Raw genomic sequence first — 115,343 nt, 5'->3', positions numbered from 1 at the left:
GGGCGTCGGCGCCGCGGCGCGAGGAGGTGGATTCAACGGTTGTGGAGCTCATGGCTTAGTTGCCTCCGGCTTCGACGGGAACGGCGCCCGTGGTGATCAGCGAGTGGTATTCGACCTCATCCTTGGTCAGCTCCATATAGGCCTCCTCGAGGCTGGCCTGCTGCGGGGTGAGTTCGTAGATCATGACGTGGTTCTCCAGCGCCGCAGCGGCGATCTGCCGCGGGTCCAGGCCTGTGACTTCGAGGAGTTCGCGCTCCTGGACCTCCACCGAGACACCGGTTCCGGCCAGCAGCTGCATGAGCCGGTCCGGCTGGTCGGTGCGGACCCGCGTGCGGCCCTGGCCCTTGCCGGTGATGATCTCCTGGATCGGGGCGTCAGCGATGATCCTCCCGCGGCCGATCACGATCAGGTGGTCCGCCGTGACGGCCATCTCGCTCATGAGGTGGCTGGAGAGGAAGACCGTGCGGCCCTCGGAGGCCAGATACTTCACCAGATTGCGGACCCACACGACGCCCTCCGGGTCAAGGCCGTTGACCGGCTCGTCCAGGATGACCGTCTGCGGGTCGCCCAGGAGGGCTGCGGCGATGCCCAGCCGCTGGCCCATGCCCAGTGAGAAGCCGCCGACCTTCTTCCTGGCGACCTCGGCCAGTCCGGTCATCTCAATGACTTCGTGGACCCGTTTCTTCGGGATGCTGTGCGTCGCCGCCATGGCCAGCAGGTGGTTGTAGGCGGAGCGGCTCGTGTGGACGGCCTTGGCGTCGAGCAGCGCGCCGACGTCGCGCAGCGGGGCGGCGTGCCTGGTCAGCGGGGACCCGTTGACGGTCACTGAGCCCGACGTCGGCCGGTCCAGCCCCATGATCATGCGCATGGTGGTGGATTTTCCGGCCCCGTTTGGACCCAGGAAGCCGGTGACCCGGCCGGCTTCGACGGTGAAGTTGACGCCGGCGACGGCGGTCTTGTCGCCGTAAACCTTGGTCAGGCCTCGTGCTTCGATCATGGAAGCGTTCCTTTGCGTAGCGGGAGATGGTCCGGGGCGCCGCAGTCACGGGCCCGTCTGCACACCACGCTACCGAGGCCGGCGGCGTATTTCGCCGGTCTCAGGGATGATTCAGGGGCGAATCAGGGTAGTCCGGGAGGATGACAGGCTCAGCGGAGCGGCGAATAGTACGTGAGGGCGTCGCGGCGGACCGTGAACTCCACGCTCCGCACGCCGGGCATGACCTCCCCGTCGACGGCGAGGACCATGGGCCCGTTTCCGGGTTCCACCGTGATCCGGTCCGTTTCGCTGAGATGGGTGATTCCGGACGTGGCCACGGTGCCCGTGAGCACGGCCCAGAGCAGCCGCAGCCGGGCGAACGGCTCATCCGCAGTGATCATCCGCAGGTCCAGGACCCCGTCCGCGAGGACCGGGCGCACCAGCGGCGCGTGGTCGCGGGGGTAGTAGCGGCCGCGGCCGATGTACAGGATCCACAGCCGGTGCCGCACCCCGTTGACGATCAGGGTGGTGGGGGTGCCGGCCGCGAAGGTCCGGAACATGGCCACCACTCCGGCCAGGGGTTTCCCCAGTGCCGGCTGGAGCTGTTCGCGCCGGCGGACCAGGTTCGGGTAGAGGCCGATGCTGGCCGTGTTGAGCATGATCAGTTCGAGGTGTTCCGGGCCGTCGGGGAGCCCGCGTTCGACGCTCACGTGGCCGACGTCGGCCACGGCGGCCTCGCCGTGCGAGGCCGCCTGCACGGCCGCCGCCAGGGTGGGCGTCCCGGCGTCGCGGGCGAAGTGGTTGAGCGTTCCGCCGGGCAGCACCAGCAGCGGGAGGGAACGTTCGACGGCGGCGGCTGCCGCGGCGCCCACGGTTCCGTCGCCGCCCCAGACGCCCAGGGCCGTAATGCCCGGCCGGTCCGCGACCTGGGCGATGCCCGCGTCGACGGACTCGTCGGGCCCGATTTCCTTTATATACGCCTTGGGGAATACTTTTTGCAGGGCATCGGCAGTCTCGTCGGCATAGGACCCGCCGAGGGTGTTGACCGCGATGCCGAGTCCCTGGCCGTCCGGGAGTTCCGCGGCCCCGAGGGCAGCGCGGCGGGTTTCCGGGAACGGCGGCCGGACAGGCCACCACTTCCGCGTCACCATGGCCGCGCCGGCGCCGATCGCGGAACCGAACAGCACATCAGAGGGCCAGTGGGCCCCCGTGTGGACCCGGGAGTAGGCAACCCCGGCCGCGACGGGGGCCAGCGCCGCACCGAGTGCCGGCCGGACCATGCCGACTCCCAGCGCAAAGGCCACCGCGGAGGCCGAGTGGCCCGACGGCATCGACGAACTCGTCGGCTGCGGGTTCACGAAGCGGAAGACCGGAAGATGTTCGGGCAGCGGGCGGGTCCGGGGCAGGAGGGTCTTGAACACGACGTTTGTGACCGCCGAGGCCGCCCCTTGGGCGATAAGCCCGTGCACCGCTGCCCGGCGCGTCTTTCCGGGCACCAGGGCCATGGCTCCGGCCACGCCGAACCACAGCTTGCCTTTGTTGGCGGCGGCGGACAGGCGGCGGAAGAACTCGTCATGGCCTCCCTCCGGCAAATTGGAGACGGCGCGCACTAGTTTGCGGTCGAATTTCGACAGGTGGCCGGGGGCCTTCCTCAGCATGGTTCGCATTGGACCACCATACTGCCGGATGCGGCCGGGCGGAGGCCGGAGCGGGAGAGGACGTACGAGGACGCAGCGGGGCGCTTATCTCGCGGGCAGGGGCTTCGCGGCACCGGCGAGCAGCAGGGCCACCACAATCGGAATCCCGATCGCCAGCAGGGCGGTCCTGATACCGGTCACATCGCCCAGGTAGCCCAACAGGGGCGGCCCGGCGAGGAACGCAATGTAGCCCAGCGTGGACACGACGGACACCCGGGCGGCCGCCTTCCTGGGGTCGTCCGCCGCGGCGGACATCCCTATCGGGAACGCGAGGGCGGCCCCCACGCCCCACAGCACGGCACCGGCCGCGGCCAGCCAGATGGTGCCGGCGAACACGAAGAGGCAGAGGCCCGCCGTTGCCGCCGCCATGCTGGCGCGCAGCACGGCCACGCGGCCGTAGACGTCGATCGCGCGGCCACCAAAGAAGCGCATGGCCGTCATGGCCAGTACGAAGGCGGCGAACAGCAGCGCCCCCGTGGATTGTTCAGCGCCCAGGCCGTCAACGGAGGCCTTGGCAATCCAGTCGTTGCCGGCGCCTTCAGTCAGGGTGGCGCCGAGAACGACGACGCCGATCAGCAGCGTGCGGCCGTCCCGCCAGGCCGAACCGCCCTTGCCGTGCTCCGCGTCCCCCGGAGCAGGCGCCTCGGCAGGCAGATGGGGCAGGAAATACCGGGGGGCCACCGTGGTCAGTACGGCGACGACGGCGGCTATGACCAGCAGGTGCTCCGGGAGCCCGACCCCCAAGGTGGACAGTCCGGCGCCGATCAGGGCGCCGACGAACGCGCCGCCGCTGAAGGCCGCGTGGAACTGCGGCATGATGGTGCGCCCGAGCCGGTGTTCGACGTCGGCACCTTCAATGTTCTGCGAAACATCCCACAACCCGACGCCGATTCCGAAGACGAACAGGGCAATCGCCGTCCCAGGGACGGAGGCCGCCATCAGGGACAGCGCCACGCCGACGCCGGCCGCCGCGGCCACCAGTCCGGCGCTGCGGACGGTGTTGGCGGTGCCGATCCGGCCAACGACGAACCCGGCCGTGGGCAGGGCGATCAGCGAACCGACCGCCAGGCACAGCAGCAGGGTTCCCATCTGGCCGGCGGTGATGTGCAGGATCTCCGTCACCGCGGGGATGCGGGCTGCCCAACTGGCGAAGACTAATCCGTTGATCCCGAAGACAAGGAACGTGGCCCCGGTGGCAGCCTTCAGCTGCGGAACGGTTGCGGTACTGGTCATACGATCACTGCTTCCACCGAGTGTTGGGCGAGTTGGTCAAGTTCTTCAGAGCTGAGCAGCCGGTCGGTCACGATGGTGTCCACGGCGTCCAGGGAGGCGACGAGGGCGACGGCGCTGGCGTTCCATTTGGCTCCGGCACAGGCGACGATCACCCGGGCCGCGGATTCCAGGCCGGCGCGCTTGACGGCGGCGTCGTCGAGGTCGTGGGCCAGCAGCCCGTCCTTGAGATTCAGGGCGCAGGGCGTGACGACGGCGGCGTCGAAGCGCAGCGAGCGGATGTTGGATTCCGTCATGGGCCCGCGGAAGGAGAGTTCACCGGGGACGAGGCTGCCGCCGGGCAGCAGGAGCTCGGGGCGGCGCCCGGCCGGCCCGTCGTCCGGGGACAGCGCGGTGACGGCCCGCAGCGACATGGGCATGATCGTCATCTCGCGCTGGCGCAGCTGGCGGGCGATCTCCGTGGCGGTGGTGCCGCTGTCCAGCCAGACGTGTCCGCGGTCCGGGAGCATGGCCGCCACCCCGGCGGCGATCCGCACCTTGGCGGTGTGGTCCTCCAGCTCGCGTTGCCCGTATTGCGGGTTTTCGCCGCCGAAAACCAGGCTCCTGGCTCCGCCGTGGACCCTTCGCAGCACGCCGTGCAGGGCCAGGATGTCGAGGTCGCGGCGGACGGTCGCACCGGAGGCGCCGCAGGCGGCGATGAGCTCGTCCACCGTCACGTGCTCCCGGTCGCGCAGCAGTCCGCCGATCAGGCGGTGCCGCTCATCAGTGTTCATGCTCAAATGCTAGCGGTTTGTGATCATTTAATCATTTGTTGCGCAGCTGCAGAGCAGCGCGGGGTCGCTTAGCGCCCACAAACCCCTCGGGACCGGCGCCAAGTGACCCTGCGTTGCTTGGGTTAGCGGGCGCGCTCGACGCGCTTTTCGTCCCAGACCGGCTCGGCGGACTCGTAGACCCTGCCGTCGGAGCCGAAGACCAGGAAGCGGTCGAAGGTGCGGGCGAACCAGCGGTCGTGGGTGACCGCCAGGACGGTGCCCTCGAAGTGGTCGATCGCCCGTTCCAGGGCCTCGGCCGAGTGCAGGTCCAGGTTGTCCGTGGGCTCGTCGAGCAGCAGCAGCGTGGCCCCGGAGAGCTGCAGCAGCAGGATCTGGAACCGCGCCTGCTGGCCGCCGGAGAGGGATTCGTACTTCTGCTCGGACTGCCCCGCCAGCCCGTAGCCGTCCAGCGCCCCGGCGGCGGCTTCGCGGCCCATCCCGGAGCGGTGCTCATCGCCCCGGTGCAGGATTTCGAGCAGGGTCTTACCCAGCAGGTCGGGCCGCACGTGGGTCTGGGCGAAGAAACCGGGCCGGATCCGGGCGCCGAGTTTCACGGTGCCCTCGTGCGGCACCTCCGCGATCTCGACGTCGGACACCGGCAGGTGCTCCCGCTCGGGATCCGTGCCGCCGGTGGCGAGCAGGCGCAGGAAGTGGCTCTTGCCCGATCCGTTGGAACCAAGGACGCCCACCCGGTCGCCGAACCAGATCTCGGTGGAGAACGGCTTCATCAGGCCGGTCAGTTCCAGTTTCTCCGCCACGACGGCGCGCTTGGCGGTGCGCCCGCCCTTGAGCCTCATCTTCACGTTCTGCTCGATCGGCAGAGCCTCGGGCGGGCCGGCCTCGAGGAACTTCGCGAGCCGGGTCTGTGCCGCGTGATAGCGGTTGGCCATGTCGGAACGGAACGCGGCCTTGTTCTTGTACATGTTGACGAGTTCCTTGAGCTTGACGTGCTCCTCGTCCCAGCGCTTGCGCAGCTCCTCGAAGCGCGCGTTCCGGTCGGCCCGGGCATCGACGTAGGAGCCGAAGCCGCCGCCGTGGATCCAGGCGCCGGCGCCGTTGATGCCCGGTTCCAGCGTGACGATTCGGCCTGCGGCGTTGTTGAGCAGTTCACGGTCGTGGCTGATGAAGAACACGGTCTTCTTCGACTCGTTCAGCTTGGCCTCGAGCCAGCGCTTGCCCGGGACATCGAGGTAGTTGTCCGGCTCGTCCAGGAGCAGCAGTTGGTCGGGGCCGGCGAAGAGGGCCTCGAGGACCAGCCGCTTCTGCTCGCCGCCGGAGAGGCTCGACGCCGGGCGGTGCTGCGCCCGGTCGAACGGCAGGCCGATGGCGGCCATGCAGACCTCGTCCCAGACGGTTTCGACGTCGTAGCCGCCGGCGTCTCCCCAGTCCACGATGGCCTGGGCATAGGCCATCTGGGTGGGCTCGTCGTCGTGCTCCAGCATGGCGAGCTCGGCCTCGTCAACGGTGCGCGCGGCGGCGGCCAGCGCGGGCGGGGCGGCGGAGACCAGGAGGTCGCGGACCGTGGAGTCATCCCGGACCTGGCCCACGAACTGGCGCATGATCCCCATATTGCCGGAGCGGCCGATCACGCCTTCATCCGCAACGAGGTCCCCGGAAATGATCCGGAACAGCGTGGTCTTGCCGGTTCCGTTGGGCCCTATCAGCGCCGTCTTGGTGCCGTCCGGGACCTTGAACGTCACCCCGTTGAGCAGCTGGGTGCCGTCGGAGAGGAAGTAGTCGATGCCGGATACGTCTATATGAGCCACGTGTTCAATCTTCCCACGGCCGGGAAAGCGTCCGCTCAGCCGGCTTGGGTGAGGAACTCCTTGAGCAGCGGTCCGGAGGTGGTGGCCCCCAGTCCGCCGTCCTCGACGAAAACGGCGACGGCCAGGTCACCGTGCACGGCCACGATCCAGGCGTGGGTCTTGGGCGGGGTGTCGTTTCCGAACTCAGCCGTTCCGGTCTTCGCGCCGACGGGCTCGCCCGGGACGGAGGCCAGGAACCCGGCATGCCCGCTGGTCACGACGGCCCGCATCATGTCAGCCAGCGCCGCGGCTTCCGCTGCAGTTACGGGCTTTTCGGCGGCCGTGGCCGGTGCGGCGGCCGTCGCCGTCGCGTCACCGGAGGCCGGGGCTGCCGGCGACGTGCCGGCTGTACCGGTGCCTGCAGTGGCGGCGCCCTCGGCACCGGGGGAACTGACGCCCTCGTTCGGATTCAGCACCAGCTGGGCGGCCACCGGGGCTCCCTTGGCGACCGAGCCGGCCATGATGGCGGCGGCCAGCGGGGACAGGAGCACTTTGCCCTGGCCGATCATGGAGGCGGCGTGTTCGGTGCCTGCGGCGTCGCCCGGGACGGAGCCGAGGAACGCGGCGGCGCCGAGCGCGGGCGCTTCGACTGCCACACCCAGCGAAGTCGCTGCGGATTCGAGCTGTGCCTGGCTGACGGTGTCCCGGGCGTTGATGAACGCCGTGTTGCAGGAGTGCGCGAAGGCATCCCGCAGCGTCACGGAGCCCAGGGAGGACTCGGGGTATCCTTCTGCGTTCTTGAAGGTGCGGCCGTCCACCGTGAGCGTGGCCGGGCAGTCCACCTTGGAGTCGGGCGTCTTTCCGTTGCGGAACATTGCCAGGGAATCAACCATCTTGAAGATCGATCCGGGGGCGTACTGCCCCAGCATCGCGGTGTCGTAGCCGTTGCTGCCCGGCCCGGAGGCGGCCGCCAAGACGGCGCCGCTGGAGGGCCGGAGCGCCACAATGGCCGACGCCGGGCCGACCTTGCCGAGGACGTCTTCGGCGAGCTGCTGCAGCTTCGGGTCCAGGGTAGTCTTCAGCGGCATTCCGGGTTTCATGCCGGTCTGGAACAGCACCCGCCGCGGATCGGGGGAGGCCGCCTGGATTTCCGCGGCGGTGAGTCCGGCTTTCTGTGCCCGGATCACGATGCCGTCGGTTCCGCGCAGCTGCGCGTCATACTGCTGCTGCAGGCCCCCGGTTCCCGTGGTGTCGCCGGGCCTGAGCGCGCCGCCGGACTTCTCGATTTGCTCCGCGTTCGCCTCGGAGACTGTACCGAGCAGGGCCCGCGCAAACGTGCGGGTGGGTGCCAGCGGCAGGCTGTCCGGGACGCCGCGGCCGCCGGGGATGGCGGAGATCTGCTCGTCGGTGATGGTCCGGGAACCGTCCTCGCGGAACGTGATGGCCGGGACGAAGGCGTCCGGACCGGCCGCCGCGACTTGCTGGGCGTAGGCTGCCGGGTCCACGCCGACCAGTTGGGCAAGCTTGGTGGCGGAGTCGGCGGGGTCCGCGCCGCCGAGTGCGGGCTTGTCGATGCCAACCTTGACCACTGGCCGGTACGTGACCAGCGGGGCCCCGCCGGCGCCGGTGATGGAGGCCCGCGGCGGTGTCTGGGTGGCGCGGGTGATGATCTCCCCGTCAGCGAGGTCGGGAACCAGCATGGCCGGTTTCCACACCGTGAGCCACTTGTCGCCGGACTTCTTCAGCTGCGCGGAAACGGTGTACTTCCACTCCTCCGCGCCGACTTTCCAGGTGTAGTTCAGGGGAAACGTGGCCGTGTCCGACTCGAACGTCAGCTCGCCGGCCTGAACGGCCGGTTTGTCCGGGTCCAGTCCCTGGAATATTTCCTTGAGCTGGTCGTTGGCGGCGCCGGAGTCCTTGCCCTCAAAGGCTACGGATCCGACGTCGAGCGCGGACACCGCGGAGGCGAGCTGCTCCGCGGCACCGGGCGCGCCGGCGCGGCCGTCGCTGCAGGCTACCAGCGAGCCGCCAAGAACAAGACCCACAAGGGCCAGTGCAAGTTTTGATGATTTCCCCATGGCGCCATTATGCCCCGGACCACGGACAACTCCGTTGTCACATAGCACAGTCACATAGCACCGGCACATGCCGCCCGGCACGGGCTCCGGCGCCGGTACGCCTAGGGCCGGCGGATGATCCTGCGCTGCGCTGCCACGGCAATCGCGGCAGTGCGGTTGTCCACGCCGAGCTTGCCGTAGATGTGCACCAGGTGGGTTTTGACCGTGGCCTCGGAAATGAACAGCTGCTTCGCGATCGCCCGGTTTCCCATCCCGGTGGCCAGCAACCCGAGCAACTGGATCTCGCGGGCGGACAGGGCAGGCTCCGGATTCCTGATCCGGCCCATCAGCCTGGCCGCGACTTCGGGCGCCAGCGCCGTTCCACCGGCCGCGGCGGAGAGCACCGCCTGGCGGATCTGCTCCGGCGGCGCATCCTTGAGCATGTAGCCGCTGGCGCCTGCCTCGACGGCGGCGAGGATGTCGGCGTCGGAGTCATAGGTGGTGAGGATGAGCACCGGCGGCGCCGGCTCGCCGGCCTCTCCTGCCTTGATCCGGCCGGTGGCGGTGACGCCGTCCATGCCCGCGCCCATCTGCAGGTCCATGAGCACCACGTCCGCGGGCTCGCCCAGGGTGTGGAGCTTGGCCAGTCCGGCCAGGGCGGCGCCGCCGTCGGCGGCCTCGGCCACCACGGTGATGCCCTGCAGATCACCCAGCATCGCCCGCAGCCCGGCCCGGACCACCGGGTGGTCGTCCACCAGGAACACCCGGATGTTGTTCATTTCCGGTCCCCGCCGGCTTGCGCCGGCGCGGCTTTCGAACCGGGCGCGGAACCGGGCGCGGAATCAGACATTTGCCCCAGTGGCAGCCGGATGGCCACCACGGTTCCCTCACCCGGGGCAGACTCGATGTCCAGCTGGCCGTGGAGGGCGGCCACGCGGTCCCGCAGCGACGTCAGCCCATAGCCGGAACCATCCGGACGGGCCGGCAAGGCAGCGGGGTCGAATCCGGTGCCGTCGTCGTAAATATCCATGGTCACGTCCGGGCCCAGGAAGGAAAGGGTGACGACGGCGGTGCCCGCCTGTGCGTGAACCCGGACGTTGGCCAAGCTCGCCTGTGCGGCCCGAAGCAGGGCGGTCTGGTGTGTGGCGGGGAGTTCCACGGGCACACCTTCGACGTCGAGGCGGCAGCGCAGCAAAGTACCCCGCGCGGCGGTCTCCGCTTCGGTCATTTCACACAGCCGGAGGAGTCCGGCCACGAGGGAGCCGTCCTCGAGATCGGGGGACTGGAGCGCCCGGACGAAGTTGCGGGCCTCTGCCAGGTTGGCGGCGGCCGTGTCCCGGACGATGCGGAGCCGTTCCCGTGCCACGGCGGGTTCGCCGTCGTCCAGGGCCTTCTCGGCCGCGCGCCCCATGAGCACAATGCTGGACAGGCCCTGGGCGAGGGTGTCATGGATTTCGCGGGCCAGCCGGGTGCGCTCGGCCAGGGTGCCGGCATTGTGCTGGGTTCGGGCGAGTTCGGCACGGGTGCGGCGGAGCTCCTCGGCCGCCAGCCGCTGGTTTTCCGCCTCCAGGAACAGCGCCCGGTAGGCCAGCCCCGTGACCACAGCGAAGGCTGCGCCGAACGCGGGCCCGAGCATCATGGGCAGCTCCGGCGATGCGGCACCGCCGTTATGGAACCAGAGCGCCCCAATGACAAAGAGGGTGCTGAGCGCGATCGCCGGCAGGGCCAGCCGGCGCCGGAGCACGTGTAACTGCAGGAAGAACAGCGGGAAGACCAGCCAGACGAAGTCGGCACTGGTCCAGATCAGCAGCAGCCACAGGACGCTGACGCCGCCCAGCCACCAGGCCGAGTAGGGCCGCGGATCGAACCGGGTCCGGCGGGCGGCATGCCTTTTCTCCAGGACGGTGCCGACGAGGTATAAGGCGGCGAGCAGCAGGGCCAGCAGCAGGGTGATCCAGTCCTCGCCCGTGATTCCGCCGGCCAGGAGCCGGACCAGCGCCACCAGGAGCAGCACAGCGAAGCCGACGTGCAGGCTCACCCGAAGGACGCGCAGAATGACGGCCGCCCCGGTGGACTCCGTGCCCGCGTGCGGTGTGCCCTCGTGTCCTGTGCCGTCGTGGACCGTGTTGCCGGCGTCGCCCTCCATGCTTCCAGCGTAGTGCCGGCGGGGCGGGGCTCCTGCGGAAATCGGCCCGTCCCCGGCGGAATCAACCTTTTGGTTGATCGCGGGGCCGTCCGCGCGGTGCCGGCGTTCCAACCGCCCGGCCGATGCCCCGGAGCCGGGCGGAGGGAAGGCTGGAAGCAACGCCACACACGCCACGAAAAAGGACACCATGTATCTCGCCATCCGCGATATCCGCTTTGCCAAGGGACGGTTCGCCCTGATGGGCGCGGTCGTCGCACTCATCACCCTTCTGCTCGTCATGCTGTCCGGGCTCACGGCCGGACTAGGAAACCAGTCGACGTCGGCCCTCGCAGCCCTGCCGGCCGACCAGCTGGTCTTCGGCGCCCCGGCCGGGAGCGCGCCCAAGGCCTCGTTCACGGAATCCGAAGTCACCCGCGCCCAACAGAGCCAGTGGTCGGCGCGCGACGGCGTCTCCCGCGCCGATCCCCTCGGGATCAGCCAGAGCCGTTTCCAGGCGCTGGGCGACGGGGGCATCCCGGCACGCACGGCAAGCGTTGCGGTCCTCGGTACTGAGCCCGGCGCCGGCCTGGCTCCCGCCCCGCTGGCAGAAGGAACCATCGTCGTCGGCGCCGGACTGGCAAAGGACCTGGAGCTCGTCATTGGCAGCCACGCCTCGGTGGGTGGCACCGATCTCGTTGTCACGGCCGTTGTTCCGGAGCAGTGGTATTCACACACCGGAGTCGTGTGGACCACGCTGGCCGATTGGCAGAAGCTGGCACATGTCAAAGACGCGGACGCCGCGGGCGCCGCAACGGTGCTCGCCGTGACGTTTGACTCCACCGCCGGAGCAGGCGTGGATCTCGGTGCCGCCAATACGGCCGCGGGAACCGTCAGCACCACCGTCGACGGATCCTTCCAGGCCCTCGGCTCCTACAAGAGCGAGAACGGCTCGCTGCTGCTCATGCAGGCCTTCCTGTACGGCATCTCGGCTCTGGTGATTGTCGCTTTCCTGACGGTCTGGACGGTCCAGCGCACCCGGGACATCGCCGTGCTGAAGGCGCTGGGCGGGTCCGCCCGCTACATCCTCCGGGACGCCATGGCGCAGGCAGCCCTGGTCCTCCTCGCCGGCGCCGCGGCGGGCGGGCTGGCCGGTGTGGCCGGCGGGATCCTCGCGTCCCAGGCGGCGCCGTTCCTCCTCACGCCCGCGACAACGCTGCTGCCCATCGCCGGAATCGTGCTCCTGGGCCTGGCCGGCGCCGCCCTCGCGGTCCGCAGCGTCGCGCGCGTCGATCCGCTCATCGCCCTCGGCGGCAACTGAGCAGCCCGAGCCCCATCCCATATATTCCCAGAAAGGCATATCTTGTGAACTCCGCCCCGAACAAGCCCACCCTAAACACACCCGCCCTGAACAATTCCGCCCTGAACCTCGTCAACGTCACTCTGGAGTACCCGGACGGAGACGGCACCCTCAAGGCCCTGGACGATGTGAACCTCAAAGTTCGCGCAGGGGAGTTCGTGTCCCTGATTGGCCCCTCAGGGTCAGGAAAGTCGTCCCTGCTGGCCGTCGCCGCCACCCTCGCCCGGCCCTCCGCCGGACTGGTGGTGATCGACGGCCAGGACGCCGGCGGACTGCCCGACGCCGGCCGCACCGCACTGCGCCGGGACAAGATCGGCATCATCTTCCAGCAGCCCAACCTCCTGCCCTCCCTCACCGCGGTGGAGCAGCTCGTGATCACCCAGCGCCTGCGCGGCGGGGCGGACAAGGCGGCCGGAGAACGCGCCACGGGTCTGCTGGATCTCGTGGGCCTCGGCAACGCCCTGGCGAAGCGCCCCCATCAGCTTTCCGGCGGCCAGCGGCAGCGCGTCAACATTGCCCGGGCCCTCATGGGAAACCCTGCCGTGCTGCTCGTGGACGAGCCGACGGCGGCCCTTGACCACCACCGCAGCGAGGCGATCGTCCGGTTGCTGCGGCAGGTCACGGACGAGTTCGGCGTGGCGACCGTCATGGTCACCCACGACACCGACTTCGTCCCGCTCACGGACGCCGTGGCGAGCATGCGCGACGGACGGCTGTCCTCCATGGCGGCGACGGCGGCCGCTGCGGCGCCGCGTTGGGGCTAAGGGACCCGGTACCCGAGGTCCGGGACGCCGAGCCCGAACATGTCTTTGAGGGCATGCCTGGCGGCGTGGAAGCCGGGCATCCCGGTGACTCCGGGCCCCGGCGGGGTGGACGACGAGCACAAGTACGTACCCGGCAGCGGCGTCCGCCAGGGAACGGGGCTCAGCACCGGCCGCCGCAGCATGCCCCACAGGTCCATGCGGCCGGCGCCGAAGTCCCCACCGACGTAGTTCTCGTCGTACGCCGCCAGCCCTGCGGCCGTGGTCACCTTGAACTGCACCACCAAATCCCGGAATCCGGGTGCGAAGCGTTCCAGTTGCGCCATGACCGCATCGCTCATGTCCACGGCAGAGCCGGCCGGAACGTGGCAATACGTCCACAGGATGTGCCGGCCGGCCGGCGCGCGGCCGGCATCGAAACGGGAGGGCTGGGAGACCAACACATAAGGGCGGTCCGGGTGCCGTCCCGAGGCAACTTGGTGCTCCGCTTCAGCGGTTTCCGCCCTGGTGCCGCCCACGTGCACCGTCCCGGCGTCGGCGAGTCCGTCCGCCGCCCACGGCACCGGTCCGGAGAGGATGAAGTCGACCTTGCAGGACGCGTTCCCGAAGCGGAAGGACTCAAGGGCGCGCCGGTAGCGTGCCGGCAACCTGCCCTCCGCCAGGTGCAGCAGCGCGGGGGGCGCCACGTCCAGCAGGGTGGCCCGGGCCGGCGGCAGCTCCGCGAGCGATGTGATCCGCCTCCCGGTCTCGACCACCCCGCCGTGGGCTTCGATGTCGGCGGTCAGCGCCTGGGCAATCGCGGCCGATCCGCCGCGCGGAATAGGCCAGCCGCCGGCATGCCCCAGGGCGCCCAGCATCAGGCCGGCGCCGGCGGCGGTGATGGATGGCAGCGGCGCCACGGCATGCGCGGCGACGCCGCTCAGCAGTGCGGGAGCCAGGTCCTGGCTGAACCTCGCATTCCACAGCGGCGAGCCTTGTTCGAGCGCGCGGAGGCCGAATGCTGCCGCGGCCATGGGATCTCCCGGAATCCGCAGCAGCTGGTTCAGGGTCAGGTCTGCGACTCCCTCCACCCGCCGCACGAGAGGCTCCATGAGCCGGCGGTACGCGGCGCCGTCCCGCCCGAGTTCGGCAACAGTGCGGTCCAGGGAGCGGTAGGCCAGCGCCGCACGGCCGCCGTCGAGCGGGGATCCGTACGAGAGCTCCGGCACCTCCAGGGGCACGCGGCGGGACAGCTCGAACCGGCGGAAGAAAGGTGAGGCCAGAGCCATGGGGTGCACGGCCGAACAGACGTCGTGGAAGTGCCCCGGTTCCATCAGTTCGGCGGTTCGCAGTCCGCCGCCGGGCGTGGTGGCCGCCTCGAACACGTGGACCTTGAGTCCGGCCCGTGCCATGGTCGCCGCCGCGGCCAGCCCGTTGGGGCCGGAACCGACGACGGCGACGTCAGTCATGCGCGGCGGCTTCCGCCACGGCATTCTTCCGCCACGGCACTACGGACGCCGCGGGCCGGCGGAGATCAATCCGCAGCCAGTCCGGTGCACCGTCGAAGGGGCCGCCATGCGGATCATCGATGCGGTTGCGGCGGATCACGTCGTAGGACGGATCCCAGATGTCCCAGGCGACCCGCGCCATCAGGTACGCGGTGGCGAGCATATGGGCAACCACGGCCAGGACGTAGTAGGGCATGTCGATGTTGTGCTGGGTCGAGCCGCCGCTGGTCGCCTGCGCGAGGTACATCCAGATGGCGCCCCAGTGCAGTGCCTCGATGGCCTGCCAGATGACGAAGTCACGCCAGCGGGGTCGGGCGAGGGCGATCAGGGGGATCAGCCACAACACGAACTGGGGCGAGTACACCTTGTTGGTCAGGATGAACGCGGCCACGATCAGGAACGCCAGCTGCGCGATCCTCGGCCGGCGGGGCGCTGTCAGTGCCAGGACCGCAATCAGGATGCAGGCCAGGAGGAACAGGTCCAATGCGAGGGAGTTGATGGCCTCGGCCTCAAGCGGATTCCAGCCCAGCCGGGCGGCCACGAGGTTGTAAGCGAACCAGGGTGAGCTGTAGCCCGCCGGCCGCTCCTGCGTGAACTGGTAGAAGTACTTCCAGCCGTCCGGATTCGCCGCGGCTACCGGGACGTTGACCGCCAGCCAGGCCGCGGTTGCGGCACCGGCAGTAATAAGGAGCGCCCGGATGCGCCCGCTCCGGAGCGCCAGCAGCAGGACGGCGCCGAGGATCAACAGGGGATAGAGCTTGGTCGCAGTGCCCAGACCGATGAAGATTCCCGCCAGGACCAGCATGTTTTTTGAAAAGAAGTACATGCCAACAGCCAGCATGCACACGGCCCACATGTCCCAGTTAATGACGCCCGCAAGGACAATGCCGGGGGCGAGGGCAACCATCGCCGCGTCCCAGGACCGCCGGCGGTTCGTCCGTGCCGTGGCCAGCACGGTGATGATCCAGACGGCGGCGATCAGGGTGGCGTTGACGTCGAAGTAGCCAAGGACGCGGGGGTCCCCGGTGCCGGAGCCGGGCACCAGAAGCGCCGTGGCACCCGCGATGAACCCCATCAGCACGGGGTACTCAAAGAGGCTTCCCTGGGTGATGAAGGGGAAGGCGCCATCGCCGAGGCCGCGGTTGCGGAACAGCTCCGGAAAATCCGAGTAACACGTGGCGTAGAACTGCCCGGGCGTTTCCCAGCCGTTGGTGCGGCAGAAATTCTTGAGCAGAATCCCGGCCAGGGCGGCGAGGACTGTGAGGATCACCAGAACGCGTTCCACCGTAAAGAATCCTGGCGAAACGATCCCGGGTGCCGAGCGGTTGCCCAAAGGACCGCCTACCAGTTCCGTGAAGTTTCGGAGAAATGGATCGCTGCGGCTCGGGATGACCAATCGGACCCGTTTGCGCTCCGGCGGCTTTGTCTCCTGCATGACCTTGAGCTTACCGGGGGCCATTGCCCCATGCCGCGCCCTGGCCTTCGCTGGCACGTCGGATCGCCGGCCGCACCGTAACTGCGGGCCGTAAAGGGAAGCTTAAAAGGGGGAGCCCGCGCGTCGCCGCACGGGCTCCCTGGGGTCAGTTCCAATGTCAGTCATCAGGTCCTCCTTCGCTGCGGACAGTCCTGCCGGTAACGGGCTTCATCCCTGCACGGGATCAGTCCATGCGCCAGTGGCGGAAGTGTCCGGTAGTCAGCAGTTCAGGGCTTCAGCGAATCAGGCCGGCCTGATGCATTACGAGGAAGGCGTCGTCGCGCCTTTGGTCCAGGAGCTGGCCGTTGAAGCGCGTCGACTCCCTGCGTGACGGCTTCCGGAACAGGACCGTATAGAGCTTGTTCATCATGGTTATTACCTCCTCCCGGAGACTCGATCGGTACGACTTAGTGGCAGGTAGAACGGTGTGGCGGGCTGGAGCGGTGGTTGCGGTAGTCACAGGGACCTTTCGTTGGTGGGGATTGCAGGCCGGCTCGGTGCGACTTAGGGGTAATGGCCGGATGAAACGGGCGGACGCATTTTGGGCGCGACAAATAGAGCCGTAGATGCATTGAATTCGAATTACCGATTCCGGGCGTGACAATTAGGCCCGAAATTCCCGGGCTTTAATTAACCCGGGATTCCGGATAGGAAACGTTATTCGATGGAGAATGGCCCCTGGACGCGGTAGCGCCGAAACCCCAACAAGAAGCTGGGTTCCGAACTATGGGGAGGCTGCGCAACCGCGTGGTTCCGCCTGTTCAGGCTGCCGTCACTAGGCGTTCCGTTGAGGAAGCCAGCTGCCGCCGGCCCCAGGTTGCATTACCTGGGACGGGAAAGCGGTCAGGAAACAGTCAGTCCGACATTTGGGCGCGGTTCAGCGAACGAGGCCGGGTTCGCGGTGGTGCAGTACATCCATCCGCTAGTCAAAGTAATCATCATTTTCCCAACCTCCTTTTCTGTTCTGCCGTGGCACCGGCTGACTGGCCGGGCGACGCGCGCCGTGACCCCGGCAAGTCGCTCTGGGGTCAGAAATAAAAATACACTACGAATGCGGCAGTTGCCTACCGAATTCATAAACTTTTTTGGACTTTGTTTTAAAAAAACGGGTTTAGAGACCCCAGCGCACGATTGCCGGCGTCTTCTTATCCCATCCCAGCGTGCAGACTTTGGCAGTCCCCAACACGAAATGCCGGCCCTCGCGGGGGTCGAGTCCGAGCCACCGGGCGGTCAGGATGCGGGAGAAATGTCCGTGCGCCACGATCAGCACATTGTCCAGGCCCGATTCCAGCACTCGGGCCACGATTTTGTCCGCCCGGGCGGCGACGTCGTCGAGCGCTTCACCGTTGGGCACGCCGTGCGTCCAGATCAGGTATTCGGGGTTGTCCTTGCGGATGAGGTCTGAGCTGATGCCCTCGTAGTCGCCGTAGTCCCATTCCACCGCCAGCGGCTCCAGCTGGGCGTCGGGGTAGCCGGCGAGTTCGGCCGTCCGGCGGGCGCGGCGCAGGGGTGAGGTCAGCACGAGGTCGAAGTCGACAGTCTCGAGCACCCTGCGCGCCTCCACGGCCTGCTGCTCGCCTTCCACTGTGAGGGGCATGTCCGTGAGCCCGGTGTATTGCCCGCTCTTGGACCACTCTGTTTCACCGTGCCGCAGGATCCACAGTTGGGGGCGGGGGCCGTTGGATGGTGCAATCACTTAGGACTCCTCAGTGGTGGGAAGTTCGGCGCCGGCGGGCGCCGCCTCGGGCTGGGCCGCCCACCAGTCCCGCAAGCGGGATTCGGCGACGGCGGGATCGAGCGGGCCGTGCTCCATGCGTTCTTCCAGCAGGAATTTGTAGGCACGGCCCACCACGGGACCGGGCTTGAGGCCAAGCAGCGCCATGATCTGGCCACCGTCCAGGTCCGGGCGGACGGCGTCGAGGGATTCCTGCTCCCGCAACGCAGCAATCCTGTCCTCGAGGTCGTCGTAGGCGAAGGACAGCCGGTCCGCCTTGCGCTGGTTCCGGGTGGTGACGTCGGAGCGGGTGAGCCGGTGCAGACGCTCCAGGAGGGGCCCGGCGTCGGTGATGTAGCGGCGGACCGCGGAATCGCTCCAGCCGGCCTCACCGTAGCCGTAGAAGCGCATGTGCAGCTCCACAAGCCTGGCCACGGCCTTGATGGTGTCGTTGTCGAAGCGGAGCGCTTTCATGCGCTTGGCCGTCAGTTTGGCGCCCACCATGTCGTGGTGGCGGAAGCTCACTGCACCGCCTGGTTCAAAGCGGCGCGTGGCCGGCTTGCCGACGTCGTGCATCAGCGCCGCGAACCGCAGCACAAAGTCGGGGCCCGGCACCGGGCCGCCGGCCTCCGACTCCAGGGCTGCTGCCTGTTCCAGGACCTGCAGCGAGTGCTGGTAGACGTCCTTATGACGGTGGTGTTCATCGGATTCGAGACGCAGGGCCGAGACTTCCGGCAGGACCAGGTCCGCGAGTCCGGTATCGACCAGCAGGTCCACGCCGGCCCGCGGCTGCGCGGCGCAGATGAGCTTAATGAGTTCATCGCGCACACGTTCGGCAGAGATGATGCTGATCCGTTCCGCCATCCGGATCATCGCCTCGCGGACTTCGGCGTGCACCGACACTCCCAGTTGGGCCGCGAACCTCGCCGCGCGCATCATGCGCAGGGGGTCGTCGGAGAAGGACGTTTCCGGCGGTCCCGGCGTGTTGAGGATCGAGGCGTGCAGGTCGCGGACGCCGCCGAAAGGATCGACGAGCTCCAGCATGGGCAGCCGCAGGGCCATGGCGTTGATCGTAAAGTCCCGCCGCAACAGGTCATCCGTGAGCGATGTTCCGAAGGCTACGATCGGCTTGCGGGACTCCGGATCGTAGGCGTCGGCCCGGTACGTGGTGATTTCGATCTGGAAGTCGTCCTTGCGCATCCCGATGGTGCCAAAGGCGCGCCCGATCTCCCAGTAGTTGTCCGCCCATTTCTTGATCAGGGCAACCGTCTGGTCCGGGGTGGCGTCAGTGGTGAAATCCAGGTCGGGGGAGACCCGGCCAAGAAAGAGGTCACGGACGGGCCCGCCCACCAGGGACAGCTCGTGGCCGGCGTCGACGAAGCGCTGCCCGAGCTCCAGAACCACCGGATCCACCTGGAAAGAAACGGTGTGGGAGTCTGTCTTGTGATGTGCGTGCGCCATAGTTACTTAAGCTTGTCAGAAAACCGCGCCAGCACCACACCCGAACCCTCAAGGATCCGGCCGGTTCGTCACGATTGCGGATGAACCGCCGCGGACCGACTTTCCCGGCAGTCTACTTTCCGGCCATGTTTAGGTCATCAAGAGCGGGCAAGAGTCGTTAGAGTGGACCTCATGGCCCATCCCGTACCGAGCGCTCCCGGCAGGAGGACAAACGCACCGTTGCCGTCGGCAATAGGTGCCAATATCGCGCCTGTCCAGCATTCGGGCCACGCTTCCCTGCCCACCGTGGAGGAAATCTCCGCCGGCGGCGTCGTGGTGGACATGTCCGACGCCGACCTGCGGGTAGCGATCATCGCGCGCCTCAACCGCGGCGGCCGTCTCGAGTGGTGCCTGCCGAAGGGGCACCCGGAAGGCAAGGAAAGCAACGAGGAAGCCGCGGTCCGCGAGATCGCCGAGGAAACAGGGATCGAAGGCAAGATCCTGGCACCGCTGGGAAGCATCGACTACTGGTTCACCGTGAGCGGGCACCGCGTCCATAAGACCGTGCACCACTACCTCCTGCGGGCCACGGGAGGGGAACTCACTATCGAAAACGATCCGGACAAGGAAGCCGTGGACGTCGCGTGGGTTCCCATCCAGGAGCTGGCCCGCAAACTGTCCTTCCCCAATGAACGCCGTATCGCGGATCTGGCCAAGGAAGTCCTCCCGGAAGACCGCTGAAGGCCGCAGGAGCGGCAGGTCACGTCCACCGATAGCGACTAATGCCCCGCGCGGGTGAGACGATGAAGACAATGTCATCAGCCAAACCCGCCCCCGTACCCTCCGGCCCCGCCGATTCCAAAGCTGTCCAGTCCGGAGAAGCCCGTTCCAGCGCCATCATGGCGGCCGGAACGCTCGTTTCACGTTTTCTGGGCTTCGCCAAGACGTGGATGCTGGCGGCCGCCCTGGGCCTGGGCTCCTCCGTCAATGACACCTTCATCAATGCCAACAACCTCCCCAACCTGATCTTCCTGCTGGTGGCGGGCGGGGTGTTCAATGCTGTCCTGGTGCCGCAGATCATCAAGGCCAGCAAGGCGCCGGACAAGGGTGCGGATTACATCAGCAGGCTGCTGACGCTGGCGGTCCTGGTGCTGCTGGTGCTCACGCTGCTGGTCACGCTGCTGGCGCCCACGGTCATTCAACTGACCACCCAGGGCTACTCGCCGCAACAGAAGGCCCTCGCGGTGTCGTTCGCGTTCTGGTGCCTTCCGCAGATTTTCTTTTACGGCCTGTACGCCCTGCTGACCCAGGTCCTGAACGCCCACGGAGCCTTCGGGCCCGCGATGTGGGCGCCGATCGTCAACAACATCGTGGCAATCGCCGGGCTGGGCATGTTCATCGCCATCATGGGCGCCAACGCCACCAATCCCCACACGATCGACAACTGGGGATCCTTCCAGACCGTCCTCGTGGCCGGGTTCTCCACGATCGGCGTCGTCACGCAGACCGCCGTCCTGCTCATTCCCGTGTTTAGGCTCCGGCTGGGGCTGCGGCCGCGCTTCGGCTGGCGCGGGGTCGGGCTGGGCCATGCCGCAAAGCTGAGCGTCTGGACCCTGGCGACAGCCGCGGTGGGGCAGCTCGCCTTCCTTTACGTCATGCGCATCGCCACGATTCCTGGCGCGGAACGGGCCCGGCTTCAGCAAGCTGGGGATCCCGCGGCGGCCTTCATTCCGGGCAACGCCGTGCTGGAGGTGGCCAGCCAGCTGTACCTGCTGCCCCACTCCATCATCGCCCTGTCCCTGGCCACAGTACTGTTCAACCGGATGACCCGGGCATCCCAGGACGGAGACCGGGTTGCGCTGCGCAATGCGCTCTCCCACGGGCTGCGGACCATGGCCGTGGCCACCGTGTTCGGTGCGCTGGCGCTCTTCGCGCTGGCCGGGCCGCTGGGCATGTTCTTCTCCGGCGACGTGCGCCTCGACGGCGTTATGCTGGCCCAGACCCTCACCATCCTGGCCCTCAGCACGCCCTTCATGAGCGCCAACTTCATGATGTCGCGCGTGTTCTACGCCAATGAGGACGCCCGGACGCCGTTCTTCATTCAGCTGGTTCTGGCGCTGGTCAACGTGGCGGCCGCGTTCGCGATCCAGTTCCTGCCGTTCGATCAGATCATCTTCGCCATCGCCATCCTCTACACGGGCGGCAACATCCTCTCCGTGATCGTCAGCGCAACCTTCCTGCGCCGGCTCCTGGGCCACCTCGACGGGCCCCGCATCGCCAGCTCCTACATCCGGATGGGCTACGCGGCCCTCGGTTCCGCCCTGGCCGGAGCCGTGGCCCTGTGGATGCTGGGCAGCTACAACCCGGACGGCTACGCGTGGAGCAACCGGATCGCCGCCCTGGTGACGATCGTCGTCGTCGGTCCCGTCATGCTGGCCGCCTACTTCCTGCTGCTGAAGCTCTTCCGGGTGACCGAGCTGCAGGACCTGCTGCAGCCGCTGCTTGGGCGGCTCCGGCGCCGCACCGCCGAGCCGGGCACTGAACCGCAGGCAGGCGGCGCACCGGAGGTGCGAAGGGCACCCGAGCGGGCCACCACCTCGGTGGATACAGGCCTGATTCCGCGAATTTCCGGCGGGTTCGACGCCGAGTCGTTCCGTGCCGGCCCCGACATCCGGGAAGAGGACTCGTTCCCTTACGGCCGTCCGGCGGGCCCGGATGGCGGCTACCTGCCGGCCGAAGACCTCCCCAGCACTGCGCAGGGCGGCTTGGGCAAGGGCGATGTTCCACTGCCGGGCCGGCGCACCTACCAGGGCCCGGCCGGTCACAACCCCTATTTCCCGTTTGGCGGGAAAAAGAAAAAATGAGCCCGGCTCCGTTTCAAACTGCCGTGCTCACACGGCCTGGACAGAGCATCGGCTAGGATCGAAGACTAACAAGGGAAGTTGCGGACCAGCGGTCAACCGGCTTACCGGAGGGCACACGGTCGCTCTCAGAGTGACCACGTCGGCAGGTCCCGGACAGTCTAGGAGGAGCCCGTGTCCCACCCGATCGATGTCGGATCAGTACTCGGTGGCCGCTACAAGGTCACTGCCACCGTACTGACCTCACATGACCAGGATCTGGTGCTGGACGGTGTGGACCAGGTGCTCAACCGTCCCGTGAGCATCCTCGTCGCAGGCCCGGGCAACGCCGACCAGGTGGCCCAGAGTGCCCGTGAAGTGGCGACGGGTGAGCGGCCCGGCAGTGTGCAGATCCTTGACCTTGGCGTCAGCGATGCCACCACGTACCTGATCACCAACCACACCTCGGCGGCGGACCTCCTGGATCTTGTGGTGTCTTCCAACCCGCCGTACGTCGAACCCTTCTTCACGGACACGTTGGGCAGCGAGATCTTCGGGCAGGCCCGCTCCCACGAACCCGAAACCTACGACGGGCTCTACGACGACGAGGAAGTCGACGCCGGGTACATCAACTATGGTCAGTCCCAGGCCGCAGGCGGACAGCAGCCGGTTTCCCCGGCGGCGCCCCCCGCCGGAGTACCGTCGCGGCCCACGTCCGCGCCCTCCGCCGCGCCTGGCGTCGCGGCAGCAGCCGGGGCGGCAGCGGCGGCAGCCCGGGCCCCCAAGGCCCCCACAACAGCACCGCAAGAAACCGCGGCACATTCGACGGCGCCGCAGCCCGTCCAGGGGGACACCACGCCCCGCCAGGCCGAACCGGCAGCGCAGCAGCCGGCAACCCCCGCGGCACCTAAAGTTTCCTTGTGGTCCGACGACGACTACAGCGGTGACGATCAGCGCGGCGAAGAGCACCACGGCGGCGCAGCTACGGCCGCCGGAGTGGCCGGTGCCGGTTTCAACTCCGTGGATCGGGCTCCGGGCAACTTCCCCGCCTCCGCCCGTACCGCCGTCGACCAGGATGAGGACGAGTACGAGTACGAAGACGAGCCCAACCGGGAGCCGCGTTCCATGCGCTGGCTGGTGGGCGGGCTCTTGGCTGCCGTGCTGGTGGTGGGCCTGATCTTCGCGGTCACCAACCTTGGCAGCCTCTTCAAGAGCACCCCGCCGACCAGCGCGGCGTCCGCCGCTTCGTCCTCAGCGCCGGAGCCGTCCACCGCGCAACCGTCGTCGACCGCCACCGAGGCGCCGGCGGCCGGACCGCCCGTCATCGAGGACGTGACGCGCCTCGGCAACTTCGATTTCGCCGGAAATTACGATTCCGACCTCGTCAAGACCTTTGATGGGAACGGCGCGAGCTTCTGGTCCGACATGGAATTCGCCACGGAGGATTGGGGCGGACTTGCCTCCGAGGTTCCGCTGGTGGTGAAGCTGAAGGACCCGTCCAAGGTCTCCTCCGTCACCCTGAGCCAACTCGGAGCCTCCGGCGGCAGCATCAGCGTGTTCACCAATGACAGCCCGACCCTCGAAGGCGCAAAGCAGATCGGCAGCAACAGCTTTACGTCTCCGGACCTGACCATGCCGCTGTCTGAACCCGTCACGGCGCAATATGTGATCGTGTCCATCAAGACGCTTCCGAAGCTGGCCGCTCCCAAGACCCGCTACGGGTACGGCCTGCGTCTGGCCGAAATCAAAGTCCAGTAGCAGCCCTGGCCTGGCCGGTAGCGGCCCTGCGCGGCGGGCTGCGCGGCGGCGGTCAGCGCGGCGGCGGCCCGGTCATCCGGGGCCGTCACCGGCCCCCGCCTCGGCAAACCGGTACCCTGAGTAGTGGTGTTGCTCCGTGACGCCCATTTCGGCCGGAATATTCAATGCCCGGCAATAGTTGTGCCATGTGGCCGGCCATCGAGGCGGCGCATCGACAAAGGAAGAGGTTCACCGTTCAGTGAGCAACGCAGAAAACACTGCCTCCGAAGTACGTGATGTCATCATCGTCGGCTCCGGCCCGGCGGGCTACACCGCAGCGGTGTACACGGCGCGCGCGAACCTGAAGCCGCTGCTCCTGGCAGGCTCCGTTACGGCCGGCGGCGAACTGATGAACACCACGGACGTGGAGAACTATCCGGGGTTCCCCGACGGCATCATGGGCCCGGACCTGATGGAGAACTTCGAGAAGCAGGCCGCCCGTTTCGGCACGGAGATCCAGTTCGAGGACGTCACCGACTTGGACCTCGACGGCGACGTCAAGACCGTCACCATCGGCACGGGGGAGACCTTCAAGGCCCGTTCCATCATTCTTTCCACCGGCTCGGCCTACCGTGAGCTCGGATTGCCGAACGAGAAGAGGCTTTCAGGCCACGGCGTCAGCTGGTGTGCAACCTGCGACGGTTTCTTCTTCAAGGATCAGGACATTGCGGTAATTGGCGGCGGCGACTCCGCCATGGAAGAGGCCCTGTTCCTCACCAAGTTCGCCAAGTCCGTCACGGTGGTGCACCGCCGCGACACCCTCCGCGCCTCGAAGATCATGGCTGACCGCGCCTTGGCTCATGAGAAGATCAACTTCGTCTGGAACACCGGTGTGGAAGACGTACTGGGACAGGACAAAGTCACCGCGCTGCGGTTGAAGAACCTGGTGGACGGCACGGAATCCGAACTGGCCGTGACCGGAGTGTTCGTGGCAATCGGCAACGATCCCCGCACCGATCTGGTCAAGGGCAAGCTCGAGCTGACCGCAGAGGGAACCATCGCTGTGGACGGCCGTACGTCGAAGACCAGCGTCCGAGGCGTCTTCGCTGCCGGCGACGTGATTGATCCGACCTACCGCCAGGCGATCACCGCATCCGGTTCCGGGTGTGTGGCGGCCCTCGACGTCGAGCACTACCTCGCAGATTTCCACGCCTAAACGGCGCGCAGCAACCAACGGAAGAGAGACAAAGGTTATGAGCAACGCAAAAGACGTAACGGACGCCAGCTTCAGCACTGATGTACTGGCCTCCGAGAAGCCCGTCATTGTCGATTTCTGGGCCGAATGGTGCGGCCCCTGCCGAAAGCTCGGTCCGATTCTTGACGAGATTTCGGTCGAATACAGCGAGAAGGTTGATGTGGTCAAGGTGAATGTTGACGACAACCCGGCCATCGCTGCCGAGTACGGCATCACCTCCATCCCGGCCGTGTACCTGTTCCAGGGCGGCGAGGTCAAGAGCACCGTGATCGGCGCCCGGCCCAAGCAGTTCTTCGAGAAGGAATTCGCGGACGTCCTGTCCTAGGCTGACCGAAAGTGGCCCCCGMTTCTGGCGGGGGCCACTTTTTTGTTGTGATCGACGGCCTGCAACAGGCCCGCAACAGGAGAGTGGGACTACCCAGATCATGTGAGGACCCATCTGAATCCCCATTGAAAGTTTAAACAGTTGCTTATCGGTGCAATTTTCCGCTCGCTGGCAATTCCTCTAAATTTTCGATATCTGCCCTGCGGGATATCCCCTCCGGCGTCGGGAGAGCTGCAGTTCATACCTCTCGGTTAGTCCGATTGGCCGGCCGGCTAGATGATTCGCAGTATTGTCGTTTCACGTGAAACATCAAGACCGCGATGAAGTGCAATGACGCAGTGATGCACTCCCTCAAGGCTGCGGTGACGGGGTGACGCGGTGATGCGAGAGCCTGCAGACTAGGCCCCTCAAGAAGTCGTCCCGCCCCTTGTCCGCTGCGCGCCTGATCGTCGAGTTGATGGTCTCCACAGTCGCGGCAACCCGCATCGCCCTTGACTGTTTCACGTGAAACATGGACTCCACCCGAGGGATTCAAAGCCACCAGAATCAACGCTGAATCAGAGTGTACTGGGTGCAACCAATTCCCGGCACCGGAAAGCGAGAATGCCGTACACCTATCGACTGCAGCATTGCCAGGCACGGACACAAGCCGAACAACAGCACCACCCTGAATCGCGCCCCGCAGCATTTCAGTCCCGCAGTATTTCAGTCCAGCACCATTTCAACTCTGTTCACTCCGACGGATCTGCCCACCAGTGCAGGGGGTACAAGGTGCTTCCAGTTCTTCGACGAATCTGACGGAAAATACTAGGAGCGAAACCAGGATCTGCAGGGAACTGACTGTCTGGTGACAATGTCCACAATAGTTGCAACAAACTCCCGTATTGCAGGTCAATTCAGGCCGGGTGGTCAAGTTTCCTGATCAACTCCAGCCACCGGATGACGCTGGCTGATACGGCAGATGTTTCACGTGAAACAAGACCAGGCCGCTCAAGCGCGGAGATATTCGCGGAGCAGACCCACCACTGCAATGTTTCACGCGAAACAGGGCCTGTTCGGCTCAAGCGCAGGGATATCCGCTGCGCCGATCCAACACCGTGGTGTTTCACGTGAAACAGGGTCCCGGCCGCTCAAGCGCGGGGATATCCGTGGAGCAGACCGCCACCGCAATGTTTCACGTGAAACCGCGACTTGGAACGGCCGTCGATAAATGACTGACTGCCGATAAAGTGACAGTCAACTATTAGATACTTGAGACGAATACGACACCTGACATTAGCGCCTCCGTTCACCAGGAGACGCCGCTCGTCGAGCCCGCCTGCTCTATTTACCCAGGCTGAATTGACCTGCATAGCGACCTCAGCACCACCTTTCATAGAGCAGCCAAGAAACGTTCACGCACTAGAGCGATACATCGGCATCGGATCACGGGCGATTACGCGCAGCAACGTCGTTCGGCTAGTCCTTCGGGTATCTGAGAAGTACTTTCCCTAATTTCGACCCTGGTTTCCACGCAGGGCGGCATGCGATCTGAACCAGCCGCAGCATCACCAGGCTTCTTGGTTTCACGTGAAACATGTCAGTGCACTCGGAACCGTCTGAGGCCACGCAGCCTCCGGACTCCGCTTGGCTCTCGATGGGGGACCGTAGCCATCGCATTCCAGCTCCTGCCGCCCGGCACCGCTTGTGAGCGCACAGACCTGCATGGCCAGACACGTCATCCTGGGACACTCGGCTCCGCGCGGTCTACGGTGGTTCGGCTGTTCCCGGTCCTTCGGGCAGAACGCGAACAGGCACTCCTAGGCATGCCTTGACCGCGGCGGCCTATGTTGTCTGATTTGAGGCCAGTCGAACCCCGACGTCAAATCCCGGGCCACTGTGACAGGGAGCCCTGGCACCTGTTTGGGCCGACGAGTTGGCGTTCGGCACCTGGCACGCACCCTACGCTAGGGCGGCGGCGGGGGACAGGGCTCAATCCCATCGCGCGATGTCCGATCACACGCCAAGCCCACAGACGTGGGTTATCGTCCGTTAGGCCCGAAACTAGGTCCAGTGCGTATCTGGCCTGCGGTCCTGGTCCGACCCCGCCTCCAGTCCGTTGACCCTCACACCTTGCCCGACACGCGACATCTTTTGTGATGGGCTCTCTGGCAGCGGCCAGGTTCAATCTCGGTCCCACTCGAAGCCGGCTCACTTGCCATCATCTCGGTCCAGTCCCTGGCCCGATCGTCTCCGCCCGGACTGCTGACCAATGATCCCAGGTCCGGTTCAGTCTCCAGCCTCACTCGAGCCGCATTGCCGCGCCCCAACCCGTCGTGCCCTGCAGTCAGTACCGCCGAATCTATTGAAGAGGGGACGGGCCTTACGCCGATCTTCTTGCCTTAGCATGGTCAGGGTTCCTGGTTCGAAGAAGTGGAGAGTGCGTGGGCCGTACTCACCCCCCATGTTCGTGCCTGCGCGTTGCGAACCCGACTGCAGCGTTGCGAGCCCGACTGCAGCGGCGCCGGACTCCTCACTGGCTACTCCAAGGGTGTCCGGTTCTGCCGCGAGCCTAGTGTCGGCAGCCACCACCGCTGTCTGGTGTGGATGTCCTTCGAGCTCCTCCCGTATCTGTCCACAGGCCTCCACGGTCTTGGTGACCGGGTGCCGGGCTTCCCACTGTCGTACTCTGTGCCGTCATGGATGGCGTCCGACGGCGCAGGGCTGAGGTCAACAGCGGCCGACATTCAGACATCCCCGGCACTCCCAGAGGACTGCAGTATCCGTTGCACCCACGATATCCACCGCCTTCTCCACAAAAGTTATTCACAGAGTTATCCACAGGCGCTGAGAGATTGTTCACATGCAGATCCTGCTGACCGGGGACGCTTGATTGCGTCCTCCGGGAATCGCGCTTTGCCAAGCTGTCTGCTGTGCCGTGGGGATGCCGCGGACTACTATTCAGTGTCCTGGGACCTAAACCGCGAAGACGGGACAAATATATCGAAAAATTAACCCCAGCCCGGCGATTTAATACATCTCCACCAGTGCTTCGGCCACTGTCGCTGCAGTCGACGATCATGTTTCACGTGAAACGAAAAACGAGCCCTCACGGGACAATCGGGGCAGTCGCCAAGAAGGCCTGTGGAGCGTCAGTCTGTCCCGCTCGGGCGAGCTTCAGTCCGAAACTAATCCACACAGTTATCCACAGCAATATCCACCGCTCTATCCACTGCTTTGTCCACCGGCTGATGGCCGGAGATCGAGCGCTGGATGGCTGCGGGAACCTCGCCTCGGTGCCGCCTTGACCTGCGGTGCAGCACCCTCTGGAACGTGTCGGCCGTCAGTCGAGAGGAGCCGCAATCCACTTGGGTCAAACTATGGGACGTCGATCGGCGAGGCACCCTGAGACTGAATGCACCTCCTGCCAACCTCGACCCAAACGCACAGCTCGCCACCGCATTGTCGGATTCCGAGAACAGCAGGGGAGCAGAGCCGTTCCCATTGAAGCTTCCAGCTTCCGTGCCCCGCCAGGGGATCACAGCGTCGTGCCATGCTGCTCGGTCCGGCCGCCGCCGACGAGCTGCCCTTTGCCTGCAAACTGCGGCCGGCAAACTGCGATTTGTGGGACCTGAAACGTGGAGGACCGCCAGGTCTCGTTGTCGCATTTTCGTTCACACTCTTTGTACCCGGAGGTGCTCGCGACCTCCTCCGCAGTGCCCTTTGGATGGTGCTTGTGCGAAGCCCGTGGTCGACCATGTGGTTGCCGCCCGGTACCCGTATTGCGACGACGCTGGGTGTGTCCCGGCAGAACAGATGCCGGCGGGTCAGGTGGTTCCGAGCCGAGGGAGAGGCCGGACTTCCGAAGCGGTCCAGACGGCACAACTCAACACCCGCAAGCACGATTGCCGAACGCAAACAGACTGTCTGGGTGCCGATCCACCTTCCCTCAGGTTTTGTGCCCTCCGGGGCGGGGCCCTCACTTGCAGTTCCGGTACGGTCAGTGCACCTGATCCTGCAGTCACACGGCGACCCCCTGCCCACGCGTCGCGGACTGTCATCCGCTACCCGGGGACGCCGGCGAACCTAGCCGCCGAACCACCGCCGACCATCACGAGCGCACCCGGCCCGGGGGACCCTGTCCAGGTGGACATGCAGAGGCTGGGTGCATCCCCGACGGTGGCGGTTGGCGACCCAAACACAATGGCCATTCCAGCCATTCCGAGTCCGCTGCAGGCGTGCTCGACCCATGGTCAAGAGAGACACGAGACCGCACCCCGTACGTCCCACGGTCTCTGCCGGCCATCCGTATCGGGAGCATCGCGCGGCCACAGTTCCTGATGGAAGGGTCTTGCCAAGCTTCCCTACAGCGAGGGCCGCTGCCGTGCCCGGCATCATCGCTGCACTGTCCTTAAACACGTAGGGCCAGCTGTCGGACCAGCTGTAGCGGCGATCTGGACAGGGGAGCCGGGATGACAAGTACCAGATGCCTGTTCCCAGATGCCGGTGCGGGGTATCGGATTAGCCGTCATGCAGCGCCAGATCGGCAGCTATAGAAGGCATAGGGATCGCGAGAGCACGCTGACGAATGAGCCAGGAGCAACACGCCGGCCGCGCGGGTTGGGGGAGAGCAGCAGTGCCAGGCATGCTGACATGGCGCGATCTGAAACTGATGCGGCGTCGGAATAACGGGAGCCAGCTGACGAATGAAATGGGAGCAACACGCCGGCCGCGCGGGTTGAAGAGGACAGCGGTGCCAGGCACGCTGGCATGGCGCAATCTGAAACTGATGCGGCGTCGGGATCGTGGGTGCAAGATGGCCAGTACGGCACGACCAACTCACAGGGTGGAGGAGCTGGGTGCAAGGTTCCCGGTTCCGTATGCCCGGGTTCTCGGCAAGCTGACACAGCACAATCTGGAACTGGATGCTGAATCGGGGACGTGGGTGCGAGCTGACGAATGCCGCGAGCAGCAACATGGCGGGGAGCGGAAGTGCTCGGGGATCCGTAATGCCAGGCAGTCCGGGCAGCTTCCCGATTCGGCCTCCCATGCGAGGAAGCCTGCCTCATCGCAACCCCGACAAGGTATTTCCAGCAGAGTCGATGCCCGATCAACGTCCACATCGAGGGCCGCGACCATGCCCACGCGGAGATCCGCACCCAGATCCGCGTAGTGCTTTAGGTCGAGACACCCGTCCAGGCCCGCGTCCATCCCCACATCGAGACGCTGTTCAGATTCGCGGAGAAGCGATGTCGAGGCCAACATTTCAACATTGTCCACCCAGACCGCCGTCGAAACTCAACCTTCGAGCCCAACGAGGCAAGGCCGCTCAGACTAGGGCGTGGACGGTTGGCGGTGAACCGATTGCTTGGCGCCAAGCACCCAGCGCAGCAAAGCCTTTGCCATGACGCCATCTCGCCTGTCGCCTGTCGCCATGGGGAGCCTCCCACAGGAAAGCGGCTGCGGCAGCCTGACGGCGTGCGCATGATCTTAGGGTTCAACCCACTCCAACTTTCGTTCGCGAGAGGTGCCTCCACGGCTAATGATCGTAAGCAGCGACAGTGCCGTTGACCTCTCCCAGGTGGATGGAAAATGCTCGCTTCAACGCACTTCAAGGCGTGCAAGGCTCCAGCATCCCTCCAGCCTGCCTGGCGTTCAATCGATCAACCTCGCATCCACGCAACCTAACAGCGGCGCCGGACGGCGCTTTCATGGACGCCCAGGAGGAAAATGAATGCCCACAGGCCCTGTGCGCACGGGAAGCTGCAGCCGCCCGGGGTCCGTCTGCTTGTGCGACGAGCTCGCGGTGTTCCGAGAACCGACCGAGCCTCGTGGGCCGTTCGTGGGCAGTTCCTGCCTGTTCGGGCGGCACGGATGGACCAATGTGGTCGAACTTGCGCATGGACAGCCGGCTCGGTCACAGGGCCAAGGTGGGCGATGGCCGCGGACGGACGCCCTCGATGTGGAGACTCAACCTGTATGTCGCAGACCGTGGACAGTTGGTCAAACGACTGAGTAGGTCGGCATCCCCGCCCCCAGTCCGCGGGTGCCCGACTGCCCGCGTTCGCACGGCCGTTCCAACGCTCCAACCGGATTGCCAGGTCCAGCTTGGGGTCCAGCTACCGGAATGACAACGGATCTCCAGCCTTTGATCTGACGCTTCCATCGTACGGCCGCCTATCTGACCTTCGGCTACGAGTGCCGAGCGCCGATTCGCCGGTTCCGTTTCACGTGAAACACTGATCGATAATTCCAGATCATCTGTTCCTTGAGAGCTCAGGAACCGGCTAGCCGTTTCGTGAGAGCTCGGGAAGGGGCGCTGATTCCGTGATGGGCGGGGTCATCGCCGGAAGGACTCTAGGGATATATGCCGGCCGAGCGGAATCCGTGCAGCAACTCCATCGATCCGTTTAGCGGATCCATACAAGCCGAAGGTCTGTCTTGGGTGGGTGAGCGCGGAAAAGGCGATCCCACGTACGCCGCGTACGCCGCAGAAAGTGCGGACTCCACGGGCGCGAAGGCCTGCTCCATCCAGGCCCAGCGGCCTGCCTCTCCACCGACGTGCCGCGCATTACTACGTCCCGGTGCCGCCGGCGCCGAACTGGAAATTGCAGGCCATCACACCGCGGCCAGCGCGGCGAGCTCCACTGAGGGCCATCAGCTCACCATTCAGTGGCGCGTGCGGATGGCTGCACCGTGCAAGCACGTGCCCAGGTTCCACTGAAAAGCACGGCAACGCATCCGTTCCACGTCCTTAAAGCCTCAATACGCCAGAGACTCGGGCCGGGACGAGGGAGTATGGACCCGCTCAGAGCTCGCCGGCAACGCCGGCATCGGCGGCGACAAATAGGCAACAAATAAGGGAGGGCCTGTTTCACGTGAAACAGACCCTCCCGGAGAACTCAGCGATTCGCGACCTAGCTGGGCGCCCCCGGCGTCAGGACGTCCATGATGCGGTTCAGGTCCTCGACGCTGGCGAACTCAATGCTGACACGACCCTTGCGGGCACCGAGCGAGATCTTGACGTTCGTATCAAGGCGGTCAGACAGCGACGACGCCAAGTAGTCCAGCCGCTCGTGGCGGGCTCCCGGGCGCGGGATGTTGTTCTTGGCCGGCGAGGCGGGACTCTGATACAAGGTCACAGCTTCTTCGGTCGCCCGGACCGACATACCCTCTGACACAATCTTCTGCGCCAGGCGTTCCATGGCCGCGGCGTCCGGAAGTGCCAGCAGCGCGCGGGCGTGACCTGCCGAGATAACGTTTGCCGCTACCCGCCGCTGGACCAGCGGGGGAAGCTTTAGCAGCCGCAGGGTGTTAGACACCTGGGGCCGCGAACGTCCGATCCGATCCGCCAGCTGCTCATGCGTGGTTCCAAAGTCTTCGAGGAGCTGCTGGTAGGCGGCCGCCTCCTCGAGCGGATTCAGTTGGCTGCGGTGCAGGTTCTCCAGCAGCGCATCGCGAAGGAGGTCGTCATCGGTGGTGTCACGGACAATCGCCGGGATAGTTTCCAGGCCTGCGGCCTGTACTGCACGCCACCGGCGTTCACCCATGACGAGCTCGTAGGGTTCGCCACCCTCTTCGGTTGAGGTACGGACCACAATTGGCTGGAGGACGCCGATTTCGCGCACAGAGTGCACCAGCTCCGCCATGTCGTCCTCATCGAAGACCGAGCGGGGCTGCTTGCGGTTGGGATGAATATCCGTGACCGGGATTTCGGCAAACCTGACGCCGGGCACCTCTACGAGTTCAACAGAGCCCTGGTCGCGCTGCTCGGGCGTGGAGTCAAACGCCAACTGCTCGCCGGCGTCGGCCGCGGCCGACTTGGCAGCAGCGGACGACGACTTCGAGACAGCCGGCTTCCGCACGGCAGTCTTCTTGGACCCCGCGGCGGCAGCGCCGGCAGCCACGTCGGCTTTGCCCGCAGTAACCTCGGCTTCGCCGGAAGCTGCGTCGACTTCAGTGCCGGCGGCTTCTGTGGAGTCAACAGTCAGATCAGTCGGACGGCCGGCGTTGGCCGGCGTGGACTCCGGCGCCTTGGCCTGAGCGGAGTCGGTGTCCGGGAGCGTCTCAGCGTCGGATGTCTTTTTTCGGGCTTCGGGAAAGAAGAGGTCCACAGGCCGGGATGGGGCAGCACCGTTTCCGGAGGCGCTGGCCGCGGCGGAACTTGGAATGAGTGCGCCAAGTCCACGGCCGAGGCCGCGTCGCTTATCGCTCATGGATAAATCCCTCCAGTGGAAGAGCCGGGATTCACCTGGCTCTGGTTAGTGCAATTCTCGAAAAGATTCTAACGTTCCGCAATTTCCGCGGCGGCTTCCAGATAGGACAGGGCACCGCTGGAAGAAGGATCATACGTCATGACAGTCTGCTGGTAGCTCGGTGCCTCGGAAATGCGGACCGATCTCGGTACCACGGCGCCGAGCACTTGCTTCGGGAAGTGCTCCCTGACTTCGGCTGCCACCTGGGCGGCGAGGTTCGTGCGGCCGTCATACATGGTCAGCAGAATCGTGGAGACAACCAGATCGGCGTTCAGGTGCTTCTGGATCATCTCGATGTTCTTCAGGAGCTGGCTGAGGCCTTCAAGGGCGTAGTACTCGCACTGGATCGGGATGAGGACTTCGCCGGCCGCACAGAAGGCATTGACCGTCAGCAGCCCGAGGCTCGGCGGGCAGTCAATGAAGATGTAGTCCAGGCGCTCCTCGCCATTCTTGGCGCGCTCCTTAGAGTACACATCGATTGCGCGGCGCAGCCGCTGCTCGCGGGCCACCAGGCTGACGAGTTCGATTTCGGCACCGGCAAGGTGGATGGTGGCGGGCGCACAGATCAGGTTGTCGATGTCGGGGCACGGGGCCACGACGTCCTTCAGCGGGAGATCGTTGATCAGGACATCGTAGATGCTGTCGACGTCGGCGTGGTGCTCAATTCCCAGGGCTGTCGAGGCGTTGCCCTGCGGATCGATATCGATCACGAGCACGTTCAGGCCTGCGGCCGCCAGCGCGGCGGCGATGTTGACGGTCGTCGTCGTCTTACCGACGCCGCCCTTCTGGTTGGAAACGGTGAAGACCCGGGTTTTTTCCGGTTTGGGCAGTTGCCGGCCGAGCAACCGCTCGCGGCGCTTGTTTTCATGCGCGAGTTCCCGGGCGATGGGGCTCGAGTCGTCGATGGAGTCCAGCACGTTCCCGGTGTGCAGAAGAGAGGTTTCACGTGAAACACCGGCCATTCCGGTAGCCTTTGCAACCGAAGCCGTGTGATTTCCGGAGTAGTCAAAAGATACTGCAGGGGCCTTAAACGCCCGTGCGGACCCCAGGGACACAAACGGCGGGATCCGTTGTGTGGAGGCTTCGCTACTGCTCACTATGACACGCTCACTCTCATTCGGCTCTTACTGCCGGTTACTAGCCTAACCTCTTCCCCTCAGACTCCCCGGGCACCGGGGCCGGTGCTAGGTAATCTTTTGAGGCTTGTTCACTACGATTCGCACAACGGTGGTGGGTTCCTCAAGCAGGTCTTCACCCACCACCACGACGGACGTCTCAACGCCGCCCAGCTTGCGGATCACCTTGGCGGCCTTTTCGATTTCCTCGCCCGCGCTGCGTCCCTTGATGGCAACGACTTCGCCTTTGCCGGCCAGGAGCGGAATGGTGAGCCCGGCGAGATTCGACAGCGCGGATACCGCGCGGGCCGTCACGACGTCGGCGTTCACGAGTCCCACTGCGAGTTCCGCGCGGGTGCGCATGATCGTGACGTTCTCGAGTCCAAGATCATCCACCACCTCCTGGAGCCAGATGACGCGGCGCTCCAGTGGTTCGATCAGGGTCAGTTCGAGGTCAGGCCGGGCGATGGCCAGGCACAGGCCGGGCAGCCCGGCGCCACTGCCGACGTCGGCGACATGGCTTCCGTGGGCGATCTGGCTCTCGATGACGGCGCAGTTAAGCACATGCCGGCTCCAAAGCCGCGGCACTTCGCGGGGCCCGATCAGGCCCCGTTCGGTCCCGGACGTCGCCAGGTGCTCGACGTAGCGTTTCGCCAGTTCCAGGCGGTCACCGAAGATGGACTCTGCTGCCTTGAGTTCTGGGGCGGTAATTTCAACCATCAAGCTAGTCAACGGTTCAGTCTGCGGAGACTACGATGTGCCGTTCGGCGCCTTCGCCTTCGGACTCGCTCACGAGTCCCAAATCGGCGACGGCGTCGTGCACGATCTTGCGCTCGTAGGCACTCATCGGAGCCAGGGCAACTGCCTCGCCGGACGCCTTCACCGCGGCGACGGCGTCTTCAGCGATCTTCTGCAGGTCGCCGGCGCGCTCCGCACGGTACCCGTTGATATCCAGGACCAGGCGGGACCGGTTCTCCGTCGCGGAGAGGACGGCGAGCCGCGTCAGCTCCTGCAGCGCTTCAAGGACTTCGCCGTCACGGCCCACCAGGCTGTCCAGCCCGGCCGATTCCTCTTCGGCGACGATCGAGATATACGTGCGGCCATTGCGGACCTCGATGTCGATGTCGCCATCGATGTCAGCGATATCCAGCAGTTCCTCGAGGTAGTCCGCAGCAACGTCGCCTTCTTCTTCGAGACGGCTGGCGGAAACACTCTTGCCGGTGCCGGCCTCCGCACCCTGTGAGGAGTCCTCGGCTGCGTTCTGGGCGTCGTCCCGGTCGTCGTCAAACTCGGCGGAAATAGCGTTTTCGGTGCTCTCGACGGACATTACTTCCTCTTCCTGTTCTTACGCTGCGGCTGGACGCGCTGAGTCTTGGCTTCCACGGCGGCGGCCGCGGCGGAAGCCTCGGCTGCCTCGGCGTCGGCCTTCTTGTGGCCCAGGAGGGGCAGGGCCGGCAGGCCCTTGGCGGCCCTACGCTCGGCAAGAGCCTTGGCGGCCGGCGATCCCGGCGTAGGCATCCGGCGGATCACGAAGAACTGCTGTCCCATGGTCCACAGGTTGGTGGTGGTCCAGTAGATCAGGACGCCGATGGGGAAGTTAATGCCGCCCACACCGAAGACGACCGGCAGGATGTAGAGCATCATTTTCTGCTGGCGCATGAACGGGCTGGCCAGGGCCTCTTCGGACATGTTCTTGGCCATGATCTGCTTCTGCGTGATGAACTGCGAGGCCGTCATGGCCAGGATCATCACGATGGAGAGGATCCACACCGACATCTGGTTGCCGCCGCCGCCGTGCAGCAGCGATGCCGAGAGTGGGGCGCCGAAGATGGTGGATTCGTCGAACTGCTTGACCTGCTCGGCGCTCATGGCGCCGATGCCCTTGCCGGTGGTGGCTGCCGCGGTGATACCGGAGAGAACCTGGAACAGCGCGAAGAAGAAGGGCATCTGGATCAGCATGGGCAGGCAGGCCGAGAACGGGTTGGTGCCGTGCTTCTTGTACAGCGCCATCTGTTCCTGCGCCATGGCCTGGCGGGACAGCTGGTCCGTCTTGCCCTTGTACTTGTCCTGCATTTTCTTCAGATCCGGCTGCAGCAGCTGCATGCCGCGCTGGGCCTTGATCTGCTTGACGAAGACGGGAATCAGGGCGGCGCGAATGACCAGCACGAGCCCGATGATGGCCAAGGTCCAGGTCCAGCCGCTGGCCGCGGGCATGCCGATGGCGCTGAGTCCGTCATGGAAGCCGACCATGATGGCTGAGACCAGCCATTTGAACGGGGCCAAAATTGTTTCAAAGATGTCCATACGATTCCCTATTCGTCAGGCCGCAGTGCGGCCTTCTCCATCAGGCTGAGCAGCCAGGTAGATATCCGGATTGTTCAGCACAACAATTGTGGGGGTGCGGCCGGCCGGCCATTCCCGATTCCCGGCGGGGACATGGTCCACACCGCCGGCATTCCATGGGTGGCAGCGCAAGAGGCGCCTGGCGGCCAGCCAGCTTCCTTTCACAGCACCGTGCACCGTGATCGCTTCAAGGGCATAGGCCGAACAGCTGGGGAAAAAGCGGCACACCTGGCCGTAGAGCGGCGAGACCACCTTGCGGTAGGCCATCAGCAGCAGAATGAGGATGTTGCGGGGCAGGTTCCAGAGCACTGCTCCCACCCGGCGCAGTGTCGATCCGGGAGTCGCAACGTACGGGCGGGGGACGGCGGCGGCAGTTGAGCTATGCACGCGGGGTCCCCTCCTGTGTTGTCTCGTAAGAACCTGACGAAGCAGCCTTCGGAAGGCGGTTGCCCAGCCGTTTCATCGTTGTTTCCAAAGCGGCGTCATAGTCGGCAAGCAACTGGTCCCAGCTGGCTCCCGCCGCGGCGGGCAGGGCCCGCACCACGATGGCAAACCCGCTGCCGTATTTCTGCAACGACAATGCGCCGGCTTCTCTCAGTCTCCTCTTAACGAGGTTCCTGACAACAGCGTTCCCGACACTCTTGGAAACGATGAATCCGATCCGGCTTGGTTCATCAGCAGCGATAGCTGCCGTATATAACACTACGTTCCGGCGTCCATTGCGGACACCGGAACGTACAGTTGTTGAAAAATCGGTTGATGTCCGCAGACGGTTCCTGGTGGCTAGCACCGTTCAACTCGCACAGGGATGTGGACCGACGAGTCAGTTATTTAGGCCGACAGTTCGGTGCGGCCCTTGCCACGACGGGCTGCCAGGATGGCACGGCCGGCACGGGTACGCATACGAAGGCGGAAGCCGTGCTTCTTGGCTCGACGGCGGTTATTCGGCTGAAAAGTCCGCTTGCTCACGTTAGTTACTCCAGTGGATCAAAGGTGCGCCCACCCGATCAAGGGGAAGAACTGGCCGACGCTAAGTTTTGGTATGTGCCGCTTCCCTCGTAACTCACACAACGCGGGGCGTCAGGAAAGATTCAGATGAGGCGAAAAGCGTACACATGGGACTTCACAACGTTAGGGCTTGCCGACCTCCCGAGTCAAACCGGGGGTCGCTCCGCAAGCTATCCCCAGCTGTGGCTAACTGGTCCCGCAGCCTGTGGATGAAGTGCGTCACGCGCCCCATTTGAGAACCACAACGGTGTAATTATCCACAGGACTGAACCCAGCTATCTTCTGGCGTTTTCATCCCCTACAGTGTCTCAGTAACCCCTTATCCACGGACTGTGCATAACCCTGTGGATTGAGTCGGCCGGCGCACAGCTCCGGACCGCGTGGATGCACGTAATGCAGGCCAGCAAGTTTGAGGAACTGATTGATGACAGTAGACGAAGCCAACCAAGCCAACACTGTCGGAAGTTCCTGGCGGCGGGTTGTGAGTCTTCTGGAGAACGACCACCGTGTCTCACCCCGGCAGCGCGGCTTCGTCATCCTGGCCCAGGCGCAGGGGCTGATCGGTTCCACCCTGCTGGTGGCCGTCCCCAACGAACTCACCCGCGAAGTGCTGCAGACCCAGGTCAAGGAAGCCCTCGACGACGCCCTCCGGAGCGTGTTTTCCGACGAAATCCGCTGCGCGATCGACGTCGACACGGATCTGGTGCCCCTGCACACAGAACCCGAACCCGCCGTCGAACTTTCCCTGGCCGCCGACCCGACCGTGGAGTTGAAGCCGCAGCCGATGCTGCCGAGCACCTCGCACGAATTCGGCCGCTTGAACCCGAAGTACGTCTTCGACACCTTCGTGATCGGGTCCTCCAACCGGTTCGCCCACGCAGCCGCCGTAGCTGTAGCCGAGGCGCCGGCGAAGGCCTACAACCCGTTGTTCATCTACGGCGACTCCGGACTCGGCAAAACCCACCTGCTTCACGCGATCGGCCACTATGCGCGCCGGCTCTACAGCGGGATCCGGGTCCGCTACGTCAATTCCGAGGAATTTACCAACGACTTCATCAACTCCATCCGCGACGATGAAGGCACCAGCTTCAAGACCACGTACCGCAACGTGGATGTGCTGTTGATCGACGACATCCAGTTCCTGGCCGGCAAGGACCGGACGCTGGAGGAGTTCTTCCACACGTTCAATGCCCTGCACAACAACAACAAGCAGGTGGTCATCACCTCGGACCAGCCGCCGAAACTGCTCGCCGGCTTCGAAGACCGCATGAAGTCGCGCTTCGAGTGGGGCCTGCTGACCGACATCCAGCCGCCCGAACTGGAGACCCGCATCGCGATCCTCCGGAAGAAGGCCCTCAGCGAGGGCCTCTCCGCCCCGGATGATGCGCTCGAATACATCGCCTCCAAGATCTCCAGCAACATCCGCGAACTTGAGGGAGCCCTCATCCGCGTCACGGCCTTCGCCAGCCTGAACCGGCAGCCGGTGGATGTGGCCCTGGCCGAGATGGTGCTCAAAGACCTCATCACGGACGACGGTGCCCAGGAAATCACCTCGGCCCAGATCCTCACGCAGACGGCTGACTACTTCAAGCTCAGCATGGAAGAACTCTGCAGCAAGTCGCGCACCCGCACGCTGGTAACCGCCCGGCAGATCGCGATGTACCTGTGCCGGGAGCTGACGGACATGTCCCTGCCCAAGATCGGGCAGGAGCTGGGCGGCCGCGACCACACCACCGTGATCCACGCCGACCGCAAGATCCGCGAGCTCATGGCTGAGCGCCGGGTCATCTACAACCAGGTGACCGAGCTGACCAACCGGATCAAGCAGCAGCAGCGTAATTCCTGAGGCATCCGCCTGCGCACTCTTACCTTATTAACAGGGCCCTGTGGACAACCCTGTGGATACTTAAGGGGACAACCGCGGTTAATGGGCTTAAAACCCTTAAGGCGCCTGTGGAGCGACGAAGAGGCCAAAAAACTTGTCCCCATCCACACCCTGTTTAAAACCTGCTCCGCCCACAGTCCATGAACAGGGCTTAACCGCGGATTCGTACGGCAGGATCGAGTTATCCACAGTTTCCACAGCAGTTATTAACACTACTAATCCCAAGAAAATGAAATTCCCTCAAACAACAATCTCCTTCCCACCCCCCGGACAGCGCCCAGGCCCGTTCCGGACCGGCGCAGGAGACCGGCCCTGCGAACAACACTGATGTAACCCGGGGATGGGAGAAACGCTCACCTTGGGGCTAAGCTGTCTGCAGTGTGTCCGTCCCGGACATCTTTTGTGGTTCCTACCGGGCCATGGGGCCCGGGGTGGGCGGACGATTCCCTTGTTGACGGAGTTCGGCGTCCCTGCCGAGGTCCGCGGCAGCTTGAGCAGTTTCAGCGATTTTCAGCACTAACAGCAGCAATGAAAGGCGGCACCCTTCCGTGAAGTTCAGAGTCGAACGGGACGTCCTGGCAGAAGCCGTGACATGGACCGCCCGGTCGTTGTCTCCGCGGCCGCCCGTTCCCGTACTTTCAGGCCTGCTCCTGAAAGCTGAAGCCGGTACCGTCAGCCTTTCGAGCTTCGATTACGAGACCTCTGCGAGGCTCGAAATCCCTGCTGACATCAGCACCGAAGGCACCATCCTGGTGTCGGGCCGCCTGCTCGCGGACATCTGCCGCAGCCTGCCGTCCGCCCCCGTCGAGGTCGAGACCGACGGCAACAAGGTGACGCTCACCTGCCGCCGGAGCAGCTTCCACCTGGCCACGATGCCCGAGGCCGAATACCCGCCTCTGCCGGCGCTGCCTACGATCAGCGGCACCGTTCCAGGCGATTCGTTCGCCCAGGCGGTATCCCAGGTGATCATCGCGGCCAGCAAGGACGACACCCTGCCGATCCTGACCGGCGTGCGGATGGAAATCGAGGACGACCTCATCACCCTCCTGGCCACCGACCGCTACCGCCTGGCCATGCGGGAAGTCCCGTGGAAGCCTGCGACTCCCGGCATCTCCACGAGCGCCCTGGTCAAGGCCAAGACCCTCAACGAAGTGGCAAAAACACTCGGCAGCAGCGGCGACATCAACATCGCCCTCGCCGACGACGACAGCCGGCTGATCGGCTTCGAGAGCGGCGGCAGGACCACCACGTCGCTCCTGGTCGACGGCGACTACCCGAAGATCCGTTCGCTCTTCCCGGACTCCACCCCCATCCACGCCACAGTGCAGACCCAGGAACTGGTCGAGGCCGTGCGCCGCGTCTCGCTCGTGGCCGAACGCAACACGCCTGTCCGGCTCGCCTTCACCCAGGGCCAGCTGCACCTGGACGCCGGCACCGGTGAGGACGCCCAGGCCTCCGAAGAGCTCGAAGCCCAGTTGTCCGGTGAGGACATCACCGTGGCCTTCAACCCGCACTACCTGATCGAGGGCCTGAGCGTCATCGAAACCAAGTTCGTGCGGTTCTCCTTCACCACGGCCCCCAAGCCGGCCATGATCACGGCCCAGCAGGACGCCGAGGGCGAGGACCAGGGCGACTACCGCTACCTCGTCATGCCCGTCCGGCTGCCCAACTAACTGACAGATACGGCCGTTTTCAGCCCTCAAAACGGCCACAACTGCCAGTCAGTTGGGTGACGTCCCCCTACGAAGCACCCCCAGCGCAGAAAAGAGTTCATCCCGTGCACATCGGACTAATCGGCCTTGGAAAAATGGGCTTCAACATGCGCGAACGGCTGCGCAACGGCGGGATCGAGGTCACCGGCTTTGACCGCAACCCCGAAGTTGCCGACGTCGCCACCCTGGACGAACTCATCGCCGCCGTCCCGGCGCCGCGGCTCATCTGGGTCATGGTCCCGTCGGGCGAGATTACCGACGCCGTGATCACCGAACTGGGTAACAAGCTCGACGCCGGCGACCTCGTGATCGATGGCGGCAACTCCCGGTTCACCGAAGACCAGAAGCACGGTGCCGCGCTGGCCGAAAAGGGAATCCGCTTCGCGGACTGCGGCGTGTCCGGCGGGGTATGGGGCCTCCAGAACGGCTACGGCCTCATGGCGGGCGGTGATGCCGCGGATATCGAACGCGCCCTCCCCGTCTTCGACGCGCTCCGTCCTGCAGGCGACCGGGCTGACAGCTTTGTGCACGTCGGCGGTATCGGGGCCGGCCACTACGCCAAGATGGTCCACAACGGGATCGAATACGGCCTGATGCAGGCCTACGCCGAGGGGTACGAACTCCTGGCCGCCAAGGAGATCGTCGCCGATCTTCCCGGGACTTTCCGGGCCTGGCAAAAGGGGACGGTGGTCCGCTCCTGGCTGCTGGACCTCATGGTCAAGGCCCTTGACGAGGACCCCGGACTGGAATCGATCTCCGACTACGTCGAGGATTCCGGCGAAGGCCGCTGGACCGTCGAGGAGGCTATTGCCAACTCCGTGCCGGCACCGGCGATCACGGCTGCGCTGTTCGCCAGGTTCTCCTCCCGCGAGGACAACTCGCCGGCCATGAGGATGGTGTCCGCGCTGCGCCACCAGTTCGGCGGCCACGCGACCCGGCCGGCCAAGTAATCCTGCCGGTGAGGTCCTGAATCCCGCGTGTACCTAGAAAAACTCTCGCTCACAGATTTCCGCAGCTACGCCCAGGTCGATCTCAGCCTTGAGCCCGGCGTCACCGTCCTGGTGGGCTCCAACGGCATCGGCAAGACCAACCTGATGGAAGCGATCGGGTATCTGGCCACGCTCACCTCGCACCGGGTCAGCACGGACGCGCCGCTGCTGCGCTTTGGCGCCGAGCGGGCCATGATCCGGGCCAAGCTGGTCCGCGGCGAGCAGTCGACCGTGCTGGAACTGGAAATCAACGCGGGGCGGGCCAACCGCGGACGGATCAACCGGAGCAATCCGGTCCGCGCCAGGGACCTGCTTGGCATCTGCCAGACCGTCCTGTTCGCTCCGGAAGACCTGGCGCTGGTCAAGGGCGATCCGTCCAGTCGCCGCCGGTTCCTGGACGAGCTTTTGGTCAGCCTCATGCCGCGCCACGCCGCGACCAGGAGTGACTACGACCGGGTCCTGAAGCAGCGGAACGCGCTGCTCAAGTCGGCCCGCGCCGGCAAGTTCAGCACCGGCCACGAGGCAACGCTCGATGTCTGGGACCAGCACATGGCCCGGGCCGGAGCCGAACTGCTGCACGCGCGCCTGGAGCTGGTGGACCGGCTGCAACCGCACCTGAAAAACGCCTACGCGCAGCTGACCGACGGCTCCAAGGACGCCGCTGCGGTGTACCGTTCCACGCTGCAGGACAGCCTGGACGACGACGGCGCCACATCAAGACCAGCGGAGTCCAGGCCTGCGGAAGGCGCCGCTGCTGCGACCGGCACCGATGCCGGCGCGGCCGCCGCCACCTCTGTACTGGCGGAGGACCTGCGCCTGCTCTCCGTCGAGCAGCTCACCGACCGCTACATCCAGGCCTTCGCCGCGGCCCGGCGCAAGGAACTGGAACGGGGAATCTCGCTGGTCGGGCCGCACCGCGATGAGCTTGAGCTCGTGCTTGGATCGGCGCCGGCCAAGGGCTACGCCTCACATGGGGAAACATGGTCCATGTGCCTGTCCCTGCGCCTGGCCTCCTACTACGTCATGCTCGACGATGCCCGCACGGGCGGGTCACCCCCGATCCTGATCCTGGACGACGTTTTTGCCGAACTCGACGTCCAGCGGCGGCGTAAACTGGCGGCAATAGTATCCGGCGCCGAGCAGGTGCTGGTCACTGCCGCCGTCGAGGACGATATCCCGGCCGAACTGACCGGACGGCGGGTGAAGGTCATCCCGGGAGGAATCGATGAGCAGGAAAATCGATGAATAAGGATACCGACGGCGGCCTGCAGCCGGGCCGTGACCCCGACGACATCGATGCCGCGCAGGCCGCATTGAACCGGATGCGCGACGCCGCCGCGGCCCGGGGCGAAATCCGGCGGGCGCTGCCGCGCTCCGGCGCCGGCACCCAGAAACCCGCCCGCGCCCTGCGCGGAACCCGCGGGTTCTCCCAATTCCACGGCACCGGCAGGGATCCGCTCGGCCTGGGAAAAGTCGTGGGACGCCTCGTGGCCGAACGCGGCTGGAGCTCTCCAGTGGCCGTCGGCTCCGTCATGGCGCAGTGGGCCGTGCTGGTGGGGCCGGAGATCTCGGCGCACTGCACCCCGGAGAGTTTTACCGACACCACGTTGCATGTGCGGACCGATTCCACGGCGTGGGCCACCCAGCTGCGGCTGCTGAGCAGCAGCCTGCTGGAAAAATTCCGGACCGAGCTTGGCGACGGCGTCGTCACCAGCATCCAGGTGCTCGGACCCGCCGCCCCGAGCTGGCGCAAGGGCCTGCGGACGGTCAATGGCCGCGGGCCCCGCGACACGTACGGATAGCCCCAGGGCCCCCGGCGCGCACCGGATGTGAAGCACTTCTTGCAAAAACCCTTGAAAAATCCGCAAGCGGCGTGTAGGGCGCTCGAACGCCCCGGAGTCGTATAGGAACCCTAGGGCTGGACCCCGAAAGCCTTGCAGGGGGAGCCAGCGGCCTCTCAGCGGCACTTTCCCGCCCGTTTGGTGCCCTGGAATGCGGGTTTGGCTCCTATAACACGATAGAATCGGTGTAGATAACTGGGCGCCGGTGAAGCGTTGACTGAGTCCGTTTCCGACGCAATTTCAGCGTGCGGCGGACGGGACCCAAGTCAGCGGAAACACCCGGCGTCGTCAGTGACGTGCCTGTTGGCAGGAGCCTTTTCCACGGAAGGGGCAACGGCCGGCCTTCAACGAACATAGAGGAGTCGAAAGCGCCTGTGGCTAACGACAATGCAGAGATCCCGGCAGTGGAAGACGTAGCGGAAGCGGTAGTGCAGGTGGCGGCGGCTGCGGCGCCGTCGGGGACCGCGACATCGCGCGAATACGGCGCCAGCGACATCACCGTACTTGAAGGCCTGGAAGCTGTCCGGAAACGTCCCGGCATGTACATCGGCTCCACCGGACCCCGCGGTTTGCACCACCTGGTCTACGAGGTGGTGGACAACTCGGTGGACGAGGCCCTGGCGGGATACTGCACGCACATCGAAATCGTGCTGCAGGCCGACGGCGGGGTCAAGGTGGTCGACAACGGCCGCGGCATCCCCGTGGACATGCACCCCACCGAGCACAAGCCCACCGTGGAAGTCGTCATGACGATCCTGCACGCCGGCGGCAAGTTCGGCGGCGGCGGTTACGCCGTCTCCGGCGGCCTCCACGGCGTCGGCATTTCGGTGGTTAACGCGCTCTCCAGCCGCGTCGACACCGAGGTCCGCCGCCAGGGACACGTCTGGCGGATGTCGTTCGCCGACGGCGGCAAGCCGCAAGGCGGCCTGGTCCAGGGCGAGGAAACCACCGAGACCGGCACCACGCAGACGTTCTACCCCGATGCCAGCATCTTCGAGAGCACGTACTTCGACTTCGAAACACTGCGTGCCCGCTTCCAGCAGATGGCCTTCCTCAACAAGGGCCTGCGCATCACGTTGACCGACGAGCGCCGCGCCCCGGCGGAACCGTCCGAGGACGACGACCTGGACCTGGACACCGTCCCCACCGAAGGCGAAGTCCCCGCGGAATTCCACACCGTGGTGTACCAGTACGACGACGGCCTGCTGGACTACGTCAAGCACCTGAACTCCGGCAAAAAGGTTGATGTGGTCCACGAGGACGTCATCGCCTTCGAGACCGAGGACACGGAACGGCACATTGCCCTGGAAATGGCGATGCAGTGGACCAACGCGTACTCCGAGAGCGTCCACACCTACGCCAACACGATCAACACGCACGAGGGCGGCACCCACGAAGAGGGGTTCCGCGCCGCGATGACCTCACTCATCAACCGCTATGCGCGGGAGAAGAACATCATCAAGGAAAAGGAAGACAACCTCACCGGAGACGACATCCGCGAGGGCCTGACGGCAGTCATTTCCGTGAAGCTCTCCGAGCCGCAGTTCGAGGGCCAGACGAAAACCAAGCTCGGCAACTCCGAGGTCAAGGGCTTTGTCCAGCGCGTTGTCACCGACGGGCTGGGCGACTGGCTCGAGCGCAACCCCGGCCCCGCCCGGGACGTCATCCGCAAGGCCATCTCGGCTGCCCAGGCGCGCATGGCCGCGCGGAAGGCCCGGGACAACGCCCGCCGCAAGAGCCCGCTGGAATCCTTCGGCATGCCCGGCAAGCTGTCCGACTGCTCCTCGAAGAACCCGGAAAAATGCGAGGTCTACATCGTGGAGGGTGACTCGGCCGGCGGCTCCGCCAAACGCGGCCGCAACCCGGAGACCCAGGCCATCCTGCCGCTGCGCGGCAAGATCCTGAACGTGGAACGGGCCCGCCTGGACAAGGCACTCGGCAATGCCGAGGTCCAGTCCATGATCACCGCCTTCGGCACCGGCATTGGCGAGGACTTCGACATCGCCAAGCTGCGGTACCACAAGATCGTGCTCATGGCCGATGCCGACGTCGATGGCCAGCACATCACGACGCTCCTGATGACGCTGCTGTTCCGCTACATGCGCCCGCTGATCGAGAATGGCTACGTCTACCTCGCCCAGCCGCCGCTGTACAGGATCAAGTGGTCCAACGCCCCGCACGACTACGTCTACAGCGACCGGGAACGCGACGCGAAACTGGTCTCGGGCCAGGCCGCGGGCCGCCGGATCCCCAAGGACAACGGCATCCAGCGCTACAAGGGCCTGGGCGAGATGGACTACACGGAACTCTGGGACACCACCATGGACCCGGACCACCGCACCCTGCTGCAGGTCACCATGGACGACGCCCTGGCGGCGGACCAGACCTTCTCCGTCCTGATGGGCGAAGACGTTGAATCCCGCCGAAACTTCATTCAGCAGAACGCCAAGGACGTTCGGTTCCTCGATATCTAGCGGCTTCCAAGCCCGCTTAATATTCCAGAGCTGATATATACCTGAAACGGAAAATATAGACTATGAGTGACGAAACACCCGAGGTGCCGGCCGGCTCCGAGCCCGTCCTTGAAGGCGCCATAATCGACGGCGACGTACTGACCGACCGCGTCGAGCAGGTGGACCTGCAGACCGAAATGCAGCGCTCGTACCTCGACTACGCCATGGCCGTGATCGTGGGCCGTGCACTGCCGGACGTCCGGGACGGCCTCAAGCCGGTCCACCGCCGCGTGCTGTACGCGATGTTCGACGGCGGCTACCGCCCGGAACGCTCCTTCAACAAGTGCGCCCGCGTGGTCGGCGAAGTCATGGGCCAGTACCACCCCCACGGCGACACCGCGATCTACGACGCCCTGGTCCGCCTGATCCAGGACTGGACCATGCGCTACCCGCTGGCACTGGGCCAGGGCAACTTCGGCTCGCCCGGCAACGACGGCGCCGCGGCTCCGCGGTACACCGAAACCAAGATGGCCCCGCTGGCCATGGAAATGGTCCGGGACATCGACGAGGAAACCGTCGACTTCCAGGACAACTACGACGGCAAGAACCAGGAACCCACCATCCTGCCGGCGCGGTTCCCGAACCTCCTGGTGAACGGTTCCTCCGGCATCGCCGTCGGCATGGCCACCAACATCCCGCCGCACAACCTCCGCGAGGTCGCCGACGGTGTGCAGTGGTACCTGGCCAACCCGACCGCCAGCCGCGAAGAGCTGCTCGAAGAGCTGATCCAGCGCATTAAGGGACCGGACTTCCCGACCGGCGCCACGATCCTGGGCCACAAGGGCATCGAGGACGCCTACCGCACGGGCCGCGGCTCCATCACCATGCGCGCCGTGGTCAACGTCGAGGAACTCCAGGGCCGCACGTGCCTGGTGGTCACCGAGCTGCCGTACCAGGCCAACCCGGACAACCTGGCCATCAAGATCGCCGAACTCGTCAAGGACGGCAAGATCTCCGGCATCGCCGACCTCCGCGACGAGACCTCGGGCCGCACCGGCCAGCGACTGGTGATCGTGCTCAAGCGCGACGCCGTGGCCAAAGTGGTGCTGAACAACCTCTACAAGCACACCCAGCTGCAGGACAACTTCGCCGCCAACATGCTCGCGATTGTCGACGGCGTGCCGCGCACGCTCAGCCTCGATGCCTTCATCCGGCACTGGGTCACGCACCAGATGGACGTCATTGCCCGCCGCACCCGGTACCGGCTGCGGAAGGCGGAGGAGGAAGCGCACATCCTGCGGGCCCTTCTCAAGGCGCTGGATGCGCTCGATGAGGTCATTGCCCTGATCCGTGCGTCCACCACCACCGAGGCCGCACGCGACGGGCTGATGGAGCTGCTGGACATCGACGAGGGGCAGGCCCGGGCCATCCTGGACATGCAGCTGCGCCGGCTCGCCGCGCTGGAACGCCAGAGGATCCAGGACAAGCATGCCGAACTTGAGTCCCTGATCGCCGAGTACAACTCGATCCTGGCCTCCGAGGAGCGCCAGCGCGAGATCATCAGCACCGAACTGGCCGAAATCGTGGCCAAGCACGGCGATGACCGCCGCACCAAGGTCCTGCTGGGCTACGACGGCGACATGTCGATGGAGGACCTGATCCCCGAAGAGGAAATGGTTGTCACCATCACCCGCGGCGGTTACGTCAAGCGCACCCGCAGCGACAACTACCGCTCGCAGCAGCGCGGCGGCAAGGGCATCAAGGGCGCGCAGTTGCGCGGCGACGACGTCGTCGAACACTTCTTCGTCACCACCACCCACCACTGGCTGCTCTTCTTCACCAACCTGGGCCGGGTCTACCGCGCCAAGGCGTACGAGCTCGTGGAAGCCGGTCGCGACGCCAAGGGCCAGCACGTGGCAAACCTGATGGCGTTCCAGCCGGACGAACACATCGCCCAGGTGCTGGACCTGCGCGACTACCAGCACGCCCCGTACCTGGTGCTCGCCACCAAACGCGGTCTGGTCAAGAAAACCCGGCTGGAGGACTACGACACCAACCGGTCCGCCGGCGTGATCGCCATCAACCTGCGCGACGGCGACGAGCTCGTCTCGGCCCAGCTGGTCTCCGAGACCGACGACCTCATGTTGGTCTCCCGCAAGGGCCAGTCCGTCCGCTTCACCGCGACGGACGATGCGCTGCGCCCGATGGGACGGGCAACGTCGGGCGTGACCGGCATGAAGTTCCGCGAGGACGACGAACTGCTGGCGGCCGACGTCGTGCAGGACGGTTCGTTTGTCTTCATTGTCACCGAAGGCGGCTTCGCTAAGCGGACCGCGGTGGAGGAATACCGCCTCCAGGGCCGCGGAGGCCTTGGCATCAAGGTCGGCAAGTACCAGGAAGAACGCGGCCACCTGGTCGGCGCCCTCATTGTCAACGAGGAAGACGAAGTCCTGGTGGTCATGGAGGGCGGCAAGGTGGTCCGCTCCTCGGTCACCGGTGTGCCGGCCAAGGGCCGCGACACCATGGGCGTGATCTTTGCCAAGCCGGACAAGAACGACCGCATCATCGCCGTAGCCCGGAACAGCGAACGCGGCCTGGAAAGCGACGACTCGGCCGAAGGTGAAGATGCCGGCGAACAGGCCGAAAATCGGGCTTCCACGCCGAATGACGTAACGTTGGCAGAAGATGGCGGACTGCATGAGAAGTCCGCAGAGGCAGAATCAGTACCGGCCCCGGAGTCAGATGAGTCATCAGGCAATGCCGAGCTGGACGAAGACAACACCGGAGGTAACGAGTGAGTAATTCCGACTCATATCCCAAGCCGAGCAGCGGCGTGCCGAGCGGAGTGCGGCAACCCGCTGCCGCACCGCGCGTAGGCGCCCCCTCGCGTCCGCAGCAGCGCCCCGGCGTGTCCGGCGCAGCCACGGGAACGGGACAGCGTCCCCCCGCGCCCGGCCAGCGCCCCGCGGTCCCCGGGCAGCGCCCGGCCGGCGCGGGCCAGCGCCCCGCCCAGTCCGGCGGGCAGGGCACCACCGGGCTCATCAAGCCGGCTCCCAAGGCCAAGGTGCGCCGTGCGAGGCTGCTGGTCAGCAAGGTGGACCCCTGGTCCGTACTGAAGATGGCCTTCCTGCTCTCCGTGGCGCTGGGAATCGTCACGGTCGTGGCGGCGATCGTACTCTGGACCGTTTTGGACCTGACGGGGATCTTTGACCAGGTGGACAGCCTGCTCGGGACCCTCGCCGGCTCCGAGGGCGGCGGCTTTGAATTGAAGAAGGTGGCATCCCTGGGGCAGGTGGCGTCATTCGCTACCATCATCGCCGTGATCAATGTGGTGCTGCTGACGGCGCTGTCGATGCTTTCGGCGGTGCTGTACAACATTGCGGCGACGCTCGTCGGCGGCATCGGCGTGACCCTCACGGACGACTAATTCCCTTACTTTTCCGCGGAATCCCGCGGAAAAGGGCCTCGATTTGAGATCGGGCCGGGATGTGCTGTACAGTCATATCTCGGCCCGATGAGGCATCGGGGCGTATAGCTCAGGCGGTTAGAGCGCTTCGCTGATAACGAAGAGGTCCCAGGTTCAAGTCCTGGTACGCCCACGGAACCTGTACTGGTTCTGGCAGAGGTTAGTGAAGGTTCGTCAAGGATTGAACCGGAACGGGGTGCATGTGAAGAAGTTGCTGGTTATCGCAGTCACGGTCGCAGGCGTCCTCCTCTACAGGAAAGTGCAGGAATCCGAAGCCCGGAAAGTGATCTGGAGCAATTCAACCGATCCGGTTGACTAGCCCGGAGCCCGGGGATGGAAGCTGGAAATCAGCGCTCCGGACCTAGGGTATGATTGTCGGGTTGCTTCTTATGGGGGCATGGCGCAATTGGTAGCGCACCTGCTTTGCAAGCAGGGGGTTCGGGGTTCGAGTCCCCGTGCCTCCACCATAGGAAAAGCCCCGGACCGCGGAAACGCGGTCCGGGGCTTTTTTCATGCCCTTCCAATCACTCCTTCGGTTTGGCGTAGTCCGCCATCCCTTGCCAATCGATATACACGTAGGGCTCGTCGCCGAGAACCCAGGCGTCGTGGCCCGGCGGAATCACGCCGACGTCGCCGGGCCCGAATTCGAGTTCTTCGCCGTCGTCCATGACGACCTTGATGCGACCGGAAATCGTATAGCCGGTGTGGGTGGCCATGCAGCTGTCCGTTTTGGCGATCGGCTTGACGTGGTCGGACCATTTCCATCCGGGCAGGAATGTGGCCCGCCCAACCGGGCCGGCGTCGAGGTTGACGAGGTCCACCTGACCCATGCCGTCGGCAACAGGGCGTGTTTCTTCGGGCTTGTCCAGGCTCTTGCGGATCATTGACGCCATGATGGTCTCCTTCTTCGATGATGGCGAGATCGGGACGTGAGACCGCGCATTAAGGCTGGCACCCCGGGATGCACCGGTCAAGGTCCAGCGGCCGTAAGGGCCCTGCGGTCAGTCCCATTAGTGTTGGAGCGTGAACTTCTTACTTGCAGCCGTAGGGGTGCTGGGTGTGGCCTCGTCCGGGCCCCTCATTGCCGCCACGCTGGGCGCCACGTCGGTCAGTGCCCTTGCCATCGCCTTCTGGCGCAATGCGATTGGTGCGGCGGTGATGGCCGGTCCCGTGGTGGTCCGCAACCCGCGTCAGTTCGGCAGGGTGACCGGAGCCGAGTTCCGCTGGTCGCTCGCCGCGGCGGTGGCCCTTGCCCTGCACTTCGCGTGCTTCATTACCTCCCTGCAGCTGACGTCGGTCGCGGCGGCGACGGCGCTGGTGTGCCTGCAATCAGGCTGGATCGCGATCTTCCAGTTCTTCCGGGGAACCCGGTTCCGCTGGCCGGTCCTGGTGGGGCTGGGGCTAGCCTTCGGCGGTGTCGTGACCATTACCGGGTTTGATATGGGCACCTCGCCCGAGGCGCTGGTGGGCGATCTCCTGGCCGTCGCAGGCGGCGCCCTGGCGGGCATCTATACGCTCGCCGGCGGCAAGGCGCGGCAGAGCATGGGCACTGGCGTCTACACGACCCTGTGCTACGGCATGTGTGCCGCCGTTGTGGCGGGGATGGCGCTGTTGGCCGGACAGCCGCTGGCAGGGTTCGAGGCAACCGGTTGGCTGGGGATCCTCGCGATCACCGTGTGCGCGCAGCTGGTGGGACACACCGCGTTCAACTACCTGCTGGCGACCATGAGCCCGCTGCTCGTTTCCATGATCATCCTGCTGGAAATCCCGGGAGCGGCGCTCCTGGCTGCGGCCTTCCTGGACGAGACGCTGCCGGCCGGGACCTATGTGGGGCTGGCGATGATTCTGGTGGGGCTCGCCGTCGTGGTCCTCGGGCAGCGCGGCTCACGCTCCGCCCGGAGAACAGCAGAGGGAGCCGGCACAGAGCGGCTGGCGGAGCTCGGCACCGACTAGGCCGCCCATGGCGGCCGCACCTATTGACCGCCTGTTGACCGCGTGTTGACGGCCGCTATTGGCCGCCGCGGCGGGCCGGCTGGGGAACGTTGACCGTATGGATGGCGCGGAGCAATTTCGCCGGGAAGTAGACCGAGAAGAAGACCACCATGGGTGCCTTCAAGGCCATCTTCTTGACGTTGTGGGCCTTGTAGGTCCGGTCAAAGCGCGTCACGTAGTAGCGGTAATCCCGCGGCGAGTCCTCGAGCCGCCGGGCCGACATACCCGAGATCATCTGCGGCCAGTACTGGATCCGGAGCTCGTGGTCGGCCAGGTGCAGCGAAAGATCGATGTCCTCGTGCATCTCGTCCCGCTCATCCCGGCAGGCTTCTACACGGATGGTCTCCCAGGCCGAGCGGCGCAGTGCCATGTTGGAACCGAAGAGGAAGTGATACTGGTGCTTGGCAAGCCTGAGCATCAGCTGGCGCATTTTGTCGTCTGCTTTGAGACCAAACCGGCGCATGGGCATGTCGTAATAGACCACCGGACCGGTCGCGGCGTGCACAGAATCGTCGGCGAAGGCTTTCTGCACCTGATCCACCCAGTCCGGTTCCAGCACGGAATCGGCGTCGATCCGGCCGAGGATATCGCCCGTGGCGCGGTCCAGACCAAAATTGCGTGTGGGAATGAGCCCCTGGTCACGGTCCTGGCTAAGCAGGATGATGGGACTCTCCGGATACTCCAGCTGCATCTGCCGCACGATCTCCGCCGTGCGGTCCCTGGAAAGGTTGTCCACCACAATGATTTCGTGGGCAGGCACCGACTGGTAGACCGCGGCGATCAGACACTGCCGGATGACGCTTTCCTCGTTGTACGCCGGGATCACAATAGATACATTCGGCGGCGGAGCAAGGAGCAAGGCATCCTGGGGTGATCTATGGGGTGACATCACCACAAATTTAGCATCAAGCCTGCCGTATGAAGGGGGACCGCGACGCGCCCCCGTCACACCGGGTGAAACCTGCCGCGTGAAACAAAGGGAGGGATCCCGCAGTAGCGGAATCCCTCCCAGGGAGAATGCAGGCCGGCGCTACTGGCCCGGCTTGTTTGCCCCGTTGTTCAGGTTGGACGCGATGTTGCGGACGGCCGTCTTGGCGTCGGTGGCAACCTTAGCGGTATTCTTCGCGGCGTCGTCGGCAACGTCCTTGGCCGCTTCCGTCGCCTTGTCCGCCGCGGCGGCTACGGAACCGGATGCCTCGGTGGAAGCCTCGGCCGCAGAGTCCGCTGCCGCAACAGCCGCGGAGCCGGCCTTGTCGGCGGTGTCCTTCAGCGTGTCGGCGGCGGGAGTGGCCGCCGGGGCGGGCGTTACCGGCGTCGGTACCTTCCAGGGGTCCTCCACGGGCCTGGAAGCCCTCCAAGCGGCGACACCCGCGGCGGCTGCGGCTGCGATGATGCCGAAGATCAGCAGGCCGCGGTGCTTGGGCTTCTGCTGCTTGGCCAGCTTGGCATTGGCCGTCTTGCTGACTTCGCTGGCGGCCGCCTTGATGTTCTTTCCTGCAGTCTTGGCATGTCCCTTGGCGGTCTGGGCCTGCGTCTGGACGCCGTGGACCACGCCTGAATCAACAAGCTTCTGTGCGACGGCGTCCACGTGGGCGGGAGCGTTTTCCAGCGTGCGGTGGACGGCCACGGAAGCCTGCCCGATCTGGTCGGAAAGCCTGGGAAGGTAGTAGACAACCACCCGGTCGCGTGCGTTGGCGATTACCGGTGCTGCCTTGTCCACAGCCCCGTGCAGGCGCGGAGTCGCGCTTTCCGCGGCGTCATGGATTTTCGGCGCCAACTGGGCCAGGCCATCCTGAAGGCGCGGGGTGACGGTGGCAACGCTGCCGGCCAGATTTTGGGCCGCCGACTTGAGCCCCTCCTGGATTTTGGGAGAGGCGGTATCCAGCCCATACTGCAGGCGGGGAACTGCCCAGTTCACGGCAGCCTCAACCCGCGGGGCCGCCCAATCCTTGGCGGTGTCTACTCCGGTGCTGACGGACTGCTCCAGGTCACGGGCAATACGATCCGTTTTCTTCACAACTACCTCCCGATTAATGTGACGGTTCTGCTGTTAGCCTACGTGTCTAGGAACGCACCGGCTATTCTTCAGACCGATTTCCAGTGGATTTCACCCAGCGCGGAACTGACTGTGCGGCCCTATATGGGCGGACCCGTCATGGAAGAATAGGCGCTATGACTGCCAACGCAACCGCAAAAGCCACTATCCACACGAGCCTCGGCGACATCGTCGTCAACCTCTATGGCAACCACGCGCCGAAGACCGTCGACAACTTCGTCGGACTGGCCACGGGTGAGAAGGCCTGGACCCACCCGGAAACGGGCGAGGACAAGACCGGCACGCCGCTCTACGACGGCACCATCTTCCACCGCATCATCAAGGACTTCATGATCCAGGCCGGCGATCCGCTGGGCCGCGGCACCGGCGGACCGGGCTACAAGTTCGATGATGAAATCCACCCGGAACTGACTTTCAACGAGCCGTACAAGCTGGCCATGGCCAACGCCGGCATCCAGATGGGCCGCGGCACCAACGGTTCGCAGTTCTTCATCACCACCATCCCCACCGGCTGGCTGCAGGGCAAGCACAGCATCTTCGGTGAGGTCGCCGATGACGACTCCAAGAAGGTCGTCGACGCAATCGAAGGCGTCCGCACCGGCATGGGCGACCGCCCCGTCGAGGATGTCACCATCAACAGCATTGACATCGAAAAGCTCTAACCCCACACCATGAGCTACGGAGTTCCGGCGGCAGAGCCGTCCGCAGAGGTCCCGGTATGCCCCAGGCACCCGGACCGGCCCGCCTATGTGCGCTGCCAGCGATGCGGGCGCCCTGCGTGCCCCGACTGCCAGCGGGCGGCCGCCGTCGGATTCCAATGCATCGACTGTGTCAACGAAACCAAACGCACGACGCCGACCGTCAGGACCGTCTACGGCGGCGCCGTGACCGCCGGCAAACCCGTGGTCACCTACGTGATCATCGGGCTGTGCGCCCTTGTCTATGCGCTGCAGTGGATAGTCCCCGACGACGGGATCTACCAGCAACTGGCCTACGCGCCCGCCCTGACCGCCGCTGAACCGTGGCGGATGCTCACCTCGGCGTTCCTGCACTCGCAGGGATTCCTGCTCCACATCGTCCTGAACATGTATACGTTGTGGATTTTCGGCCAGATCCTTGAACCGCTGCTTGGCCACGCCCGGTTCCTGGCCATCTACCTGCTCTCAGCCGTCGGCGGCTCTCTCGGCTTCCTTCTGCTGACCCCGGTGTATCCCGCGAACGGACCGGTGGGCCTCGTGGGCGCCTCCGGCGCCATCTTCGGCCTGTTCGGCGCCCTGCTGGTGGTCCAGCGTCAACGCGGCGGCGAAGTCCGCCAACTCCTGGTCCTGATTGCCATCAACGGCGTCATCGGCTTCATGGTCCCGCAGATCGCGTGGCAGGCCCATCTCGGCGGCCTCGTCACCGGCGCCCTGAGCGCCGCTGTCATTGCCTATACCCCCCGCGGCCCCAGGCAGAGCCTGTTGCAGGCAGTCGGCCTCGCCGCGGTCCTGGTCCTGGTGACCGTCGTATCCGTCGTCCGGATGTCCGGCGCCGGCGTTTAGCCCGCTCCTGCCGACACTTCCGGCCGCACTCGGCCGCCTGGGCCCTTGGGACACTTCACTCTCCCTTTGGGTTCCCTCCGCTTGGTGGACCCTTCCGCGTGCACACCCCGGCTGGGCCCCGACGCCTGAATTCACAAACGCGAAGCCAAAAGTTTTCCACAGCGGTTATCCACATTGTTAATAACTTACAAGCGTGTAGTTCTCTGTGGCGACCCGGATCTGACCGCCCGGGCTGGCGATTTTCCAGCACCCAGGCGATGCGGCAGGCCCGATCTCCACACCTGTGGATAACTTCTGTGGGTTGGCCTGTGAGTAAGTGGACAACTTTGATCGTTGAGGGCCTGCTGATTTTGCGCCGGGCAGGCATCAGGCCCTCTTGTGCCTGCTCCGGCGCCGCGGGGTCTCCGGACAGCAGCGCCTCTCCACGACACTCTCCTGGCCCCGCCGCTCCCCACAGCGCACGCCACAACACACGGGCCGCGGGACGGCCGCCCCGGTCCGCCCGGGAGGGCGGCACGGGCCGCGGGACGGCCGCGGAGTGTTTCAACAGGGTTATTCACAGTGTTAATAACTTGATGGCCCGAGCATCCGTGGGAATTAACCCGGCTCATGGCCCCACAGCGGGGGTTGCGGCCCCGACACCCCGGCCGTTATCCCCAGCTGTGGATAACTTGTGGGTAGCTGGGTGTTATTAAGTGGATAACTCCTTTGGCACGGTCCCTGTTCAGCCGGGCTACCTCGCTGGGTCACTGGCGCGGACCCACAGCGGACCCGAGGCGTCCCTGGGGCGTCCCTGCGGCGCGATCCGCGGGCTGATGGCGCGCCTGCCGAACTTGTCCACAGGAAATCCACACTGTTAATAACTTACAAGCATGTAATTCATGTCCGGCCGGGAATCTCATCATCGGCTTTGCGCCCCGCTGTGGCCTTTGAACTCAGCCGAACCGTACGACGGCCCGGAAACTTATGAACATTGTGGATAAGTTTCCCCAGACTTGTGCACAGCTGTGGATAAGGCGTCGGGTCGCCGCCGCAACACGCCGGGTCACTCTGGGGTCAGTGCGGCCAGACGCCTGAGGATCCGCGGCGGTGGCTGTCCAGCAGATGGGTGTCCACCATTCCGATGGCCTCCATGAGCGCGAACATTGTGGTCGGCCCGACGAAAGCGAAGCCCTTCTTGCGCAGCGCCTTGGAGAGCGCGATGGACTCGGCCGAGGTGGTGGGGACCTGATCGAGGGAGCTCGGCCTGGGTGTGGCGGCCGGCTGGAACGCCCACACGAAGTCAACCAGGCCGCCGTCGTCCCTCAACGCCAGAGTAGCCCGGGCATTGGTGATGGTCGCCTGGATCTTCAGCCGGTTCCGGACGATGCCGGCATCGAGCATGAGCCGTTCCACATCGGCGTCCGTGAAGAGCGCCACCACTTCCGGGTCGAAGTCCTTGAAGGCCGCGCGAAAAGCGGGCCGCTTGCGCAGAATCGTCGCCCAGGACAGCCCCGCCTGGAACCCCTCGAGGCTGATTCGTTCGTAGAGGCCCTGTTCATCCCGGACGGGCATGCCCCACTCGGAGTCGTAATACTCGCGCAGCATGGGATCCACGGATGCCCACGCTGGCCGTGCCAGTCCGTCGTCGCCAATGGTTGAGCCGCTTACTGCCGGGGTCATCTGGATTCCTTCGCTGGCCTGGTGCCGGGGATTAACGACGACGGGCCGGCACACTGTGTGTACCGGCCCGTCAGGGATATGTGCCGCGCGGGCCTGGTTTCAGGAACGCCAGCGCGTGGTCATCAGGAAGCCGATGATCGCGATTCCGAAGCCAGCGACAATGTTCCACGAGCCCCATGACTGAACCGGGAAGACGCCCTCGGTGATGTAGAACGTGATGATCCACAGCAGGCCAATGATCATCAGGCCAAACATGACGGGCTTGAACCAGACCGGATTGGGCTTGTAGGCCTCCGCGGCAGAAGTCTGCGGGGCCACATGGGCAGTTTTACGCGGCTTCGAGACGGGCACTGATCCTCCTTGGCGGGCTAGAACAAAAGCGGCAACGTGGCTTGATATCCTGCAGGAAGTGAGCCCCCGCCGGCCAACGCGCTCTTGGTCAAGTTCGAATTCCTTTGTCGCACAATTCTAGCTGTAGTTCCGGCCACGCCGTGGACCCCGCAACCGCCGTAGGAGGAGAACCCGCAGTGCTGGAGCTGGAGCAGAGATCCGGCCCGACGGCGCGCAGCCGCCGTGGCCTGCTCCGGCGCACCGTCCAGATCGCGGGCGAGCTGCTCATGACGGCAGGCGCCATTGTCCTGCTCTTTGTGGCGTGGCAGTTGTGGTGGACGAATGTGGCCTCCGATGCCCGGCAGCGCGAGGTCGTGCAGGACTTTGCCCGCGGGATTGGAACAGCCGCACCCACAGTGCCCGGGCTGCCGGCGGCAAACGGCGCGGCAGCCGCACCCACGCCCGCCGTCGACGCCGAACCGGCGGAGGGCGCGACAATCGGCATCCTGTATGTCCCCCGGTTCGGCGCCGGATACACGCGTCCAATCGTTCAGGGAACCACTCCGGCGGTGTTGGACACCCTGGGCATCGGGCACTATCAGGGCACGGCCATGCCGGGGGCTGCGGGAAACTTCGCCGTGGCCGGGCACCGGCAGACTCACGGCGCCGTCCTGGACCATATCGACGCCTTGGTGCCCGGGGACCGGATCTACGTCCAGACCCGTGAGGGCTACTATGTCTACGTGTTCCGGAACAGCCAGACAGTCCTCCCCACGCGGACCGATGTACTGTTGCCGGTGCCGATGCAGCCGGGCGCCGCGCCGGCGGAGAGCTACCTGACCATGACGAGCTGCAACCCGCGGTTTGGCTCCGGGGAACGCTTTGTGGCCTACGCCCTGCTGGAGCGGTGGCAGTCCCTGTCCGCAGGCCCGCCGGCTGAAATTTCCCAGGCGGCCCGCGCGGCCGGGGACGGCTGACGGATGTATGGCTGGCTTTTCCGCCGCCTTCCCGGGCCCTTGTGGCTCAGGATTGCGACCGCGCTGGTGCTGGCGGCCGGAGCACTGGTATTGATGGTTCAGTTCCTTTTTCCCTGGCTGGCGCAATTCACCCAGTTAACAGATTCAACGATTGGTACAGCAAGGCACCCATGAGCACAACCAAGATCCTGGTCGTAGACAACTACGACAGCTTTGTCTATACACTGGTCGGCTATCTCCAGGAACTCGGTGCCGAGACCACCGTGGTCCGCAACGACGACGTCACGCTCGCCGAGGCGATCGAAATGGCCGAGGCGCGGGACGGTGTCCTCATCTCTCCCGGTCCGGGGAATCCAGCCGGGGCCGGCGTCTGCATTGAGCTGATCAAGTGGTGCGGCGGCCACGACAAGCCCATGCTGGGTGTGTGCCTGGGGCACCAGGCGCTGGCGGAGGCCTACGGCGGAACAGTGACGCACGCTCCTGAACTGATGCACGGCAAGACCTCCCTCGTCGAACACCACGGAACCGGTGTGTTTGCGGGGCTGCCCTCGCCTCTCACGGCCACCCGTTACCATTCGCTGGCCGCTGTCCGCGAGAGCATCCCGGAGGTCCTGGAAATCACCGCGGAAACCGGCACCGGCGTGGTGATGGGCCTGCAGCACCGCACCGCCCCGCTGTGCGGTGTCCAGTTCCACCCGGAATCCGTCCTGACTGAAGGCGGCTACCAGATGCTGGGCAACTGGCTCGAGTCACTTGGCATGGCCGGCGCTGCTGAACGGGCAGCGGACCTGAGTCCGCTCATCAAGCACTGACCCGGCAGGACCTGCACCCGTCGGCCAAGACGGCGCGAAGGTAGCCGGCGCTAGCCGGCACGTTCGAGTATCCCGTCCCGGTTAGGGGAACAACCCGCCCAGGGCCGCGTCCTCCTTGGATGCGGACTTGGTGGGAGTCGGCGTGGGCGACGGCGCGGGGGGCGGCGCCGGTGCCGGTGCCTTCGCCACGGTCACGGTGATGGTCTTACCCTGTTCCACGAGCGAATCCGCGGCATCGGCCTGTCCTGTCACCTTGCCCGGGGCCACCTGGGAATTCTCCACTTCGGTGGCGTTGAGCAACAGGCCCTGCTCCTTCAGTTTCGCCTCCGCCTCCGCCAGCGGCAGACCGATCAGCTGCGGCACAGCCACCTTGCCGGTGGAGACGACGATTTCGACCGCGTCCGCGACGCCCACAACCTGGCCCGGGGCCGGATTGGTGGTGATGACAATGCCGACCGGAACCTTGGGGTTGTTGGACATCTTGGTGGTGAGGGCACCGGTCAGCCCCGTTTGGTGGAGGAGGTCGCGGGCCGCCGCTTCGGTCCGGCCGGGCAGGTCCGTCGGGATGGTGATCGCGCTGGGGCCTTCGGAGATGTTGAGAATGATGTCCGAGTTGGCGTCCATGGAGCTTCCCGACGTCGGCACGGTGCCAATCGCGGTGCCCTTGGGGATGCTCTCGTGCTGCAGCCGTTGGAGCTGTGGCTTGAAGCCGGCGTTGTACAGCCGTTGCAGGGCCTCTGATTCCGTCAGGGACGTCACCGTGGGCACCAGGACCTTGGTTGCCTGCGGCGGGGCCTGATTCATGAGGTTGTACAGCCACAGGCTGCCGCCGGCCAGCACCAGCAGTGTGAGGACCACGAGCGTCGCGATCCACGTGCGGCGGCGCGTCTTCTGGCCCGGGGTGTGCTCGCGTTCGACCGGCAGCACCAGCGGCAGGCTGCCGGTGTCCGCAACGCCATAGAGTTCGGTGTCCGCTGGCTGCAGCACCTCCCCGTCGTCCTCGGGCGTTTCTTCGGGGGGCCGCAGCCGCCCTCCGGGGGAATCGTCGAGGAACTTGGCCCCGGTCAGAGAGAAGGCAGCCGTAGGCGCCAGGGGGTCGTACCGCGGAACGGCGTTGGTGGGGTCGGTGGGGGCCTCGCTGGCCGACGGCGCGGTCACCGGAACGCCGCTGCGCGCGGCCCGCAGGGCGCGGCGGAAGGCAGCCGCGTCCTGGAAACGGTCGGCGCGGTTCTTCTGCAGGGCCTTCATCAACACACTGTCCAGCGCCGCGGAGACTTCGGGGTTGAGGCTGCTGGCGGGCTCGGGGATCTCACGAACGTGCTGGTAGGCCACGGAGACTGGGCTGTCGCCGATGAACGGCGGCCGGCCGGTCAGCATCTCATAGAGAAGGCATCCAGCGGAGTAGAGATCGCTGCGCGCGTCGACGGCTTCGCCCCGGGCCTGTTCCGGGGACAGGTACTGGGCGGTGCCGACGACGGCCTGCGTCTGCGTCATGGTAGCGGACGAGTCCGCAATGGCGCGGGCGATCCCGAAGTCCATGACCTTGACGCTGTTTGAATCCGGGCAAAACATCACGTTGGCGGGCTTGATGTCGCGGTGCACGATTCCGGCCTTGTGGCTGTAGTCGAGCGCGGACAGCACGCCGAGCGTGAAGTCGATCGCGTGATCGATGGTGACGTCCTTGGCCCGCACCATATCGCGGATGGTCTTGCCGGAGACGAATTCCATCACGATGTAGGGCACCCGGACGCTGTCGTCGTGGTCACCCGGGACCGCGTGGTCCCCGGTGTCGAAGACGGCGACAATCGACGGATGGTTGAGTGCCGCGACAGCCTGGGCCTCGCGCTTGAACCGGGCCTGGAACTGGGGATCCCTGGCCAGGTCCGGGCGAAGCAGCTTGACGGCCACAGTACGACCCAGCCGGGTATCGACGCCGCGGAAAACATCCGCCATGCCGCCACGGCCGATCAGCTCACCCAGCTCATAGCGCCCGCTGAGGACGCGCTGCGTGTTCGCCGGGCGTTCCTCCCTGTGCGACGGAGTGCGGGGTGTATTGCTCATGATCGTTTAGGGTCCGGACTTGGTAGGTGAAGGTGAAGGTGATGTGGACTTGGCGAGGTGGTAGGTCACGACGCTGCCGGCGGTCACTTTGGACCCGGAAGGAGGCTGCGAGCTCACGAAAGTGCCCGGATCTTCCTTCTTGTCCGTGGGACTGACGTCGGCTCCCTTTGCCCAGCGCAGCCCGGCGTCCTGGATGGCCTGCTGGACCGCAGCCTCGCTTGCCCCTGCCTTGATGGACGGGACGGAAACCATTTCCGGTCCCTTGGAGTAGCTGACGGTGATGGTGGTACCGGGCTGGACGGCACCGGAGGGATCAATATTGGTGACTGTGCCCGGTGTCGCGTCGTTGACGACCTCCACGCCGGTGACTTGCAACCCCTTGCCAATCAGCTCGTTGCGGACATCGTTGTACGGCCGCCCCAGGTAGGCATCCGGGATCAGGTTGATCGCCGCCGGGGTGGACTCGGTGGGTGTCGCTGAGCTGGGCGTGGGGGTGGGAGTCTCGGACGGGGAAGCGGACGACGCCGAGGGCGTGGCACTGCTCGGCTTCGCGATGCTGGACGTGGCACTGCTCGTGGCCGGACCCTGCGACGGAAAGAGGCTGCCGGCCTGGCTCACGACCAAGCCGACCAGGGCGAACACCACCAGTAGGATCAGCGCAATCAGCGGCCAGGTCCAGGGGCTGCGTCCGCGGCGCTTCGGCTCCTCCTCCGGCTCGTCGTAGTCTTCTTCCTCCTCTTCCTGCACCCAGCTCCGCTCGGCCGCCAGGGCATCGGCGCGGTTGAGCGCGTTGCTGGCGCCGTAGCCGCTGGCTGCGGCAGCACCGGCCGCCACGCCGGCTGCCGCGCCGGCACCGGCGGCGCCCACGACGGGCAGTGCGGACGTCGCGGACGTTGACTTGTCCTCCGCGGCGCTGGAGCCAATGACGCTGGTGGCCGCTGTGGGGACGTCGACGGGGGCCGTGATGGGTCCGGTGGCTGCCTCGAAAAGCAGCATGCCGGGTACGGCTGCGTGTGCGGCCTCGATATCACCGTTGCGGATGGCCTCGGCAGCCTCGGACAGCTTGATGGCGTCGGCCGGGCGGTTCTTCGGATCCTTGGCCAGCATGGACATCAGCAGGGCGCGGACGGGCCTCGGCAGCGTGTCCGGCAGCGGCGGCGGCGCGTCGTTGACCTGGGCCAGCGCGATGGCGATCTGGGATTCCCCGGAGAACGGCCGGTGGCCCGTGAGGCACTCGTAGCCGATCACGCCGAGGGAGTAGATGTCCGAGGCTCCGGTGGCGGTCTGCCCCGTGGCCTGTTCCGGTGCCAGGTACTGGGCGGTGCCCATGACCTGGCCGGTCTGGGTCAGCGGAACCTGGTCGGCCAGGCGCGCAATGCCGAAGTCGGTGACCTTGACGCGGCCGTCGGGGGTGATGAGCAGGTTCCCGGGCTTGATGTCGCGGTGCACGAGGCCCTGCGCGTGGGCGACGGCCAGGGCACGCGCCGTCTGCGCCATCATCGACAGGGTGCGGTCCGGGGAAAGCACCTGTTCGTGCTCGATGATGCTGCTCAACGGCTGGCCTGGAACCAGTTCCATGACGAGGTAGGCCGAACCCTCTTCCTCGCCGTAATCGAAGACGTTGGCGATGCCGACGTGGTTCAGGAGGGCGGTATGGCGTGCCTCGGCGCGGAAGCGCTGCAGGAATCCGGGGTCCCCCGTGTATTCCTCCTTGAGCACCTTGATGGCGACAATGCGGCCAAGGATCAGGTCTTTGGCTTTCCAGACTTCTCCCATGCCGCCGATCGCAATGCGCGTGGTCAGCTGGAATCTGCCGCCGAGGGTGATTCCCGAAGTAGGCCTCACTTATTCAACACCGCCTCAAAAATCTTCTTCGCGTTCGGACTGGTTAGGTTTGCGCCAGTGGTGATGTCTACGCCTTCCATGACGATGGTGACAGCCACTTGCGGGTCATTTGCCGGGGCAAACCCGGTAAACCAAGAGTTGTTCAGGCCGTTGCCGAGTTCCGCGGTGCCGGTCTTGCCGGCCACCGGGACACCGGGCACTGCCGCCCGGTGTGCGATGCCGTCGTCGACGACGCTGACCATCCACTCGTTGATCTGCCGGGCGATCTCCGGAGTCGTGGAGGTGCGCAGTGCCTGGGGTTTCGGTTCGTTGATTGCCCGCAGGTCAGGGGCGCGCACGGCCTTGATCAGGTTCGGCTGCATCTGCACTCCGTCGTTGGCGATCGCTGCTGTCATGGTGTTGATCTGCAGCGGTGTGGCGCGGACGTCGCGCTGGCCGATCGAAGACTGCGCCAGCCCGGCGTCGTCCAGGGGTTCGGTCGGGAAGAAACTTGGGGCGCTGTCCAGCTTGAGCTGGTCGCCGAAGTCCTGCCCGAAGCCGAACTTCTCCGCCTCGTCCGCGATGGCTTTCTGCTTCAGGTCCAGGGCGATGCTGGCGAACGGCGTGTTGCAGGACTGCTGCAGGGCAAACGCAAACGACGCCGTCGTGCGGGTATAGCAGTTGCCGCCGGCGTAGTTGGGCAGCTTGTAGTCGATGCCGGGGAAGGACATCTCTGCCGGGTTGGGCAGGTCGCTGTCCTTGTTGTACTTGCCCGATTTCAGCGCCGCAGAGGTGTCAATGAGCTTGAACACCGATCCCGGTGCCAGCAGCTCACCCGTTGGTCCGCTGACGTTCTGGTTCAGGTTGATCCCGGGGACCTGGTTCAGCTCCGTGTAGTTGGCCTGCTCGGCGGCCGCATCCTGGGTGGCGATCAGGTTGGGGTCATAGGACGGTTTGGACACCATGGCCAGGATCGCCCCGGTCTTCGGGTTGGTGACCACGATGTGCCCGCGCTGGCCGTCCGGGATGAGGTCGTACGCCAGTTTCTGGAGCTTGGGGTCCAGGGTCAGTTCCACGGACGCGCCCTTGGGCTGGTTCCCGAGGAACAACTGGCCCACCCGGTCCAGGAACTGCTGGTCCGAGCTGCCGGCCAGGACATCGTTCATCGACTTCTCGAGTCCGGTGAGGCCGTAGTTCTTGGAGAAGTAGCCGGTGACGCCCGCGTAGAGCTCGGGCTGGGAGTAGGTCCGCTGGAATTTGCAGCTCTCCGTGGCGGGCACGGACTCTGCCACCGGGGTGCCGCCGACAATGATCGCACCGCGGTCGTTGCAGTAGTTCTGCAGGATGGCGCGCCGGTTCCAGGCGTTGGCTTTGAGCTCGTCGGCGCCAACCACCTGCACGTAGCTGAGCGCGCCGAAGACCAGTACGAACATCGCGATGGCGGCAATCCATGAATTGCGGATGGCCTGGTTCACAGCTGTTTCACCGCCTCGGTGGGTGCGTCGGGACTGTTTCGGGGATCCGGCGCCGGTTTGGAAGGCAGCACGGGGAAGTTCTTGCGGGTGCCCGGTTCCTGGCCGGGCGGCAGCGGCGTCGTATCCACGGGACCGCGCGCGGCGTGCGAAATCATCAGCAGCAAGCCCACAATGATCCAGTTCGCCAGGAGTGAGGACCCGCCGGCGGCGAGGAACGGCGTCGTGAGTCCGGTCAGCGGGATCAGGCGCGTCACGCCGCCGATCACCACAAAGCACTGCAGCGCGATCGCGAAGGAGAGTCCGGTGGCGAGCAGCTTGCCGAACGCGTCGCGCGTGCCCAGCGCGGCGCGGAAGCCCCGGGTGAACAGCAGCAGATACATCAACACGATCGCGAAGACGCCGATCAGCCCGAGTTCCTCACCGAAGGAGGCGATGATCATGTCGCTGTTGGCGAAGGGGACGAGGTTGGGCCGGCCCTGACCGAGGCCGGTGCCGACCAGGCCGCCGTTGGCCATGCCGAACAGGCCCTCGACGATCTGGAGGCTGCCGCCGAACTGCCGGCCGTAGACCTCATCGGTGAAGGCGTTGAGCCAGCCGTCGATCCGCAGTGCCACGTGCGAGAACACCCGGGCCGCCACGAAGCCGCCGACGATAATCAACACGAGGCCGATGATCACCCAGCTGATCCGGCTCGTGGCGACGTAGATCATGACCAGGAAGAGGCCGAAGAACAGGATCGAGGAGCCGAGGTCGCGCTGGAAGACCAGCACGCCGATGCTCACGAGCCAGGCGGTGAGCATGGGGCCCATGTCCTTGAACCGCGGGAACTGGACGGGGCCGATCTTGCGGCCGGCCAGCAGGATCAGGTCCCGGTTCGACGACAAATATCCGGCAAAGAAGATGGCCAGCGTGATCTTGGCGATTTCACCCGGCTGGAAGGTCATGGAACCGATCTTGATCCAGACGCTCGCGCCCAGGACTTCTCCGGCCGAGACGCCGGGAACCAGCGGAAGGATGAGGAGCACGGCGCTGATGGCCAGGGAAATGTAGGTGAAGCGTCGCAGGATCCGGTGGTCCTTGAGGAACCAAATGACCGCGATCGCGACCCCCATGGCCACCAGCGTCCAGCGCAGCTGGTTGTTGCCGGTGTCCTCGCCCACCCTGTCCAGCCGGTGGATCATGGCCAGGCCCAGGCCGTTGAGGGCCACCACGAGCGGAAGTATTACCGGATCGGCATATTTTGCGCGGAGCCGCAGCACCACATGGAAGGCCAGGGCGGCCGCTGCCAGGAGTCCGGACTGGAACCAGAAGTCGTTGTCGAATGCTTTTTGCCGGTCGACGCCGACGAGGGCCTGGGCACCAATCCCGACAGCGAGGGCAAGGACCAGGAGGACAAGCTCCACGTTACGTCGTGGCCTGGGCACGGGGTCGATGGGTGTCATTTGGCCCCCTCGCAATTCGTAGTCGGGGTGGCTGATGGCGACGGCTTGGCCGTTCCGGGGGAGGCGGTGGCACCCGGCGGCGCCGTGGCACCTGGCTTGGCCGTAGCGCCGGGGGAGGGGGTGGCGCTGGCGGTCGTCGCGGCGGGGGACGGGGTGAGGCACTCATCGGCCGGGGCCGTGGTGCCGGTGCGTTCAAGATTCTTGACGATCCGCTGCGCGTCGTAGAGGTCGCGGGCGGGCACTGTCTGACGCACCCGCTGCTGCGAAAATTCCGGAAGGTCGGACATCTTAATATCGGTCACCGCTTCGAGGGTGGAAAGCTGGATGGGCCCGAGGCGCTGGGAGACGCCGTTGAAGATGGCCACATGCTGATCCTGCTCGCCGATGTAGTAGCGCGTCTGGGTCCAGGCGTAGCCAAGCCACAGCCCGATGGCCAGCAACCCCACGATCGCGGCGGCAATGGACACCGTGAGCCACCGGCGGGGGCGCCCGGTGGGCCGGAAGTCGTCGGCATCCTCGCGGGTCTGTTCCGACTTGTGCGTGAGGACCGTGGCCGCGCGCCGGGCCACGGTGCGTCCGGCGATGGAAGGAATGGACCCTGATTCCGCTGCTGCCGCGGCGGCCCCGACAAGTTCGTGGGGGCGCATGGAGAGTTCTTCCCGCAGGACTTCGGCCGAGAGGTGTTCGCCCAGATGCGGGTCCGTAGTGGTCTCGGGCTCCTTGCCGTCGGCAGCCTTCTGCGCGGCAGCGGCCGGGTTGCCCTCAGACGGGGATCCTGGGGCGGGGTCGGCGGGCGGTGGGCCCGATGCTCCTGCCGCCGCGGCCGGCGCAGGGGACCCGGTGTCCTTGCCGGAGTTGTCCTTTTTCCCGGGCTTGCCGGGAGATTTCGCGGCACCAAGGGTGCTGCCGGCCAGCGGTCCGGCTGATGCGGCGGGCGCCGGGCCCGCTGCAGGCGCGGGCACGACGTCGACGGCGGCGGTCCGGACGTCATCGCGCGTCGGCTCGGCGATGTCGAGCACCACCACCGTCACGTTGTCCGGGGCGCCGGCCTCCAGCGTCAGTTCAACCAGCAGTTCGGCGCATTCGCCCAGGTCCTTCGTCTCCCGGACAGTGCGCTCCACGACGTGGCCGGCGACGTAGTTCAGGCCGTCCGAGCAGAGCAGCCAGCGTTCTCCGGCCTGGACGGCCAGGGTGTCGAGATCCAGCTCCGGGCTGGCATCGACGTCCCCCAGCACGCGCATGAGGACGTTCTTGTGCGGATGCGTTTCGGCCTCTTCGGGGCGCAGCCGGCCCTCATCGATGAGCCGCTGGACAAAGGTGTGGTCGATGCTGACCTGTTCGAATTCGCCGTCGCGCAGCCGGTAGGCCCGGGAATCGCCAATGTGGGCGAAGTGAAGCTTGCCCTCGGCGAGGAGCAGGGCCGTGACAGTGGTTCCCATCCCGGCGAGCTTGGGATTGATGTGGACCAGCTCGGACAGCAGGGAGTTGGCAGTCTGGATTTCGTCGGCGAGGACGGTACCGGCGTCGCCGTCGTAGTCATCATGATCGAGGTGGATCATGTCCAGGACGGTCGCGGCGGAGGCGACGTCGCCGCCGGCATGGCCGCCCATGCCGTCGGCAACGACGGCGAGATGCCGGCCGACGTAGGCGGAGTCGTCATTCTTGGCGCGTATTCGGCCGACGTCTGAACGTGCGGCGTAGCGCATGATGAGCGGCCGCTTCGGGGCGGGTGTTTTGCCTTCCGCCCTGTCTGCGGGAAATTCCGGGGCAGCCATGGCTACGGCCTCAATTCGATGACCGTCTTGCCGATTCTCACGGGGACGCCCAGCTCCACCGGGAGGGCCCGGGTCAGCTGCTGGTCTGCCAGATACGTGCCATTAGTGGAGCCGAGATCCTCAATGAACCAGCGGCTGCCCTGCGGGAACAGGCGGGCATGGCGGCCCGAGGCGTAGTCGTCCTCCAGGACGAGCGTGGCTTCCTGTGCCCGGCCCAGGAGGATGGGGCTCGCCGCGAGGGCGATGGTGGTGCCCTTCAGCGGTCCCTCGGTCACGATCAGCTGGCGGGCCTGCTGTTTGACGGGGGCCGGTGGCGGTTCGGCAAGTGAAGGATTCCTGCGCACCTGGCGTGCGGTGGGGGCCCCGGCCGCCGCCTTGCGGCCGATCATCAGATCGCGGCGCATGGCCGAGACAATGCTGAAGATCAGCACCCACAGGAGGATAAGGAACCCGAAACGCAGGGCCGTGATGGTCAGTTCGCTCATGCGCGGCCGCCTGGGTGGGCGGGCAGTAGGCGGAAGATGATTTTGGTTCGTCCCATCATGATCGTGGCGCCGTCAGCAAGTTCCGAACTGCCCACGATCTTTTGGCCGTTGACGTAGCTGCCGTTCGTGGAGCCGAGATCGATCGCCTGGGCCGTACCAGGCCCAGTCCGGATTTCCAGGTGGCGGCGCGAAACGCCGGTGTCGTCAATGAGGATGTCTGCTTCCGAGGACCGTCCCAAGACGATCGAGGGCGCGTTCAGCGAATAGCGCTGGCCGTCGATGTCCAATACGGGTTGAGCCTGTGCCGGCTGGCGTGTCGGAGCCGCCGGCAGGTTGCCGTGAACGCCCGGCTGCGCCGGGACGGACGGGGCGGAGGCTTTCTCGGTCCGCGACGTGATGTCGAAATTCCCGGCGCGGTGCTCCTCATCGCGGCGGAAACTGATCCGGACCGGGCCCTGGAGGGTGTAACCCTGGCTGCGGACATGGTTGATGACGACGTCGCACAGCTCCTCCGCGAGCGGTGTGCCCCATTCCTGGGCGCGCTGGAAGTCGTCGCTGCTAAGGAGTACGTCAAAAACGTTAGGGGCCAGGGTGCGTCCCGCGGCGATCGTGATGGCCTTGTTGTCCACCTCGGTGCGGAGGCGGCTCGCGATCTCGACAGGCTCAACCTGGGCGCGGGAACCGGTGGAGAAGACTCCGCGGACGGCCTTTTCGATGCCGCGCTCGACTTTGTCCAGCAATCCCATGGTCCTTCTCCTTTCCTGTTCGCTGCAGGGCAGCGCTCGTTCCGGAACTCGGTTTCCAACTTTTGCGAGCCCGCGCTCAGCGGACACTCCTACATCAGATACTACTGGGCGTGTCTGGGAATGGCCTCAACGGACGCCGCCGGGGCGACGTCGAAATGAGCTTCGACCGCGCCCTGACGTGCGCGGACATTGCCGCCGGGACTGCCCCGTAGGGCCCCGCCGTGACGTCCGGTGACCGGGCATGCCTGGCCGGTAAACGACCTCAATCAGGGAGCCCTTGGGCTCGATTGGTGTTTTCCGGCAATTGTCCGTTATGCTTGATCTCGCTGCTTTTACGAGGTTGGCGGTCCGGGAAACCGGCCCTATCCGAGTGGAAGAAGTTGCGCGCGAGTGGCGGAACGGCAGACGCGCTGGCTTCAGGTGCCAGTGTCCGAAAGGGCGTGGGGGTTCAAATCCCCCCTCGCGCACGCAATCGAAAGAACCCCGGTCTTGGACCGGGGTTCTTTTGTTTAACCCCCGCCAGACGCCTGTTCGCCCACACGACTCCCTTCACGCGACCGCGCGCTGTGGGGCCCGACCGTTCCCGCGTCATGCGTTAGCCAGTGGTTCTAGGGCCCACTTGGCCCACCGAATTCAACGACGAGCGGGACTACGTCACTCCGTCAGTCCGCCGAGCTCATGCTCTGCCTCGATGAGCGTTGCGGCAAGGCGCCCTGGGTTAGTGAGGTGTACCATGTGCCCCTCGTCCAGGGTCAGGACGGGGATTCCCTGGGACCGTAAGTCGATGGCGGTGTCATCGAAGAACTGCCCTCGGGCGCAGTGCACGAAGACGATTCGCACGGTGCTCAGATCTCCTGCGTCGTCGGGCAGCTTTTCGTCGACGGCCTTCCACAGCATGGGTGTGAGCAGCGGCGCGGCCCACTCGCGTAGCTGTGGGTCCTCGACTCCGAGTGCCTCGAGCGGGAATGGCGCAAACAGCCATGGACGCTCGGGCAGAGCCAGGCTCGCAAAGGCGTCCCGGAGCGACGGCAAGATGTCCAGGGCGGACTGCCCCGGCTTTGGGACGAATGCATCCACGTACACGATCCCCGCGATCCGCTCCGGAACACGGCCTGCGACACCGGCCACCACCATTCCGCCGTAGCTGTGCCCCACCAGGACGACATCCCGAAGGTCGTTCGCCTCGACAAGGCTGGTGATCTGATCGATGTGCGACAGCAACCCAACCTCCGGGGTCGCTTCGCCCGCGCGTTCTCCGACACCGGTGAGCGTCGGCGTGTAAACCTCATGCCCGGCAGCTTCCAGCAGAGGGACGACTCGCGACCAGCACCAGGCCCCGACGAATGAACCATGCACCAGCACATACGTCCTTGATGTCTTCATGGATTTTATTGTGCTCGCCTGTTGGGGTAGTGGGAATGGGTGAAGAAATACCGGGTGTGGACAGCCCTACAGCACTCGAGGGAGCGGCCAACCCGTACCGGCGCACGTTCGCGCGTTAAGCCGCAGCCTGCGTCTCCGAGTGCAGGCTGAGCCGCTAGGGAAGGGGGTTCAAATCCCCCCTCGCGCACGCAATCGAAAGAACCCCGGTCTTGAACCGGGGTCCTTTTGTTCAACCCTGGTCGGATCGAATCCGGCGTCGGGGTTTCCCCACCTTCGCAAGGCTCAGGCCGGCGTGTCGCACCGAACCGCCGGGGGGTGGCGGTGTCGCGCCGTTGAAAATGGGGAAAATCCGCTGCGGCGCGACGCGAATGGCCCCTAGGCCGCCCGCAGCGCCCCGAGCCCGGCGAGGAGTGCCCCTGGCCTCGCCCGGCGGATGCGGTCCGGGGGCACTTTGACACGGACACGCCGCGGACACCGGACTCGAGGGCCGAAATCGTGTCCAAAAGCGCCCCGGACAGTAAACGGCGGTGTCCGAAACTCCCTTCGGTGCGGGGTGGACGCAGCGTCTGCTGAGCGGTTGTTCGGAGCGGTTTTTGGCTGATGTGGTGTCTGCCCGGTCGGCGTCTTGGCGTGTGGTGTTCTGGTCATTTGAACCGGGAGTGTTGGCCTGGGCTTCCGCTGCACAAGTAGAACTACCTCGCGATGGCGCAGTTCTAGTCCGCTCATGTCCGGATGGCACGCCAGCGCACATCGGGATTCCCGCCCACGCGAACCGCTGAGGTCCCACAGCCGTCGGGAACCCGTACGCATAGTAAAGGGCATGGCCTACCTCGAACCGCGGACGCGGAAGAACGGATCCACGGTGTTTTACGTCCGGTGGACGGACACGACGACTGGACACAACTTGTCCCAGACGTCGTTCACGCCAGCAGGCTACCCGAAGTACAGGGCCGCGAATCTGGCGGCGATAGCGTTCGACTGCCGCGGGACGGCCATCTGCAAATTCCCTAGCGTGAACACGCGTGGCCCTGTCAGTGTCGAGCCAGGGCCACAAGCATTGCCTATTTAGGAGTGAATATGTGGAGTGACGTTCAGGAAGCCGAACCCTCGGCGTCATGGGTGGAGCTGCCCGAGAATGGCTGGGGAGCGCTCATGGGCTGGGCAGCCGGCATGGAGAACTTGCGCCGCCATCCGTCATCGGACGCAGGAAGGACCGTCACGGGCTACACGGAGCACGCAGGAGAGCGGCAATACTTCGAGGAGCCTTTCACCGCCGCGGACCGGCAAGGAGTCGATGACGACATCAACGCCTACCTCCAGGACGCCGGCCTCCCGCCGCGGCCCAGTGGATTCGCTTGGTTGATCCGTGTTCCCGACGGACACGCTTCGCCTGATGCCTTCCTGGCTGACGTTGACAGCGCAATCCTGCGGGCCACCGAAGGCACCGTTCATCCGAAGCAGCTGCGGCCGATATTCGAAGCCGTTCTCCGTGGCTTTTACGCAAACGACAGTTGAGCGGCAAGGGCCGGCCACGAATGCCCGGAATTCGATCCGAGCGCGCCGAATGCAAGTGGATCTGCCGGCCCGGTGACCTACAAGCCCCTAGGCCGCCCGCAGCGCCCCGAGGCCGGCGAGGAGCGCCTCGAGTCCCAGGCTGAAGGCGACGTCGGCCGGTTTTTCATGGCTGTCCTCGGCCAGGCGCTGGACGGCGGAGGTGAAATGCGGCGTCGACGCGGCCATGGTGCCGGAATCGAAGATGTCCGCCGGTGCCGTGACGTCGTAGGCGGAGCCAAAGATGAAGGATTCGAACGCCACGATGGCCGGGATGATGCGCTCCTGGGGAAAGCCCGCTCGGCTAAAACCCGCGCTGACGGCCTCATACATGGCCAGTGTCTTGGGCGCATCGGTCACGGGCAGCACAGCGATCACGGGGATCAGCGGCGTGTGTTTGGTGAACACATCGCGGTAGCTCCAGGCCCAGTCCCTCACCGCTTGCTCCCAGTCCCCGGTGTCGAAGGCGGTGACGTCCACGAACGACGTTAGGTGGTCCTGGACCAGGACCAGCACGTCCCGTTTGGAGGAGACGTGGTTGTACAGCGCCGAGGGGGCCACATTGAGGGTCCTGGCCAGCGCGGCCATGGTGAAGCCTTCGTAGCCGCTCTTACCGATCAGCTGCAGGGCCGCCGCAGTGATGCCGTCCTGGTCCAGCACGGCCGCGGCGGGCCGGCCCACGCGGCGGCGGGGGTTGGCGGCGGGGCTGTGCTGATCTGCCGGGCTGTGCGGATCGGCGGGGACGCTGGTTGCTGCCGTCATTCCGGGCCTTTCTTCTTTGCTTGGCTGTCGGTTCCGGGACCTAGCCCATTCTGCCCCCAACTTTACGGGCGAAATTCACCAGACGGTGGGTCTTCCCTGAAGCGGAGGGAAGGTCTATCATTCTAAATGAACGGCATTCATTTAGTGGTCCGCATCACTCTAGCGGCCACGGAGAGGACATCATGCTGGAACTTGACCGCGACGTCGTCATCGTAGGGGCCGGGCCTTCGGGACTGACCGCCGCCCGCGAGCTGAAGAAGGCCGGACTGAGTGTGGCGGTGCTCGAGGCGCGGGACCGTGTGGGCGGCCGGACCTGGACCGACACGATTGACGGGGCCATGCTCGAAATCGGCGGCCAGTGGGTCTCGCCGGACCAGACGGCGCTCCTGGGGCTCCTGGATGAGCTCGGATTGCAGACCTATTCCCGCTACCGAGACGGCGAATCCGTCTACATCGGCGCGGACGGCAAACGCACCCTGTACACCGGTGACACCTTCCCCGTCGGTGAAACCACCGCGGCCGAAATGGACAAGCTCACGGCCCTGCTCGATTCCCTCGCGGCGGAGATCGGGCCCGAAGAACCGTGGGCACACCCGAAGGCCCGCGAGCTGGACACCATTTCCTTCCACCACTGGCTGCGGCAGAACTCAACCGATGAGGAAGCCTGCAACAACATCGGCCTGTTCATCGCCGGCGGCATGCTGACCAAGCCGGCACACGCCTTCTCCGCCCTGCAGGCCGTCCTGATGGCTGCCTCCGCCGGGTCCTTCAGCAACCTCACGGATGAGGACTTCATCCTGGACAAGCGGGTTGTCGGCGGGATGCAGCAGGTTTCGCTGCTGCAGGCCGCGGAACTGGGCGACGACGTCGTCCTCGGCAGCCCGGTCCGCACCATCAACTGGGCCGACGACGCGAGCGGGGGGTACCGTGTCACCGCTATCTCTGACCGGGCCACGGTGAAGGCCCGCTTCGTCATCATGGCCGTGCCGCCGAACCTCTACACCCGGGTGTCCTTCAACCCGCCGTTGCCCCGCCGCCAGCACCAGATGCACCAGCACCAGTCACTCGGCCTGGTCATCAAGGTCCACGCCGTGTACAGCACGCCGTTCTGGCGTGAGGACGGCCTGTCCGGCACCGCCTTCGGCGCCGGCGCCATTGTGCAGGAGGTCTACGACAACACGAACCACGAGGACCCGCGCGGCACGCTGGTGGGCTTTGTCTCGGATGAGAAGGCCGACGCCATGTTCGAGCTCAGCGCGGAGGACCGCCGCCGCGCGATCCTCGGATCGATTGCGTCCTTCCTTGGCGAAAAGGCCCTGGATCCCGAGGTCTACTACGAATCCGACTGGGGCTCCGAGGAATGGACCCGCGGAGCCTACGCCGCCAGCTACGACCTCGGCGGACTGCACCGCTACGGCAAGGACCAGCTGACGCCGGTCGGGCCGATCTACTGGTCCTGCTCCGACCTCGCGGCCGAGGGCTACCAGCATGTTGACGGCGCCGTCCGGATGGGGCAGCTCACGGCGGCCCGGATCGTCGCCGCCGCGGACCGTGCGTCCGTTTCCCCGTAGAAATCGCCCAACAGTTCAGTCCAGTTCAGTTAGGAGAGCGGCCAGATGCGTTACGTAGTGGGGTACTCAGCCAATGCCAGAGGCCATGATGCGGTCAATCTGGCCGTCTCCCTGGCGCTCGGGCGTGGAGCGAGCCTGGACCTTGTGCTGGTGGTGCCCGAAGTGCAGCAGTCCGGGCACGCCGTCGCGCCGAAGGCCGGCTTCGAACACCTGCTCACCGAGCAGGCCCAGGAGTGGCTCGACCAGGCGCTGTCGCTGGTTCCGCCCGGTGTCCCGGTCGAGGCCCACATCCGCATTGATGATTCCGACGCCCACGCGCTGATCCAGGCGGCCGACGAGTTGGGGGCGGACATGCTCGTCATCGGCGCGACCACCAGCGGGATCTTCAAACGGTTCACGATCGGGTCGGTGGCCAGCGCCCTGCTCCACTCCTCGACCGTTCCGGTGGCACTGGCAACTCACGGCTACCACCGCCAGGAGGCCCTGACCCGGATCAGCTGCGGGCTCGGTGCCCGGGCCGGCGCCGAGAAGCTGCTCGATCTTGCCCTCGGCATGGCCGCGAACCGGGACGTTACGCTGCGGGTGGTGTCGCTACTGGCGCTCGACGGCGGCGATTGGGCCAAGTCGGCCGATGCTGCCAGGGAGTATGCGGCCAAGCGCGTTGCCGAAGCCCTGCCGGGCGGCGGGCCGGAAGCCCACGTGGAAGCGAAGACGGAAGTCGTCGTCGCCCACGGGCGCAGCATCGAGGAAGCCGTGGACCGCCTGGACTGGGAAGACGGCGAGGTCCTGCTGATCGGATCCAGCCGGCTTGCCAAGGGCCGGTCCATCTTCCTCGGCAGCACAGCGGGCCGCATCCTGCGCGCCCTGCCGGTGCCGATGATCGTGGTCCCGGGCGACTATGAACTCAAGCACCTCAATCATTCAACGTCGAATGACACACCCCGAGAGGCACAACAATGAGCGCAGACCATGCGATGCCCAACCCGTCGCAGACAGGACAGCCCACCGGATCGCACACCGAACAGCAGCACGGACTGAGTGAGAAAGGCCTGAAAGCCGGTTCGGTGGGGCTCATCGGCGCCGTCGTCATCGGCATTTCCTGTATCGCCCCGGCGTACACCCTCACGGCGGCCTTGGGCCCCACCGTCGCCGAGGTCGGCGTGCAACTGCCGGCAATCTTCCTGGTGGGCTTTATCCCCATGCTGCTGGTGGCCTTCGGCTACCGGGAGCTGAACAACGCCATGCCCGACGCCGGCACCTCCTTCACCTGGGCCTCGCGGGCGTTCGGGCCCTGGATTGGCTGGATGGGCGGCTGGGGTCTCATCGCCGCGACCATCATCGTGCTCTCGAACCTGGCAGCCGTCGCGGTGGACTTCTTCTACCTCATGCTGGCGCAGATCTTCGGCAATCCCGAACTCGCCGACCTCACCACGAACCTGCCGCTGAATATCGCCACCACGCTGGTGTTCATCGCCCTCGCGTGCTGGATCTCCTACCGCGGCATGGAAACCACCAAGTCCGTCCAGTACGTGCTCGTGGGATTCCAGCTGCTGGTCCTCGCCTGGTTCTCCATCGCTGCGTTCAGCCACGTCGCCAACGGAACCGCCTTTGACGCCACTGCAATCTCCCCGGACTGGTTTAACCCCTTCGCCGTGGGATCCTTCTCCGCCTTCGCCGCCGGCGTTTCGCTGTCCATCTTCATCTACTGGGGCTGGGACGTCACGCTGACCATGAACGAGGAAACCAAGAACCCGGAGAAGACACCGGGCCGCGCCGCCACGATCACCGTGCTGGTCATCGTGATCATCTACATGACAGTTGCCCTGGCCACACTGAGCTACGCCGGCGTCGGCGAGACCGGGCTGGGCGCCGGAAACCCGGAGAACCAGGGCAGCATCTTCGCCGTCCTGGCGGGGCCGGTGATGGGCCCCTTCGCGATCCTGATGTCCCTGGCCATCCTGAGCAGCTCCGCCGCGTCCCTGCAGTCCACCTTCGTCTCGCCGGCGCGCACCCTGCTGTCCATGGGCCACTACAAGGCCCTGCCGCAGAAGTTCGGCAAGATCAGTCCGACGTACAAGTCGCCGAGCTATGCCACGATCGCCTCGGCCGTGGCCGCCGCCGCGTTTTATGTCATCACCCGGACCACGTCGGAAAACGCGTTGTGGGACACCATCACGGCCCTGGGCATGATGATCTGCTTCTACTACGGAATTACCGCTTTGGCCTGTGTCTGGTTCTTCCGCGCAGAGGCCTTCAGCGGAGCGAGGGCATTCTTCTTCAAGTTCCTCGCGCCTCTCGTGGGCGGCGTCATCCTGCTGGTCATGTTCGTCAAGACCGCCTACGACTCCATGGATCCCGCGTACGGATCAGGGTCGTCCATCGGGGGCGTGGGGCTGGTCTTCATCCTGGGCATGGGCGTCATCCTGCTGGGTGTGGTGCTCATGCTGGTCATGGCCAAGGTCCGTCCCGAGTTCTTCAAGGGCAAGGTCCTCACCACCGGGCACTGAGTCCACTGCCGGTTCCGGGAAGGTCTCCCTCCGGCAGCCATTGGAAAGTAGGCACACATTCCAAAGGCTGCCCGGAGGGGGACCTTCTTTCGTTGCAACCAAGTGTTTCCAAAGGTCTGCATCCCATAGTGATGGTGTCAGCGGCGGAGGGCGTAGCGAAGCTGAGTCCACAGCGTAGGGAGTTTCCTCATGATCACTCTTCAACTTGGGGATCGACCGGCAGGGGACGGCGGCCTTTCGGGCCCACCCGAAGGGGGCCCGGACTGATGGTGGAGGAAGCTGCAGACGCAGGCGGGGTGTCCCGCCGGACCCTTTTCAGGTTGGGCGCGGCCGGAGGTGCCGGTGCCGCGCTGGTTGCCGCGCAGGGCTTGGGAGTGCCATTTCTCGCGCAGAGGGGTCTGCTCACGGCAGACGGGGCGTTCGCCGCCACGTCGGCAGCGCTCGGTGACGTGTTGTTCTACATTGAGAAGTTCCCGACGAGCCCGCTGATCCTCTCGCCGTTCAGCGACCCGCTGCTCATCCCGAAGGCGCTCGCCCCGGTGCCGAGGTCGGTGTACAGCGCCTGGCCGAAGCCGCCGGGGCCCGGACCGGGTCAGCAGAACTCGCTGCGCAACGAGCGGCATCAGATCTGGCCGAGCCAGATCGGCTATCCGGACCCGATCGTCTACAAGATCGACGTGCAGCTCCGGACCCATTCCTTCACCAAGTCGCAAGTGCTGCCGATCGATTCGGAGGGCCAGCCGACGGTCTCGTTCGACTCATCCGGCAGGACCTTTGCGGCCGGCACGAAGCGGACCTTGCCGCCCAGCACGATCCACGGCTTCAACGGCACCTTCCCCGGGCCGATGATCAACGCCGAGTACGGAAAGCCGGCGCTGGTCCGCTTCGAGAACCATCTGGACGAGAACCCGTTGAATCTCGACCGCCAGGATTTTGGCTCGCCGGACTGGTCCTTCCTGACCCACCTGCACAACGGTCACACGGCGCCCGAGAGCGACGGCAACCCGCACTACTCGATGGTGTCCGGGCCGAAGCACCCGGGCTTCAGGCCGAAGATGTTCGTCGACAACCTGTACCTGAACTGGCCTGCCGGTGGCGACGACCGGGAAAAGCAGAGCTTCTTCTGGTTCCACGATCACACGATGGATCACACCGGCTCGAACGTATACAAGGGCCTGGTCGGCCTGTACCCCATCTACGACCCGAAGAACGGCCTGGACATGGGAGACGAGCGGCGGGGCCTACGGCTGCCCGGCGTCCGCAAAAACAACTCGGACGGGTCCTTCGACGTCAAGTACGACATCCCGCTGGCGTTCTCGGACTTCCGCCTCGACGACGGCGACACGGTGCACAAGGACTTCCACGACGTGCAGGGCGATTTCCCGGCCGCCAAGAACCCGGCCAAGCACCCCGAGTGGTGGGGCAAGACGTTCTACAAGCATTTCCCCAACCACGGCTTTGTGGGCGACATCTGCACAGTCAACGGCACGGCCTTCCCTGTACTGGAGGTGAAGCGGCGCAAGTACCGCTTCCGGTTCCTTGACGCCTCGGTCTCGAGGATCTACGAATTCAAGCTGATGAGCTCTACTCAGGGTCCTAAGTCGTCGGCGTCGCTCGGCTTCGTCGATGACGAACTCGAGGGCCAGTACCGCATCCCGGACGGCCAGCAGTCCATGCAGTTCACCCAGATCGCCTCCGACGGTGGGCTCCTGCCGTTCCCGATCAAGCGGGACTCGTTCGAACTGTGGCCGGCCAAGCGGCGCGAGGTGATCATCGATTTCACCAGGTACCAGGACGGCACGCCGACCACCAAGGGCGACGTCGTCTACCTCACCAACGTCATGAAGATGCCCAACGGGCGGATGTGGTCCAACTCCTCCCGTTTCTTCCCCGACCCGGCATACAAGGTGCCGCTGCTGAAGTTCGTGATCGGTGACAGCGCGCCGGATGACAGCCAGATCCCGACGGCCATGCGTCCGCTGCCGCCGCTGCCGAGCAACTGGCGGAACCTGTTGGACAACCGCCTGATCTTCGAGGTGAAGCGCGGCGCCCTGGGCGGCGAGACCGAGTGGCTCATCAACGGCAAACCTTTCGACCCGACGAAGGTGGCGAGGAGCCTGAGAAACAACGCCGGCGCGACGCCGCTGGCCGCGCCGAAGAAGAACAGCTTCAACCTCTGGGAGGTCCGCAACGGCGGCGGCGGCTGGGTGCACCCCTTCCACCTCCACATGGAGGAGCATCGCACCGTCATGCGGAACGGCAAGGACGTGACTCGTACAGCAGATGCCGGGCATCCCGACGACGTCTCGAAAGAAGACCTGGCGGCGCTCGACCCGAACGAGTCTGTGATCCTTTACCGGGGGTTCCGGGACTTCGTCGGGCCGTACGTGGCGCACTGCCACAACCTTGCGCACGAGGACCACGCCATGATGTTCGGTTGGGAGATCACACCATGACGGCCTCCCGCCCTCTAACGAACCATGGGGCCGGGGTTTGTTGCACCAGACGGCCACCGGTTCCGGCGACGGATATGCGAGGCAGCGGGAGATGATCGAGAACACTAGGCTCTCCAACTCCGACATCGAACGCAGCGGCTCGGTCCCGGCCCGGCCAGCTGTTCCGTGGTTGACGGTGGTCTCCCTGTCGGCTGTGATGGCCTACGCCGACGGCTTTTGGATGATGTCGCTGCGCGGTGCCGCGGGGGCCGTTGAACGCACGCAGGAGCCATTCGCGAGCTGGCTGCTTGAGTCCACCCTGGTTCTGCCGGTGTTCGTCTTCGCGGTGCTTGCGGCCCTGGCGCTGGCGTTCCATCTATTCGGGCCGGTGCTGCGCAGGTCTGGCATGCTGCTGACGGCGCTGCTGATCGCTGCGGCCGGAACCGCCGTCGGCGTTGCACTCATCACGGTCAGTTCGGCCTACGATTACCAGCTGCAGTCTTCTCAGCTGCAGCTGATTGACTCGATGAGCCATACCTGCGCGAACGGGAGCTGCCTGGCGCAGCAACAGGAGGCGTCGCTCGCGCTCCAGATCCGCGCCGTAGGCTTTGGCAGCGGGATACTCGTGGTCACCAACCTTGTTCTGGTGGGCTGGGTTATGGCGATTCGGGGCGGCCGCTTGGACGTCAGCAGCGCCCGGCGGCGAACTTCTCGCGGCGGGGGAATTGACCACCGGCGGCTGTTTCTGGCTGCAGCGCTGTCCGGCAGCGCGGCCATCCACGCTGCAGTCGTACCGGAGCATCTTAGCGAGTGGGCCGCCGCCGGTGTCTTCTTCGCAATTCTCACTGCAGCCCAGCTTGCCCTTGACCTCTTGTTGCTCCGCCGCCGGCGGCACCGCGCCGTGCTCCTGGCCGTCGCGGCAGTCTCGATTGTTCCGCTGGCGCTGTGGTTGTGCTCCCGGACTGTCGGACTGCCTTTCGGACCAGCCGCCGGCACCCCCGAATCGGCCGGCCTGCCGGACATTGCTGCCGGCGTCCTGGAACTGGGCACATTGCTGGCTGCCGTTGCCCTGCTCCGGGACAAGGACCGGCTCCCCGGACGCCTGTCGATGTCAGCCCACATCCGCTCGCTCCCGGTTGTGGCGGCGATCGCCATTGGCGTCCTGGGTCTCGCCGGAACCGGCCCAGCCTGGTTCGGCAACCCGGGTAGCTCCGGGAACGAGTCGGTAGAGTCCCCCCACCATTGAGGAACACCGGCTCCCTCTGGCCGGGCACAACGGACTAGTCCATAACGGCCCAGCTTCCGCTAGTCGATGATTTTCAGGCCGGTGCCCCAGTTGAAGGTCGGATACACGGGGTTGGCCTGCAGCGCCATGACCAGCAGCATGAAGCCCTCGAGTTCACGGGCGTGGCGCAGTCCGCCCACTTGCAGCGGACGCAGCCCGGCGGCTTCGGCGAAGACCGCGACCTCGTTACGGGCCTGTTCGGAGTCCGACGCGATGAACACATCCATCGGCTGGCCGCCTGCCGTCGCGGAGCCGAGCGGGCCGGCGAAGGTGGTGTTGAAGGCTTTCACCACCCGTGCGCCCGGCAGCAGCGCGGCGATTTCTTCGGCCGCCGACGTCCCCGGGGCGACCACCAGCGAGTCGAAGGTTTCGGTGTCGATCGGATTGCTGATCTCCACAACGGTCTTGCCGCTGAGTGTATCGCCGAAGTGCGTGGCGACTTCCTGGGCCGGGCCGAAGTACAGCGCCAGGACGACGATGTCGCCCTCGGGAACCTCGCTCAGGCTTCCGGGGCTGGTGTTGCCGCCAAGTTCAGCAGCGAGCTTGGCGGCATTCTCCGGCGTCCGGTCCAGGACCTGGACGGAACGGCCGGCGGCGACAGCCCGGGTGCCGATCGCCCGTGCCATGTTGCCGCTGCCGATGATCGTGATGTCAGTCATGATGGAACCTTTCCGAGGTTGCCGGGAACTGCTTGGATCGGCAATTCCGCGATTCAGCGGTGCGCGTGGTCCGGGCCAGGTGGACCGGCGGGGCTGACGCCTGCCGCGCGTTCGGCGGCAGCCAGCGCATCTTCCAGCCGTTCCACAGCCGGGGCGTAGGCGGCATCCGTGCTTGCACGGTCCGCGCGGCCGCCGAGGCGCTCGGCGGCCTTAATCGCCCGGATCAGGGCCGCAGTTTCCGGCCGCCGGGGATCGCTCATCGCGGGATAGTCAATCGAGAACCCCGGATCCAGTTCGTACTGCTGCCACCGGGCGAGGGCGCTCCGGTGCCGTGCGGCGGCCGCCTCGTTCATGCGCCGGGTCTCCCGGCTGGCCCGGCGGGAATCCTGGCGGCGGAGCAGCCGGGGTGCCGCTGCCAGCGCCGCCAGGGCCGCCATCGCGGCCAGCACCCCGAGTGCCAGGCCGGCCCAGGGCCACGTTGAGGAGGCAAGGACGATGGCGGGCACAATGACGGCGAGTCCGGCGAAAATATCCCAAAACGCGCCGTCCGCGCCTTCTGAGTGTCCGTCCTTGGCTGCCAGATGCTTGCGGGCGAAATAGACCGAGGCGAACGCCGCCCCGGCAACCAAGATGGCGAGGGTGAGGAACTGCCAGGCCGCGACGGCACCGGATAGTGAAAGCGTCATTGCATACCTCCCCGGAACGGTCCCGGGCGGGCGCTGTTCCGCTAGTTCCATTGGAATCCCTGGCGGCGGGGCCGTCAATGCCTGCCGGGACGGGGCGATGCCGGCCGCGAACGCCGACCGCCAAGGCCCGGTACGAAGGCCGCGTCGCGGTTCCACCGCGGGGCCTCCCGGCGTAGCCTTGGGGCCATGCGACTGAAAATGTGCAGTATCCACGTCAAGGATCCGGCCTCGGCCCATGAGTTCTACACCGGCACGCTGGGCTTCGAAACGCTGATGGCCATGCCGGAGCACAACCTCTTTATCGTCAAGGATCCGGACGGTGCCGGCGGCGCAGGACTGCTGCTGGAGCCCAGTGACAACCCGATCGGAGCGGCCTACATGAACGGCCTGCACGACGCTGGTATCCCAGCGATCGTCTTCGGCGTGCCGGACGTGCGCGCCGAATACGAGCGGCTGGCGGCCAAGGGCGTGATGTTCCAGGGGGAACCGTCCGAAGGGCCCGCCGGGACCAGCGTGGTGTTGGATGACGGCTGCGGGAACTTCGTGCAGCTACACCAGGACTAGCTGCCGGACCGGCACCCCGGGCCGGGCCTAGCGGCTCACTTTGTCCTTGTCCGGGTGCTCGTCGCCGATATGGCCCGGCGCGTTGGCGGCCAGGACCCGCGCCACGAAGGAGGCATACTCCTCCATGTAGTGGCGCAGCAAGCCGGCCGTGGCTTCGTCCTTGACCTCGCCGTCCTCGCCGTAGACCTCCGGGACGAAGCGGATGTACGCCTCCGGCGCATTAAGCTGCGGCGCGTCGAGGAAGCTCAGCACGCTGCGGAACGAGGACTGCATCACGGCCGTGCCGATGCCGCCGGGGGAGGCGCCGATGATCCCGGTGGGCTTGCGGGCGAAGGAGTTGGTGCCCCAGGGCCGGGATCCCCAGTCGATGGCGTTCTTGAGCGCTCCGGGGATGGACCGGTTGTATTCCGGCGAGACGAACAGGATGCCGTCGGAAGCCGCGACGGCATCCTTGAGGGCCTGACCAACGGGTGGGAAGGCCGCATCAAAATCCGGGCTGTACAACGGCAGGTCCTTGATGGGGATCTCCGTGAACTCCAGCTCCGCAGGTGCAAGCCGGATCAGGGCCTTGGACAAGGTGCGGTTGATGGAATTGCTCGAGAGACTCCCGACAAAATATCCGATCTTGAAGGCCATGGCCTGTTCCTTCCCGATGCTCCGCCGGTGGCAGGTGGATTGGGATACGGAGAGGGATCGGGCCGGCGGCCCCGACTCATTCCGCGAGCATAGTCTTGCGTCGGCGGGATGAAAATGGGGCCGGGAGGAAGCGCGTGCCGCTATTCGGCCTTGGCGCGGGCTTTCTTGGCGTCCTTCTTCGCGGCCTCGTCCTTGACCCGCTGGGCCTCGGCGCGGACGGCGGCGTGGGTGGCGCGCTCGGCGACCAGCCAGGCCGGGGGAGCCTGGAGCAGTGCGGTGATTTCCGCCGTCGTCAGCGCTTCCTCAACACCACCGCGGGCCAGGCCGGCGATGGAAACGTTGAGCTTCTGCGCCACCACGGGGCGCGGGTGCGGGCCATTGCGGCGCAGTTCCGCGAGCCACTCCGGCGGGTTGGCCTGGAGTTCGGCAAAATCAGCGCGGGTGATGGTCGAATCCTGGAACTCCTGGGGTGTCGCCGGCAGGTAGATGCCAAGCTTCTTGGCAACGGTGGCCGGCTTCATGGACTGGGAGTTTGCAGAGGTCATGGTTCAAGGGTATCCGGCCAGAGCGCCGCGGGGCACCAAACCAGGACCAACCAGCACCCTACCGCCAGCGGGGCAGACCCCCGCGCCACCCCGGACGGTACTGTGAACATGTGTCCGCAGCAGAAGAAGCACCCCAGACCCCCGACGAACCCGCTGCCGTCCCGGCAGAAGCAGCTGGGCGGGAGTTGCGCTTCGCGTACGTCGCCGGTGTGACACCGGGAAAATGGATCCGCCGCTGGGAGGAACGCATGCCCGATGTTCCGCTGCACTCCTTTATGTCCGACGACGGCGCGCAGCTGTCCGTGCTCCGCGACGGTTCCGCGGACCTGAGCTTTGTCCGGCTCCCGGTGGAACGCGAGGGCCTCAGCGTGATCCCGCTCTACGAGGAACAGCCTGTGGTGGTGGCACCCAAGGGGCACGAGATCTCCTTGTTCGAGGAAGTGGACCTGGCGGACTTGTCGGCAGAGACCTTCCTCGACGCGCAGGACCTCGGCGGCCCGGCGATGGCCCTGCAGGTGGTGGCGTCCGGTGCCGGGCTGGTGATCCTGCCGATGTCCGTGGCCCGGCACTTCAACGTCAAGGACACCGTGGCGCGGAAACTCACGGGGGCGCCCAGCACGGAGATCGCCCTGGCCTGGCCCAGCGACGCCACCGACGAGGTCATTGAGGAATTCATCGGGATTGTCCGCGGACGCACCGCGGCGAGCTCCCGCCAGCCCTCGGCGCAGCAGGAGAAACCCAAACGGGAGCCGAAGCCGGACCGGCGCGGCACCGGAGCCGCCAAGAAGCCCAAGGTGGCGCAGCGTTACGCACCCAACCCGGACAAGGGCCGCGGCAAGGGATCCCGGAAAAAGGGGAAACGCTAGGCCACTGCCCGCTCCCGGCGGAGGCTACTTGGCGCAGGCGTCCTGAAGGGCCTTGACGGATTCGGCCGGAACCTGGTCGCCGGAGTCGGCGATCTGGCGCAGCGGGGTGGTGATCTCAGCGGGAGCACCCGCGGCTTCCGCGCTGGTGACAAGACCGCCCAGCAGTTCCTTGTCCTTGGCGCTGACCAGGCCGTTCTCCACGAGGGCGCAGGCCTGCTTCTTTACTTCATTGCCGGCCGCCGTCGTGGCCTGTGACGCCCCGTCGTTGACGGCCTTTTCGGCAGCACCCTGCACCTGGCCACAGCCGGTAAGGGCGATCAAGAAGGCGGCAGCGGCAAGGGCGGCGAGACGTCGTTTCATTCATCCACCCTAACAAGCGAGGCTTGTGCCGGCCTGAGGAAAAAGGGCAAACGCCAGGCCGTAGCCGTGTGGGCACCGGCGCACATAGCATCGGTGAGTGGACATCGTCGAGTTCTTGACCGCACGCATCAAAGAAGACGAAGCTGCCGCCCTGAAACTGCTCGGCGACCCCACGCTTGCTGTCTCCGGCGAGTGGTATGAACGACGCCTGCTCCGCGAGTGCGAGGCCAAGCGCCAACTCATCGGCATCATTGAATCCGCCCGCCAGTCCGTGCTGGCCGTCTTGGTCAGCCAGGAACCCGCCGACGCCGGATGGGTGCCGGACGTCATCGAATGGACCACGCTCTCCCTGCACACCCTGGCCCTGCCGTACGCGGACCACCCCGAATTCCAGGCGCACTGGCGGATCACCGGATAGCGGTTAACTCCGGAGGTGTTCACGGGCGCCGGAAACCTGCAGGAAATCTCACCGGCCTACGCTGGTCACACCGCAGCACGTGCGGTCCGCCAGCCGGCTGGTTCTTGAAGGGATTCCGTCATGCATCTCTTGCCCCGTGAGCAGGAAAAGCTCATGATCGTGGTCGCGGCGGACCTCGCCCGCCGCCGCCAGGCCCGCGGCCTGAAGCTGAACTTCCCAGAAGCCGTTGCGGTGATCAGCTACGAACTGATCGAGGGCGCCCGGGACGGCCGGACCGTGGCGGAGCTCATGAGCTACGGAACCACCCTCCTTCGCCGCGACGACGTAATGGAGGGCGTGCCGGAAATGATCCACGATGTCCAGGTCGAGGCCACCTTCCCGGACGGCACCAAGCTCGTTACCGTCCACGATCCGATCCGCTAGGAGCCTCCATGATTCCGGGAGAATACGTCCTCAGCTCCGCGCCGCTGGTGATCAACGCCGGCCGTGAGGCGGTAGAGGTGGCAGCGACCAACACCGGCGACCGGCCGGTCCAGGTGGGCTCGCATTATCACTTTGCCGAAGCCAACTCCGCTCTGCAGTTCGACCGGCAGGCCGCCTACGGACGCCGGCTGGACATCCCGGCCGGCACGGCCGCGCGGTTCGAGCCGGGGGACAGCAGGACCGTCAGGCTGATCGAGCTCGCGGGCCGCCGCGAAGTCTACGGCCTCAGCAATGCAGTCAACGGCGAACTCCAGAAGACCGGACAGGCAGGGGAGGCCCAGTGAGTTTCGAGTTGTCCCGCAGGCAATACGCGGACCTCTACGGCCCGACAACCGGCGACGCCATCCGCCTGGCCGACACCGAGCTGTTCCTCGAGATCGAGCAAGACCTCACCGTCTACGGCGAGGAAGTGGTGTTCGGGGGCGGCAAGGTGATCCGCGACGGCATGGGCCAGAACGGCCAGGTGACGCGGGACGGTGACGGCGGTATTGGTTCCGGCGGCGGAGTCCCGGACACCGTGATCACCAACGTGGTGGTGCTGGATTACACCGGCATCTACAAGGCCGACGTCGCGCTCAGGGACGGCCACATCTTCCGGATCGGCAAGGCCGGCAACCCGCAGATCACCGACGGCGTGGACATCGTGATCGGCGCGAGCACCGAGATCATTGCCGGTGAGCGGAAAATCCTAACGGCCGGCGGCGTGGACTCCCACGTCCATTTCATTTCCCCGGACCAGGTCTCCGCCGCCCTGTGCAGCGGTGTGACCACGATGGTGGGCGGCGGCACGGGCCCCACCGAAGGCACCAAGGCCACTACCGTCACGCCCGGCAAATGGCACATCCAGCGGATGCTGCAGGCCGCCGAAGGGCTCCCGATCAACATCGGCCTGTTCGGCAAGGGGCACGCGTCCGCCGTCGAGCCCCTGGCCGAGCAAATCCGCGCAGGCGCGATCGGGCTGAAAGTCCATGAGGACTGGGGCTCCACCACGTCCTCGATCGACACCTCTCTGAAGGTCGCGGACGAGTACGACGTCCAGGTGGCCCTCCACACCGACACCCTGAACGAGTGCGGCTTCGTGGAGGACACCATCCGGGCCATCGACGGCCGCGTGATCCACACTTTCCACACCGAGGGCGCCGGCGGCGGGCACGCGCCGGACATCATCAAGATGGCCGGGTTGCCCAACGTCCTGCCGGCATCCACGAACCCCACCCTGCCGTACACGCGCAACACGATCGAAGAGCACCTGGACATGCTCATGGTGTGCCACCACCTGAACCCGGATATCCCGGAGGACGTGGCGTTCGCGGACTCACGCATCCGCGCCGAGACCATCGCCGCCGAGGACGTCCTGCAGGACCTGGGCATCTTCGCGATCACGTCCTCGGACTCGCAGGCCATGGGCCGGGTAGGCGAAGTGGTCATCCGCACTTGGCAGGTGGCGGACAAGATGAAGAAGCAGCGCGGCGTACTGAAGGATCCTGATGGGGGCAGCCACGGCGCCGCTGCCGGTTTGGGGGCGGAGAGCGATAACTTCCGGCTCAAGCGCTACGTGGCGAAATACACCATCAACCCGGCCATCGCGCAGGGCATGGCGGACTCTATCGGCTCGGTGGAGGCCGGAAAGTTCGCCGACTTGGTGCTCTGGGATCCGGCGTTCTTCGGGGTGAAGCCGGAACTGGTACTCAAGGGCGGCCAGATCGCCTACGCCCTCATGGGGGACGCCAACGCCTCCATTCCCACTCCGCAGCCGCGGACCATGCGGCCGATGTTCGCCGCCTACGGCAAGGCGCTGCAGCAGTCCTCCATCACCTTCCTCTCCCAGGCCGCCATCGACGCCGGGGTCCCGGCGGAGCTCGGACTGGAGAAGGTCATCCGGCCGGTGTCCGGCATCCGCAGCCTCACCAAGGCGGACCTCAAGTACAACGGCGCCACCCCGGACATCGAGGTGGACCCGGAAACCTATCGGGTGACGGTCGACGGCGAGGACGTCACGTGCCAACCATCTGACGTCCTGCCCATGGCCCAGCGCTACTTCCTTTTCTAGGCTTCAGAGGAGACGACCATGATCATCGAAAAGGTACTTGGCAACACCCACGACGTCCCTCCCGGTCCGGACCCGTACGGTGGGCTCCACCGGGAAAAGGTGGTGCTGCCCAGCGCCCAGCTGGTCAAACGCATCCAGCGCGTCACTACCGATCATGGGAAGGAACTGGGAATCCGACTCCCCGCCGGTTCCGGGGACCTGCGCGACGGCGACATCCTGCACGTGGCCGGAAACAACATGATCGTGGTGTCGGTGCTGCCCACAGATGTCCTGGTGATCGCACCGCGCTCCATCCACGAGATGGGCGTGGTGGCGCACTCCCTGGGCAACCGCCACCTGCAGGCCCAGTTCTTCGATGCGTCCTCGGAGTATGGGGCAGAGGTGATGGTCTGCCAGTACGACCACACCGTGGAGGACTATCTCAAACACGTCGGAGCCCCCTACGACCGCCAGGAGCGCGTGATGCCCGTCCCCTTCCGCCATGCCGATCACAGCCACTAATCCTGCGCCAGAAGCGCCAGCGGGTGAAGGGGGCCGTGCCCGTCCCCAGCCGCTCCCAACTCTCGCAAGCTCGAGTCGGGGCCCTCGCGGCAGTGGGCCCATCGCGGTGCCCGCCACGCCGCGGCCCCCTTCACCCGCCGCCGCCGCGTCCTACCAGCTCGCATTGCAGCAGCTGACTGACTCCGCATTGCCTACCGGGGCGTTTGCTCACTCGCTGGGGTTTGAGAGCTACATTGAGCGCGGACTGGTGCGGGATGAAGTCAGCTTTGGGGTGTGGCTTTCGGCGTTCATTTCACAGCAGCTGACTTACTCGGACTCCCTGGCCATCCGGTTCCTGTACGAGGGTGATTCTGTTGCCGAACTGGATACGTTGCTGACCGCCCAGCTCCTGCCACGGCAGCTGCGCGAAGCCAGCATCAAGATGGGGACCCGGCTGCTGGAGATCGGGTCCGAGATTTTTCCGTCCCCTGGGCAGGTGGAGTACCGGGAGCTGGTGACTTCCGGCCGTGCCGCTGGGCACCAGCCGCTGGCGTTCGCAGTGATCGCCCGTTCCCTGGCTGTCCCGCTGGGCGAGGCCTTGGCGGCCTACTTGTTCGCCTCGGTCACGTCGTTGACGCAAAACGCGGTCCGGGCGATCCCCCTGGGGCAGAACGCCGGTCAGCGGATCCTGCGGAAGGCGGCCGACGACGTCGCTGCCGCGGCCGAGCGGGCCGGCCACCTCACGCCTGACGACTTTGGGGCCGTCAGCCCCGGTCTCGAAATTTCGCAGATGCGGCACGAACGCCAGCGCGCCCGCATGTTCATGAGCTAGCTGATCTGCACGAAAAATGTTGTACGAGAAATATGTCTGGAGAAGAATATGTCTGAGCCCATCAAGATCGGCATCGGCGGCCCGGTAGGTGCCGGCAAGACCCAGCTCGTGGAGCGCCTCACCCGCCACATGAGCCGGGACATCTCCATGGCGGCCATCACCAACGACATCTACACGATCGAGGACGCCAAGATCCTCGCCGCCAACGGGATCCTCCCGCTGGACCGGATCATCGGCGTCGAAACCGGCGGCTGCCCACACACCGCCATCCGCGAGGACACCTCCATGAACACGGCGGCCATCGAGGAGCTGAAGAAGCGGCACCCGGATCTGCAGGTGATCTTTGTGGAGTCCGGCGGCGACAATCTCTCCGCCACGTTCAGCCCTGAGCTCGTGGACTTCTCCATCTACATCATCGACGTGGCCCAGGGCGAGAAAATCCCGCGCAAGGCCGGGCAGGGCATGATCAAGGCCGACCTCTTCATCATCAACAAAACCGACCTCGCCCCGCACGTCGGCGCGGACCTCTCCGTCATGGAACGGGACTCCAAGGAGTTCAGGGGCGAGAAACCGTTCTGTTTCACGAACCTCAAGACCGACGAGGGCCTGGAGCGCGTCATCGACTGGGTGCGGCGTGACGTCCTGATGCTCGACCTGGCGCCATGAGCGCTCTCGGGGTCAGTCCTGGTGACCTTATCGCTGAGGCGGCGAGGCCGGATTTTGGGGCCGCGGCGTGGCGGGCACCGCGGGGGGCCCACCGCCGCGAGGGCCCCGACTCGAGCTTGCGAGAGTTGGGAGCGGCTGGGGACGGGCACGGCCCCAAATCCGGTGAAGCCGCCGGACCCAGCCAGAGCGCCCGGAAACCGATGGGGGAGCTCGAACTCGTGGTCGCCGAGCGTGCAGGACGTTCCGTCGCCACGCATCAGTACCATCGCGGGGCCTTGCGGGTTTTGCGGCCGCACTACTTGGATGACTCCGGGCAGGTCTGTTATGTGGTCGTGAATCCGGGCGGGGCCTATCTGGGGGCCGACCTTTATGTGACTGATGTGGAGGTGACGGACGGGGCGAAGTTGCTGCTCGCGACGCAGTCGGCCACCAAGATCTACCGGACTCCGGGGTCCTTTGCCGAGCAGCGGATGAGGCTGCGGCTGGGGGAAGGGGCGCGGTTGGAGTTCGCCCCGGACCAGGTGATCGCCTACCGGGAGGCCAGCTACCGGCAGAATACCCACGTTACGGTGAGGCCGTCGTCGAGCCTCATCATGGCCGAAATCATCACGCCGGGGTGGTCGCCGGACGGAGCCTCGTTCCGGTACGAGGAGCTGCGGCTGCGGACCGAGATTCGGGTCGAGAGCGGGGAAGCGGCCGGACTGCTGGCCCTGGACAACCTGCTCATCCGCCCGGCCCTGGGCGACGTAACCGGCATGGCGTTTATGGAGGGCTACAGCCACCTGGGGTCGCTGATCGTGGTGGACCCGCGGATGGACCAAGTCCTGGCCGACGAACTCCACGAAATCACCGCCGGTTACGGCGCCCATACCGGCATTTCGCTCACCGCCGCTGTGCTGGGAACGGCCGGGCTGGTGCTGAGATCGCTCGCCAACAGCACGGAAGAACTGAGGCGTGTTCTGGGAGCCGCCACCGCCCTGCTGCGGAAACGCTGGTACGGCCAGGACCCCCTCGATTTGAGGAAGTACTGATGGCCACCATCGAGCAGATGACAGCGCTGCATCGGCTCTACCGCCAGCGGGCGCACCTGCCGCTGAGGACTCGGCTGCTGGTGACCTTCGGTGCGGTGGCCGCATTGCACGCTGCCGCCGTCGTTCTCCTGTTCTCCGGTGCGTCCGGGGGCGGACAGCCGCTGGGGATCGGGCTGGTGCTGACGGCATACCTGGCTGGGGTGAAGCACAGCTACGACTGGGACCACCTCGCGGCGATCGATAACTCCACCCGGAAGTTCGCGGCCGAGCACCGCGATCCGGTCAGCGTGGGCTTCGCGTTCAGCCTGGGCCACAGCTCCGTGGTGGTCTTGGCCGGGGTGCTCGTCGTGGCCGGGGCCTCGCTGGTGGGGAACTTCATGGCGGAGGGGACCCCCGGGAACCTGCTGCTGGGGTTGATCGGCAGCGGGGTATCGGGGCTGTTCCTGCTGGCCATGGGCGCCTTCAACGGCTCGGCCTTCCTCCAGACACTTAAGGTTTACCGGCGTGCGCGCAATGGTGCCGCGATCTCCCACGGGGACCTTGCCGCGAGGGGATTCGTGGCCCGGCTGCTCGCGCGTCCGCTGGCCCGGGTCCAACATCCCCGAAACATTTACGTGATCGGACTCCTCTTCGGGCTGGGTTTCGATACCGCCACCACGATCGGGCTGCTGGTCATGGCGACGGGGGCCTCGCTGGCCGGCGTTTCCCCGCTCGCGCTGCTGGCGCTTCCGCTGGCCTTTGCGGCGGCCATGACGCTGTGCGACACCATCAACGGCGTGGCCATGATGCGGATGTACCGCTCGGCCCTGACGGATCCGCGGCGCAAACTCGGCTTCAATGCCGTTATTACGGGCATTTCTGCGGTGTCCGCCCTCGTCATTGCGGTCATCACCCTGAGCGGGGCCGTTCACGAGGTGTTTGGGCTTGGGGATCCGCTGACCAGCTGGCTCGGGTCTGTGGACCTGGGCGACGCCGGACTGTTGCTGCTGGCACTGCTGATGTCCGCCTGGGCCGCGGCCTCGCTGCACGGGCGGACATCATCACGCGCCGGCTACGGACGTTGACCATCCAGCCGCCGGGCTGATCACAGGGCCTGGACGTGCAGGAGCAGGGCGTGCTCCGGGTTCAGGACCGGCAGAGGCAGACCGACGTGCTGGAGGAAGGCGCCGGAGGCCACGGCCCCGTCTTCCAGCCAGGCGGGCGGCTGGATCTGGGTGAAGGCGTGTGCATAGTCGCCGTCGAGGGGCGTGGGCAGTTCGGCCCGGACGCGGTAGCTCCGCTTCGGGTCAAGGCCCGGCAGCGAGGCCAGTCCGGGGACCTCAGCCGGGGCAGACCCCAGGGACACGGCAGCGAACAGGGCCTCACCGGCGTCGTGCGCAACCACACCGTGAACGCTCAAGGTGGGTTCGGCGGTGTCCGCGTTGACGCGCTTGCCGGAGTGGATCAGTGCGCGGTGGCGCTTGTACAGCGCAATCACCCGGCGCAGCGTGGCCCGCTCCTCGGCCGTGGCCGCGCGGATGTCCCACTCCATGCCGAAGTGGCCAAAGAGCGCGGTGATGGCGCGGAAGGAGATGTCGTGGGTGCGTGCCGTGGTGTGTGAGGTGGTCGGTCCGATATGCGCTCCGACGAGTTCCGGCGGCAGGATGGCCTGGGTCCAGCGCTGGATGGTCTGGCGTTCCAGGGCATCGTTGCAGTCCGAGGCCCACACACGGTCGGTGCGCTGCAGGATGCCGAGGTCCACGCGGGCCCCGCCCGAAGAGCAGCTTTCGATCTCCACGTCCGGGTGGGCCGCCTTGAGCGCGTCGAAGAGACGGTAGGCCGCGAGCGTCTGCTCGTGCACGGACGGGCGGCCGGCGCGGCCATGCTCGGTGAGGTCCCGGTTCTGGTCCCATTTAAGGTAGGCGATGTTGTTCTCGCGCAGCAGGGCGTCGAGGCGGCCGTAGATGTACTGCCAGGCCTCCGGATTGGCGAGGTCCAGGACGTGCTGGTGGCGCCAGGGGTGCGCGAGCCTGCCGCCGTCCTTGTGGGAAAGCGCCGACGGGCCCACGATCCAGTCCGGGTGCTCACGGGCGACGTCGGAGTCCAGGTTGACCATCTCCGGCTCCACCCACAGGCCAAACTCCATGCCGTGGCCGGTGACAGCGTCGATCAGCGGCGTGAGGCCCTCGGGCCACAGACCCTCGTCGACATACCAGTCGCCCAGGCCCGCGTGATCGTCGCGGCGGCCGCGGAACCAGCCGTCGTCGAGGACGAAGCGTTCCACGCCGAGCCCGGCGGCCGAATCGGCGAGTTCAAGCAGGGGTTCGAGGCGGTGGTCAAAGTAGACCGCCTCCCAGGTGTTGAGCACCACCGGGCGGACCCGCCCGGAAGTGGTGTCCACGTGCTGCGGCCGGGCCCGGAACCAGTCGTAGAAGGCCTCGGTGATGCCGTCCAGGCCATGGCCGGAGTAGGCGGCAAAGAGCGACGGCGTCCGGTAGGTGCCGCCGGGGTGCAGCACCACTTCGCCGGAGCCGAGCAGTTCCGCGGCGCCGAGCATGCGCCGGCCGTCGGTGAGGCTGTCGAGGTACTGCTCGTGGTTGCCGCTCCAGCCGAAGTGCGTGGCCCATACCTGGCCCCGGCGGTTGGAGAAGCCGGCGGTCCCGGCTGCCACCAGCAGCGAGGAATCGTGGCCGGTCCGGCCGTGCCGGCCGGTGCGGACCCAGGTGCCCTGCTGGACGGTGTGCCGCTGCGGGTGGTTTTCGCGGCACCAGCGTCCGGTGAGGTCGAGCAGTTCCGTGGCGTCCCGCGGCACCGGCAGCACCGCGGCCAGTTCCTCGAGCTGGTACTCGGCCGTGCCGCCGTTGGTCAGCGTGTGCGCCAGCTCCAGGAGGCCGCCGGGGTGCAGGGTGAGCTCTGAACTGATCTCCAGTCCGGCCTCGGTATCCCGGTGGATGATCAGCACCCCGCGGCCGCCCTCCTGCACCTGGGCGGAAACCACCCGCAGGGCCGGCGAGAAGTCCTGGCCGGGGCCGCCGTCGGCGTTCCGGTGCCCGCGCAGGCCCGGCCGTCCGGCCCAGCCGGAGGAGGCCTGCGGGAGCAGCCCGCCGGTGACGGGCATGTCGAGGGCGGAGTGGGGAACGGGCCCGCGGAGGATCGCCAGGTCGGGGAGGTGTTCGCCGAGGTCGGCGCCCCAGTGGACGATCTCGGCCTCGCCGGAGTCGAAGGCCAGCAGGAGGCTGGTGCCGGCAGAACGCAGGTGCACGGGGTGCATGGGATTCGCTTTCAGTTGTGCGGAAGTCAGGTGCTGGTGCGCGGGATCCCGGCTGGGGATCCCGCGCACGGGGCGCCGCCGTTGCTGGCGGCTATGGCTTCAGAGGCCTACTTGAAGAGGGCGTTGACCTGGTTGTTGGCCTCGGTGAGGGAGCTGGCAGGCTTCTTGCCGGAGAGGACGGCGTCCATGGCGGGCTTCATGATGCCGTCCACCTTGGCTGCCTTGTCCGCGATCGGGAACAGGAACGTGGTTCCTTCCTTGACGTGGGTGGTGAAGGCGGAGACGTCGGTGCCCTTGGCCTTGAATGCTTCGGCTGCCTTCTCGGAGGAGCTGGTGAGAGCCGGGAACACGACGGCCTTGGAGGCTACGACGTCCTGGCAGGCGGTGGAGGCGAGGTATTCGACCCACTTGACTGAGGCGGCCGGGTTCTTGCTGCCGGCCCAGACGGAGTCGGCCAGGCCGTTGAACATGCTGGAGCGCTTGCCCTCGGGGCCCTTCGGGGTGGGGGCGAACGCGGTCTTCACGCCCTTGTAGCTCTGGTACTGGCCGATCAGCCAGTCACCGGTGGTGTTGATGGCAGCCTTGCCGGCGCCGAAGTTGTCCGCCAAGCTGGCGCCGACGGTGGTTTCGAGCTTGGGCATGTAGCCCTTTTCTACGAGTCCGGCCCACCAGGCGATGGTTTCCTGGAACTTGGGGTCGTCGTAGTTGAACTTGGTGCCCCAGGGGTTCTTGTCCGTGGCGCTCCAGCCGGTGGTGGCGCTGAGGAAGCTCCACTCGGTCTGGCCCTGCCCGGAGCCGCTGCCGGCGAGGCCGAGGCCGTAGACGGCCACGTTGTTCTTGTCGAAACCTGCCGCGTCGCCGCGCACGCCGTTCTTGTCCACGGTCAGGTGCGCGATTGCCTTCTCGTAGCTGCCGCCGTCCTGCGGGTTCCAGTCCAGGTTGGCCATCTGCTCGGCGGTCAGGCCCGCGGAGTCCGTCATGGCCTTGTTGTAGAAGAGGCCCACGGTGTCCCAGTCCTTGGGCAGTCCGTAGCGCTTGCCGTCCTGGCCCACCCAGAGCTCGGGGAGTCCCTTGGTGTAGCTCTCCAGCTTGATGCCGTCCTTGGCCACTGCCTCGTCGAGGGGGAGCAGCTGCTTCTTCGCGGCGTACTCGGGGTACTTCGAGAGGTGGTTGGTGAAGACGTCGGGGGCAGTGCCGGCGACAAAGCCGTTGGTCAACGTGGTCCAGTAGTCGTCCCAGCCGCGCTGGGTGATCTTGACCTTGATGTCCGGGTTGGCCTTGGTGAAATCGTTCGCGCACTGCTGGTAGGCCGGGAGCTGGTTGGCGTCCCAGAGCCAGTAGTTGATTTCGCCCTTGGCCTCGGTGGAGACTGGGGCGGACCCGCCGCAGGCGGAGAGGGAGATGGCGATGGCTGCGGCGGCAGCGACGGCGCCGAGGGTCTTCTTCATGGTGGACCTTTCGTGGAAGTGCTTCTTTGAGGGGAACGCTTGTTGAGGGGGCAGTGCGTGTTGGGTCGGGGTTACTTGATGCCGGAGAAGCCGATGGAGTTGACCACCCGCTTGCCGAAGGCGATGAAGAGCAGGAGGACGGGCAGGGCCGCGATCAGTGTTGCGGCCATCAGGCCGGACCAGTCGGGGGCGCCCTGCGGGGACTGGGACTTGAAGACGCCCAGGCCCACGGTGAGGACGCGGACGCTTTCGTCCTGGCCCACCAGCAGCGGCCAGAAGTACTCGTTCCACTGGCCGATGAAGGTCAGCAGCGCCAGGGTAGCCAGCGGGGCCGCGGCGTTCGGGAGCACGATCTGGAAGAAGATCCGCACGTGCTTGGCGCCGTCGAGCATGGCGGCCTCTTCCACCTCGCGGGACATGGAGAGGAAGAACTGGCGCAGGAAGAAGATGGCGAAGGGGGTCATGAACAGGAACGGCAGGGCCAGACCGGCGAAGGTGTTGAGCAGGCCGAGGTTCTTGATCATCAGAAAGTTGGGCAGGGCTGTGAAGATCGGTGGGACCATCATGGTGGCCAGGAACAGGCCGAACACCACGTTCCGGCCTGGCCAGCGGAGCCGGGAGAAGGCGTAGGCGGCCATCGCGCTGAAGAAGACCTGCCCGGCGGTGGTGACGGTGGCGAAGATGACGGAGTTCCGCAGGTACAGCCAGAAGTTGATGGCGGCGCCGGAGCCGCCCTCGGCGATGGCTTCCTCGGGGCTCTGCAGCCCCAGGACCCGTTTGAAGGCGCCGAGGCTGAAGTCGGCCGGCAGCAGGTTGCTGGCGTTCGAGGCCAGGGAGGCGTTGCTGGACAGTGCGGTGCGGAGCATCCAGAGGAACGGCGCGATCGTCACGACGACGGCGATGGCGACGAGGGTCCAGGCGCCGACGCGGCGCCAGTTGACCGGCTTCCGGGGAGCGGGAGCGGTGGTGGCGGGCTTCTTGCGGGAGGGGGCGGAGGTAGTCATGGTTGGGGTTCCTTAGTCCAGATCCGATTCGTTGCCCTTGAGGAACTTCATCTGGACGAAGGCAACAAGAGCGAGAATGACGAAGAGAATGACGGACAGGGCCGAGGCGTAGCCGAAGTCGGATTCACCGAAGGCCTTCTGGTAGATGTACATCTGGATGACGCGGGAGGCATTGATCGGGCCGCCACCCGTGGTCACTGCCACTGTGTCGAAGACCTGGAAGGAGCCGATTACGGTGACCACCAGGACCAGCACCAGCACGGGGCGCAGGAGCGGCATCGTGATGCTCCAGAAGGTCCGGGTCGGGGAGGCGCCGTCGAGCGAGGCGACCTCGTACACGTGGTTGGGAATGGACTGCAGGCCGGCGAAGATCAGCAGGGCGGTGTAGCCCATGTGGCGCCAGACGTTGACGCCGGCGATGGTGGGGATGGCCCATTGCTCGCTGCCGAAGAAGGCGATGCGCGGCAGACCCATCCAGTTGATGATTTCGTTGACGATGCCGAGCTGGTAGTCGAGCATCCAGAACCAGAGCAGCGCGACGATGACGTTGGCCACGAGGAAGGGCAGCAGCAGGGCGCCGCGGATAAGCGTGGACTTGGCGACGTTGTGCATCAGCAGCGCCAGGCCGAGAGCGATGGCGGTCTGGAAGCCGATGTTCAGTGCCACGTACTGGACCGTCACGGCCATGGCGTTCCAGAACAGATCGTCCGCGAAGATCGCGGTGTAGTTCTTAGTGCCGATCCAGGTGGGATCTCCCAGGACGCTGTACTCGGTGAAGCTGAGGTAGACGCCGCGGATGCTCGGCACGAGGTAGAAGGCAACGAAGCCGAGCAGGGCCGGGGCGATGAAGAAGAGGGCGACCTTCAGGTCGCTCCGGGGTCGGCGCCGGCGGCGGGGGGCAGCATTGCCCGTTCCCGTGCCGGTCGCCTTGCGGGCCGGGGCGGCTCCGCGGGCAGTTGTGGTGGTCATTGGTGGTTCCTCCGCTGTTACATGAATGCTGTGACGTGGATTACAACTGGAGCTGAATCTACACGAGTAACTTTCCAATGCGCAACCGTTTCGTTGATGTTTCCGGGCTGAAAACTTCCACTCATCACCAGCTATTGACTCGAGTAGAAACTGGTGTGACACTTGCCTGCATGACGTTCTCACTAGGTATCGTTGGCGCCGGCCAATTCGCAGGCGCCTTCGCCAAACTCTTCGACGCCCACCCCGCCATTTCAGAAGTCCATGTCACCGACGTTTTGCCGGAACGGGCCGAGGCCCTCCGGGAGCGGCTCGGGCTGGCCGGGACCTACCCCAGCTTCGAGGCCATGCTCGACGGCGGCGTGGACGCCGTGGCGATCTTCACCCAGCGCTGGACCCACGGGCCCCTGGTGCTGCAGGCGCTCCGTGCGGGCAAGCACGTCTACTCGGCAGTGCCGATGGCCATCAGTCAGGACGAGATCGCCCGGATCATCGACGCCGTCCGCGAGACGGGCCTGACCTACATGATGGGCGAGACCAGCTACTACAACCCCGCCACCGTGTATGCCCGCAAGCGCCAGGCCGAGGGCGCCTTCGGCCGCGTTTTCTATGCCGAGGGCGACTATGTGCACGACATGGACCTTGGCTTCTACGAGGCCTACCAGTACAGCGGCGGGGAGGACTGGAAGCGCACCGCCAGCTACCCGCCCATGCTGTATCCGACCCACTCCACCGGCGGGGTGCTGGGCGCGATCGGCGGCCATGCCGTCAGCGTCAGCTGCCTCGGCGTCCCCGACGAGCGCGGCGACGGCGTCTTCGACAAGGACGTCAGCATGTTCGGCAACGACTTCTCCAATGCCACCGCGCTGTTCGAACTCTCCACCGGCGGGTCCATGCGCATCAACGAGATGCGCCGCGTCGGCTACCCCTCCCACCTGCGCGAAAGCCGCTTCCGGTACTTCGGCACCGAAGCCAGCTTCGAGCAGTTGGCCACGGTCAGTGTTTGGCAGGACAAAGAGTCCGTGACCGATGTCAGTGCCGAACTGGCCACCGGGTCCACGCTCGCTGCCGACGATCCGGCGCTGGCCGACGTCGCACCGGCCCTGCGGGACGCTTTTAGCTCCGGTCTGGCCGCCGTGCACGACGCCGGCCGGCTCCCCGCCGAGTTCCGCGGACTTCACAACGGGCACGAGGGCAGCCACCACTTCCTGGTGGACGACTTCGCCACCGCCGTCGCCACCGGAACGCTCCCGCCCGTCAACGCCTGGGAAGCCGCCCGCTACACCCTCCCGGGTATTCTGGCGCACGAGTCCGCCCTCCGCGGCGGGGAGCGGTTGCCCGTGCCGGACCACGGCGACGCCCCCGTCCGGCTGCCCGCGCAAGCCACTAATGAGGAAGGCTTTGCCGGGGAACTCCGGCGGTAGCATGGTCACTGTGCCACATTCGCCAGCCCCCGCCAGGCCCACGATCACCCGCAAAGACGTGGCCCGGCTGGCTGGTGTCAGCACCGCCGTCGTCAGCTATGTGGTGAACGGCGGGCCCAAGCGGGTCTCGCCGGTGACGGCCGCGAAAGTGCGCGAGGCCATCAGCGCCCTGGGGTACCGGCCGAACGCCGCGGCGAGGGCGCTGAAGCTGGGCTCCAGTGAGATGCTCGGCATGGTGGTCCCGGATACCACCAACCCCTTCTTCGCCACCCTGGCCCGCGCCGTGGAGGAGGCCGCAGCGGCGCGCGGCTATGCGCTCCTGCTGGCCAACTCGGGCGGATCGGCGGCCAGCGAACGCCGCCAGGTAAGGAACCTCGCGAGCCGCCGCGTGGACGGGGTCTTCCTCTCCAGCGTGCTGTTCGAACCCGACCTGACCGAGCTGGAGCACTCGGAGATCCCCGCCGTGCTGCTCAACCACAGCAGCGAGGTTCCGGGCTTCAATTCAGTCGGCGTGGAGCTGCAGGAAGGCTCCCGGCGTGCCGTTGAGCACCTGGTGGGCCACGGCCACCGCAATATCGCGCTGGTCATGGGCATGAACGCTGGCAATGACCTGGACGGGCGCGAGATCGGGTGGCAGCAGGGGCTGGCGGAGGCCGGGCTCCCGGAAGGGCCCATTGTGCGCTGCGACTTCGACCGCCAGGGCGGCTACCGGGCCGGGCAGCGGCTGCTCGCTGCCGCGGACCGGCCCACCGCCGTGTTTGTCAGTTCCGACCTGCAGGCCGTCGGCCTGCTGCGCGCCGTATATGAGGCAGGCCTGCGGGTCCCCGAGGACCTGGCAGTCTTCTCCTTCGACGGCTCGGCCGAGGCGGAGTACAGCTGGCCGCCGCTGAGCACGGTCGCGCAGCCCGTGCAGGCCATGGCCGAGGCCGCCGTCGAGGCGCTCATCGAGTCCGACAGCGGCTCACCCACCCGGAACCGGATCTTCCCCGTGGACCTGGTCCTCCGGGCGTCCTGCGGCTGCGTGCCCGTGCCCGCTGCGCCCGCCGTCCCGGCCCGGTAAGGTCCCCGGCCGGCACGTCGTTCCCGGTTCCCGGCGCCGATCCCTGCGGGCATCACACCAGGGCCAAATGGACTATCGTTAGCGCTAACAGGAGCCGGGGGCGGGCGACCAACGGACGCCCCGTGCCCTCTTATCGTTTGATTTCACAGTTTGATTCAAGCCGGTGGACTGCATCGGAGCGAAAGGGGCCTCGCATGGGGAACAACAATGACCGGCGGCAGCCGCGGCTCGAAGACGTCGCAGCGCTGGCCAAGGTTTCCCACCAGACCGTGTCGCGGGTGATCAACAACCACCCGAATGTCAGCACGGCAACAAGGTCGCGGGTCGAGGCGGCGATTGCCGAACTCGGCTACCGGCGCAACACGGCCGCCCGGAGCCTGGTGACCCGGCGCACCCAGACCATCGGCGTCCTCGCCTCCGAGCTCGGGCAATACGGCCCGGCGAATACCCTGCTGGGGGTCCAGCAAGCCGCCCGGGAAGCAGGGTATTTCGTGAGCATTGCCGCGATCAAGGGGGCCGCGGCGAAGGCCATTTGCGATGCGGTGCGCCACCTGACGGACCAGGGCGCGGACGGAATGATTGTGATCGTGCCGCACGACGGGACACTTCAGGTGCTCGAGGACCTGAACCTGGATCTCCCGGTGATCGTCGTCGGCGGAACCGGAGAAGGGCGGTTGAGCGGCGCGATGGTCGATCAGAAGCTCGGGGCGCGGCTGGCCGTCGCCCATCTGATCAGCCTTGGCCACGAGCGGATCGGCCATGTCTCCGGACCGCTCGACTGGGTGGACGGCAAAGCCCGGGTTGACGGGTGGCGCGAGGAGTTGGCGGAAGCCGGCCTCTCCGACGAACTTCTGGTCGAGGGGGACTGGAGTGCGGACAGCGGGTACCGGATCGGGCAGCAGCTGGCAGAACAGCGCAGCGCCACCGCGTTGTTCGTCAGCAACGACCAGATGGCGCTCGGACTGCTGCGGGCGTTCGGCGAGAAGGGCATCCGCGTGCCGGAAGACGTCTCCGTGGTCGGCTTTGACGACCAGCCCGAATCCGCCTACTTCATGCCGCCGCTGACCACCGTGCGACAGGACTTCGAGGAACTCGGAAAGCGCTGCATGGACCTGATACGCGCCCAGGTCGAGGACGATGCCGCCAGCGGCGCCCTGGTGGTCAAACCTGAGCTCGTGGTGCGCGCCAGCACCGCACCCCGTCCCCGGCTCTCCTAAGGGCCGAAGCCCTCCGTTTCCGGCCATGCGTGACCAGCCCTCTTGACAGCCTGTTTGTTAGCGCTAACAATAAGGGGGTTCGCAATGTTGCGGAACCTATTGGAGGATTTGATGGACTTCTCAGTGGACGGAACCGAAAACTTTGTCATAGGCGTGGACTACGGCACGCTTTCCGGGCGGGCCGTCGTCGTCCGGGTCCGGGACGGTAAGGAACTGGGCAGTGGGGTCTTCGACTACCCGCATGCCGTGGTCACCGGCGAGCTTCCTCAGGATACGGCTGGCGTCGCCGGCATACGGCTTCCGGGTGAATGGGCACTCCAGGTGCCTGACGACTACCGGCAGGTCCTGCAGCACGCCGTGCCCGCGGCGATCGCCGACGCCGGAATCGATCCGGCCGCCGTCGTGGGGATCGCCACGGACTTCACGGCCTGCACCATGGTTCCGGTCAAGGCCGACGGCATCCCGCTCAGCGAGCTGCCGGACTTTGCGGACAGGCCGCACTCCTATGTGAAGCTCTGGCGCCACCACGCCGCGCAGCCGCAGGCGGACCGGATCAACGCGCTTGCCGCCGAACGGGGCGAAATCTGGCTCCCGCGCTACGGCGGACTGATCTCCTCCGAATGGGAATTCGCCAAGGGACTGCAGCTGCTCGAGGAAGACCCGGAATGCTACGCCGCGATGGACCGCTGGGTGGAAGCCGCCGACTGGATCGTCTGGCAGCTCTGCGGCAACTACGTCCGTAACGCCTGCACCGCCGGCTACAAGGGGATCTACCAGGACGGCCGCTACCCGTCCGAAGACTTCCTGGCCGCCCTGAATCCGCAGTTCAAGGACTTCGTATCCACCAAGCTCGAGCACACCATCGGCCGGCTCGGCGACGCCGCAGGCCGCCTCACCGCCGAGGCCGCCGCCTGGACCGGACTGCCCGAGGGGATCGCCGTCGCGGTCGGCAACGTGGACGCGCACGTCACCGCCCCGGCCGCCAAAGCGGTGGAACCGGGCCAGCTCGTGGCCATCATGGGCACCTCCACCTGCCATGTCATGAACGGCGACGAACTGCGGGAAGTGCCCGGCATGTGCGGTGCCGTGGACGGCGGGATCGTGGACGGGCTGTGGGGCTATGAGGCCGGGCAGAGCGGGGTAGGGGACATCTTCGGCTGGTTCACCAAGTACGGGGTCCCGCCGGAATACCACCAGGCCGCCGCCGCCCGGGGCCTGGACATCCACCAGTACCTCACCGAAATGGCCGGCGGCCAGGCAATCGGGCAGCACGGCCTGATCGCGCTGGACTGGCACTCGGGAAACCGCTCCGTGCTGGTGGACCACGAACTCTCGGGCCTGGTTGTCGGCCAGACGCTGGCCACCCGCCCGGAGGACGTCTACCGGGCGCTTCTGGAGGCCACGGCTTTCGGCACCCGAACCATCGTGGACGCCTTCCGCGACTCCGGGGTGCCGGTGAGGGAGTTCATCGTCGCCGGCGGGCTGCTGAAGAACGAGCTCCTGATGCAGATCTATGCCGATGTCACAGGCCTGCAGCTCTCCACCATTGGATCGGCGCAGGGGCCCGCCCTGGGATCTGCCATCCACGCCGCCGTCGCGGCCGGGAAGTACCCGGACATCAGGGTGGCCGCGGCCGCCATGGGCTCGGCGCCGGGCGCCGTCTACACCCCGATCCCGGAGAACGTCGCTGCCTACGAGGAACTCTTCCGGGAATACCGGACCCTGCACGACTACTTCGGCAGGGGAGCGAACGAGGTCATGCACCGGCTCAAGGTGATCCAGCGCAATGCCGTCAGGCCCCTCGTCGCCAAGACCCTCCTCACCTCAGGAGTGCCGGCATGAGCGCGCTGCTGGAGTCCATCGCCCGGGTTCGCAGGGAAGTCTGCGGACTGCACTCTGAGCTGACCCGCTACGGGTTGGTGGTGTGGACGGCCGGGAACGTCTCCGCCCGCGTCCCCGGTTATGACCTCATGGTCATCAAGCCTTCGGGCGTCTCCTACGACGAACTCACCCCCGAACTCATGGTGGTCACGGACCTGTACGGCACGCCGGTGAGCCGCGCATCGACCAGCGCGGACGCCGCGGGCGCCGGCGGCGAGACGGTCGAATGGAGCAACCCCGCCCTGTCACCGTCCTCGGACACCGCGGCGCACGCCTATGTTTACCGGCACATGCCTGAGGTCGGAGGCGTGGTGCACACCCATTCGACCTACGCCACGGCCTGGGCTGCGCGGGGAGAGGAGATCCCCTGCGTGCTGACCATGATGGGGGACGAGTTCGGCGGGACGATCCCGGTGGGCCCGTTCGCGCTGATCGGCGACGACTCGATCGGCCGCGGCATCGTGGACACCCTGGCCCAGTCCACCTCGCCGGCCGTGCTGATGCAGAACCACGGGCCCTTCGCGGTGGGCAAGGACGCCCGCTCGGCGGTCAAAGCCGCCGTCATGTGCGAGGAAGTGGCACGGACCGTCCATATTTCCCGGCAGCTCGGCGAGCCCCTGCCGATCGACCCGGCCCAGATCGGCTCGCTCTACGCCCGCTACCAGAACGTCTACGGCCGCTAGGCGCAAAAAAACCAGGCCGCTAGGCCCAAAATCCCGGGCCGCCAGGCCCAAAAACCAGGCCGCTAGGCCGCGATACCGCCGTCGCCCCCCACCCTCCGCAGGAGAAAACATGTCCAACGCCAACAACACGTCCCTTGAACAGTACGAGGTCTGGTTCCTCACCGGCAGCCAGCACCTCTACGGCGAGGACGTCCTCAAGCAGGTCGCCGCCCAGTCCCAGGAGATCGCCGACGCGCTGAACGCCTCCGCAGACGTCCCGGTGAAAATCGTCTGGAAGCCCGTGCTCACGGACTCGGACGCGATCCGCCGCACCGCCCTGGAGGCCAACTCGGATGACGCCGTGATCGGCGTGACCGCCTGGATGCACACGTTCTCACCGGCCAAGATGTGGATCCAGGGCCTGGACCTGCTCCGGAAGCCGCTCCTGCACCTGCACACCCAGGCCAACGTCGAACTGCCGTGGGCGGACATCGACTTCGACTTCATGAACCTGAACCAGGCCGCGCACGGCGACCGCGAGTTCGGCTACATCCAGTCCCGCCTCGGCATCCCCCGCAAAACCGTCGTCGGCCACGTGTCCAACCCCGAGGTGTCCCGCCAGGTCGGATCCTGGCAGCGCGCCTCCGCGGGCTGGGCTGCCGTCCGGACCCTCAAGCTGACCCGTTTCGGCGACAACATGCGCAATGTCGCCGTCACCGAAGGGGACAAGACCGAGGCCGAGTTGCGCTTCGGCGTCTCGGTCAACACCTGGTCCGTCAACGAACTCGCCGACGCCGTGCACGGCGCGGCAGAGTCCGACGTCGACTCCCTCGTCGCCGAATACGAGCGGCTCTACGCCGTGGCCCCAGAGCTCCGCGCCGGCGGTCCGCGCCACGAGTCGCTGCGGTACAGCGCCCGGATCGAACTGGGGCTCCGCAGCTTCCTGGAGGCCAACGGCTCGGCCGCCTTCACCACGTCCTTCGAAGACCTCGGCGCACTGCGCCAGCTCCCCGGCATGGCCGTGCAGCGGCTCATGGCCGACGGCTACGGCTTCGGTGCCGAGGGCGACTGGAAGACCGCCATCCTGGTCCGGGCAGCCAAAGTCATGGGCGCCGGGCTCCCCGGCGGAGCCTCGCTCATGGAGGACTACACCTACCACCTCGTCCCGGGCCAGGAGAAGATCCTGGGCGCACACATGCTGGAGGTCTGCCCGTCCCTGACTGCCGCCAAGCCCCGGGTGGAAATCCACCCGCTCGGCATCGGCGGCAAGGAAGATCCCGTCCGCATGGTCTTTGACACCGACGCCGGCCCCGGCGTCGTGGTGGCGCTGTCCGACATGCGCGACCGCTTCCGCCTCGTGGCCAACGCCGTCGACGTCGTGGACCTCGAGGAGCCGCTGCCCAACCTGCCGGTGGCCCGGGCCCTCTGGTCGCCCAAACCGGACTTCGCCACCTCAGCCGCCGCCTGGCTGACCGCCGGAGCCGCCCACCACACCGTGCTGTCCACCGCCGTCGGCATGGACGTCTTCGAGGACTTCGCCGAGATCGCCGAAACCGAGCTGTTGACCATTGACGACGGCACCACCATCAGGGGCTTCAAGAAGGAACTCGCCTGGAATGCCGCCTACTACAAGCTGGCCGGCGGTCTGTGACCGGGGACGAATACGGGCTCCGGCACGGGGAGTACACCGCCGTCGTCGCCGCCCGCGGTGCGGCGGTGCGGACGCTGCAGTTCCGGGGGCGGGACCTGATCGTCCCGTTCCCGGCCGGCGGGCCCAACCCGGACTTCCGCGGCGTCATCGTCGCACCCTGGCCAAGCTGGATTCCCGACGGGACGTACACCTTTGGCGGCGTGGACTACCAGGTGCCGGTCAACGAACCAGGCCGGCAGTGCGCCCTGCACGGCTTCACCCCGGAGCTGGAGTGGAGGCTGGAATCCCGAACGGAATCCGCCGTGGAGCTCTCCTGCGCCATCAGGCCGACGCCGGGCTACCCCTTCGCGCTGTCGATCACCGCCAGCTACCGGCTGGACGGCGATGGCCTGCACACTGCCGTCACCGCAGCCAATGCGGGGGAGCAGTCCGCGCCCTACGGGGTCTGCCCGCACCCGTACCTGCTGGCCGGGCCGGCGCCGCTGGATCAATGGAGCCTGGAGATGCCGGCGCGGACGTTCCTTGAGGTCACGCCCGACCGGCTGCTGCCGATCGCCACCCGGACCGTTGAAGGACACGGATACGACTTCCGCGCCGCCCGCGTCATCGGTTCTACCGAGATCGACCATGCCTTCACCGACATGGTGTTCGACGGCGAAGGGCAGGCGCACGTCGTGCTCCGGGACCCGGGCGGCACCGGCGTCGGCATGGCCTGGGACCGCAGCTGCGCCTGGCTGCAGCTCTACACCGGGGACACGGAACCGCCGCTCCCCAACCGGCTGGGGCTCGCCGTGGAACCCATGACGTGCCCGCCGGATGCCTTCAACACGGGCACGGACCTCGTGCGGCTCGAGCCCGGAGCCTCACACCGCGTGGCCTGGCGTATCTTCGCCGTCTGAGGGCCGGCTGTTACTCCCCAGCAGATCCAACGCCGTATGTGCGTTGACTCACATGTTTCAAGAAGCTATCTTTGACCATATTGTTAGCGATAACAATCAGCCGCATTTTCCTTGCTGGCTGAATCCCCGTTCCATTCAGACCTCCGCAATCCTCCCGCTGTTACCGCCCCGCAGGGGCACGATGACGTGCAGGGCTGCGATCAGGAGCAACTTCGCGGACTATGGTCCGCGGAAGGAGAAAATTGTGAAGATCAGGAAACTCCTGGGCGCCGTCGCGGTTGTCCTCGCTGTGACCGTAGGGGCCACAGGCTGCGGCAGCCGGCCGGGCACGGCCGCCCCGGCCGCCAGCTCCGATGCCGCCGGTTCCCTCGTCGGGATCTCGATGCCGACGCAGACTTCGGAACGGTGGATCGCCGACGGCAAGAACGTCTCGGAATCCCTGACGAAGCTCGGTTACAAAGCCGACCTGCAGTACGCCAATGATGACATCCCCACCCAGGTGTCCCAGATCGAGAACATGCTCACCAAGGGTGCCAAAGCCCTCATCGTCGCGGCCATCGACGGCACCACGCTGACCGACGTCCTCGCCAAGGCGAAGGAACAAAACGTCAAGGTCATCGCCTACGACCGGCTCATCAACGGCACGCCGAACGTCGACTTCTACACCACCTTCGACAACTACACGGTGGGCGTGCAGCAGGCCACTTCGCTGCTGACCGGCTTGGGCCTTGTTGACGCCAGCGGCAACAAGGTCGAAGGCAAGGGCCCGTTCAATGTGGAGCTCTTCGCCGGCAGCCCGGATGACAACAACGCCAACTTCTTCTGGACCGGCGCCATGGATACCCTCAAGCCTTACCTGGACGCCGGAACCCTGAAGGTGCCCAGCGGCCAGACCAAGTTTGAGCAGGCTGCCATCCTGCGCTGGCAGGCCCCGGTGGCCCAGAAGCGCATGGAGGACATCCTCACGGCCGCCTACAGTTCCGGCACCAAGCTCAATGGCGTCCTCTCCCCATATGACGGCCTCTCCATCGGCATCATCTCAGCCCTGACCAGCACCGGCGGCTACGCCAAGGGAAGCCTGCCGATCGTCACCGGCCAGGACGCCGAAAAGGGTTCGGTGAAGTCCATCACCGCCGGCGAGCAGTACTCCACGATCTTCAAGGACACGCGCCAGCTGGGAGCCCAGGCCGTGAAGATGGTCGACGGCCTCCTGAAGGGCCAGGAACCTGAGGTCAACGACACCAAGACCTACAACAACAAGGTCAAGGTAGTCCCTGCGTACCTGCTCAAGTCCGTCATCATCACGAATGAGAACTACAAGAAAGAACTCATCGACTCCGGTTACTACACGGCGGCCGACGTCAAGTAGCCACGTCGAAGGGTGGCGGCCCGCCGTCGAGTCCGGGCCGCCACCCTTCCCGTAGACCCCTGCAGCCGCAGGACGTCTCAGGTACTACCAGTCAGTGAGAATTGGCGATGAACACACCCATTCTTCAAATGCGAGGAATCACCAAGACCTTCCCGGGCGTGAAGGCCCTCCAGGACGTCACCCTGCAGGTGAACCGCGGCGAAGTCCACGCCATCTGCGGTGAAAACGGCGCAGGGAAATCCACCCTGATGAAGGTGCTGTCCGGCGTCTACCCGCACAGCTCCTTCGACGGCGACATCCTCTTCGAAAACGAACCCTGCAACTTCTCCAGCATCAGCGACAGCGAGAAGCGCGGAATCGTGATCATCCACCAAGAGCTGGCACTGAGCCCTTACCTGTCCATCGCCGAGAACATCTACCTCGGCAATGAACAGGCCAAGCGCGGCTGGGTGAACTGGCGCAAGACCAACCTGGAGGCCGCGAACCTCCTGGCCCGAGTGGGCCTGAGCGAAAACCCGGTCACCCCCGTCCAGCACATCAGCGTGGGCAAGCAGCAGCTCGTGGAAATCGCCAAGGCACTCTCGAAGGAGGTCAAGCTCCTTATCCTCGACGAACCGACGGCCGCCCTCAACGACGAGGACTCGAGCCACCTGCTGGACCTGATCCTGCACCTGAAGGGCCAGGGTGTCACCAGCATCATCATCAGCCACAAGCTCAACGAAATCCGCAAGGTTGCGGACGCCGTCACCATCATCCGCGACGGCAAGACGATCGAGACCCTCCGCCTGGGCGACGGCGAGATCACCCAGGAACGCATTATCCGCGGAATGGTTGGCCGGGACCTGGAAAGCCTGTATCCGGACCGGGAACCACGGATTGGCGAGGAAGTCCTGCGGATCGAGGACTGGTCCGTCCGGCACCCGCAGGACTACAGCCGGGTGGTGGTCAACAACGCCAGCCTCAACGTCCGCAAGGGGGAAGTGGTGGGGCTGGCCGGACTGATGGGTGCCGGCAGGACGGAGCTGGCCATGAGCGTCTTCGGGCGGAGCTACGGCACCGCAACCTCGGGGAAGGTTTTCAAACACGGCACGGAAATCAACACTTCCACCGTCTCTGACGCCATCAAGCACGGCATCGCCTACGCCACCGAGGACCGCAAGCTCTACGGTTTGAACCTCATCGAGGACATCAAGCGGAACGTTTCCATGGCGGCGCTGCGCAAGCTGGTCAAGGGCGGCTGGGTGGACAAGAACCAGGAAACCGTGGTGGCCAACGACTACCGGAAGAGCATGAATATCAAGGCTCCGTCGGTTGCCGCCATCACGGGCAAGTTGTCCGGCGGCAACCAGCAGAAAGTCGTGTTGAGCAAGTGGATGTACTCCGATCCGGACGTGCTGATCCTCGACGAACCCACCCGGGGGATCGACGTCGGCGCGAAGTTTGAGATCTATACGATCATCGCGAAGCTGGCCGCGGAAGGAAAGGCGGTCATTGTGATCTCCTCCGAACTGCCCGAGCTGCTGGGCATCTGCGACAGGATCTACACCCTGTCCGCCGGGCACATCACCGGCGAGGTCCCGATCGCCGAAGCATCGCAGGAAACCCTCATGCACTACATGACCAAAGAGAAGGAATAGCGAACATGTCCGCCCTCCGAGAATCCCTGGGTTTCCTGACAAGCCGCCTCCGCCAGGTTGGCATCTTTGTCGCCCTGATCCTGATCGTCCTGCTGTTCCAGATCCTGACGGACGGGATCCTGCTGGAGCCGCAAAACGTCACCAACCTGGTGGTCCAGAACAGCTACATCCTGATCCTGGCGATCGGCATGGTGATGGTGATCATCGCCGGCCACATCGACCTGTCCGTCGGTTCGGTCGCCGGCTTCATCGGCGCCTGTGCCGGGGTCATGATTGTGCACTGGGGCTGGGAATGGTGGCTTGCCATTCCGGCCTGCCTGCTGGTCGGCGCGCTGGTGGGTGCCTGGCAGGGCTACTGGATCGCTTACGTCGGCATCCCCGCCTTCATCGTCACCCTCGCCGGGATGCTGATTTTCCGCGGCCTGACACTGATCGTTCTCAAGAACCAGCAGATCACGCCGTTCCCGGGCGAACTGCGGGCGTTGGGCGGCGGCTTCCTGCCGGACATTTCCGGCGGCACGTCGGTGCTGGAGTGGCTGACGGTCATCCTTGGCGTCGGCGCCACCTTGGCACTGGTGATCCAGGCGGTCAAGGAACGCCGGATCCGCCAGAAGTTCGACCTCGAGAACGAGCCGTTGACCTGGTTCATCACCAAGACCGCGTTCATTGCCCTGCTCATGCTGACCATCACCTTCCTGCTCGCCAGCTACCGGGGCACCCCGATCGTCCTGATCGTGCTGGCGGTCCTGGTGATCGTCTACACGGCCCTGATGAACAACAGCGTCTTCGGCCGGCACACCTACGCACTCGGCGGCAATCTCCACGCTGCCGAGCTGTCCGGCATCAAAACCAAGGCCGTCACCTTCCGGCTGTTCGTGAACATGGGTGTCCTTGCCGCACTGGCCGGCCTCGTGTTCACGGCCCGGCTCAACTCCGCCCAGCCGGCCGGCGGCACGGGCTTCGAACTGGACGCCATCGCAGCGGCGTTCATCGGCGGCGCCGCCGTCACAGGCGGCATCGGAACCGTGGCAGGGGCCATGATCGGCGGTCTCATCATGGGTGTCCTCAACAACGGCATGTCGATCCTGGGCCTCGGCACGGACTACCAGCAGCTCATCAAGGGCCTGGTCCTGCTCCTCGCCGTCGGCTTCGACATCTTCAACAAGAACCGCAGCGGCAAGGGCGGTGGGATTTCGATCATCGAGCGCCTCAAGCTGAAAACTCCGCCCGCGGCGGATGCCGACGCCGGGAAGCCGGCGGCAGAGCGTCCGGTCCCGGTAGCGGCCGGAAAGTAGCGCGGGATACCTCAGACTGCTGCGACCGGGGTCGGCCTCCAAGAGGCCGACCCCGGTCGCTCGTTTACTGCGCCCTATTTTGTGCGGGTACCCGCTGTGCGGCTACCGGGCAGCCGACGGCGCCGGCTGGTCCGCGCTGCCGGCCGGCTCGCCGGCGATGATGGCATCGACTTCAGCTTTTTCCTTTGCGCCCCAGGTTTCGCGAGTGTTCAGCACGCCGATCAGGCCAATGACACCCACCAGGACGTACAGCGAGGCGCCGCCCGCCCACCCGAAGACGGAGGCCAGGAGCACGGCCAGGAAGGGCGCGAACCCGGAAATGGAGGCGGCAACCTGGTAACCGATGGAGGCACCGGACGTCCTGGTGTTGGTCCGGAACAGCTCCGCGAACCAGGCGCCCTGCGTGCCGGTAAACGTCGCGTGGATGATGCCAATGCCGATCACGAACGCCAGCACGATCAGGAACGGGTTGCCGGTGTTGCTGAGCAGGAACATCGGGAAGCCGAAGACAATGACGGCGATGGTTCCGCCGAGGTAGAGCTTGCGGCGGCCGATGCGGTCGGTGAGCGCGCCGGCGATCAGCGTGACCGGGATGGCAAGAAGGCTCGCGATCACAATTCCGGTAAGGCCGACGGCCCGGTCGTCGGGGTTGTTCTTCGTGATGTAGGAAAGCAGGTAGGTGGCCGTGACGTAGTACGCGCAGCTCTCCACGACGCGCAGTGAGATCACCCGCAGGATGTTCCGCCAGTCGTTCTTGATCACGGTGGCCAGGGGGTTCTTGACGATCGCGCCCATGGCCTTGGTGTGTTCGAATTCGGGGGATTCCTCAAGCTTCATCCGGACAACCAGGCCGACGACGATCAGGATGGAGCTAGCCAGGAACGGCAGGCGCCAGGCCCAGTCGGTCTGCAGGGAGGCGGAGAGCAGGAAGGCGGCGTTGGCGAGGGTGATGCCCAGCGGGTTGCCCGCCTGCGGAATGGCGGCGAAACGGCCGCGCTTCTTCCACGGTGCGTGCTCGAACGTCATCATGACGGCGCCGCCCCATTCGGCACCGAAGGCGAGGCCCTGGATCATCCGGATGATGACCAGCAAGATGGGTGCGAGGATGCCGACCTGCCCGTATGTGGGGAGGCAGCCAATCAGGACGGTGGCGATGCCCATGGTCAGCAGCGCGCCGACGAGCACGGGCTTGCGGCCGTACTTGTCGCCGAGGTAGCCGCCGACGGCTCCGCCGATGGGGCGCATCAGGAAGCCCACCGCCAGGGTGGCGAAGGCCAGAAGCGTTCCGACCACGGGGTCCGTGTTGGGGAAGAAGACTTTGCCGAAGTACAGGGCCGCGGCCGTGCCGTAGGCGACGAAGTCGTAGTTTTCCACGCACGTGCCGGCGGCCGAAGCCATGGCGGTCTTGATCTTTCCGGGTGAACCGTGGGCGGCCTGGCGCGGCCGGTCCGTGATTGCTGCCGTCATGTTCTATATCTCCTTTGATATTGCTGGACAGCCTTGGGCGGTATGCCGAAGGCCAGGTAAGCGTTTGCCGTGCAGTGCCGGCCGGATCAGATTTCGCCCGCCAGTTCCCTGGCGCCCTCGAGCTCCATTTCGCGAAGCTTCCGGACCCGCCGGATGGTGTCCTCGTCGTTGTCGAATTTCGCGTCGAGGAAGGACTGGAGGACTTCCTTGGCGGTGGCCCTGCCGATCAGCCAGGCACCCATGGCGATTGCGTTCGCGTCGTCGTGTTCTACGCTCTGGTGGGCGGAATAGACGTCGTGCCCCAGGGCGCAGCGGATGCCCGGGATCTTGTTGGCCGCCATCACGGCGCCGACCCCGGTGCCGCAGACCAGTACGGCGCGCTCGGCCTCGCCGGAGCGGACCAGATCGCAGGTGGCACGGGTGATGTCCGGAAAATCGACCGGGGCCTCACTGGGCGCGCCGCAGTCAATGACCTCATGGCCGAGATCCTCCAGGACTGACTGGACAAACGATTTCAGGGGGAAGCCGGCGTGATCATTGCCGAGTGCGATTTTCATGGGTCTCCTTAGTTCGGAACGACGGGGCTGGGCGTTGCTGGGTTCGGATTGGCGGGGTTCGGCGGGGACGCCGATACTTCACTGCGCCATGGAATCGATTCCATAGCGCCGGTGCGGGTCACTGCGAGGGCGGAAGCACGGGTGGCATGGATCATTGCGGCAGGCAGGTCACGCGGGCCGCCGGCCAGGGATGCGGCGACGTAGCCCACGAACGTGTCGCCGGCTCCTGTGGTGTCTTTGGCCTCCACTTTCGTCGCCGGCACGTGCACAAGGGTGCCGTCGAGGACCGTGAAGGACCCGTCCGCGCCAGCGGTGCAGACGATGGCCGGACCCAGGGCGGGCGGGAGCGTCTGGACCAGGTCCCGGTGGTTTCCGCGGACTCCGGCAAGCTCCGCGAGGATCTGGATTTCCTGTTCGTTCACCACGAGGAGGTCGACGTCGTCGAGCAGGCCGCCGATCTGCCGGGGGGCGGGGGCGGCGTTGAGGATGACGAATGCCCCGCGGCTCTTCGCGGTCCGCGCGGCCTGCCGGACCAGCGCCGTCGGGATCTCCAGCTGCAGGACCAGGACGTCGCCGGCCTGGACGGCGGCGAGTCCCGCTTCGACGTCGTCGGCGGTAATTCCGGAGTTTGCGCCCGGACTGACGATGATCTGGTTTTCGCCCCGCTCATCGACCGCGATGAGCGCCGTTCCCGTGGCGGCGGTGACGCTGACCCGCACGTGGCCGGCGTCGATGCCGGCTCCGGACAGAACCTCAAGAATCCGCCGGCCATGAGCGTCGTCGCCGACGGCGCCGGTGAATTTCACCGTGGCGCCGGCCCGCGCGGCGGCGACGGCCTGGTTGCCGCCCTTGCCGCCGGGGCTGAACGTTGCGTCCGAGCCTCGGACGGTCTCGCCCGCCCGGGGCAGGGAACGGACGCGGATGTTCTGGTCGATATTGAGGCTTCCGACCACAAAAACCGTGCTCATTGGACCTGCTCCTTCGGTGGTGCGGAACGGTGCCCCAGGCCGCAATACATTAGGGGCGGAATTGAGGGGCGCCGTTGTCACGGATGCCCCAGGCTGGCGTCGGGAGTGCCCGAGGAGGCGCGGACAATGAGCTCGCTCGGAAGAACGACCGATTCCGGCTTCTGCCCGTCGATAACCTCGAGAAGGAGCCTGACCGCGGTGCGGCCCATCGCCTCCACGTCGTGGGAGATGACGGTCAGCGGCGGATCCAGCAGCGAAAACCACTCGATGTCGTCGAAGGCGATGAGGGCCATGTCCCGGCCGATGCGCAGGCCCTTCCGGTTCAAGGTGGCCAGGGCTCCGACGGCCATGGGGCTGTCGGCAGCCAACAGCGCGGATGGCGGCTGCGCGAGGCCCAGCAGGTGGTGCGCGCCGGCCGAACCGCTGGCGGACTGGAAGTCGCCGAAATACGTCAGGGCGGGGTCGGTGCTGAGCCCGAACTCCCGGGCCGCGCGGGAGAAGGACTTGAGCCGGTCCCGTCCGGTGGACGTGGTTTGGGGCCCGGCGATGTAGCCGACGCGCTCGTGGCCCTGCCTGGCGAGATGCTCCACGGCCTGGCGGATGCCGGCATCACTGTCGGTGGTCACACTCGGGACATCGATACCGTGGACGGTCCGGTCGACGAACACCGTGGGGATGCCCCGCTCCAACAGGGCGTGCAGGCTGGAGCTCCCTTCGCCCTGCGGTGCGGCGATCACGCCGTCCACGCGCTGCGAAATGAAGGTGTCCAGGTACCGGTCCTGCTGCGGGATGCTCTCGTTGGCGTTTCCCAGCAGCGTGACAAGCCCCTCCGCGAGGGCCGCCTGCTCGGCGGCGTGCGCCAGATCGGCGAAGAACGGGTTGCGGACGTCCGAAACGAGCAGCCCGATGACGTTGGTCCGGGTGGAACGGAGCGCGCGCGCCTGGGCGTTGGGGTGGAAATCCAGCTCGGCGACGGCGGCGGCCACCTTCTCCCTGGACTCCGGGGAGGTTGCGGGGTTTCCGGACAGCACCCTGGACGCCGTCGCGGCGGAGACGCCGGCCAGTGCAGCCACGTCCTTGATGGTGATGGAAGGTCCCGTCACTGCTGTGCCCTTTCGATTCTGAACTGCTCTCGAATAAGTCTATGGAATCGATTCCATGGAATCGGTTCCACAAGTATGTGACGCTGGCCACAATCTGTCAATGGTTGGCTCCGATCGGTCTGCGGCGTCGGCTCGATCAGGTCCGCTCGGAGTGTTCCATGACGCGCAGAGTGGCACGCGACGCGCAAGATTTCTCTCGCTACGGGAATCCCCTCTCTGTCAGCCTGTCGTGAGACAGATTGTCTTCGCGACAGGCGGGCGGGTTGGGCATGACGAAGTCGACTGGGAAGGTGCCGTTCCGGACTCTTGAGGAGAAGCTTTCGATCCTGGAGAAGTACGAGGCTGCCCCGCGTGGTCAAAAGGGTGCGGTGTTGCGTGAGTATGGGATTTCGGGGCATGCGGTCGGGATTTGGGCTTACGCTCGGGATCATGATGAGTTTGCTGCGACTCCCACGGGTA

At 65.9% G+C, this 115,343-nt stretch carries 98 protein-coding genes and 3 tRNA genes (1 of these 101 running past the window's edge); 52 read left to right on the top strand and 49 right to left on the bottom strand.

The window, feature by feature from the left end; all coding sequences use genetic code 11:
- The 9 genes from AC1DZQ_RS09690 to AC1DZQ_RS09650 form a co-directional block, all read right to left on the bottom strand.
- Window positions 1–52, bottom strand: partial view of an ABC transporter permease gene (locus AC1DZQ_RS09690; RefSeq protein ID WP_476963320.1) — the 5' end (the start) only. 839 nt of this gene lie to the left of the window's left edge; the window shows 52 of its 891 coding nt (coding positions 1–52); it begins with the start codon at window positions 50–52; the stop codon falls past the left edge of the window.
- A gap of 3 nt (window positions 53–55) precedes the next feature.
- Window positions 56–997, bottom strand: a complete 942-nt coding sequence (locus AC1DZQ_RS09685) for an ABC transporter ATP-binding protein (protein ID WP_476963319.1) — start codon at window positions 995–997, stop codon at window positions 56–58.
- A 149-nt stretch (window positions 998–1,146) separates the two neighbouring features.
- Window positions 1,147–2,643 carry a phosphatase PAP2 family protein gene (locus tag AC1DZQ_RS09680; RefSeq protein WP_476963318.1) on the bottom strand — a complete coding sequence of 499 codons (1,497 nt, stop codon included), beginning with the start codon at window positions 2,641–2,643 and terminating at the stop codon, window positions 1,147–1,149.
- Window positions 2,644–2,718: 75 nt separating this feature from the next.
- On the bottom strand, window positions 2,719–3,906 hold the full coding sequence (locus AC1DZQ_RS09675; RefSeq protein WP_476963317.1) for an MFS transporter: 1,188 nt from the start codon (window positions 3,904–3,906) through the stop codon (window positions 2,719–2,721).
- Window positions 3,903–4,676: a DeoR/GlpR family DNA-binding transcription regulator gene (locus tag AC1DZQ_RS09670; protein WP_476963316.1), complete on the bottom strand. Its 774-nt coding sequence runs from the start codon at window positions 4,674–4,676 to the stop codon at window positions 3,903–3,905. Before AC1DZQ_RS09670 ends, AC1DZQ_RS09675 begins: the two co-directional genes overlap by 4 nt.
- A 122-nt stretch (window positions 4,677–4,798) precedes the next feature.
- Window positions 4,799–6,481 (bottom strand): ABC-F family ATP-binding cassette domain-containing protein, encoded by a 1,683-nt coding sequence (locus AC1DZQ_RS09665; RefSeq protein WP_476963315.1) that lies wholly within the window; start codon window positions 6,479–6,481, stop codon window positions 4,799–4,801.
- A gap of 35 nt (window positions 6,482–6,516) precedes the next feature.
- Window positions 6,517–8,538, bottom strand: a complete 2,022-nt coding sequence (locus AC1DZQ_RS09660) for a penicillin-binding transpeptidase domain-containing protein (protein WP_476963314.1) — start codon at window positions 8,536–8,538, stop codon at window positions 6,517–6,519.
- A gap of 101 nt (window positions 8,539–8,639) precedes the next feature.
- Window positions 8,640–9,296, bottom strand: coding sequence for a response regulator (locus tag AC1DZQ_RS09655; RefSeq protein ID WP_476963313.1), 657 nt, complete (start codon window positions 9,294–9,296; stop codon window positions 8,640–8,642).
- Complete coding sequence (locus AC1DZQ_RS09650; RefSeq protein WP_476963312.1) at window positions 9,293–10,663, bottom strand: sensor histidine kinase; 1,371 nt, start codon at window positions 10,661–10,663, stop codon at window positions 9,293–9,295. Before AC1DZQ_RS09650 ends, AC1DZQ_RS09655 begins: the two co-directional genes overlap by 4 nt.
- A 187-nt stretch (window positions 10,664–10,850) precedes the next feature.
- On the opposite strand from AC1DZQ_RS09650, the gene AC1DZQ_RS09645 reads away from it, so the two are divergent.
- Complete coding sequence (locus tag AC1DZQ_RS09645) at window positions 10,851–11,960, top strand: FtsX-like permease family protein (RefSeq protein ID WP_476963311.1); 1,110 nt, start codon at window positions 10,851–10,853, stop codon at window positions 11,958–11,960.
- Between the two features lie 44 nt (window positions 11,961–12,004).
- A complete protein-coding gene (locus tag AC1DZQ_RS09640) occupies window positions 12,005–12,763 on the top strand; it encodes an ABC transporter ATP-binding protein (protein WP_476963310.1) in 759 nt (252 codons plus the stop codon).
- On the opposite strand, the gene AC1DZQ_RS09635 is transcribed toward AC1DZQ_RS09640, so the two are convergent.
- The 5 genes from AC1DZQ_RS09635 to AC1DZQ_RS09615 all read right to left on the bottom strand — a co-directional run bounded on the left by AC1DZQ_RS09635 (window position 12,760) and on the right by AC1DZQ_RS09615 (window position 18,896).
- Complete coding sequence (locus AC1DZQ_RS09635; protein WP_476963309.1) at window positions 12,760–14,208, bottom strand: phytoene desaturase family protein; 1,449 nt, start codon at window positions 14,206–14,208, stop codon at window positions 12,760–12,762. The genes AC1DZQ_RS09640 and AC1DZQ_RS09635 overlap by 4 nt on opposite strands.
- Complete coding sequence (locus tag AC1DZQ_RS09630) at window positions 14,201–15,682, bottom strand: glycosyltransferase family 87 protein (RefSeq protein ID WP_476963425.1); 1,482 nt, start codon at window positions 15,680–15,682, stop codon at window positions 14,201–14,203. Before AC1DZQ_RS09630 ends, AC1DZQ_RS09635 begins: the two co-directional genes overlap by 8 nt.
- Window positions 15,683–15,956: 274 nt before the next feature.
- Window positions 15,957–16,091, bottom strand: coding sequence for a hypothetical protein (locus AC1DZQ_RS09625; RefSeq protein ID WP_476963308.1), 135 nt, complete (start codon window positions 16,089–16,091; stop codon window positions 15,957–15,959).
- A 741-nt stretch (window positions 16,092–16,832) separates the two neighbouring features.
- Window positions 16,833–17,417, bottom strand: coding sequence for a histidine phosphatase family protein (locus tag AC1DZQ_RS09620; RefSeq protein WP_028277661.1), 585 nt, complete (start codon window positions 17,415–17,417; stop codon window positions 16,833–16,835).
- Window positions 17,418–18,896 (bottom strand): CCA tRNA nucleotidyltransferase, encoded by a 1,479-nt coding sequence (locus tag AC1DZQ_RS09615; RefSeq protein ID WP_476963307.1) that lies wholly within the window; start codon window positions 18,894–18,896, stop codon window positions 17,418–17,420.
- 171 nt (window positions 18,897–19,067) lie between these two features.
- Between AC1DZQ_RS09615 and AC1DZQ_RS09610 the strand changes: the two genes are divergently transcribed.
- From AC1DZQ_RS09610 to trxA, 5 genes are all read left to right on the top strand, one after another.
- A complete protein-coding gene (locus tag AC1DZQ_RS09610; RefSeq protein ID WP_476963306.1) occupies window positions 19,068–19,616 on the top strand; it encodes an NUDIX hydrolase in 549 nt (182 codons plus the stop codon).
- A gap of 62 nt (window positions 19,617–19,678) precedes the next feature.
- Window positions 19,679–21,739 carry a murein biosynthesis integral membrane protein MurJ gene (gene murJ / locus AC1DZQ_RS09605; RefSeq protein ID WP_476963305.1) on the top strand — a complete coding sequence of 687 codons (2,061 nt, stop codon included), beginning with the start codon at window positions 19,679–19,681 and terminating at the stop codon, window positions 21,737–21,739.
- A 171-nt stretch (window positions 21,740–21,910) separates the two neighbouring features.
- The gene (locus AC1DZQ_RS09600; RefSeq protein WP_476963304.1) at window positions 21,911–23,473 is read left to right on the top strand and encodes an ABC transporter substrate-binding protein; all 1,563 of its coding nucleotides are present in this window, start codon (window positions 21,911–21,913) and stop codon (window positions 23,471–23,473) included.
- A gap of 238 nt (window positions 23,474–23,711) precedes the next feature.
- Window positions 23,712–24,668, top strand: coding sequence for a thioredoxin-disulfide reductase (gene trxB / locus AC1DZQ_RS09595; protein WP_476963303.1), 957 nt, complete (start codon window positions 23,712–23,714; stop codon window positions 24,666–24,668).
- Window positions 24,669–24,705: 37 nt separating this feature from the next.
- A complete protein-coding gene (gene trxA, locus AC1DZQ_RS09590; protein WP_018775302.1) occupies window positions 24,706–25,032 on the top strand; it encodes a thioredoxin in 327 nt (108 codons plus the stop codon).
- A gap of 6,896 nt (window positions 25,033–31,928) precedes the next feature.
- On the opposite strand, the gene AC1DZQ_RS09585 is transcribed toward trxA, so the two are convergent.
- The 8 genes from AC1DZQ_RS09585 to rpmH form a co-directional block, all read right to left on the bottom strand.
- Window positions 31,929–33,227, bottom strand: coding sequence for a ParB/RepB/Spo0J family partition protein (locus AC1DZQ_RS09585; protein WP_476963302.1), 1,299 nt, complete (start codon window positions 33,225–33,227; stop codon window positions 31,929–31,931).
- A gap of 68 nt (window positions 33,228–33,295) precedes the next feature.
- Window positions 33,296–34,363, bottom strand: coding sequence for a ParA family protein (locus AC1DZQ_RS09580; protein ID WP_476963301.1), 1,068 nt, complete (start codon window positions 34,361–34,363; stop codon window positions 33,296–33,298).
- A gap of 87 nt (window positions 34,364–34,450) precedes the next feature.
- Window positions 34,451–35,101, bottom strand: a complete 651-nt coding sequence (rsmG, locus tag AC1DZQ_RS09575) for a 16S rRNA (guanine(527)-N(7))-methyltransferase RsmG (RefSeq protein ID WP_476963300.1) — start codon at window positions 35,099–35,101, stop codon at window positions 34,451–34,453.
- Between the two features lie 16 nt (window positions 35,102–35,117).
- Entirely contained in the window at window positions 35,118–35,708 is a 591-nt protein-coding gene (locus AC1DZQ_RS09570) for a Jag family protein (protein ID WP_476963299.1), read from the bottom strand.
- Window positions 35,708–36,685: a membrane protein insertase YidC gene (gene yidC, locus AC1DZQ_RS09565; RefSeq protein ID WP_476963298.1), complete on the bottom strand. Its 978-nt coding sequence runs from the start codon at window positions 36,683–36,685 to the stop codon at window positions 35,708–35,710. The genes AC1DZQ_RS09570 and yidC overlap by 1 nt, the downstream gene beginning before the upstream one ends.
- A 15-nt stretch (window positions 36,686–36,700) precedes the next feature.
- Entirely contained in the window at window positions 36,701–37,051 is a 351-nt protein-coding gene (yidD, locus tag AC1DZQ_RS09560; protein ID WP_476963424.1) for a membrane protein insertion efficiency factor YidD, read from the bottom strand.
- Between the two features lie 52 nt (window positions 37,052–37,103).
- Window positions 37,104–37,514: a ribonuclease P protein component gene (gene rnpA / locus AC1DZQ_RS09555; protein WP_476963297.1), complete on the bottom strand. Its 411-nt coding sequence runs from the start codon at window positions 37,512–37,514 to the stop codon at window positions 37,104–37,106.
- A 41-nt stretch (window positions 37,515–37,555) separates the two neighbouring features.
- Window positions 37,556–37,693, bottom strand: coding sequence for a 50S ribosomal protein L34 (gene rpmH, locus AC1DZQ_RS09550; protein ID WP_003800212.1), 138 nt, complete (start codon window positions 37,691–37,693; stop codon window positions 37,556–37,558).
- A gap of 463 nt (window positions 37,694–38,156) precedes the next feature.
- On the opposite strand from rpmH, the gene dnaA reads away from it, so the two are divergent.
- From dnaA to AC1DZQ_RS09495, 11 genes are all read left to right on the top strand, one after another.
- Window positions 38,157–39,578, top strand: a complete 1,422-nt coding sequence (dnaA, locus tag AC1DZQ_RS09545; protein WP_018775671.1) for a chromosomal replication initiator protein DnaA — start codon at window positions 38,157–38,159, stop codon at window positions 39,576–39,578.
- Between the two features lie 587 nt (window positions 39,579–40,165).
- Window positions 40,166–41,290, top strand: coding sequence for a DNA polymerase III subunit beta (gene dnaN / locus AC1DZQ_RS09540; protein ID WP_090582070.1), 1,125 nt, complete (start codon window positions 40,166–40,168; stop codon window positions 41,288–41,290).
- 104 nt (window positions 41,291–41,394) lie between these two features.
- Window positions 41,395–42,279 carry a phosphogluconate dehydrogenase (NAD(+)-dependent, decarboxylating) gene (gene gnd, locus AC1DZQ_RS09535; RefSeq protein ID WP_476963296.1) on the top strand — a complete coding sequence of 295 codons (885 nt, stop codon included), beginning with the start codon at window positions 41,395–41,397 and terminating at the stop codon, window positions 42,277–42,279.
- A gap of 27 nt (window positions 42,280–42,306) precedes the next feature.
- Window positions 42,307–43,563 carry a DNA replication/repair protein RecF gene (gene recF, locus AC1DZQ_RS09530; RefSeq protein ID WP_476963295.1) on the top strand — a complete coding sequence of 419 codons (1,257 nt, stop codon included), beginning with the start codon at window positions 42,307–42,309 and terminating at the stop codon, window positions 43,561–43,563.
- Entirely contained in the window at window positions 43,560–44,120 is a 561-nt protein-coding gene (locus AC1DZQ_RS09525; protein WP_476963294.1) for a DciA family protein, read from the top strand. The genes recF and AC1DZQ_RS09525 overlap by 4 nt, the downstream gene beginning before the upstream one ends.
- Before the next feature lie 413 nt (window positions 44,121–44,533).
- Window positions 44,534–46,633 (top strand): DNA topoisomerase (ATP-hydrolyzing) subunit B, encoded by a 2,100-nt coding sequence (gyrB, locus tag AC1DZQ_RS09520; RefSeq protein WP_476963293.1) that lies wholly within the window; start codon window positions 44,534–44,536, stop codon window positions 46,631–46,633.
- Between the two features lie 62 nt (window positions 46,634–46,695).
- Window positions 46,696–49,410, top strand: a complete 2,715-nt coding sequence (gene gyrA / locus AC1DZQ_RS09515) for a DNA gyrase subunit A (protein ID WP_476963292.1) — start codon at window positions 46,696–46,698, stop codon at window positions 49,408–49,410.
- Entirely contained in the window at window positions 49,407–50,039 is a 633-nt protein-coding gene (locus AC1DZQ_RS09510) for a DUF3566 domain-containing protein (RefSeq protein ID WP_476963291.1), read from the top strand. Before gyrA ends, AC1DZQ_RS09510 begins: the two co-directional genes overlap by 4 nt.
- 98 nt (window positions 50,040–50,137) lie before the next feature.
- Window positions 50,138–50,211 (top strand) — tRNA-Ile (locus AC1DZQ_RS09505).
- 30 nt (window positions 50,212–50,241) lie between these two features.
- The gene (locus AC1DZQ_RS09500; RefSeq protein WP_476963290.1) at window positions 50,242–50,397 is read left to right on the top strand and encodes a DLW-39 family protein; all 156 of its coding nucleotides are present in this window, start codon (window positions 50,242–50,244) and stop codon (window positions 50,395–50,397) included.
- A gap of 72 nt (window positions 50,398–50,469) precedes the next feature.
- A tRNA-Ala gene (locus AC1DZQ_RS09495) sits at window positions 50,470–50,545 on the top strand.
- 57 nt (window positions 50,546–50,602) lie between these two features.
- Here the strand turns inward: AC1DZQ_RS09495 and AC1DZQ_RS09490 are convergent.
- On the bottom strand, window positions 50,603–50,971 hold the full coding sequence (locus tag AC1DZQ_RS09490) for a cupin domain-containing protein (protein WP_476963289.1): 369 nt from the start codon (window positions 50,969–50,971) through the stop codon (window positions 50,603–50,605).
- A gap of 130 nt (window positions 50,972–51,101) precedes the next feature.
- Here AC1DZQ_RS09490 and AC1DZQ_RS09485 point away from each other — a divergent pair, with 130 nt between their 5' ends.
- Window positions 51,102–52,031 carry a DMT family transporter gene (locus tag AC1DZQ_RS09485; protein WP_476963288.1) on the top strand — a complete coding sequence of 310 codons (930 nt, stop codon included), beginning with the start codon at window positions 51,102–51,104 and terminating at the stop codon, window positions 52,029–52,031.
- A gap of 55 nt (window positions 52,032–52,086) precedes the next feature.
- On the opposite strand, the gene AC1DZQ_RS09480 is transcribed toward AC1DZQ_RS09485, so the two are convergent.
- Together AC1DZQ_RS09480 and AC1DZQ_RS09475 are read right to left on the bottom strand one after the other, a co-directional pair.
- Window positions 52,087–52,959: a glycosyltransferase family 2 protein gene (locus AC1DZQ_RS09480; protein ID WP_476963287.1), complete on the bottom strand. Its 873-nt coding sequence runs from the start codon at window positions 52,957–52,959 to the stop codon at window positions 52,087–52,089.
- Window positions 52,960–53,100: 141 nt separating this feature from the next.
- Entirely contained in the window at window positions 53,101–54,087 is a 987-nt protein-coding gene (locus AC1DZQ_RS09475; protein WP_476963286.1) for a hypothetical protein, read from the bottom strand.
- A gap of 155 nt (window positions 54,088–54,242) precedes the next feature.
- On the opposite strand from AC1DZQ_RS09475, the gene AC1DZQ_RS09470 reads away from it, so the two are divergent.
- Window positions 54,243–54,788 (top strand): peptidylprolyl isomerase, encoded by a 546-nt coding sequence (locus AC1DZQ_RS09470; protein ID WP_476963285.1) that lies wholly within the window; start codon window positions 54,243–54,245, stop codon window positions 54,786–54,788.
- A 9-nt stretch (window positions 54,789–54,797) separates the two neighbouring features.
- Window positions 54,798–55,667 (top strand): rhomboid family intramembrane serine protease, encoded by an 870-nt coding sequence (locus AC1DZQ_RS09465; RefSeq protein ID WP_476963284.1) that lies wholly within the window; start codon window positions 54,798–54,800, stop codon window positions 55,665–55,667.
- A 1,056-nt stretch (window positions 55,668–56,723) separates the two neighbouring features.
- Here the strand turns inward: AC1DZQ_RS09465 and AC1DZQ_RS09460 are convergent.
- Window positions 56,724–57,329: a DNA-3-methyladenine glycosylase I gene (locus AC1DZQ_RS09460; RefSeq protein WP_476963283.1), complete on the bottom strand. Its 606-nt coding sequence runs from the start codon at window positions 57,327–57,329 to the stop codon at window positions 56,724–56,726.
- Between the two features lie 99 nt (window positions 57,330–57,428).
- A complete protein-coding gene (locus AC1DZQ_RS09455; protein WP_476963282.1) occupies window positions 57,429–57,680 on the bottom strand; it encodes a cell division protein CrgA in 252 nt (83 codons plus the stop codon).
- 176 nt (window positions 57,681–57,856) lie between these two features.
- Here AC1DZQ_RS09455 and AC1DZQ_RS09450 point away from each other — a divergent pair, with 176 nt between their 5' ends.
- Entirely contained in the window at window positions 57,857–58,636 is a 780-nt protein-coding gene (locus AC1DZQ_RS09450; RefSeq protein WP_476963281.1) for a class E sortase, read from the top strand.
- Between the two features lie 170 nt (window positions 58,637–58,806).
- Window positions 58,807–59,448, top strand: a complete 642-nt coding sequence (locus tag AC1DZQ_RS09445) for an aminodeoxychorismate/anthranilate synthase component II (RefSeq protein ID WP_476963280.1) — start codon at window positions 58,807–58,809, stop codon at window positions 59,446–59,448.
- 81 nt (window positions 59,449–59,529) lie between these two features.
- On the opposite strand, the gene pknB is transcribed toward AC1DZQ_RS09445, so the two are convergent.
- Genes pknB through AC1DZQ_RS09410 form a run of 7 tightly spaced genes read right to left on the bottom strand, consistent with a single transcriptional unit; the run spans window position 59,530 to window position 69,256 of the window.
- Window positions 59,530–61,509: a Stk1 family PASTA domain-containing Ser/Thr kinase gene (gene pknB / locus AC1DZQ_RS09440; RefSeq protein ID WP_476963279.1), complete on the bottom strand. Its 1,980-nt coding sequence runs from the start codon at window positions 61,507–61,509 to the stop codon at window positions 59,530–59,532.
- Between the two features lie 6 nt (window positions 61,510–61,515).
- A complete protein-coding gene (locus AC1DZQ_RS09435) occupies window positions 61,516–63,354 on the bottom strand; it encodes a protein kinase domain-containing protein (protein ID WP_476963278.1) in 1,839 nt (612 codons plus the stop codon).
- Entirely contained in the window at window positions 63,351–64,808 is a 1,458-nt protein-coding gene (locus AC1DZQ_RS09430; protein WP_476963277.1) for a peptidoglycan D,D-transpeptidase FtsI family protein, read from the bottom strand. The genes AC1DZQ_RS09435 and AC1DZQ_RS09430 overlap by 4 nt, the downstream gene beginning before the upstream one ends.
- On the bottom strand, window positions 64,805–66,250 hold the full coding sequence (locus AC1DZQ_RS09425; RefSeq protein ID WP_476963276.1) for an FtsW/RodA/SpoVE family cell cycle protein: 1,446 nt from the start codon (window positions 66,248–66,250) through the stop codon (window positions 64,805–64,807). Before AC1DZQ_RS09425 ends, AC1DZQ_RS09430 begins: the two co-directional genes overlap by 4 nt.
- Complete coding sequence (locus AC1DZQ_RS09420) at window positions 66,247–68,025, bottom strand: PP2C family protein-serine/threonine phosphatase (RefSeq protein ID WP_476963275.1); 1,779 nt, start codon at window positions 68,023–68,025, stop codon at window positions 66,247–66,249. The genes AC1DZQ_RS09425 and AC1DZQ_RS09420 overlap by 4 nt, the downstream gene beginning before the upstream one ends.
- A 2-nt stretch (window positions 68,026–68,027) precedes the next feature.
- The gene (locus AC1DZQ_RS09415; RefSeq protein WP_476963274.1) at window positions 68,028–68,510 is read right to left on the bottom strand and encodes an FHA domain-containing protein FhaB/FipA; all 483 of its coding nucleotides are present in this window, start codon (window positions 68,508–68,510) and stop codon (window positions 68,028–68,030) included.
- Window positions 68,507–69,256: an FhaA domain-containing protein gene (locus tag AC1DZQ_RS09410; protein ID WP_476963273.1), complete on the bottom strand. Its 750-nt coding sequence runs from the start codon at window positions 69,254–69,256 to the stop codon at window positions 68,507–68,509. Before AC1DZQ_RS09410 ends, AC1DZQ_RS09415 begins: the two co-directional genes overlap by 4 nt.
- 384 nt (window positions 69,257–69,640) lie before the next feature.
- Between AC1DZQ_RS09410 and AC1DZQ_RS09405 the strand changes: the two genes are divergently transcribed.
- Window positions 69,641–69,723 (top strand) — tRNA-Leu (locus tag AC1DZQ_RS09405).
- A gap of 187 nt (window positions 69,724–69,910) precedes the next feature.
- On the opposite strand, the gene AC1DZQ_RS09400 is transcribed toward AC1DZQ_RS09405, so the two are convergent.
- Window positions 69,911–70,639 (bottom strand): alpha/beta fold hydrolase, encoded by a 729-nt coding sequence (locus AC1DZQ_RS09400; RefSeq protein ID WP_476963272.1) that lies wholly within the window; start codon window positions 70,637–70,639, stop codon window positions 69,911–69,913.
- Between the two features lie 1,077 nt (window positions 70,640–71,716).
- On the opposite strand from AC1DZQ_RS09400, the gene AC1DZQ_RS09395 reads away from it, so the two are divergent.
- Window positions 71,717–72,154 (top strand): DUF5956 family protein, encoded by a 438-nt coding sequence (locus tag AC1DZQ_RS09395; protein WP_476963271.1) that lies wholly within the window; start codon window positions 71,717–71,719, stop codon window positions 72,152–72,154.
- A gap of 87 nt (window positions 72,155–72,241) precedes the next feature.
- Here AC1DZQ_RS09395 and AC1DZQ_RS09390 read toward each other — a convergent pair whose 3' ends face one another.
- On the bottom strand, window positions 72,242–72,952 hold the full coding sequence (locus AC1DZQ_RS09390) for a TetR/AcrR family transcriptional regulator (protein ID WP_476963270.1): 711 nt from the start codon (window positions 72,950–72,952) through the stop codon (window positions 72,242–72,244).
- A 182-nt stretch (window positions 72,953–73,134) separates the two neighbouring features.
- Here AC1DZQ_RS09390 and AC1DZQ_RS09385 point away from each other — a divergent pair, with 182 nt between their 5' ends.
- The 5 genes from AC1DZQ_RS09385 to AC1DZQ_RS09365 all read left to right on the top strand — a co-directional run bounded on the left by AC1DZQ_RS09385 (window position 73,135) and on the right by AC1DZQ_RS09365 (window position 80,711).
- Window positions 73,135–74,523, top strand: coding sequence for a flavin monoamine oxidase family protein (locus AC1DZQ_RS09385; protein ID WP_476963269.1), 1,389 nt, complete (start codon window positions 73,135–73,137; stop codon window positions 74,521–74,523).
- Between the two features lie 45 nt (window positions 74,524–74,568).
- Window positions 74,569–75,483 (top strand): universal stress protein, encoded by a 915-nt coding sequence (locus AC1DZQ_RS09380; protein ID WP_476963268.1) that lies wholly within the window; start codon window positions 74,569–74,571, stop codon window positions 75,481–75,483.
- 14 nt (window positions 75,484–75,497) lie between these two features.
- A complete protein-coding gene (locus tag AC1DZQ_RS09375) occupies window positions 75,498–77,030 on the top strand; it encodes an APC family permease (protein ID WP_476963423.1) in 1,533 nt (510 codons plus the stop codon).
- A gap of 266 nt (window positions 77,031–77,296) precedes the next feature.
- Window positions 77,297–79,486, top strand: a complete 2,190-nt coding sequence (locus AC1DZQ_RS09370) for a multicopper oxidase family protein (RefSeq protein ID WP_476963267.1) — start codon at window positions 77,297–77,299, stop codon at window positions 79,484–79,486.
- 91 nt (window positions 79,487–79,577) lie between these two features.
- Window positions 79,578–80,711: a hypothetical protein gene (locus tag AC1DZQ_RS09365; RefSeq protein WP_476963266.1), complete on the top strand. Its 1,134-nt coding sequence runs from the start codon at window positions 79,578–79,580 to the stop codon at window positions 80,709–80,711.
- A 59-nt stretch (window positions 80,712–80,770) separates the two neighbouring features.
- Here AC1DZQ_RS09365 and AC1DZQ_RS09360 read toward each other — a convergent pair whose 3' ends face one another.
- Window positions 80,771–81,409 carry an NADPH-dependent F420 reductase gene (locus AC1DZQ_RS09360; RefSeq protein ID WP_476963265.1) on the bottom strand — a complete coding sequence of 213 codons (639 nt, stop codon included), beginning with the start codon at window positions 81,407–81,409 and terminating at the stop codon, window positions 80,771–80,773.
- Between the two features lie 53 nt (window positions 81,410–81,462).
- Window positions 81,463–82,095, bottom strand: coding sequence for a hypothetical protein (locus tag AC1DZQ_RS09355; RefSeq protein WP_476963264.1), 633 nt, complete (start codon window positions 82,093–82,095; stop codon window positions 81,463–81,465).
- A 186-nt stretch (window positions 82,096–82,281) separates the two neighbouring features.
- Here AC1DZQ_RS09355 and AC1DZQ_RS09350 point away from each other — a divergent pair, with 186 nt between their 5' ends.
- Complete coding sequence (locus AC1DZQ_RS09350) at window positions 82,282–82,659, top strand: VOC family protein (protein WP_476963263.1); 378 nt, start codon at window positions 82,282–82,284, stop codon at window positions 82,657–82,659.
- Window positions 82,660–82,686: 27 nt separating this feature from the next.
- Here AC1DZQ_RS09350 and AC1DZQ_RS09345 read toward each other — a convergent pair whose 3' ends face one another.
- Both AC1DZQ_RS09345 and AC1DZQ_RS09340 read right to left on the bottom strand, forming a co-directional pair.
- Window positions 82,687–83,295, bottom strand: a complete 609-nt coding sequence (locus tag AC1DZQ_RS09345) for an NADPH-dependent FMN reductase (protein WP_476963262.1) — start codon at window positions 83,293–83,295, stop codon at window positions 82,687–82,689.
- Between the two features lie 140 nt (window positions 83,296–83,435).
- The gene (locus tag AC1DZQ_RS09340) at window positions 83,436–83,840 is read right to left on the bottom strand and encodes a DUF5997 family protein (RefSeq protein ID WP_476963261.1); all 405 of its coding nucleotides are present in this window, start codon (window positions 83,838–83,840) and stop codon (window positions 83,436–83,438) included.
- Window positions 83,841–83,950: 110 nt separating this feature from the next.
- Here AC1DZQ_RS09340 and AC1DZQ_RS09335 point away from each other — a divergent pair, with 110 nt between their 5' ends.
- On the top strand, window positions 83,951–84,706 hold the full coding sequence (locus tag AC1DZQ_RS09335; protein ID WP_476963260.1) for a LysR family substrate-binding domain-containing protein: 756 nt from the start codon (window positions 83,951–83,953) through the stop codon (window positions 84,704–84,706).
- Between the two features lie 24 nt (window positions 84,707–84,730).
- On the opposite strand, the gene AC1DZQ_RS09330 is transcribed toward AC1DZQ_RS09335, so the two are convergent.
- Window positions 84,731–85,066 (bottom strand): hypothetical protein, encoded by a 336-nt coding sequence (locus AC1DZQ_RS09330; protein WP_476963259.1) that lies wholly within the window; start codon window positions 85,064–85,066, stop codon window positions 84,731–84,733.
- Between the two features lie 97 nt (window positions 85,067–85,163).
- Between AC1DZQ_RS09330 and AC1DZQ_RS09325 the strand changes: the two genes are divergently transcribed.
- The 9 genes from AC1DZQ_RS09325 (at window position 85,164) to AC1DZQ_RS09285 (ending at window position 92,090) form a co-directional block, all read left to right on the top strand.
- Entirely contained in the window at window positions 85,164–85,484 is a 321-nt protein-coding gene (locus AC1DZQ_RS09325; RefSeq protein WP_476963258.1) for a DUF6221 family protein, read from the top strand.
- A 120-nt stretch (window positions 85,485–85,604) separates the two neighbouring features.
- The gene (locus AC1DZQ_RS09320) at window positions 85,605–85,907 is read left to right on the top strand and encodes an urease subunit gamma (RefSeq protein WP_476963257.1); all 303 of its coding nucleotides are present in this window, start codon (window positions 85,605–85,607) and stop codon (window positions 85,905–85,907) included.
- Window positions 85,908–85,915: 8 nt separating this feature from the next.
- A complete protein-coding gene (locus tag AC1DZQ_RS09315) occupies window positions 85,916–86,251 on the top strand; it encodes an urease subunit beta (protein WP_476963256.1) in 336 nt (111 codons plus the stop codon).
- Window positions 86,248–88,017, top strand: a complete 1,770-nt coding sequence (gene ureC / locus AC1DZQ_RS09310; protein ID WP_476963255.1) for an urease subunit alpha — start codon at window positions 86,248–86,250, stop codon at window positions 88,015–88,017. Before AC1DZQ_RS09315 ends, ureC begins: the two co-directional genes overlap by 4 nt.
- Before the next feature lie 18 nt (window positions 88,018–88,035).
- Window positions 88,036–88,518 (top strand): urease accessory protein UreE, encoded by a 483-nt coding sequence (ureE, locus tag AC1DZQ_RS09305; RefSeq protein WP_476963254.1) that lies wholly within the window; start codon window positions 88,036–88,038, stop codon window positions 88,516–88,518.
- 163 nt (window positions 88,519–88,681) lie between these two features.
- Window positions 88,682–89,329 carry an urease accessory protein UreF gene (locus AC1DZQ_RS09300; RefSeq protein ID WP_476963253.1) on the top strand — a complete coding sequence of 216 codons (648 nt, stop codon included), beginning with the start codon at window positions 88,682–88,684 and terminating at the stop codon, window positions 89,327–89,329.
- A 48-nt stretch (window positions 89,330–89,377) separates the two neighbouring features.
- Complete coding sequence (gene ureG, locus AC1DZQ_RS09295; protein ID WP_476963252.1) at window positions 89,378–89,995, top strand: urease accessory protein UreG; 618 nt, start codon at window positions 89,378–89,380, stop codon at window positions 89,993–89,995.
- Window positions 89,996–90,195: 200 nt separating this feature from the next.
- Window positions 90,196–91,026, top strand: a complete 831-nt coding sequence (locus tag AC1DZQ_RS09290) for an urease accessory protein UreD (RefSeq protein WP_476963422.1) — start codon at window positions 90,196–90,198, stop codon at window positions 91,024–91,026.
- On the top strand, window positions 91,026–92,090 hold the full coding sequence (locus AC1DZQ_RS09285) for a HoxN/HupN/NixA family nickel/cobalt transporter (RefSeq protein WP_476963251.1): 1,065 nt from the start codon (window positions 91,026–91,028) through the stop codon (window positions 92,088–92,090). The genes AC1DZQ_RS09290 and AC1DZQ_RS09285 overlap by 1 nt, the downstream gene beginning before the upstream one ends.
- 20 nt (window positions 92,091–92,110) lie before the next feature.
- Here the strand turns inward: AC1DZQ_RS09285 and AC1DZQ_RS09280 are convergent, their stop codons facing one another.
- The 4 genes from AC1DZQ_RS09280 to AC1DZQ_RS09265 all read right to left on the bottom strand — a co-directional run bounded on the left by AC1DZQ_RS09280 (window position 92,111) and on the right by AC1DZQ_RS09265 (window position 97,697).
- Window positions 92,111–94,276: an alpha-galactosidase gene (locus AC1DZQ_RS09280; RefSeq protein ID WP_476963250.1), complete on the bottom strand. Its 2,166-nt coding sequence runs from the start codon at window positions 94,274–94,276 to the stop codon at window positions 92,111–92,113.
- Between the two features lie 107 nt (window positions 94,277–94,383).
- Window positions 94,384–95,724, bottom strand: coding sequence for an ABC transporter substrate-binding protein (locus AC1DZQ_RS09275; protein WP_476963249.1), 1,341 nt, complete (start codon window positions 95,722–95,724; stop codon window positions 94,384–94,386).
- A gap of 71 nt (window positions 95,725–95,795) precedes the next feature.
- Window positions 95,796–96,728 (bottom strand): carbohydrate ABC transporter permease, encoded by a 933-nt coding sequence (locus tag AC1DZQ_RS09270; protein ID WP_476963248.1) that lies wholly within the window; start codon window positions 96,726–96,728, stop codon window positions 95,796–95,798.
- 12 nt (window positions 96,729–96,740) lie between these two features.
- Window positions 96,741–97,697, bottom strand: coding sequence for a carbohydrate ABC transporter permease (locus tag AC1DZQ_RS09265; protein ID WP_476963247.1), 957 nt, complete (start codon window positions 97,695–97,697; stop codon window positions 96,741–96,743).
- A 170-nt stretch (window positions 97,698–97,867) separates the two neighbouring features.
- On the opposite strand from AC1DZQ_RS09265, the gene AC1DZQ_RS09260 reads away from it, so the two are divergent.
- The 10 genes from AC1DZQ_RS09260 (at window position 97,868) to mmsB (ending at window position 110,789) form a co-directional block, all read left to right on the top strand.
- A complete protein-coding gene (locus AC1DZQ_RS09260) occupies window positions 97,868–99,118 on the top strand; it encodes a Gfo/Idh/MocA family protein (protein WP_476963246.1) in 1,251 nt (416 codons plus the stop codon).
- Between the two features lies 1 nt (window position 99,119).
- Entirely contained in the window at window positions 99,120–100,178 is a 1,059-nt protein-coding gene (locus AC1DZQ_RS09255; RefSeq protein ID WP_476963245.1) for a LacI family DNA-binding transcriptional regulator, read from the top strand.
- 194 nt (window positions 100,179–100,372) lie between these two features.
- Window positions 100,373–101,395 carry a LacI family DNA-binding transcriptional regulator gene (locus tag AC1DZQ_RS09250; RefSeq protein WP_476963244.1) on the top strand — a complete coding sequence of 341 codons (1,023 nt, stop codon included), beginning with the start codon at window positions 100,373–100,375 and terminating at the stop codon, window positions 101,393–101,395.
- Window positions 101,396–101,506: 111 nt separating this feature from the next.
- On the top strand, window positions 101,507–103,237 hold the full coding sequence (gene araB / locus AC1DZQ_RS09245) for a ribulokinase (RefSeq protein WP_476963243.1): 1,731 nt from the start codon (window positions 101,507–101,509) through the stop codon (window positions 103,235–103,237).
- Window positions 103,234–103,959, top strand: coding sequence for an L-ribulose-5-phosphate 4-epimerase (locus AC1DZQ_RS09240; protein WP_476963242.1), 726 nt, complete (start codon window positions 103,234–103,236; stop codon window positions 103,957–103,959). Before araB ends, AC1DZQ_RS09240 begins: the two co-directional genes overlap by 4 nt.
- Window positions 103,960–104,068: 109 nt before the next feature.
- Window positions 104,069–105,589 (top strand): L-arabinose isomerase, encoded by a 1,521-nt coding sequence (gene araA / locus AC1DZQ_RS09235; protein WP_476963241.1) that lies wholly within the window; start codon window positions 104,069–104,071, stop codon window positions 105,587–105,589.
- Window positions 105,586–106,488, top strand: coding sequence for an aldose 1-epimerase family protein (locus AC1DZQ_RS09230; RefSeq protein ID WP_476963240.1), 903 nt, complete (start codon window positions 105,586–105,588; stop codon window positions 106,486–106,488). Before araA ends, AC1DZQ_RS09230 begins: the two co-directional genes overlap by 4 nt.
- A 244-nt stretch (window positions 106,489–106,732) precedes the next feature.
- Window positions 106,733–107,857 (top strand): multiple monosaccharide ABC transporter substrate-binding protein, encoded by a 1,125-nt coding sequence (gene chvE / locus AC1DZQ_RS09225; RefSeq protein WP_476963239.1) that lies wholly within the window; start codon window positions 106,733–106,735, stop codon window positions 107,855–107,857.
- Between the two features lie 107 nt (window positions 107,858–107,964).
- The gene (gene mmsA / locus AC1DZQ_RS09220) at window positions 107,965–109,494 is read left to right on the top strand and encodes a multiple monosaccharide ABC transporter ATP-binding protein (RefSeq protein WP_476963238.1); all 1,530 of its coding nucleotides are present in this window, start codon (window positions 107,965–107,967) and stop codon (window positions 109,492–109,494) included.
- 5 nt (window positions 109,495–109,499) lie between these two features.
- Window positions 109,500–110,789 (top strand): multiple monosaccharide ABC transporter permease, encoded by a 1,290-nt coding sequence (mmsB, locus tag AC1DZQ_RS09215; RefSeq protein ID WP_476963237.1) that lies wholly within the window; start codon window positions 109,500–109,502, stop codon window positions 110,787–110,789.
- 102 nt (window positions 110,790–110,891) lie between these two features.
- Here the strand turns inward: mmsB and AC1DZQ_RS09210 are convergent, their stop codons facing one another.
- From AC1DZQ_RS09210 to AC1DZQ_RS09195, 4 genes are all read right to left on the bottom strand, one after another.
- A complete protein-coding gene (locus AC1DZQ_RS09210; protein WP_476963236.1) occupies window positions 110,892–112,256 on the bottom strand; it encodes an MFS transporter in 1,365 nt (454 codons plus the stop codon).
- Between the two features lie 86 nt (window positions 112,257–112,342).
- Entirely contained in the window at window positions 112,343–112,813 is a 471-nt protein-coding gene (locus AC1DZQ_RS09205) for an RpiB/LacA/LacB family sugar-phosphate isomerase (protein ID WP_476963235.1), read from the bottom strand.
- 8 nt (window positions 112,814–112,821) lie between these two features.
- Complete coding sequence (locus AC1DZQ_RS09200; protein ID WP_476963234.1) at window positions 112,822–113,781, bottom strand: ribokinase; 960 nt, start codon at window positions 113,779–113,781, stop codon at window positions 112,822–112,824.
- A gap of 77 nt (window positions 113,782–113,858) precedes the next feature.
- Window positions 113,859–114,884 (bottom strand): LacI family DNA-binding transcriptional regulator, encoded by a 1,026-nt coding sequence (locus tag AC1DZQ_RS09195; RefSeq protein WP_476963233.1) that lies wholly within the window; start codon window positions 114,882–114,884, stop codon window positions 113,859–113,861.
- Between the two features lie 269 nt (window positions 114,885–115,153).
- Here AC1DZQ_RS09195 and AC1DZQ_RS09190 point away from each other — a divergent pair.
- Window positions 115,154–115,343, top strand: a 190-nt coding sequence (locus AC1DZQ_RS09190) for a hypothetical protein (RefSeq protein WP_476963232.1), incomplete at its 3' end; no start/stop codon positions are given.

Source organism: Arthrobacter sp. P1_C12_2 (genome assembly GCF_056406415.1).
The sequence above is the reverse complement of the archived record's forward strand: the minus strand, read 5'-3'. Positions and strand labels throughout refer to the sequence as shown.

Coding starts and splice junctions, on each gene's coding strand:
- AC1DZQ_RS09385 (WP_476963269.1), top strand. CDS start 73,135: ATGCTGGAACTTGACCGCGACGTCGTCATCGTAGGGGCCGGGCCTTCG.
- AC1DZQ_RS09525 (WP_476963294.1), top strand. CDS start 43,560: ATGAATAAGGATACCGACGGCGGCCTGCAGCCGGGCCGTGACCCCGAC.
- araA (WP_476963241.1), top strand. CDS start 104,069: ATGTCCAACGCCAACAACACGTCCCTTGAACAGTACGAGGTCTGGTTC.
- AC1DZQ_RS09250 (WP_476963244.1), top strand. CDS start 100,373: ATGGGGAACAACAATGACCGGCGGCAGCCGCGGCTCGAAGACGTCGCA.
- AC1DZQ_RS09320 (WP_476963257.1), top strand. CDS start 85,605: ATGCATCTCTTGCCCCGTGAGCAGGAAAAGCTCATGATCGTGGTCGCG.
- AC1DZQ_RS09675 (WP_476963317.1), bottom strand. CDS start 3,906: ATGACCAGTACCGCAACCGTTCCGCAGCTGAAGGCTGCCACCGGGGCC.
- AC1DZQ_RS09425 (WP_476963276.1), bottom strand. CDS start 66,250: ATGACACCCATCGACCCCGTGCCCAGGCCACGACGTAACGTGGAGCTT.
- AC1DZQ_RS09370 (WP_476963267.1), top strand. CDS start 77,297: ATGGTGGAGGAAGCTGCAGACGCAGGCGGGGTGTCCCGCCGGACCCTT.
- AC1DZQ_RS09630 (WP_476963425.1), bottom strand. CDS start 15,682: ATGCAGGAGACAAAGCCGCCGGAGCGCAAACGGGTCCGATTGGTCATC.
- AC1DZQ_RS09685 (WP_476963319.1), bottom strand. CDS start 997: ATGATCGAAGCACGAGGCCTGACCAAGGTTTACGGCGACAAGACCGCC.
- murJ (WP_476963305.1), top strand. CDS start 19,679: ATGAAGACAATGTCATCAGCCAAACCCGCCCCCGTACCCTCCGGCCCC.
- AC1DZQ_RS09290 (WP_476963422.1), top strand. CDS start 90,196: ATGGGGGAGCTCGAACTCGTGGTCGCCGAGCGTGCAGGACGTTCCGTC.
- AC1DZQ_RS09270 (WP_476963248.1), bottom strand. CDS start 96,728: ATGACTACCTCCGCCCCCTCCCGCAAGAAGCCCGCCACCACCGCTCCC.
- yidC (WP_476963298.1), bottom strand. CDS start 36,685: ATGGACATCTTTGAAACAATTTTGGCCCCGTTCAAATGGCTGGTCTCA.
- AC1DZQ_RS09380 (WP_476963268.1), top strand. CDS start 74,569: ATGCGTTACGTAGTGGGGTACTCAGCCAATGCCAGAGGCCATGATGCG.
- AC1DZQ_RS09400 (WP_476963272.1), bottom strand. CDS start 70,639: ATGAAGACATCAAGGACGTATGTGCTGGTGCATGGTTCATTCGTCGGG.
- AC1DZQ_RS09205 (WP_476963235.1), bottom strand. CDS start 112,813: ATGAAAATCGCACTCGGCAATGATCACGCCGGCTTCCCCCTGAAATCG.
- AC1DZQ_RS09470 (WP_476963285.1), top strand. CDS start 54,243: ATGACTGCCAACGCAACCGCAAAAGCCACTATCCACACGAGCCTCGGC.
- AC1DZQ_RS09645 (WP_476963311.1), top strand. CDS start 10,851: ATGTATCTCGCCATCCGCGATATCCGCTTTGCCAAGGGACGGTTCGCC.
- trxA (WP_018775302.1), top strand. CDS start 24,706: ATGAGCAACGCAAAAGACGTAACGGACGCCAGCTTCAGCACTGATGTA.
- AC1DZQ_RS09490 (WP_476963289.1), bottom strand. CDS start 50,971: ATGGCGTCAATGATCCGCAAGAGCCTGGACAAGCCCGAAGAAACACGC.
- AC1DZQ_RS09410 (WP_476963273.1), bottom strand. CDS start 69,256: ATGGGATTGCTGGACAAAGTCGAGCGCGGCATCGAAAAGGCCGTCCGC.
- AC1DZQ_RS09360 (WP_476963265.1), bottom strand. CDS start 81,409: ATGACTGACATCACGATCATCGGCAGCGGCAACATGGCACGGGCGATC.
- AC1DZQ_RS09265 (WP_476963247.1), bottom strand. CDS start 97,697: ATGACCACCACAACTGCCCGCGGAGCCGCCCCGGCCCGCAAGGCGACC.
- AC1DZQ_RS09275 (WP_476963249.1), bottom strand. CDS start 95,724: ATGAAGAAGACCCTCGGCGCCGTCGCTGCCGCCGCAGCCATCGCCATC.
- araB (WP_476963243.1), top strand. CDS start 101,507: ATGGACTTCTCAGTGGACGGAACCGAAAACTTTGTCATAGGCGTGGAC.
- AC1DZQ_RS09240 (WP_476963242.1), top strand. CDS start 103,234: ATGAGCGCGCTGCTGGAGTCCATCGCCCGGGTTCGCAGGGAAGTCTGC.
- AC1DZQ_RS09365 (WP_476963266.1), top strand. CDS start 79,578: ATGATCGAGAACACTAGGCTCTCCAACTCCGACATCGAACGCAGCGGC.
- AC1DZQ_RS09585 (WP_476963302.1), bottom strand. CDS start 33,227: ATGAGCGATAAGCGACGCGGCCTCGGCCGTGGACTTGGCGCACTCATT.
- AC1DZQ_RS09345 (WP_476963262.1), bottom strand. CDS start 83,295: ATGGCCTTCAAGATCGGATATTTTGTCGGGAGTCTCTCGAGCAATTCC.
- AC1DZQ_RS09415 (WP_476963274.1), bottom strand. CDS start 68,510: ATGAGCGAACTGACCATCACGGCCCTGCGTTTCGGGTTCCTTATCCTC.
- AC1DZQ_RS09670 (WP_476963316.1), bottom strand. CDS start 4,676: ATGAACACTGATGAGCGGCACCGCCTGATCGGCGGACTGCTGCGCGAC.
- ureE (WP_476963254.1), top strand. CDS start 88,036: ATGATCATCGAAAAGGTACTTGGCAACACCCACGACGTCCCTCCCGGT.
- AC1DZQ_RS09255 (WP_476963245.1), top strand. CDS start 99,120: ATGGTCACTGTGCCACATTCGCCAGCCCCCGCCAGGCCCACGATCACC.
- pknB (WP_476963279.1), bottom strand. CDS start 61,509: ATGAGCAATACACCCCGCACTCCGTCGCACAGGGAGGAACGCCCGGCG.
- AC1DZQ_RS09340 (WP_476963261.1), bottom strand. CDS start 83,840: ATGACCTCTGCAAACTCCCAGTCCATGAAGCCGGCCACCGTTGCCAAG.
- AC1DZQ_RS09390 (WP_476963270.1), bottom strand. CDS start 72,952: ATGACGGCAGCAACCAGCGTCCCCGCCGATCCGCACAGCCCGGCAGAT.
- AC1DZQ_RS09650 (WP_476963312.1), bottom strand. CDS start 10,663: ATGGAGGGCGACGCCGGCAACACGGTCCACGACGGCACAGGACACGAG.
- AC1DZQ_RS09350 (WP_476963263.1), top strand. CDS start 82,282: ATGCGACTGAAAATGTGCAGTATCCACGTCAAGGATCCGGCCTCGGCC.
- mmsA (WP_476963238.1), top strand. CDS start 107,965: ATGAACACACCCATTCTTCAAATGCGAGGAATCACCAAGACCTTCCCG.
- AC1DZQ_RS09420 (WP_476963275.1), bottom strand. CDS start 68,025: ATGGCTGCCCCGGAATTTCCCGCAGACAGGGCGGAAGGCAAAACACCC.
- AC1DZQ_RS09210 (WP_476963236.1), bottom strand. CDS start 112,256: ATGACGGCAGCAATCACGGACCGGCCGCGCCAGGCCGCCCACGGTTCA.
- AC1DZQ_RS09615 (WP_476963307.1), bottom strand. CDS start 18,896: ATGGCGCACGCACATCACAAGACAGACTCCCACACCGTTTCTTTCCAG.
- AC1DZQ_RS09635 (WP_476963309.1), bottom strand. CDS start 14,208: ATGACTGACGTCGCCGTCGTCGGTTCCGGCCCCAACGGGCTGGCCGCG.
- AC1DZQ_RS09680 (WP_476963318.1), bottom strand. CDS start 2,643: ATGCGAACCATGCTGAGGAAGGCCCCCGGCCACCTGTCGAAATTCGAC.
- AC1DZQ_RS09200 (WP_476963234.1), bottom strand. CDS start 113,781: ATGAGCACGGTTTTTGTGGTCGGAAGCCTCAATATCGACCAGAACATC.
- AC1DZQ_RS09395 (WP_476963271.1), top strand. CDS start 71,717: ATGTGGAGTGACGTTCAGGAAGCCGAACCCTCGGCGTCATGGGTGGAG.
- AC1DZQ_RS09655 (WP_476963313.1), bottom strand. CDS start 9,296: ATGAACAACATCCGGGTGTTCCTGGTGGACGACCACCCGGTGGTCCGG.
- ureG (WP_476963252.1), top strand. CDS start 89,378: ATGTCTGAGCCCATCAAGATCGGCATCGGCGGCCCGGTAGGTGCCGGC.
- rsmG (WP_476963300.1), bottom strand. CDS start 35,101: ATGGTTGAAATTACCGCCCCAGAACTCAAGGCAGCAGAGTCCATCTTC.
- AC1DZQ_RS09285 (WP_476963251.1), top strand. CDS start 91,026: ATGGCCACCATCGAGCAGATGACAGCGCTGCATCGGCTCTACCGCCAG.
- AC1DZQ_RS09260 (WP_476963246.1), top strand. CDS start 97,868: ATGACGTTCTCACTAGGTATCGTTGGCGCCGGCCAATTCGCAGGCGCC.
- AC1DZQ_RS09610 (WP_476963306.1), top strand. CDS start 19,068: ATGGCCCATCCCGTACCGAGCGCTCCCGGCAGGAGGACAAACGCACCG.
- AC1DZQ_RS09445 (WP_476963280.1), top strand. CDS start 58,807: ATGAGCACAACCAAGATCCTGGTCGTAGACAACTACGACAGCTTTGTC.
- AC1DZQ_RS09315 (WP_476963256.1), top strand. CDS start 85,916: ATGATTCCGGGAGAATACGTCCTCAGCTCCGCGCCGCTGGTGATCAAC.
- AC1DZQ_RS09480 (WP_476963287.1), bottom strand. CDS start 52,959: ATGTCACCCCATAGATCACCCCAGGATGCCTTGCTCCTTGCTCCGCCG.
- AC1DZQ_RS09570 (WP_476963299.1), bottom strand. CDS start 35,708: ATGTCCGTCGAGAGCACCGAAAACGCTATTTCCGCCGAGTTTGACGAC.
- dnaA (WP_018775671.1), top strand. CDS start 38,157: ATGACAGTAGACGAAGCCAACCAAGCCAACACTGTCGGAAGTTCCTGG.
- AC1DZQ_RS09375 (WP_476963423.1), top strand. CDS start 75,498: ATGCCCAACCCGTCGCAGACAGGACAGCCCACCGGATCGCACACCGAA.
- gyrA (WP_476963292.1), top strand. CDS start 46,696: ATGAGTGACGAAACACCCGAGGTGCCGGCCGGCTCCGAGCCCGTCCTT.
- AC1DZQ_RS09280 (WP_476963250.1), bottom strand. CDS start 94,276: ATGCACCCCGTGCACCTGCGTTCTGCCGGCACCAGCCTCCTGCTGGCC.
- AC1DZQ_RS09465 (WP_476963284.1), top strand. CDS start 54,798: ATGAGCTACGGAGTTCCGGCGGCAGAGCCGTCCGCAGAGGTCCCGGTA.
- AC1DZQ_RS09660 (WP_476963314.1), bottom strand. CDS start 8,538: ATGGGGAAATCATCAAAACTTGCACTGGCCCTTGTGGGTCTTGTTCTT.
- AC1DZQ_RS09460 (WP_476963283.1), bottom strand. CDS start 57,329: ATGACCCCGGCAGTAAGCGGCTCAACCATTGGCGACGACGGACTGGCA.
- AC1DZQ_RS09625 (WP_476963308.1), bottom strand. CDS start 16,091: ATGATGAACAAGCTCTATACGGTCCTGTTCCGGAAGCCGTCACGCAGG.
- AC1DZQ_RS09330 (WP_476963259.1), bottom strand. CDS start 85,066: ATGAAACGACGTCTCGCCGCCCTTGCCGCTGCCGCCTTCTTGATCGCC.
- AC1DZQ_RS09355 (WP_476963264.1), bottom strand. CDS start 82,095: ATGACGCTTTCACTATCCGGTGCCGTCGCGGCCTGGCAGTTCCTCACC.
- mmsB (WP_476963237.1), top strand. CDS start 109,500: ATGTCCGCCCTCCGAGAATCCCTGGGTTTCCTGACAAGCCGCCTCCGC.